The organism is Cryobacterium sp. TMT2-14, from assembly GCF_004402465.1.
Classification (GTDB): Bacteria; Actinomycetota; Actinomycetes; order Actinomycetales; family Microbacteriaceae; genus Cryobacterium; species Cryobacterium sandaracinum.
Map to the genome: position 1 here is coordinate 1 of NZ_SOFV01000010.1, position 82,085 is coordinate 82,085.

General features: G+C 69.0%; 71 protein-coding genes, 2 tRNA genes and 3 pseudogenes. 35 read left to right on the forward strand and 41 right to left on the reverse strand.

Translation table 11 applies throughout. The annotated features are described in order from the left end of the window. Positions 1–365: HNH endonuclease signature motif containing protein (locus E3O28_RS04665; protein ID WP_134415327.1), on the forward strand; the 365-nt coding region annotated here is incomplete at its 5' end. A gap of 138 nt (positions 366–503) precedes the next feature. On the opposite strand, the gene E3O28_RS04670 is transcribed toward E3O28_RS04665, so the two are convergent. From E3O28_RS04670 to serS, 5 genes are all read right to left on the reverse strand, one after another. Next, positions 504–594: transfer RNA gene (locus tag E3O28_RS04670), tRNA-Ser, on the reverse strand. Positions 595–683: 89 nt separating this feature from the next. After that, the gene (locus E3O28_RS04675; RefSeq protein WP_104099894.1) at positions 684–1,928 is read right to left on the reverse strand and encodes an LCP family protein; all 1,245 of its coding nucleotides are present in this window, start codon (positions 1,926–1,928) and stop codon (positions 684–686) included. A gap of 41 nt (positions 1,929–1,969) precedes the next feature. After that, positions 1,970–2,054 (reverse strand) — tRNA-Ser (locus tag E3O28_RS04680). A gap of 121 nt (positions 2,055–2,175) precedes the next feature. Next, the gene (locus E3O28_RS04685; protein ID WP_134375151.1) at positions 2,176–2,988 is read right to left on the reverse strand and encodes an HAD family hydrolase; all 813 of its coding nucleotides are present in this window, start codon (positions 2,986–2,988) and stop codon (positions 2,176–2,178) included. Continuing rightward, positions 2,985–4,253 (reverse strand): serine--tRNA ligase, encoded by a 1,269-nt coding sequence (serS, locus tag E3O28_RS04690; RefSeq protein WP_104099896.1) that lies wholly within the window; start codon positions 4,251–4,253, stop codon positions 2,985–2,987. The genes E3O28_RS04685 and serS overlap by 4 nt, the downstream gene beginning before the upstream one ends. Positions 4,254–4,301: 48 nt before the next feature. On the opposite strand from serS, the gene E3O28_RS04695 reads away from it, so the two are divergent. Then, positions 4,302–5,297: a diacylglycerol kinase family protein gene (locus E3O28_RS04695; RefSeq protein WP_104099897.1), complete on the forward strand. Its 996-nt coding sequence runs from the start codon at positions 4,302–4,304 to the stop codon at positions 5,295–5,297. A 55-nt stretch (positions 5,298–5,352) separates the two neighbouring features. Here the strand turns inward: E3O28_RS04695 and pheA are convergent, their stop codons facing one another. Then, the gene (pheA, locus tag E3O28_RS04700) at positions 5,353–6,294 is read right to left on the reverse strand and encodes a prephenate dehydratase (protein ID WP_104099898.1); all 942 of its coding nucleotides are present in this window, start codon (positions 6,292–6,294) and stop codon (positions 5,353–5,355) included. A 36-nt stretch (positions 6,295–6,330) separates the two neighbouring features. Here pheA and pgm point away from each other — a divergent pair, with 36 nt between their 5' ends. Then, positions 6,331–7,947 (forward strand): phosphoglucomutase (alpha-D-glucose-1,6-bisphosphate-dependent), encoded by a 1,617-nt coding sequence (gene pgm, locus E3O28_RS04705; protein WP_104099899.1) that lies wholly within the window; start codon positions 6,331–6,333, stop codon positions 7,945–7,947. 83 nt (positions 7,948–8,030) lie between these two features. Here pgm and E3O28_RS04710 read toward each other — a convergent pair whose 3' ends face one another. Together E3O28_RS04710 and E3O28_RS04715 are read right to left on the reverse strand one after the other, a co-directional pair. Continuing rightward, complete coding sequence (locus E3O28_RS04710; protein WP_134415328.1) at positions 8,031–8,741, reverse strand: amidase domain-containing protein; 711 nt, start codon at positions 8,739–8,741, stop codon at positions 8,031–8,033. A 154-nt stretch (positions 8,742–8,895) separates the two neighbouring features. Continuing rightward, positions 8,896–9,696 (reverse strand): M15 family metallopeptidase, encoded by an 801-nt coding sequence (locus E3O28_RS04715; protein WP_241973016.1) that lies wholly within the window; start codon positions 9,694–9,696, stop codon positions 8,896–8,898. A 149-nt stretch (positions 9,697–9,845) separates the two neighbouring features. Here E3O28_RS04715 and E3O28_RS04720 point away from each other — a divergent pair, with 149 nt between their 5' ends. The 8 genes from E3O28_RS04720 to E3O28_RS04755 all read left to right on the forward strand — a co-directional run bounded on the left by E3O28_RS04720 (position 9,846) and on the right by E3O28_RS04755 (position 22,071). Next, a complete protein-coding gene (locus tag E3O28_RS04720; protein WP_241973017.1) occupies positions 9,846–11,624 on the forward strand; it encodes an MDR family MFS transporter in 1,779 nt (592 codons plus the stop codon). Between the two features lie 165 nt (positions 11,625–11,789). Then, a complete protein-coding gene (locus E3O28_RS04725; protein WP_134415329.1) occupies positions 11,790–12,470 on the forward strand; it encodes an NAD(P)H-binding protein in 681 nt (226 codons plus the stop codon). Positions 12,471–12,675: 205 nt separating this feature from the next. Next, positions 12,676–16,191, forward strand: a complete 3,516-nt coding sequence (locus E3O28_RS04730) for a hypothetical protein (RefSeq protein WP_134415330.1) — start codon at positions 12,676–12,678, stop codon at positions 16,189–16,191. 140 nt (positions 16,192–16,331) lie between these two features. Next, positions 16,332–17,609, forward strand: coding sequence for an ABC transporter substrate-binding protein (locus E3O28_RS04735; RefSeq protein ID WP_104099954.1), 1,278 nt, complete (start codon positions 16,332–16,334; stop codon positions 17,607–17,609). 113 nt (positions 17,610–17,722) lie between these two features. Beyond that, a complete protein-coding gene (locus E3O28_RS04740; RefSeq protein ID WP_104099904.1) occupies positions 17,723–18,709 on the forward strand; it encodes a sugar ABC transporter permease in 987 nt (328 codons plus the stop codon). Continuing rightward, positions 18,706–19,548, forward strand: coding sequence for a carbohydrate ABC transporter permease (locus E3O28_RS04745; protein ID WP_104099905.1), 843 nt, complete (start codon positions 18,706–18,708; stop codon positions 19,546–19,548). The genes E3O28_RS04740 and E3O28_RS04745 overlap by 4 nt, the downstream gene beginning before the upstream one ends. Positions 19,549–19,589: 41 nt before the next feature. Beyond that, positions 19,590–21,002, forward strand: coding sequence for a GH1 family beta-glucosidase (locus E3O28_RS04750; RefSeq protein WP_134342541.1), 1,413 nt, complete (start codon positions 19,590–19,592; stop codon positions 21,000–21,002). Positions 21,003–21,042: 40 nt separating this feature from the next. Continuing rightward, complete coding sequence (locus E3O28_RS04755; RefSeq protein WP_104099906.1) at positions 21,043–22,071, forward strand: LacI family DNA-binding transcriptional regulator; 1,029 nt, start codon at positions 21,043–21,045, stop codon at positions 22,069–22,071. Positions 22,072–22,190: 119 nt separating this feature from the next. Here E3O28_RS04755 and E3O28_RS04760 read toward each other — a convergent pair whose 3' ends face one another. Both E3O28_RS04760 and E3O28_RS04765 read right to left on the reverse strand, forming a co-directional pair. Then, positions 22,191–23,117 carry an LLM class F420-dependent oxidoreductase gene (locus E3O28_RS04760; protein ID WP_104170057.1) on the reverse strand — a complete coding sequence of 309 codons (927 nt, stop codon included), beginning with the start codon at positions 23,115–23,117 and terminating at the stop codon, positions 22,191–22,193. Next, positions 23,114–24,109 carry a site-specific DNA-methyltransferase gene (locus tag E3O28_RS04765; RefSeq protein ID WP_134375165.1) on the reverse strand — a complete coding sequence of 332 codons (996 nt, stop codon included), beginning with the start codon at positions 24,107–24,109 and terminating at the stop codon, positions 23,114–23,116. Before E3O28_RS04765 ends, E3O28_RS04760 begins: the two co-directional genes overlap by 4 nt. Before the next feature lie 34 nt (positions 24,110–24,143). Between E3O28_RS04765 and E3O28_RS04770 the strand changes: the two genes are divergently transcribed. Next, positions 24,144–24,476: a GNAT family N-acetyltransferase gene (locus E3O28_RS04770; RefSeq protein ID WP_104099909.1), complete on the forward strand. Its 333-nt coding sequence runs from the start codon at positions 24,144–24,146 to the stop codon at positions 24,474–24,476. Positions 24,477–24,500: 24 nt separating this feature from the next. Here E3O28_RS04770 and E3O28_RS04775 read toward each other — a convergent pair whose 3' ends face one another. Next, on the reverse strand, positions 24,501–25,550 hold the full coding sequence (locus E3O28_RS04775) for a biotin/lipoate A/B protein ligase family protein (RefSeq protein WP_104099910.1): 1,050 nt from the start codon (positions 25,548–25,550) through the stop codon (positions 24,501–24,503). Positions 25,551–25,559: 9 nt separating this feature from the next. Beyond that, positions 25,560–26,411, reverse strand: coding sequence for an alpha/beta fold hydrolase (locus E3O28_RS04780; RefSeq protein WP_104099911.1), 852 nt, complete (start codon positions 26,409–26,411; stop codon positions 25,560–25,562). A gap of 192 nt (positions 26,412–26,603) precedes the next feature. Here E3O28_RS04780 and E3O28_RS04785 point away from each other — a divergent pair, with 192 nt between their 5' ends. Both E3O28_RS04785 and E3O28_RS04790 read left to right on the forward strand, forming a co-directional pair. Next, on the forward strand, positions 26,604–27,008 hold the full coding sequence (locus E3O28_RS04785) for a MarR family transcriptional regulator (RefSeq protein WP_233191233.1): 405 nt from the start codon (positions 26,604–26,606) through the stop codon (positions 27,006–27,008). Between the two features lie 5 nt (positions 27,009–27,013). Further along, on the forward strand, positions 27,014–28,327 hold the full coding sequence (locus E3O28_RS04790; RefSeq protein ID WP_134342539.1) for an MFS transporter: 1,314 nt from the start codon (positions 27,014–27,016) through the stop codon (positions 28,325–28,327). Positions 28,328–28,568: 241 nt separating this feature from the next. On the opposite strand, the gene E3O28_RS04795 is transcribed toward E3O28_RS04790, so the two are convergent. Beyond that, entirely contained in the window at positions 28,569–30,035 is a 1,467-nt protein-coding gene (locus E3O28_RS04795) for a peptide MFS transporter (RefSeq protein WP_134375169.1), read from the reverse strand. A gap of 116 nt (positions 30,036–30,151) precedes the next feature. Between E3O28_RS04795 and E3O28_RS04800 the strand changes: the two genes are divergently transcribed. The 4 genes from E3O28_RS04800 (at position 30,152) to E3O28_RS04815 (ending at position 33,457) form a co-directional block, all read left to right on the forward strand. Further along, entirely contained in the window at positions 30,152–30,547 is a 396-nt protein-coding gene (locus E3O28_RS04800; protein WP_104099914.1) for a sortase, read from the forward strand. A gap of 151 nt (positions 30,548–30,698) precedes the next feature. After that, a complete protein-coding gene (locus E3O28_RS16880) occupies positions 30,699–31,058 on the forward strand; it encodes a glycerophosphodiester phosphodiesterase family protein (RefSeq protein ID WP_233191235.1) in 360 nt (119 codons plus the stop codon). A gap of 322 nt (positions 31,059–31,380) precedes the next feature. Then, positions 31,381–32,181 carry a GntR family transcriptional regulator gene (locus E3O28_RS04810; protein ID WP_104099915.1) on the forward strand — a complete coding sequence of 267 codons (801 nt, stop codon included), beginning with the start codon at positions 31,381–31,383 and terminating at the stop codon, positions 32,179–32,181. Between the two features lie 16 nt (positions 32,182–32,197). Next, entirely contained in the window at positions 32,198–33,457 is a 1,260-nt protein-coding gene (locus E3O28_RS04815; RefSeq protein WP_134415331.1) for an alpha-hydroxy acid oxidase, read from the forward strand. A 108-nt stretch (positions 33,458–33,565) separates the two neighbouring features. Here E3O28_RS04815 and rocD read toward each other — a convergent pair whose 3' ends face one another. After that, the gene (rocD, locus tag E3O28_RS04820) at positions 33,566–34,822 is read right to left on the reverse strand and encodes an ornithine--oxo-acid transaminase (RefSeq protein WP_134415344.1); all 1,257 of its coding nucleotides are present in this window, start codon (positions 34,820–34,822) and stop codon (positions 33,566–33,568) included. Positions 34,823–34,830: 8 nt separating this feature from the next. Further along, on the reverse strand, positions 34,831–35,622 hold the full coding sequence (ddaH, locus tag E3O28_RS04825; protein WP_233191239.1) for a dimethylargininase: 792 nt from the start codon (positions 35,620–35,622) through the stop codon (positions 34,831–34,833). A 434-nt stretch (positions 35,623–36,056) separates the two neighbouring features. On the opposite strand from ddaH, the gene E3O28_RS04830 reads away from it, so the two are divergent. Continuing rightward, complete coding sequence (locus E3O28_RS04830) at positions 36,057–36,494, forward strand: Lrp/AsnC family transcriptional regulator (RefSeq protein WP_104099917.1); 438 nt, start codon at positions 36,057–36,059, stop codon at positions 36,492–36,494. 62 nt (positions 36,495–36,556) lie between these two features. Here the strand turns inward: E3O28_RS04830 and E3O28_RS04835 are convergent, their stop codons facing one another. From E3O28_RS04835 to E3O28_RS04855, 5 genes are all read right to left on the reverse strand, one after another. Continuing rightward, the gene (locus E3O28_RS04835) at positions 36,557–37,330 is read right to left on the reverse strand and encodes an ABC transporter permease (RefSeq protein ID WP_174720184.1); all 774 of its coding nucleotides are present in this window, start codon (positions 37,328–37,330) and stop codon (positions 36,557–36,559) included. Between the two features lie 146 nt (positions 37,331–37,476). Further along, complete coding sequence (locus tag E3O28_RS04840; RefSeq protein WP_134415332.1) at positions 37,477–38,445, reverse strand: NAD-dependent epimerase/dehydratase family protein; 969 nt, start codon at positions 38,443–38,445, stop codon at positions 37,477–37,479. A gap of 103 nt (positions 38,446–38,548) precedes the next feature. Further along, positions 38,549–41,362 carry an alpha/beta fold hydrolase gene (locus E3O28_RS04845; protein WP_241973018.1) on the reverse strand — a complete coding sequence of 938 codons (2,814 nt, stop codon included), beginning with the start codon at positions 41,360–41,362 and terminating at the stop codon, positions 38,549–38,551. Beyond that, a complete protein-coding gene (locus tag E3O28_RS04850) occupies positions 41,359–42,381 on the reverse strand; it encodes a 3-oxoacyl-ACP synthase III (protein WP_104099919.1) in 1,023 nt (340 codons plus the stop codon). Before E3O28_RS04850 ends, E3O28_RS04845 begins: the two co-directional genes overlap by 4 nt. A gap of 173 nt (positions 42,382–42,554) precedes the next feature. Beyond that, a complete protein-coding gene (locus E3O28_RS04855; protein ID WP_134415333.1) occupies positions 42,555–46,175 on the reverse strand; it encodes a bifunctional proline dehydrogenase/L-glutamate gamma-semialdehyde dehydrogenase in 3,621 nt (1,206 codons plus the stop codon). A gap of 141 nt (positions 46,176–46,316) precedes the next feature. Here E3O28_RS04855 and E3O28_RS04860 point away from each other — a divergent pair, with 141 nt between their 5' ends. The 4 genes from E3O28_RS04860 (at position 46,317) to E3O28_RS04870 (ending at position 49,768) form a co-directional block, all read left to right on the forward strand. After that, positions 46,317–47,231: a LysR family transcriptional regulator gene (locus tag E3O28_RS04860; RefSeq protein ID WP_104099920.1), complete on the forward strand. Its 915-nt coding sequence runs from the start codon at positions 46,317–46,319 to the stop codon at positions 47,229–47,231. Between the two features lie 72 nt (positions 47,232–47,303). Then, positions 47,304–47,462: a hypothetical protein gene (locus E3O28_RS16240; RefSeq protein WP_166784746.1), complete on the forward strand. Its 159-nt coding sequence runs from the start codon at positions 47,304–47,306 to the stop codon at positions 47,460–47,462. 71 nt (positions 47,463–47,533) lie between these two features. Then, complete coding sequence (locus tag E3O28_RS04865; protein WP_134415334.1) at positions 47,534–49,156, forward strand: NAD(P)-binding protein; 1,623 nt, start codon at positions 47,534–47,536, stop codon at positions 49,154–49,156. A 99-nt stretch (positions 49,157–49,255) separates the two neighbouring features. After that, positions 49,256–49,768 carry a hypothetical protein gene (locus tag E3O28_RS04870; protein WP_104170044.1) on the forward strand — a complete coding sequence of 171 codons (513 nt, stop codon included), beginning with the start codon at positions 49,256–49,258 and terminating at the stop codon, positions 49,766–49,768. A gap of 253 nt (positions 49,769–50,021) precedes the next feature. Here the strand turns inward: E3O28_RS04870 and E3O28_RS04875 are convergent, their stop codons facing one another. Further along, entirely contained in the window at positions 50,022–50,585 is a 564-nt protein-coding gene (locus E3O28_RS04875; RefSeq protein ID WP_104099923.1) for a thioesterase family protein, read from the reverse strand. A gap of 202 nt (positions 50,586–50,787) precedes the next feature. Between E3O28_RS04875 and E3O28_RS04880 the strand changes: the two genes are divergently transcribed. Beyond that, on the forward strand, positions 50,788–51,426 hold the full coding sequence (locus E3O28_RS04880; RefSeq protein ID WP_134415335.1) for a LysE family translocator: 639 nt from the start codon (positions 50,788–50,790) through the stop codon (positions 51,424–51,426). Positions 51,427–51,603: 177 nt separating this feature from the next. Here E3O28_RS04880 and E3O28_RS04885 read toward each other — a convergent pair whose 3' ends face one another. The 3 genes and pseudogenes from E3O28_RS04885 to E3O28_RS04890 form a co-directional block, all read right to left on the reverse strand. After that, positions 51,604–52,008 (reverse strand): hypothetical protein, encoded by a 405-nt coding sequence (locus E3O28_RS04885; RefSeq protein ID WP_241973021.1) that lies wholly within the window; start codon positions 52,006–52,008, stop codon positions 51,604–51,606. An 82-nt stretch (positions 52,009–52,090) separates the two neighbouring features. Next, positions 52,091–52,168 (reverse strand): annotated as a pseudogene (locus tag E3O28_RS17300) (hypothetical protein); the annotation flags it as partial. A 77-nt stretch (positions 52,169–52,245) separates the two neighbouring features. Then, positions 52,246–52,791, reverse strand: a complete 546-nt coding sequence (locus E3O28_RS04890) for a YbhB/YbcL family Raf kinase inhibitor-like protein (RefSeq protein WP_104099926.1) — start codon at positions 52,789–52,791, stop codon at positions 52,246–52,248. A 119-nt stretch (positions 52,792–52,910) separates the two neighbouring features. Here E3O28_RS04890 and E3O28_RS04895 point away from each other — a divergent pair, with 119 nt between their 5' ends. From E3O28_RS04895 to E3O28_RS04915, 5 genes are all read left to right on the forward strand, one after another. Continuing rightward, positions 52,911–53,837: a rhodanese-related sulfurtransferase gene (locus E3O28_RS04895; protein WP_134342531.1), complete on the forward strand. Its 927-nt coding sequence runs from the start codon at positions 52,911–52,913 to the stop codon at positions 53,835–53,837. Between the two features lie 79 nt (positions 53,838–53,916). Then, positions 53,917–55,131 (forward strand): cysteine desulfurase-like protein, encoded by a 1,215-nt coding sequence (locus E3O28_RS04900; RefSeq protein ID WP_134415336.1) that lies wholly within the window; start codon positions 53,917–53,919, stop codon positions 55,129–55,131. Positions 55,132–55,215: 84 nt separating this feature from the next. Further along, positions 55,216–56,136: an ABC transporter ATP-binding protein gene (locus E3O28_RS04905; RefSeq protein WP_104099929.1), complete on the forward strand. Its 921-nt coding sequence runs from the start codon at positions 55,216–55,218 to the stop codon at positions 56,134–56,136. Then, entirely contained in the window at positions 56,133–56,975 is an 843-nt protein-coding gene (locus E3O28_RS04910) for an ABC transporter permease (RefSeq protein ID WP_134415337.1), read from the forward strand. Before E3O28_RS04905 ends, E3O28_RS04910 begins: the two co-directional genes overlap by 4 nt. Before the next feature lie 34 nt (positions 56,976–57,009). After that, on the forward strand, positions 57,010–58,026 hold the full coding sequence (locus E3O28_RS04915) for an MDR family oxidoreductase (RefSeq protein ID WP_134342528.1): 1,017 nt from the start codon (positions 57,010–57,012) through the stop codon (positions 58,024–58,026). Between the two features lie 182 nt (positions 58,027–58,208). On the opposite strand, the gene E3O28_RS04920 is transcribed toward E3O28_RS04915, so the two are convergent. The 12 genes and pseudogenes from E3O28_RS04920 to hemE form a co-directional block, all read right to left on the reverse strand. Then, complete coding sequence (locus E3O28_RS04920) at positions 58,209–58,559, reverse strand: hypothetical protein (RefSeq protein ID WP_104099932.1); 351 nt, start codon at positions 58,557–58,559, stop codon at positions 58,209–58,211. A gap of 88 nt (positions 58,560–58,647) precedes the next feature. After that, positions 58,648–59,976: a glutamate-1-semialdehyde 2,1-aminomutase gene (hemL, locus tag E3O28_RS04925; protein WP_134415346.1), complete on the reverse strand. Its 1,329-nt coding sequence runs from the start codon at positions 59,974–59,976 to the stop codon at positions 58,648–58,650. Next, entirely contained in the window at positions 59,976–60,965 is a 990-nt protein-coding gene (gene hemB, locus E3O28_RS04930) for a porphobilinogen synthase (protein ID WP_134415338.1), read from the reverse strand. Before hemB ends, hemL begins: the two co-directional genes overlap by 1 nt. A gap of 40 nt (positions 60,966–61,005) precedes the next feature. Beyond that, entirely contained in the window at positions 61,006–61,797 is a 792-nt protein-coding gene (locus E3O28_RS04935; protein WP_134342572.1) for a uroporphyrinogen-III synthase, read from the reverse strand. After that, a complete protein-coding gene (hemC, locus tag E3O28_RS04940; RefSeq protein ID WP_104099936.1) occupies positions 61,797–62,750 on the reverse strand; it encodes a hydroxymethylbilane synthase in 954 nt (317 codons plus the stop codon). Before hemC ends, E3O28_RS04935 begins: the two co-directional genes overlap by 1 nt. Further along, positions 62,747–63,841, reverse strand: a complete 1,095-nt coding sequence (locus tag E3O28_RS04945) for a ferrochelatase (protein ID WP_134415339.1) — start codon at positions 63,839–63,841, stop codon at positions 62,747–62,749. Before E3O28_RS04945 ends, hemC begins: the two co-directional genes overlap by 4 nt. Beyond that, positions 63,841–64,515, reverse strand: a pseudogene (gene hemQ / locus E3O28_RS04950) (hydrogen peroxide-dependent heme synthase); the annotation flags it as partial. The gene E3O28_RS04945 and the pseudogene hemQ, both read right to left, overlap by 1 nt. Positions 64,516–64,674: 159 nt before the next feature. After that, on the reverse strand, positions 64,675–64,998 hold the full coding sequence (locus E3O28_RS04955) for a DUF3618 domain-containing protein (RefSeq protein WP_104099939.1): 324 nt from the start codon (positions 64,996–64,998) through the stop codon (positions 64,675–64,677). Continuing rightward, on the reverse strand, positions 64,988–65,404 hold the full coding sequence (locus tag E3O28_RS04960; RefSeq protein ID WP_166784747.1) for a phage holin family protein: 417 nt from the start codon (positions 65,402–65,404) through the stop codon (positions 64,988–64,990). The genes E3O28_RS04955 and E3O28_RS04960 overlap by 11 nt, the downstream gene beginning before the upstream one ends. Positions 65,405–65,435: 31 nt before the next feature. Further along, on the reverse strand, positions 65,436–65,768 hold the full coding sequence (locus E3O28_RS16510) for a hypothetical protein (RefSeq protein ID WP_174720183.1): 333 nt from the start codon (positions 65,766–65,768) through the stop codon (positions 65,436–65,438). An 88-nt stretch (positions 65,769–65,856) separates the two neighbouring features. Next, positions 65,857–67,338 carry a protoporphyrinogen oxidase gene (gene hemG, locus E3O28_RS04970; protein ID WP_134342524.1) on the reverse strand — a complete coding sequence of 494 codons (1,482 nt, stop codon included), beginning with the start codon at positions 67,336–67,338 and terminating at the stop codon, positions 65,857–65,859. 28 nt (positions 67,339–67,366) lie between these two features. Beyond that, a complete protein-coding gene (hemE, locus tag E3O28_RS04975) occupies positions 67,367–68,572 on the reverse strand; it encodes a uroporphyrinogen decarboxylase (RefSeq protein ID WP_134415340.1) in 1,206 nt (401 codons plus the stop codon). Positions 68,573–68,643: 71 nt separating this feature from the next. Between hemE and E3O28_RS04980 the strand changes: the two genes are divergently transcribed. Both E3O28_RS04980 and E3O28_RS04985 read left to right on the forward strand, forming a co-directional pair. Next, positions 68,644–70,008 (forward strand): glutamyl-tRNA reductase, encoded by a 1,365-nt coding sequence (locus E3O28_RS04980; RefSeq protein WP_134400980.1) that lies wholly within the window; start codon positions 68,644–68,646, stop codon positions 70,006–70,008. Between the two features lie 88 nt (positions 70,009–70,096). Next, positions 70,097–71,161: an alcohol dehydrogenase catalytic domain-containing protein gene (locus E3O28_RS04985; protein WP_134342522.1), complete on the forward strand. Its 1,065-nt coding sequence runs from the start codon at positions 70,097–70,099 to the stop codon at positions 71,159–71,161. A gap of 249 nt (positions 71,162–71,410) precedes the next feature. Here the strand turns inward: E3O28_RS04985 and E3O28_RS04990 are convergent, their stop codons facing one another. Further along, positions 71,411–72,796 carry a glycine--tRNA ligase gene (locus E3O28_RS04990; RefSeq protein ID WP_104099945.1) on the reverse strand — a complete coding sequence of 462 codons (1,386 nt, stop codon included), beginning with the start codon at positions 72,794–72,796 and terminating at the stop codon, positions 71,411–71,413. A gap of 164 nt (positions 72,797–72,960) precedes the next feature. Here E3O28_RS04990 and E3O28_RS04995 point away from each other — a divergent pair, with 164 nt between their 5' ends. After that, complete coding sequence (locus E3O28_RS04995; protein WP_104099946.1) at positions 72,961–75,255, forward strand: carbon starvation CstA family protein; 2,295 nt, start codon at positions 72,961–72,963, stop codon at positions 75,253–75,255. After that, a complete protein-coding gene (locus E3O28_RS05000; RefSeq protein WP_104099947.1) occupies positions 75,252–75,485 on the forward strand; it encodes a YbdD/YjiX family protein in 234 nt (77 codons plus the stop codon). The genes E3O28_RS04995 and E3O28_RS05000 overlap by 4 nt, the downstream gene beginning before the upstream one ends. A 90-nt stretch (positions 75,486–75,575) precedes the next feature. Here E3O28_RS05000 and E3O28_RS05005 read toward each other — a convergent pair whose 3' ends face one another. From E3O28_RS05005 to E3O28_RS05015, 3 genes are all read right to left on the reverse strand, one after another. Beyond that, positions 75,576–76,478, reverse strand: coding sequence for a serine hydrolase (locus E3O28_RS05005; RefSeq protein ID WP_166784748.1), 903 nt, complete (start codon positions 76,476–76,478; stop codon positions 75,576–75,578). 75 nt (positions 76,479–76,553) lie between these two features. Beyond that, a complete protein-coding gene (locus E3O28_RS05010) occupies positions 76,554–78,518 on the reverse strand; it encodes a M13-type metalloendopeptidase (RefSeq protein WP_104099949.1) in 1,965 nt (654 codons plus the stop codon). 44 nt (positions 78,519–78,562) lie between these two features. Further along, positions 78,563–79,402 carry a DUF222 domain-containing protein gene (locus tag E3O28_RS05015; protein WP_134415341.1) on the reverse strand — a complete coding sequence of 280 codons (840 nt, stop codon included), beginning with the start codon at positions 79,400–79,402 and terminating at the stop codon, positions 78,563–78,565. 258 nt (positions 79,403–79,660) lie between these two features. Between E3O28_RS05015 and E3O28_RS05020 the strand changes: the two genes are divergently transcribed. After that, positions 79,661–80,992 carry an MATE family efflux transporter gene (locus E3O28_RS05020; RefSeq protein ID WP_241973020.1) on the forward strand — a complete coding sequence of 444 codons (1,332 nt, stop codon included), beginning with the start codon at positions 79,661–79,663 and terminating at the stop codon, positions 80,990–80,992. Positions 80,993–81,108: 116 nt separating this feature from the next. Here E3O28_RS05020 and erpA read toward each other — a convergent pair whose 3' ends face one another. Continuing rightward, positions 81,109–81,465: an iron-sulfur cluster insertion protein ErpA gene (gene erpA / locus E3O28_RS05025; protein WP_104099952.1), complete on the reverse strand. Its 357-nt coding sequence runs from the start codon at positions 81,463–81,465 to the stop codon at positions 81,109–81,111. Positions 81,466–81,893: 428 nt separating this feature from the next. Here erpA and E3O28_RS05030 point away from each other — a divergent pair. Beyond that, positions 81,894–82,085 (forward strand): annotated as a pseudogene (locus tag E3O28_RS05030) (Fe-S cluster assembly protein SufB); the annotation flags it as partial.

Genomic DNA, 82,085 nt, shown 5'->3' on the forward strand with positions numbered 1-82,085 from the left:
GGTTCGGGCCGCACAACGAGGTCCTCAGCCTCAGCACCGAGAATCGTTTCTTCAACCGGGCCCAACGCCGCGCCATCGCCGCCCGCGACGGCGGCTGCACCATCCCCGGCTGCACCGTGCCCGCCGCCTGGTGCGAAGTACACCACGTCACCCCCTGGCACCGCGGCGGAAAAACCAAGATCACCAACGGGGTCCTCCTCTGCTGGTACCACCACCACAGCATCGACACCTCCGGCTGGAACATCCGCATGATCCGCGGCACACCCCAAGTCCGGGCACCCTACTGCTACGACCCCACCCGCACCTGGCGGCCTGGGGGAGGGAACCGGTTGGGGGCTCGACAGGCTCAACCAACGTTGGCGTGATTTTTCGGGATCGGGTCACCAAATGGCTCAGACACGGACGTTGGTTAGAGCCTCCGGAATCGAGTCACAGGTGCGTTCCGGGACAGAAAAACCCCCGCACCCAGTGAGAAAAACCGGGATGCGGAGGAACGAGAAGCGCGGAGACGGTGGGATTTGAACCCACGGTACCCCGTGAAGGGTACTCCACCTTAGCAGGGTGGTGCACTAAGCCGTACTATGCGACGTCTCCTTGGGGTCTGCAGCGCAAACCCACGTAGGCAAGCATAACGGTACTGACGGCATCCGCACGAACCGAGGACTGCGGGCGCCGCCCGGAGACTACTGGTCCTCGAGCGACCGGCCTGCAGAGCAGGTGACGTCTCCGGCGGTCTGGCCCTGGACTGAATCGGAAAGCACTGCGGTCGGGGGCGTCGCGGCCGGATCCGGGACCGGTGCGGCCGGATCGGTCGTGGCATCGGGATCCGGGATCGCAGCCGGGTCCTCCGCAGCCGGGTCTCCGGCCAGTTGGAGCGAGTCGTCATCTTCGACGGCGGTGAACAGGTCGTCGAAGTCCGGCTGGATCGGTTCCACGCCGCCGTCAACATTGCCGGTCGGGGCCTGCACGAAGACCACCTTGCTGAGGTCGATGTCCTTCAGGGCCACGGCGATCGACGCCAGGGTGGAGACGTCGTTGAGACTCGTGGACAGGTTCATGTTGGCCGTGACGGCCTTGGCCAGCGAGTACACCTTGACGGGATCGGAGAGTGTGGACGCACTCTTCACGGTTCGTACGAGGGAGGACAGGAACACCTGCTGGTTGCTGATCCGCGTCAGGTCGCTGCCGTCGCCGACGCCGTGGCGGGTGCGCAGGAACTGCAGCGCCTCCAAACCCTCGAGCGTGTGCATTCCGGCCGGAAGGTAGGTGTTCGTGTACTCGTCTTCGATGTCTTCGGCGACACAGACCGGCACGCCGCCGACGGCCGTCGACATGGCCATGACGCCGTCGAACTGCACCTCTGCCGCGTAGGGGATGCTCAAACCGGTGAGCTTCTCGACCGTGAGCACGGTGCAAGCCAGGCCACCGTAGGTGAGCGTGGTGTTGATTTTCTGGCTGCTCATCGCGTCGAAGGTGCCGCCAGCAGGGTCCGGGCACTCGGGGATGGGAACATACATGTCCCGGGGGAAGCTGATCACGGAGGCGTTGGTGTGGTCTTCGGAGATGTGCAGCAGCATGGTGACATCGTTGAGGTCGCCGGTGGAATCCTCCGGCCCGAACGAGGCATCCTGACCCTTTCGGCTGTCACTGCCGACCACCAGCAGGTTCACGCCGCCCGGGATCGCATCGATCTTGGGGGCGGGACCCTCGGTCTCGTTGGCCAGGGGCACGCTCTCCTGCACACTCGACGCGACATCGTAGGTCGCGATCGCGGCGACGGATGCACCACTCACGAGCAGCACGGCCAGTGACGCGGCGAGCACCTTGGCCACGGTCACGAACGGGTTGGAGCGGCGCAGCCGGCCATGGCGGGCGATGGTACTGAGCTTCTTCGATCGTGTCGAGCGGGGGCGTAATTCGTCGCTCACTCAGGTCCCTTCGTTTGTGCAGGTCGTGCAGAATCGAGGTGCGGAGGGCGTGGGATTCGAACCCACGAGACATCTCTGCCCACCAGTTTTCAAGACTGGCTCCATCGGCCGCTCGGACAGCCCTCCCGGTTCGCTGCCCGCGGCGCTGGTGGAACACGCGGTCGCGGACTAACGAATACCGACCGATTCTAACCGCTTGCAGACTCACCACCGTGCCAGAGGATGCTGGCAGCGGGCTGGGCACCGCCTACAGGCTGCTCAGAACGAGCGCGAGCCCATCTTCGTGAACGGCACCGGTGATCTCGCCGGCCGCCGCGAGCACCTCGTGCGGAGCCTGCCCCATGGCCACTCCCCGACCCTGAACCGACGCCCACTGCAGCATCTCGATGTCGTTGCGCCCGTCGCCGACGGCCATCACGCGGCTCCGCGGAATCCCGAACTCGGCGCGCACCCGCTCCATGGCGGTGGCCTTGTTCACGCCGTCGGGGGCGATATCGAGCCAGGCAGTCCAGCCGATCGCGTAGCTCACCCGGTTCAGCCCCATCCGGTCGACGATCTGAAGAAAATCCTCCATGTCGTGGTCAGGCGAGATGACGACCACCCGGGTGGCGTCCTGGCGCAGCAGATCGTCGAACTCGACGTGCTCGCTATCCAGCCCGATCGTGGCATCCGGGAACGGCTCCGTGTAGCGGTAGAAGCCGCGCTCGTCTTCGACGGCGTACCTGGCCCCGACCAGGTGCGAGCGGATCTGCATCAACACATCGGTCGGATCGAAGGTCTCGACCCATTCGCGCCGGTACCCGGTGGGGGAAGCCGGGTCGCGGTGCAGGGTGATCGCACCGTTCGAGCAGACCACGAAGCGCGGGGTGATGTCCAGGCGCTCGAGCACGGGGAGCGTGGCGGCGGACGAGCGCCCGGTGGCGAGCATGACCTCATGACCGGCCGCGGCGAGCCGCCGCACCTGGTCGAGGACGCCGTCGCTGATCGTGCCGTTCTCGTGCATGGTGGTGCCGTCGATGTCGAGGGCCACCAGCCAGGGGGCATCCGTCGGCGTCGTCATGCGCCCACCGGCCGAATGACGTCGAGGCCGCCCAGCCAGGGGCGCAGCGCCTCGGGTATGAGTACCGAGCCATCCGCCTGTTGGTGCGTTTCGAGCAGGGCCACAATCCAGCGGGTCGTCGCCAGGGTGCCGTTGAGGGTTGCGACCGGCGTGGTCTTGCCCGACTCGGTGCGGTAACGGATATCGAGCCGGCGCGCCTGGTAGGTCGTGCAGTTGCTCGTGCTGGTCAGTTCGCGGTAGGCGTTCTGGGTGGGGACCCACGCCTCGATGTCGAACTTGCGGGCGGCGCTGGAGCCGAGGTCGCCGGCGGCCACGTCGATGACGCGGTAGCTGAGGCCGAGCGCCTGGAGCATGTCCTCCTGCAGGGCGACGAGGCGGTCGTGCTCGGCCTCGGCATTCTCCGGCAGCACGTAGGTGAACATCTCCAGCTTGTTGAACTGGTGCACCCGGATGATGCCGCGGGTGTCCTTGCCGCCCGAACCGGCCTCGCGCCGGTAGCAGGTGGACCAGCCGGCGTAGCGGAGCGGTCCGCCGGACAGGTCCAGGATCTCGTCCGAGTGGTAGCCGGCGAGCGCGACCTCGCTGGTGCCGGTGAGGTAGAGGTCGTCGGCGGGGAGGAAGTAGACCTCGTCGGCGTGCTCGCCGAGGAACCCGGTGCCGTCCATGATCTCGGGCCGCACCAGGGTGGGCGTGATCAGGGGGATGAAGCCGGCCGCCAGCGCCCGGTCGAGCGCCATGTTCATCAGCGCGATCTCGAGGCGGGCGCCGATGCCGCGCAGGAAGTAGAACCGGGCGCCGGACACTTTGGCCCCTCGGGCCATGTCGATGGCGCCAAGCAGTTCGCCCAGCTCGAGGTGGTCGCGCGGCTCGAAGTCGAAGGCGGGCACGGCGCCATGGGTGCGGAGGGTGACGAAGTTCTCTTCACCGCCGGCCGGTACGCCGTCGATGACGGGGTTCGCGAGGGTGCGCACGACCGCGGTGAACAGCGCCTCGGCCTCGCTCGAGGCGGCCGCGGCGGACTTGACGTCGGCAGCGAGGCTCTGTGCCTGGGCGACGAGGGCCTTCTTCTCCGCGGGAGGCGCGGAGGCCACTTGCTTGCCGAACTGGTTCTGGGCGGCACGCAGCGCCTCGAACGCCCGGATAGTGGCGCGACGCTCCGCGTCGGCGGCGAGCGCGTCGTCGACCGCCTCGACCGACGCACCGCGCGCTTTCTGCGAACGCTTGATGAGGTCAGGATTCTCTCGCAGCAGCACAGGATCAATCACCGAATCAGTCTACAAGCGCATGGTCCGGCACCTTGCTAGCCTTACCGCGTGGATACTCCCGATCAACCGACAGTTGTTCGGCGGGCGGCAATCGTCTACAACCCCACCAAAGTCGACCTGGACCGCCTGCGGGCGAGCGTGGCCCGCGCGGAGACCGCGTCGGACTGGGCCGGCTCGCTCTGGCTCCCGACCGCCGCGGACGACGCCGGCAGGCAAGCCGCCCGGCTCGCCCTGGCGAAGGGTGCGTCCCTGGTGCTCGTGGCGGGCGGCGACGGCACGATTCGCGCGATCGCCGACGTGCTCCGTGGCTCCGGTGTGCCCCTGGCCATCGTGCCCCTCGGCACCGGCAATCTGCTGGCCCGCAACCTGGGCCTGCCGCTGTCGAACCTTGACGAGGCCACCATGGTTGCCTTCACGGGCGGAAACAAGCCGATCGACGTGGGTGTGGCATCCGTGCGCACCGACGACGGCGCCCTGGCCGACCACGTCTTCCTCGTGATGGCGGGCATCGGCATCGACGCCCAGATGGTCGTGAGCACGCGGCCCGAACTGAAGCGGGCGGTGGGCTGGCTGGCCTACGTCGACGCCGTGGCGCGCGTGCTCCCCCGGGTCAAGCCGTTCCAGATCCGGTACAGCCTGAACGGGCGCCCGCACCGGCCGGCGCACGTGAGCACCATCCTGATCGGCAATTGCGGCCTGCTGCCGGGAAATATCCAGATTCTGCCGGATGCCCGCCTCGACGACGGCATCCTCGACATCGCCATGCTGCAGCCCAAGGGTGTGCTCGGCTGGCTCACAATCTGGCGCCGGGTGACGTGGGAGAACGGCGTTCTGCGCCGCTCGGCGGCCGGGCGTCGCATCATCGAGCGAACCGAATCGACCACTGCACGGGTGCTGACGACGCTGCACGCCGCCGATATCCGGATCGTGCTGGTCGAGGCGCAGGAGTTCGAGGTGGACGGCGACGCGCTCGGCCCGGTGCGCTCGGTGTCCCTGCGCACCGACCCTGCCGCCCTCGTCCTGCGGGTTCCCGTCGCGGCCTGAGGGCCGGGCCGGGCTGGACTGGGCTGGGCTGGGCTGGGCTGGGCTGGTGGGACCGTCAGACCGCGGGCTCGCCGAGCAGGCCGCGCAGCCAGGCGCGCGCACCGATAAAAACGTTGTCGTTGTAGCGCGAGGTGAACTCGATCGGCTGCTTGTCGGCCCGCGGGTACGAGCCGAGGAAGATCACCTGGGGGCTGAACCGGCGCAGGCCGAGCAGCGCGTCGGCCACGCGTTCGTCGTGGATATGACCGTCGGCATCGATCACGAACCGGTAGCGCCCCAGGGCGTCGCCGATGGGGCGCGACTGGATCAGGCTGAGGTTGACGCCCCGGGTGGCGAACTGCTCGAGCATCTCGAGCAGGGCGCCTGAGCGGTCTTCGGGCAGCTCCACGATCAGGCTGGTCTTGTCGGCGCCAGTGCGGGGCGGCACGGTGGTGGTTCGGCTGACGAGCACGAAGCGGGTGACCGCGTTGGCGTTGTCGCCGATACTGCGGGCGAGCACGACCACATCGTGGTGCTTCTCGATGCCGGGCGGGGCGATGGCAGCATCCGCCTGCCCTGATTCGACCAGCGACGCGGCGGCGGCCACGTTGCTCGACGCCGGAAGGTGGCCGTGGTGCGGCAGATTGGATTCCAGCCAGCGGCGGCACTGCGCATAGGCGACCGGATGCGCGTTGACGATCTTCACATCGGCCAGCGCGGTGCCCGGGCGAGCCACCAGGACGAAGTTCACCGGAACCAGGTACTCGCCGATGATGCGCAGGTCGGGCACGCTCGCGAGGGCATCCTGCGTGGCGGACACGCCACCGTCGACGGAGTTCTCGATCGCGATCATCGCGGCCACACTACGGCCGGACACGACGTCGTCGAACGCCTCGCCGACATTGTTCACGGCCCGCCACGGCTTGCCCTGGGCTTCGACGACCTGGGTGAGGGCTGCCTCGGTGAAGGTGCCCGTCGGCCCGAGGAAGCTGTAGCTGACATTGCGCGACTCGGACATGCAGATCAGCCTAGTTGCAGTGCAAGACTGGACACTATGAACGAACGCGCGGGCACAGCGGCCCTGGAATCTGACCTTGTCGATGTCGAAGCGCTGGTGAAGGCGTACTACGACCTGAAACCGGATGTCACGGTGCCAGGCCAGCGAGTGGCCTTCGGCACCTCCGGTCACCGAGGGAGCTCCCTCAACACGGCCTTCAATGAAGACCACATCATCGCGACCACGCAGGCGATCGTTGAATTCCGCGCCATGCAGGGCATCACCGGGCCGCTCTTCATCGGCACCGACCCGCACGCCCTGAGCGCGCCAGCCTATACGACCGCCCTCGAAGTGCTCGTCGCGAACGGCGTGCGCGTGCTGGTCGACGAGTTCGACGACTATGTGCCTACTCCGGCCCTCTCGCACGCGATCCTGGCCTACAACCGGGCCGGGAACAGCGACGAGGCCGATGGGATCGTGGTCACCCCGAGCCACAACCCGCCCTCCGACGGCGGCTTCAAATACAACCCACCGCACGGCGGACCGGCCGACAGCGACGCCACCTCGTGGATCGCCGCCCGGGCCAACGAACTCATCGCCGCCGGGCTCAATGATGTCAAAAAGAGCGAGCCCAGCGCGGTCGAGACCTACGACTTCCGCGGTGGGTACGTGAATGACCTTGAGAACATCATCGACATGGCCGCCATCAAGGCCAGCGGCATTCGTATCGGAGCCGACCCGCTCGGCGGCGCGAGCGTGGGCTACTGGGGTGCGATTCGCGACCGCTACGAGCTCAACCTGACCGTGATCAACCCCCACGTCGACCCCACCTGGCGCTTCATGACCCTGGACTGGGACGGCAAGATCCGGATGGATCCGTCGAGCCCGTCCGTGATGGCATCCGTCGCCGCCCACAAGGACGAGTTCGACATCGTCACCGGCAACGACGCCGACGCCGACCGGCACGGTATCGTCACCCCCGACGGCGGGCTGATGAACCCGAACCACTTCCTGGCCGTGGCCATCGACTACCTGTACAGCCACCGCGAAGGCTGGCGGGCGGATGCCGCGATCGGCAAGACGCTCGTCTCCTCCACCATGATCGACCGCGTCGCGGGTTTCCTCGGCCGCGACCTCTGGGAGGTGCCGGTCGGATTCAAGTGGTTCGTTCCGGGCCTGATCGACGGCTCGGTCGCCTTCGGCGGCGAGGAGAGCGCCGGCGCCAGCTTCGTGCGCTTCGACGGAACCGTCTGGACCACCGATAAAGACGGCATCCTGCTGGCCCTGCTCGCCTCGGAGATTCTCGCCGTGACCGGCAAGACGCCCAGCCAACGCTACGCCGAGCTGGCCGAGCACTTCGGCGACCCGGCCTACGCTCGCGTGGACGCGGCCGCGACGCCCGCCCAGAAGGCGCAGCTGTCCAAGCTCGACGGAGCCGCCATCACTGCCACCGAACTCGCCGGCGAGAAGATCATCGCCAAGCTGAGTCACGCTCCCGGCAACGGTGCGGCAATCGGCGGCGTCAAGGTCGTCACCGAGAACGCCTGGTTCGCGGCCCGGCCGAGTGGCACCGAGGACGTTTACAAGATCTACGCCGAGTCCTTCACTGGCCCGGAACACCTGAAGCAGGTGCAGATCGAGGCCAAGGCCATCGTCGACGGCGCCATCGCCTGACGCGTCTGATCCGGACCGGCTTGACCACCGCGGCGGTCGAGCCTGTCGGGACCGGAGATCAGCGGTAGGGAGTGCTTCGGTACCTAGGGAATGCTCCAGTAGTACGCCGTGGCGCCCGGGTGCTTCTCGGTGATCGCGTAGTCAACCGACCGGAAGTCGGTGTCGTCGGTGTGGCCGGCATAGTATATCTGGATGTCGTCGCCCGACCCCTCGATCCGGGTGACGACCCCGGTGTGGTCGCGGTCCCCGGAGTTGTCCCAGTCGAACTGGGCGACGTCGCCGAGCTTGACCTGGTCGCGCTGGTCATCCGTCAGGGCGGTGGCGCGGCCGGACTGCGCGACGTAGTCCCGGAACGCGGTTGAGCTGATCCACGGTGACGAGGTGTCGAAGTCGGAGCCGATTCCCTCTGCGTACCACTGGTCGTCCATGGTCCAGCCCCGCTCAATCAGGGATTGGCTGGTGAAATTGACGCAGTCGTTGTCGGTGATGACGCCGTAGCCATCCGTGTTGTAGTCGGTCCAGTGGGCGAGCATGTAACTCACCTGCGCCTGCACCTGGGCGTCGATGGGAACCGGCTCTGCGGCCTCCGCGGGGGCGACCCGATCTGCAGCCGTCGCGTCAGACGCGGCCGCATCGGCCTTCGGCGCCGTTTGCGTGGAGTCAGCAGCCGGGGTCGGAGTCGCCGAGACGACGGGTTCATCCCCAGTCACCCCGGCCACGGCGGCCGTTCCGGCCACGAGGCCGCCCAGAACGAGCACGGCAGCGACGATGCGGAAGCGTCGGGTCAGAACCACAGATTTCTCTCTTCGTTCGGGGTGCCACCGGGGTGTGTGGCAGACACGCCCTGTTCGGGGGACGGTTCCCAGATAATCACACTTATCCGGGAAATGCCCGGGTGGACGACACACCGGCCCTGCGCCGATCAGGAAACGGGATTGGGGAACGAGATCAGTGGTAGCCGGGAGCCGCCGGGAGCCCGAAGAATTCCTCGAGGGTGGCGGTTCCGGTGGCGTGCATCTCCGTGGCCAGTTCCGTTCCGATGTAGCGGAAGTGCCAGGGCTCGTAGCCGTAGCCGGTGATGGCCACCTTGTCGGCCGGGTAGCGCAGCAGGAACCCGAAACGCCAGGCATTCCCGGCAAGCCACTGCCCCTGTGGGGTGTCGCCGAAGCAGGCATCCAGCGAACAGATCCGGGGCAGTGCGCTGATGTCGATGGCCAGACCGGTCTGGTGCTCGCTGTTTCCCGGCCGGGCCGTGCTGGTGTCGGCGAACGCCTGTCCGTTCGCGGCGACATCCGCGTCGTAGACCATCACCTGGGCCGCGAAGCTCCGGTAGGCGCTGTGGGACTGCAGCTTCAGCCCGGTCTCCGCCTCGAACGCGGAGAACAGGGCCACGGTTGCGTCCGACGCCTCCCGGCGAAGTTGCGGGCTCCAGACGTGAGCCACCGGGACGTCGACGAGGTCGGTCGGAGCGTAGTCGGTGGGGTTCAGCGGGCGGGTCTTGTCAACGACGACCCAGAGGCTGGCCGGGTCGTCGAGTGAGCGCGCGGAACGGTCAAAGGTAGGCATCACGGCCGGCTCCGGGGAACCTGTCGGGGCGGAACGAGGCGGGGTGGGGGTGGCGCTCGGTTCGACACGGGCAATCAGCGTCGGAGCGACGGCGGAACCGACGACGGGCGGCGCGGTTTCCCCGGTCAGGGCTCCGGCCGCCACCGCACCGGCGGCGAGTACAGAGATGACGATGGACAGCACGACGATACGCCTCCGCCGTAACGGATGCGCGACCCCCACTGCCCGATCTGCCCACACGATGCTGAGCCTAGACCGGAGCGGGTTCCCCCAGCCTCCGACGGCCCGCAGGGGCTTGAAGATTGTTTGCCCATCGTGTAACTTTGCGCACAATGCAAACTTCTCCCGCTCTCGCCGCCCCGCCGCTGATGTCCCACCGGCAGATTCTCTTCGTCATCTTCGGACTGATGGCCGGAATGTTCCTCTCCGCCCTCGATCAGACCATTGTCGGAACATCGATGCGCACCATCGCCGACGACCTCGACGGCATGGCGCTGCAGGCCTGGGTGACGACCGCCTACCTGATCGTGTCGTGCATCAGCACGCCGATCTACGGCAAACTCAGCGACATTTTCGGGCGCCGCCCGCTGTTCCTGATCGCGATCACGATCTTCCTCATCGGCTCGCTCCTGGCCGGCCTGGCGAACTCGATGTACGAGCTCGCGATCTTCCGGGCCATCCAGGGGCTCGGCGCCGGCGGCCTGATGGCTCTCCCCCTGACGATCATGGGCGACATGCTGGCACCCCGGGAGCGGGCGAAATACCAGGGGTACTTCCTGGCCGTCTTCGGGGTCTCCAGCGTGATCGGCCCGCTCATCGGCGGCGTCCTGTCGGGCTCGGACACGATCCTCGAAATCACGGGCTGGCGGTGGGTCTTCCTGATCAACCTCCCGATCGGCATCATCGCCCTCGCAATCGTGCTGAAGTTTCTACACGTTCCCCACTTCGCCCGGCCCGTTCGCATCGACTGGTGGGGAGCGGTGACCGTGATCCTTGCTGCCGCGCCGCTGCTGCTCGTGGCCGAGCAGGGCCGCACCTGGGGCTGGGGTTCGATCCCCTCGATCGCCTGCTACGTGATCGGACTCTTCAGCATCGCGGCCTTCATCCTCGCCGAGCGGCTGATGGGCGACGACGCGCTCATCCCGCTGAAACTGTTCCGTTCGTCCACGTTCAGGATGGCGACCATCCTGGGCGTCTTCGTCGGCTTCGGCATGTTCGGCGCCATGATGACGGTGCCGCTCTACCTGCAGCTCGTGAACGGGGCCACCCCGACGGAGAGCGGGTTCCTGATGCTGCCGATGATCGCGGGCCTGATGATCTCCTCCATTGTGAGCGGCCAGCTGATCGCCCGTACCGGCCGCTACAAGGTTTTCCCCACCATCGGCACTGCCTTCATGTCGGCAGGCTTCCTGCTCTTCACATTCGCCACCGCCGACAAGCCGGTCGGATTCATGATGGCCGGGATGCTCCTGATCGGCCTCGGCCTCGGCCAGCTGATGCAGACGCTCACCATCGCCAGCCAGAATTCGGTCGGCCCTCGGGATATCGGCGTGGCCACATCCGCCGCGACGTTTTTCCGCCAGATCGGCGGCACGCTCGGCACCGCCGTGCTCTTTTCGGTGCTGTTCACCCGCATCCCCGACACGATCGGCGCGGCCTTCGACAACCCGACCATCGTCTCCGGGGTCAGGGACGCTGCAACGGACCCGGCCGTGCAGGCCGACCCGGCGAACACCGGCATCCTGGCCCTGTTGGCCAACCCGGGCAGCGTGGGCGGCGCCCTCGACGGCGACACCTCGTTCCTCAACACGGCCGACCCGCGGCTCGCAGAGCCGTTCCTCGTCGGCTTCAACGGCGCATCCGTCACCGTCTTCTGGGTGAGCCTGGCCGTCGTGCTGGTCGCATTCGTACTGAGCTTCTTCCTCACGGCGCCGCCGCTGCGCAACACCTCCGCCCTGCAGGAGGCCGCGGACGAGAACGCGGCCGAGCTGACCGCGCAGGCCGAGCTGACCCGGGACGCGCAGCGGGCCGCCGACAGGATGGGCGCCCTGGTCGAGCCGGGGATCGACGTCGACGAGTTCGAGCGCGAGGCCCGCACCCAGCCCCGCTAGCACCCGAACGAATTCGACGGAGATTTTGCTCCTACCGCCCCATTTAGGCCTCAAATCGTCACTTTGTGGCAAAATCTCCGGCGAATGCGCACAGGGCGCGCAGTCACGGATGGCCCGGTCCGGGCGTTGGGGAATTGTGGGGGCCGTCGGGGCGTTGTATTAGTAATGCGCATTGTTATTGCAGGTGGACATGGAAAAATCGCCCGGCAGCTCACGCGGGAGCTCACGAAGAACGGCCACGAGGTCCTCGGGCTGATCCGCACGGAGGAACAGAGGGCGGACCTCGTCGCTGACGGAGCCGTTCCGGTGGTGTTCGACCTCGAAAAGACCTCATCGGCCGAGGCTGCGCACCTCTTGGCCGGTGCCGACGTCGCGGTGTTCGCCGCGGGCGCCGGAGCCGACGGCAGCGAGGAGCGCCGTCAGGCCGTCGACTTCGGCGGCTCCGTGCGACTGGCCGACGCGGCTGAGTCCGCCGGCGTGGCGCGCTTCATCCAGATCTCGTCGACCGGCACCGAGAAGGTGCGGGACGGTCAGACCCCGGCGGATGTACCGGCGGACTTCCTGGGCTACCTGCAGGCCAAACTGGCGGCCGAGGAAGACCTGATCGCTCGGCCCCTGGCCTGGACGATCGTTCGCCCCGGCGGCCTCGTCGACGACGCAGGAACCGGACTGGTGCGCCTGAACCCGGCCGGCCCCGGCCTGCCGGAAGATCGCGCGACTGTGCCCCGCGCGGACGTCGCGGCCGTGCTGGCCGCACTCATCGAGACCGGCGCCGCCGAGCGCCGGGTGCTGCACCTGGTCTCCGGCGACGAACCCGTCGCTGCCGCCGTAGCCGCGTTCGCCTAAGGCTTCGGCCGCCAGGCGGGCCCCCGCCGGTCGACCCGGTGCACCTTCAGCCGACCCAGCGCCGGCCCTCCGCACAACACCGCGGGGGGCCGGCGCTTGAATGCGCGGTAGATGTCTGGCAGTCTGTGAGAGCGCTCTCATCAGTGAGATGGTGGAGCCTTCGCCGGCCGGAACATCCGCCGGAGTGAATCCAATGGAGGATCGCATGCCCCTCGAGACCATCATTCAGCCCACCGGCCGGGGCGAGATCCCGTTCGACCCCGCAGATGGCACTGACCCTGCGGAGGGCACCGTCCGGGGCGGACCGGTCGATCTGGACGGGCGCCGGTTCTACCGGATCGAGGCCTACGACCAGATGCCGCCGTTCTTCATGACCCTCGTCGGCGCGAGCAACGTCTGGCTCTTCATCTCGAGCACGGGCGGCCTGACGGCAGGACGGGTCGACGCCGATCGGGCCCTGTTCCCGTATTACACCGACGACAAGGTCACCGAGAGCGGCGGCCGAACCGGTGGGCTCAGCGTGCTGCTCGTTCGACGCCCCGACGGGACCGGGATTCACTGGCAGCCGTTCGCGGAGGTGCGTCCCGGCGATCAGGCCGTGCAGCGCACGCTGTACAAGGACGCCCTCGGCACGACCCTGGTCTTCGAGGAGACCCGCCCGGATCTCGGCCTGCGCCTGCGCGTGACCTGGCAGACGAGTGCCCGCTTCGGCGTCGTGCGCAGCTGCGCCCTGACCTCGCTCACCGACCAGAAGCTCACCGGCGAGCAGCTCGGCGAAACGCTCGACGTCGACCTCCTCGACGGCCTGGTGAACATCCTTCCCGCCGGAGCCCTCAAGAAGACGCAGAACGAGCTGAGCGTGCTGCTGGACGCCTACAAGCGGGCCGAACTCGACTCTTCGACGGGCCTCGGGCTGCTGACGCTGAACGCGACGCTCTCCGACCTCGCCGAGCCCAGCGAGTCGCTGCAGGCCAACGTGGCCTGGCAGGTAGGGCTGGGCAACGCCGAGCACCTGCTCTCGATCAGCCAGGTGGCTGCCTTCGCCCGGGGCCGGGGCATCACCGCCGAGACGGATGTCCGCGGCCAGCGCGGCGCTTACCTCGTGCACGCACGGATCACGCTGGCCCCCGGAAGCACGCAGCGCTGGCAGATCGTCGCCGACGTCAACCAGGACGCGGCCGATGTCGTCGCCCTGCGCGAGAAGCTGCGAGATCCTGCCGGGCTCGCCGAGGAGCTCGCGGCCGACATCGTCGGCACCCGGTCCGACCTGGAGACGATCCTCGCGGCCACCGACGCCGCCCAGCACAGCGGCGACGAGCTCGCGACCATCCACCACACCGCCAACGTGCTTTTCAACACGATGCGCGGCGGCGTTCCGGCCGAGGGCTACACGGTGGAGTTGAGCGACGTGCGGGCGTTCATCATTCAGCGGAGTCAGTCGACCGCCCAGCGCTGCGCCGGCGTGCTGGCGGCGCTGCCCGAGCGGCTGCGCTCCGACGAACTCATCGCCATCGCCCAGGAGTACGGCGACGTAGACCTGTGGCGCCTCGCCACGGAATACCTGCCGCTCACGTTCAGCCGCCGGCACGGCGATCCGAGCCGGCCGTGGAATCAGTTCCGGATCGTTCTGAAAGACGAGAGTGGCATCCGTCGCCTGGAATACCAAGGCAACTGGCGGGACATCTTCCAGAACTGGGAGGCGCTGGCCTGGTCATTCCCCGAATACGTGGAGTCGATGGTCACGATCTTCCTTGACGCCACGACCGCCGACGGCTACAACCCGTACCGGATCTCTCGCGAGGGCATCGACTGGGAGGTCCCCGAGCCCGAAGACCCCTGGGCCAACATCGGTTACTGGAGCGACCACCAGATCATCTACCTGCTCAAGTTGCTCGAGACCTCCCGCCGATTCCACCCGGGGCGCCTCGACGCGCTCATCAACCGGGCGGCCTTCACCCACGCCGACGTGCCGTACCGGATCGCCGCCTATGCGGACATCCTCACGGACCCGTACAACACCATCACCTTCGACGACGAGCGGCAGCGCACGATCACGCGGCGGGTCGCCGAGGAGGGCTCGGACGGTCGGCTCGTGCACGGTGCCGACGGCGCCCTCGTGCGGGTAACGCTGGCCGAGAAGGTGCTGCTGCTCCTGCTGGCCAAGCTCGTCAATCTGGTGCCGGACGGCGGCATCTGGATGACGACCCAGCGCCCGGAATGGAACGACGCCAACAACGCGCTCGTCGGCCGTGGCCTGTCGGTGGTCACCCTCGCCTATCTGCGCCGCTACCTCGTCTTCGTGCAGGACCTCCTGACGGTCGACGTCGAGCTCTCGAGCGAGCTCGCCGGACTGCTCACCGCGGTGCGCGACGTGCTCTTCGAGCATGCGGACGGCCTGGCCGGCGGGTTCGATTCCACTCGCCGCCGGGCCGTGATGGACGGCCTGGGCGAGGCAGGGACCTCCTATCGCGAGCGGGTCTACGCCGGGTTCGATGGGGAGCGGTCGACGGTCGCCGCGGGAGACGTCGCCGAGCTGCTCGATCTGGCTCGGCGCTTCATCGAGTCCGGCCTGCACGCCAACCGGCGGGACGACGGGCTCGTGCACTCCTACAACGTGCTGGAGTTCGGAGACAATGGGGCCGATGTGCGTCGGCTCGCGGAGATGCTCGAGGGCCAGGTCGCCATCCTTTCCTCCGGCCTGCTCGGCCCGGAAGAGACGCTGGACCTGCTCGGTGCCCTGCGCACGAGCCGGCTGTACCGCGCCGACCAGCACAGCTACATCCTCTATCCCGACAAGGACCTTTCGTCCTTCCTCGCCCGCAACACCTTCAGTGCGGCACGGGCCGCCGACTGCCCTCTCGCCCTGCGCCTCATCGCTGCCGGCGACCGCAGCATAGTTGTGCGGGATGTTCAGGGCGACCTGCACTTCGCCGCCCACATCCGAAACGCCAGGGGCGTTTCGGAGGCGCTCGACCGGCTCAGCGCCGACCCGACGCTGCAGGGCGCCGTGGAACAGGACCGGGCCGAACTGCTCACCATCTTCGAGGAAGTCTTCCGGCATGCGGAATTCACCGGGCGCTCCGGCTCGTTCTTCGCCTACGAGGGCCTCGGCAGCATCTACTGGCACATGGTCGCGAAGCTGCTGCTCGCGGTGCAGGAGACACTCGACCGGGCCGTCGCCGAGCAGGCGGATGAAACTTCGATCCAGGGGCTGATGATGGCGTACGAGGACGTGCGTGCCGGCATCGGCTACCGCAAGGATCCGCTCACCTACGGTGCGTTCCCCACCGATCCTTACTCGCACACGCCCGCCGGCCAGGGCGCCCGGCAGCCGGGGATGACCGGGCAGGTCAAAGAGGAGGTGCTCACCCGCCTGGGCGAGCTCGGCCTGCGGGTCGAAGGCGGTCGCATCCGTTTGCGGCCCACCCTGCTGCGGGCCGGCGAGTGGACCACGGCTCCCGGCACGTTCGCCTACCGGGATGTCCTCGGCGAGCAGCACAGCGTCCAGCTGCCCGCGGACACGCTCGCGTTCACGTTCTGTCAGGTCCCGGTCGTGTTCCACCGCGGCGGCCCGCTCGAGATGGTCGCACACCTCGCCGACGGCGCCCAGGTGCCCGGTCCCGGCGGCACGCTCGACGCCGACGTGAGCGCGAGCGTCTTCCGCCGCGACGGCCGGGTGCGCTCCCTCACGGTGACCGTACCGGACCAAGACGGACTCTGACCGCCGAGCCAGGAGAGAGCGCTCTCTTGACAAACCATCGATGCGCGCACTAACGTAAGCACCACCACGTGAGAGCGCTCTCACGGCACAATGAGAGCGACCTTGCATCCACCCATCAGCACGCACACAAGGGAGTGACCGTGAAGCGTTTCCCGCGCACCACACTTGCAGTAACAGTCGCCGGAGCAGCATCCTTCGCACTGGTTCTATCCGGTTGTTCAGCGAACGCCGGCGGAGAGCAGTCGACCGACGAAAACGTCAAACTGACCGTCGCGACGTTCAACGAATTCGGCTATGACGACCTGTTCGCCGAGTACGAGAAGGCCAACCCGAACGTCACCATCACGCACAAGAAGGCCGCCACCTCCAACGAGGCCCGCGACAACCTCACGACCCGTCTCGCCGCAGGCAGCGGCCTGAGCGACATCGAGGCCATCGAGGTCGACTGGCTGCCGGAACTGCTCCAATACTCCGACCAGTTCATCGACCTCGCCTCTGACGACGTCGACGAGCGCTGGCTCGACTGGAAGACCGAGGCCGCGACGGATGCCGACGGCCGCCTGATCGCCTACGGCACCGACATCGGTCCGGAAGCCGTCTGCTACCGCTCCGACCTGTTCGCCGCCGCCGGTCTTCCGACCGACCGCGCCGAGGTCGCCGCACTCCTCGGCACCAGCTGGGAGAGCTACTACGCAGCCGGTGAGAAGTTCGCTGCTGCCGGCACGAACGTGCCGTGGTTCGACTCTGCCGGAGCCACCTGGCAGGGCGTCGTCAACCAGATCCCCAACGCCTATGAAGAAGAAGACGGCACCATCATCGCCACCGGGAACCCGGAGGTGAAGAAGGCCTACACGAGCGTGCTCGAGGCCAGCAGCACGCTGTCCGCGCACCTCGGACAGTGGAGCGACGACTGGACCGCCAGCTTCCAGAACGACGGCTTCGCCACGATGCTCTGCCCGGGCTGGATGCTCGGCGTGATCTCCGGCAACGCTGAAGGCGTCGCCGGCTGGGACATCGCCGACACGTTCCCCGGCGGCGGCGGCAACTGGGGCGGCTCGTACCTGACCGTTCCCGAGCAATCCAAGAACCAGGCCGAGGCCCAGAAGCTCGCTTCCTGGCTGACCGCCCCGGAGCAGCAGCTCAAGGCGTTCGCGTCCAAGGGCACGTTTCCGAGCCAGCTCGAAGCCCTCGAGAGCGACGAACTCCTCGGCGCCACGAACGAGTTCTTCAACAACGCGCCGACCGGTGAGATCCTTGCCAACCGCGCCGCCGCTGTCGACGTGACCCCGTACAAGGGCGAGTTCTACTTCGCGATCAACGACGCCATGCAGCAGGCGCTCACCCGCGTCGAAGACGGCACCATGACGGCTGACGAGTCGTGGGCTCAGTGGGTCACCGACGTCGAGTCGCTCGGCTAACCAGCACCATCCCGCCGGTCGAGCCTGTCGAGACCACCTGGTCCCGGCCGGCCCGACCCCGGTCTCGACCGGCTCACCCGGGCCTCGACAAGCTCAACCACCGAAGGACTTTCATGACTACCGTTGCCGCTGTCGAGGTGAATGCCCGCAGCATCCGCCGCATCGCCCTCAGCCACACACTGAGCCGCTGGGATGTGCGCTTCTCGCCCTACCTCTACATCTCCCCCTTCTTCCTCGTCTTCGCCGTCATGGGCCTCTTCCCGCTGCTGTACACGGCGTGGGTGTCGGTGCACGACTGGAACCTCATCGGCGGCCAGGGCGACTTCGTCGGCCTGGAGAACTTCGTCACGGTGCTGAGCCAGGGATACTTCTGGAACTCCCTGCGCAACACCTTCAGCATCTTCCTGCTCTCGAGCATCCCCCAGATCATCGTCGCGCTCGGCATCGCCGCCGTGCTCGACTTCAACCTGCGCGGAAAGACCTTCTGGCGCATGGGCGTGCTCCTTCCCTACGTCGTGGCCCCGGTCGCCGTCGCACTCATCTTCAACGACCTCTTCGGCGACAAGTTCGGCTTGATCAACAGCGCGATCATGAGCCTGGGCCTCGAGCCCGTGCGCTGGCACGTCGACGTGATCCCCAGCCACCTCGCCATCGCCACAATGGTGAACTTCCGCTGGACCGGTTACAACGCCCTTATCTTCCTCGCCGCCATGCAGGCCGTCCCGCGCGATTACTACGAGGCCGCCATCATCGACGGCGCCAACCGCTGGCGCACCTTCGGGTCGATCACCCTGCCGCTGCTGCGACCGATCATCATCTTCGTCATCCTGACCTCGACGATCGGCGGGCTGCAGATCTTCGACGAGGCACGCATGTTCGACAACGTCGGCCAGGGCGGAGCCAGTCGCCAGTGGCAGACGCTCACCCTGTACATCTACGAACTCGGCTGGAACCAGCGCAACTTCGGCCGAGCGTCCGCCGTGGCCTGGCTCCTGTTCCTGATCATCATCCTCATCGCTGTCATCAACTTCCTCATCACCCGTCGCATCGCGGGCACCGGCGACCGCAAGCTGCGCGTCCGCGCGAAAGGCATCTCATGAGCAAGACCATCATCGGCGGGCACGACCGTCGGCCGTCCCTCTGGGTCTACGGCATCCTGATCGCGGTTATCCTCGGCTCGGCCTTCCCGATCTGGTGGTCGTTCCTGATCGGCAGCCAGGATGCCTCCGCGCTGAACCAGAACGGGATGATGTGGATCCCGGGCGGTAACTTCATCGCCAACGCGGCCACGGTCATCGACAGCATCCCGTTCTGGACGGCGCTCGGCAACAGCATCATCGTGTCGTCCGTGGTGTCGCTCAGCGTCGTGATGTTCTCGACGCTCGCCGGCTACGCCTTCGCCAAGCTGAAGTTCCGCGGCCGGGAAGGTCTGCTCATCTTCGTGATCGCGACCATGGCCGTGCCGACCCAGCTCGGCGTCGTGCCCCTGTTCATCGTCATGTCAAGGCTCGGCTGGACCGGCAGCCTCTGGGCCGTCATCGCGCCCGCCATGGTGACCGCGTTCGGCGTGTTCTGGATGACCCAGTACCTGCGCGACGCACTGCCCGACGAGCTGATCGAGGCGGTGCGCATGGACGGAGCGTCGATGATCCGCAGCTTCTGGCACATCGGTCTCCCGGCCGCCCGCCCGGCCGCGGCGATGCTCGCCCTGTTCACGTTCATCGGCACCTGGACCAACTTCTTCTGGCCGTTCATCGTGCTCGGCCCCGGCAACCCGACCCTCCCGGTTGCACTGCAGCAGCTGCAGGCCGCCTTCTACGTCGACTACTCGCTCGTGCTGGCCGGCGTGGTGCTCTCGATCATCCCGCTGATCCTGGTCTTCATCTTCCTGGGTAAGCAGCTCGTGGCCGGAATCATGCAGGGCGCGGTCAAGGGATGACCTCGTTCGGAACACTCGAAACAATCACCGAGAATATGGGTATGACCTCACACGTTCGTTCCTTCCCGCCCGAGTTCCTCTTCGGGGCGGCGACGGCCGCCTACCAGATCGAGGGCGCCGCCCATGAGGACGGCCGCACGGATTCCATCTGGGACACGTTCAGCCGCGTGCCGGGTGCTGTCCTCAAGGCCGACAACGGCGACGTCGCCTGCGACCACTACCACCGCTATCAGGGCGACGTCGCCCTGATGAAGGACCTGGGGCTGCAGACCTACCGCTTCTCCACCTCCTGGGCCCGGGTGCGTCCCGACGGCGGGCCGGTCAACCCGAAGGGCGTGGACTTCTACTCCCGCCTGGTCGACGAGCTCCTCGGCGCCGGCATCAAGCCGTGGCTGACCCTCTACCACTGGGACCTGCCGCAGGCCCTCGAGGAGAAGGGTGGCTGGACCAACCGCGACACCGCCGCACGCTTCCGGGACTACGCCCTCACCGTGCACGACACCCTCGGCGACCGCGTGGGCGTGTGGACCACTCTCAACGAGCCGTGGTGCTCCTCCTTCCTCAGCTACACCGCCGGCGCCCACGCGCCCGGGCGGCAGAGCCCCCGGGACGGCCTGGCCGCCGCACACCACCTGCTCCTGGGGCACGGCCTCGCCGTCGAGGCGCTGCGCGAACGCGACTCGAAGCTCGAGCTCGGCATCACGCTCAACCTCACCGTCGCCAAGCCGGTCGATCCGACGCATGCGGGCGACGTGGATGCCGCGCGCCGCATCGACGGGCAGTTCAACCGGATCTTCCTCGACCCGGTCTTCCGCGGCTTCTACCCGGAGGATGTGCTCCAGGACGTGGCCGAGTACGGGCTGACCGATTTCATCCACGAGGGAGACCTGGCCCAGATCAACCAGCCGATCGACACCCTCGGCGTGAACTATTACCACGGCGACCTGGTCAGTGATCGCCCGGCCGAACATCCGTTGCTCGCCCAGGCCCCGACCGACCGCCCCACCCGGTCGCCGTTCCCGGCGGCCGACGGCGTCTACGACCACCCGCAGGGGCTGCCGCTGACCGCCATGGAGTGGGAGGTGCAGCCCGACGGGCTACGCGAACTGCTCGTTCGCGTGAACACCGACTACGCCGCCCCGACCGGCACGAGCCTCTACGTCACCGAGAACGGCGCGGCGTTCGACGACGTCGTCGCCGCGGACGGCACTGTTCCGGATGCCCGGCGCACCGAATTCCTGACCGACCACCTGGGCGCCATCCTTGACGCGATCGATGAGGGAGTCGACGTCAAGGGCTACTTCTACTGGTCGCTGATGGACAACTACGAGTGGGCCTGGGGCTACGAGAAGCGCTTCGGCATCGTGCGGGTCGATTACGAGACCCAGGAGCGCACCGTCAAGGACAGCGGACGTTCTTACGCCGAGATCATCCGCAACCGCGCCCTCTCCTGAACCGGAACCGCGAGGGATGCGGGCAAAATATAATGGCGTCATGATAACGAGTGTGCGCCAGGTCCGTCCTTCGCAGCCCACCCTGGAAATGGTGGCCGAGGTGGCCGGGGTTTCCCGGGCCACCGTGAGCCGGGTCGTGAACGGGTCCACCAGGGTCAGCCCAGAGATCGTCGCCTCGGTGACGGACGCCATCAACCAGCTCAACTATGTTCCGAACCGGGCGGCCCGCTCGCTCGCGAGCCGGCAGACCGAGGCCGTGGCCCTGGTCGTGCCTGAGGATATGACCCGGTTCTTCGGTGACCCCTACTTCGCCGCGGTCGTGCAGGGCATCACCCGCCGACTCGACCAAAGTGATTACACGCTCAACCTGCTCGTTGCGTCGAGCGACCCACGGCACAAGACTCTGCGCTACCTGCGCTCGGGCAACGTCGACGGAGCGCTCATCATCTCGCACCACACCGGCGACGACTTCGTGGCCGAACTCGACAAGACCATGCCGGTGGTCTTCGGCGGCCGGCCGTCGAACGCGGACAACCTCGCCGCCTACTTCGTTGACGTCGACAACGCGGCGGGTGCCGAGACGGGCACCCAGCACCTCGTCGACATCGGGCGCCGCCGCATCGGCTCGATCGCCGGCGCGGTGGACATGCCGGCCGGCATCGACCGCCTCACCGGGTTCGAGCGCACGCTGGAGCGGGCCGGGCTGCCCGCGGATGCCGTCGAACTCGCCGACTTCACGGCCGCCGGTGGCGCGGCAGCCACCCGCCGGCTGCTGGAGCGGTGCCCCGACATCGACGGCCTCTTCGTGGCGAGCGACCTGATGGCCACCGGGGCGGTGGATGTGCTGCGTGAGCTCGGCCGCTCTGTGCCCGGCGACGTGGCCATCGTCGGGTTCGACGACAGCCCGGCCGCGACGAGCGGCCCGGTGCCGCTGACCACGGTGAGCCAGCCCTCCGAGGAAATGGGCTACGCGATGGCGGACATTCTGCTGCGCCGGCTCGCCGCCGACGAGAGCATGCCGCACCGCACCCTCATGCCGACCCGTTTGGTGCTACGCGAGTCGGCGTGACACGCGCGGCTTCCCCGGTGCGGGTGCTGCGCCGTTGCGCGCGTGGCGCGCCGGCAGCGTAGCGGCGCAGCACCCGCGCACCGGCAATACCGGCGGGACGGGCAGGACGGGCAGGGCGGTCAGGCCAGCTGAGGCATGACCTCGCGGGCGATGAAGTCCAAGTGGCCGAGGTCGGACAGGTCCATGATCTGCAGGTAGACGCACTCGACCCCGTCGTGGGCGAGGGCGCCGAGGCGGTCCACGACCTCGGACGCCGTGCCGGCCACGCCGTGCGCCCGCAGCTCGGCCGGTTCCCGGCCCACGGCCGCGGCCCGGCGAATGAAGTCTGCCTCGTTCGCGCCCGCGACGGCGATCAGCGCCGCCGAGTACACCAGCTCACGGGGATCGCGACCGATGGCCGCGCATGCAGCGCGCACGCCGGCGAACTTGGCCGGGACATCCGCGAAATCCGGGAACGGCAGGTTGAACTCGGTGGCGAAGCGGGCAGCCAGGGCCGGGGTACGCCTGGCGCCGCCACCGCCCACGATCACCGGGATGCGGGCCTGCACGGGCTTGGGCAGGGCGGGCGAGTCGACGAGCGTGTAGTGCTCGCCGGCGAAGCTGTAGCGGTCGCCGACCGGGGTCTCCCAGAGCCCGGTCACGATCTCCAGCTGCTCCTCGAGCATGCCGAACCGCCTGGCCGGGAACGGGATGCCGTAGGCCAGGTGTTCCTGCTCGAACCAGCCGGTGCCGAGGCCGAGCTCGACCCGCCCGCCCGACATCTGGTCGACCTGCGCCACCTGGATCGCGAGGATCCCCGGCGGACGGTAGGTCACCGACGAGACCAAAGTGCCGAGGCGGATGCGCCGGGTCTCCCGGGCGAGGCCCGCCAGGGTGGTCCACGCATCCGTCGGCCCCGGCAGCACGGGAGCCGTGTCTCCCATCGCGAGGTAGTGGTCGGAGCGGAAGAACGCGTCGAAGCCGAGCGTCTCCGTGGCCTGGGCCACGGCGAGGATGTCGTCGTAGGAGGCACCCTGCTGCGGTTCGGTGAAAATGCGAAGTCTCATGCTCCCAGCCTCGCCCCGGGCCGGTCGGCGCCGAAATCGAACAGCGCCGGCTGGGCCGGCTCGGGCGCGGCCGGCTCGGGCACGGCCGGCTCGAATCCGCCGGGCAGGAACTCCACCGCGGGCAGCAGCGCGAAGCGCGTGCGCATGACCTGGATCGACTCGGGATTCTGGTCCACCAGCACGAAGCGGCGGCCGAGGGCCGCGGCAACCGCACCCGTCGTGCCGCTGCCGGCGAAGAAGTCGAGCACCCAGTCCCCCTCGCGGCTGGACGCCTGGATCATACGGCGCAGGATGCCGACGGGCTTCTGGGTGGGATAACCGGTCTTTTCCTTGCCGGTGGGCGACACGATCGTGTGCCACCAGACATCCGTCGGCAGCTTGCCCTTCGCGACCTTCTCGGGGGTGACCAGACCGGGCGCCATATAGGGCTCGCGGTCGACCGTGGTCGAGTCGAAGTAGTACCGGGCCGGGTTCTTCACGTAGACCAGGATCGTGTCGTGCTTGGTCGGCCAGCGGTTCTTCGACTTCGCGCCGTAATCGTAGGCCCAGATCAGCTCGTTCAGGAAGCAGTCCCGGCCGAAGAGGGCGTCGAGCAACACCTTGGCGTAGTGCGCCTCGCGGTAGTCGAGGTGCAGGTAGAGGGTGCCGTCATCGGACAGGAGGCGCCAGGCCTCGATCAGGCGCGGCTCGAGGAAGGCCCAATAGTCCTCGAACTGGTCGTCGTAGCCGAGCAGGTCACCCTTGATCCGCTCATACCGCTGGCCCTTGAAGCCGGTGATGATGCCCGCGGCGTCCGCACCCAGGGCGACGGATACCGGGCTCGCCGGTGCGCGCACCGACGTCGTGGTCTGCCGGTTCTGCTTGCGCCCCGTGTTGAACGGCGGGTCCAGGTAGATCAGCGTGAAGGCCGCGTCGGGCAGCTGCGGCAGAACCTCGAGGTTGTTCGCGTGGACGACACGGCTGGGGGAGGAGGGAGACCACGCGATCGGCATTCCTTCATTGTGTCAGGCAGCCTACGCTGAGGGGATGACACCAGATGCAGCATCCCCGGAAACGACCGGGGAATCCGACTCGGTCGTATTCCGTCACGAACCGGCCCTGGCCCGGTACACGCTCGAGCTCGCCGGCACCACCGTGGGCTTCGCCGACTACGAGGTCGCCGGCCAGGATGTGCTGTTCACCCACGTCGAGGTGGACCCGGCGCACCGGGGCGAAGGTCTGGCGGGCATCCTCGTCGAGCAGGCGCTCGACGATGTTCGCACCCGCACCACGCTCACGGTCGTGCCGGTGTGCCCCTACGTTGTGCGCTGGATCGACCTGCACGCCGAGTACCAGGACCTACTCACGCGCGGACGGTAGCCCGCGCATTGACGGCCCCGTGGCCTAGGGAACCCGCCCGATCCACTCTTCGGTGCCGAACTTGGTCTCTACCAGCTCGGTCGCCCTGGCATATTCCGCTTCGGTGATCTCTCCGGCGACGGCGCCATAGAGCCCGGTGAAGGTCGCCTTCATCCGGTCGATGATCGCATCCCGGCTGAGGCCGGTCTGGCTGCGCAGCGGGTCGACGCGCTTCGCGGCGCTCGTGATGCCCTTGTCGCTGAGTTTCTCCCGGCCGATGCGGAGCACCTGCACCATCTTGTCGCCGTCCATGTCGTAGCTCATGGTGACGTGGTGCAGCACGGCGCCGCTGCCGAGACGTTTCTGCGCGGCCCCGCCGATCTTGCCCTTGGGGCTCGTGATGTCGTTCAGCGGCTGGTAGTAAGCGTCGATGCCGAGGGATTTGAGCGCCGTGAGCACCCACTCGTCGAGGAATGCATAGGAGTCAGCGAACGTCATGCCCTGAACGAGGTCGGTCGGTGCGTAGATCGAGTAGGTGATGACCGAGCCGGCTTCCATGAACATGGCGCCGCCGCCGCTGATCCGGCGCACGACGGTGAAGCCGTGCTTGGCGGCCTGGACCGGGTCGACCTCGTTCTTCAGGGACTGGAAGCTGCCGATGACGACGGCCGGCTCCGTCCATTCCCAGATCCGCATCGTGGGGTTGCGGCGCCCCTCGCCGACCTCGATCGCGAGCACCTCGTCAAGCGCCATCTGCATGACGGGAGCGACAGCCTTGGTGTGGATCAGCTGCCACTCGTAGTCGCGCCAGCCGCTGGCCTGGGCGAGGGAGCGACGGATGGCCACCGCCACCGATTCGGGCGAGAACCCGAGCAGCGTGGCATGGGCCGGGAGCGCGGCGCGCACTGCGGCGGCGATGCTGACCGCGTCGCTGTCGGCGGACAGGCCGTTCACGGCCGCGTTGATGTCGCCGAGCGCACTGTCGGGCTCGAGGAAGAAATCACCGGCCAGCCGGAAGTCGACGATCGTGTTGTCAACGACATCGAGATCGACGACGACGAGCTTGCCGCCTGGAACTTTATATTCACCGTGCATGACGCCAGCCTAATCGGCGCGCACGGCAAAACGTTTGGCCAGCCACCCGATCAGGTCGTCGAAGACATCCTCACGGTTCGTCTCGTTGAACACCTCGTGGCGGGCACCGGGGTAGGTGATGACCCGGATGTCCCGAAGTCCCGACCGCCCGGAATAGGCCCGAACCAGCCTGCGAGCGCTGCGCTCCCCGCCCACGATGTCGTCACCGCCGACCAGGATGAGCAGCGGCAGGCCCGGCGGCAGGTCGCGGCCCGGCCTGCCGAAGAGGCGCGCCGCCTCTCGCAGCCCGAACAGCTTGGCCAGCGGGGTCGTGGTCGTGAGCGGGTCGGCGATGAAAGCGCGGGCCACCTCTGGATCGCGGCTGAGCCACTCCACCCCGGTGTCGCCGAGGTGCTTGTGTCGGCGGTTGAGGTCGCCGCTGTCCAGGTAGCCGGGCATCCGGTAGGCCGTGCCGCTGAGCACGACCGCGTCGTAATCGGCGGCGTGCGCGTTGACGATCATCTGCACCATGAAGGACCCCCAGCTGTGGCCGAGCAGCACGAGCGGCAGGTCAGGGTGAGTGGCGCGGATGATCCCACTCAGCTGGCGTACGCCGGCCACTGCCGCGCGCAGTCCGCCGGGGCCGAGGCGGCCGAGGCGGGACAGGTCGCCGTCATACTGGTGCACTCCGGTCTGGCCGTGGCCGCGGTGGTCGTCGGCGTAGACCGTGTAGCCGGCCGTGTTCAGTCGGGTGGCGAGCTCCGCATACCGCTGCGCATGCTCACCGACCCCGTGAGCGAGCTGCACGATGGCCCGCGGGCGATCGACCGGCCAGGTGAAATACGTGATCGAGACGCCAAAGTCATCCGTGTAGGTAGGCACGAGGCCAGTCTGGCAGGACTCGCCCCGCGCGTCTCTGGATTCCGGTTCTTTGCCGTCGATCCTGAACTAGGCTGCGAGCAGGGAATACTTAGCGAGGCTAAGTGGTTAGGGTGGGTAGCTATGGAATCTTCACCGACATCTCACGTGCTTGCGCCGGAGGTCTCCCCTGGTCGACGTGCGACGGTAGCCGAGTTGAGTCACGATTTTCGGCTGGCCAACGGCCGGCTGGCCCGCCGCCTGCGGCAGGAGAAGGCCGACAACGAGCTCAGCTCGAGCCAGTTCTCGGCCCTCGGCACCCTGTTTTTCCATGGCCCGTTCACCCTCCGCGAGCTCAGCGAACGCGAGCGGGTCACGCCGCCGTCGATGAACCGCACGGTCAACGCGCTGGTCGAGGCTGGCCTCGTGAACCGGGCCGGCTCTGCCGACGACGGCCGCAAGGTGGTGCTCACGGTGACCGACCAGGGGCGCACCCTGATGCGGGAGACGCGCAAACGCCGGGATGCCTGGCTCGCCCAGCGCATCGTCACGCTCAGCCCCGACCAGCGCCGGATCCTCACCGAGGCCGTCGACATCATGAAGGAACTCGCCAACAGTTGAACAACATGTTCCGCTCCCTGAGCATCCCGAACTATCGAATCTGGTTCGCGGGGGCCCTCGTGTCGAACATCGGAACCTGGATGCAGCGCACGGCCCAGGACTGGATCGTGCTGACCGAACTGACCGATTACAACGCCACCGCGGTGGGCATCGTGATGGCTTTGCAATTCGGGCCCCAGCTCGTGCTGATGCCCTGGTCCGGCCTCATCGCGGACCGGTTCAACCGGCGCAGACTGCTCATCCTGACGCAGACCCTGATGGGCCTGCTCGCCCTCGGCCTCGGTGTGATCACCGTCACCGGAGTCGCGGAGCTGTGGCACGTCTACCTCTTCGCCCTGGGCCTCGGGATCGTCGCGGCGATCGACGCCCCCGCCCGCCAGACCTTCGTGTCGGAGCTGGTCTCCGACAACGACCTCCCGAACGCCGTGGCCCTCAACTCCGCATCGTTCAACGGCGCCCGGCTGATCGGACCGGCCGCCGCGGGGCTGCTCACGGTCGCCGTCGGCGCCGGCTGGGTCTTCATGATCAACTCGGCGACGTTCGCGGCGACGGTGCTCGCGATGACTCTTCTGCGCACCGTGCAGCTGAGGCCGCAGCCGCGGGCCACCCGCGAGCGGGGACAGCTGATGGCTGGCTTCCGGTACGTGTCCCGCCGGCCAGACATCATCGTCGTGTTGATCACCGTCTTCCTGGTGGGCACCTTCGGCTTCAACTTCGCGATCTTCACGGCAACGATGGCCACGGTCGAGTTCGGCATGGGTGCCAGCGAGTTCGGGCTGCTCAGTTCGATCATGGCCATCGGCTCCGTCGCGGGCGCGCTGATGGCCGCCCGTCGCGGCCGGCCGCGGCTGCGTCTGGTCATCGTCGGATCCTTCGCGTTCGGCCTGTCCTGCGCTGTGGCCGCGGTGATGCCCAACTACCTGACCTTCGCGATCTCCCTGACCTTCGTCGGCCTGTCCTCGCTGACCCTGATGACCACCGCGAACGCCTACGTGCAGACCACGACGCGGCCGGCCATGCGCGGCCGGGTGATGGCGCTCTATATGGCGATCTTCGCCGGCGGCACGCCACTCGGGGCGCCCCTGGTGGGCTGGGTAGCCGACCAGTTCGGCCCGCGCTGGGCGCTGGGCGTGGCCGCGCTCTCGGGCCTCCTCGCGGCCGGGGCGGTGCTCTTCTGGATGGTGCGCTACCGCAGCCTGCGGGTACGGTTCCGCCGGGGCATGACCCCACGAATGCGGGTGCACCACGACGGAGACGGCCGCACCGCCGAGACCGCCACCCGCGAAATCGCGATCGTCGAGGCCACGGCGACGCGCTAGCGGAGTGAGACCCGACGAGCCTGGCGGCAGTTCTCCCCGAACGAATTCGACGGAGATTCTGCCCAAATCGTTGCCATAAGGCCCGAAAAAGCAGGTTTCGCTCAGATTCTCCGTCGAATTGGTTCAACACCGGACACCGCGCGCCCCCTTGCTGAACAGAGTCCGCGCGGTGCAGCCAGCTCTGAGCCTGCGGGCGCAACACAACGAATCGCTTGGCATCCACTCGGCTGACGGATGCCGGTCAGCGCACGCCGTTCATCAGCCGCAGGATCGGTCGGGCGATCAGTGCGAGCAACAGCCCGAGCACGATCGCGACCCCGCCGATCACGCTGAAGTAGACCGTCTCCGACACCGATGTGTACCACTCGGCGAGCCAGCCGGACACCGCGGTGCCCAGGGCGATCGAGAGGAAGAACAGCGCGACCATCTGGGTCTTGAAGGGTTCCGGGGCGAGCCGCGTCGTGACGGCCAGGCCGACCGGTCCGATCAGAAGCTCCGCCACCGTGAGCACGAACAGGATCGCGATCATCGCGAGCAGTGGCGTCGAATTCGGGCCGCCGTCGACGAACGGGAGGAACAGCAGGAACGCGGAACCCATCAGCGCGGTGCCGAACGCGAACTTGACCGGGGTGGACGGCTGACGGGAACCCCAGCGCGTCCACAGCGCGGCGAAGGCACCCGAGAGCAGGATGATGAAGACCGGGTTGAACGACTGCACCCACGACACCGGCAGCTCCCAGCCGAACACGTCGCGGTTGAGCCGTTCGTCGGTGTAGATGGTCACCACCGTGAACTGCTGCTGGGAGAGGGACCAGAACGCGGCACTGGCCACGAACAGCGGCATGAACGCGTAGACGCGTTTGCGCTCGAGGGCGGTGATCTGACGGTTGCGCAGGATGACCACGAAGTAGCAGACCGTGGCGATCAGGGTCAGCGCGATAACGATGGTGACCAGGCCGGATGCCGTGATCACGCCGAGCAGGACCAGCACCACGATCACGGCGGTCGTTGCGATCGCGGCCCAGAGGTAGCCGGCGTGGCGCGACGCCGGCAGCGGGTTCGGCACCTCGTGCACGATGGCCGGCAGGCGCTTGCGGCCGAAGGAGTACTGCACCAGGCCGATCGCCATCCCCACGGCGGCGAGCCCGAACCCGTAGTGGAAGCCGAGGGTCGTCTGCAGCAGGCCGGTCAGGACCGGCCCGAAGAAGGCACCCAGGTTGATGCCGAGGTAGAAGAGCGAGAAGCCCGCGTCGAGCCGAGGGTCGTCCTTGGCGTAGAGCGCGCCCACGACGCTGGTCGCGTTGGCCTTGAGCCCGCCGCTGCCCAGCGCGATCAGGATGAGCCCGGTCGCCACGCCGCCGAGGCCCGGCAGGAGAGCGAGTGCCACGTGCCCCACCGCGATCACGATGGCGCTGCAGAAGAGCACCCGCTCCGAGCCCACCAGGCGGTCGGCCACCCAGGCTCCCAGAATGGTCGACAGGTAAACGCCGCCGCCGTAGGCCCCCACGATGCCTGCCGCGGTGGCCTGCGGGATCCCGAGGCCGCCGTCGGCCGCGGAGTAGTACAAATAGAGCAGCAGGATGCCCTGCATCCCGTAGAACGAAAACCGCTCCCACATCTCGACGCCGAACACGTTGGCGAGGGCGCGAGGCTGTCCGAGGAAGCTTCGGTCGTCACGGGTGGGAGATTGTTCAACAACCGAGCTCATTGCTTGACCTTACCGTGTGCCCCCAGACCTGGGGGCATCGGCAGGGTCGCGGCATCCGGCCCGGAGGGCACGGTACGATTTTGCCCGTACCGTTACGACGACCGGGAAGGGGCAACGTGGACACCTTCTCGCTCGTTTCCCTCCTCAGCGAGGTGCTGACCCTGATCGGCCTGGCCGTCGGCGGGGCACTCTTCGCGGCCGGTCTCGTCGCGCGCGGCGTGAAGGGTCGCTGGGTACTGACGGATGGCGTCATCGCGTCCTCCCGGGCCGGAACGGTCATCCGCTGGTTCGACCGTGACGGCGAGGTGCACGAGTGCCCGGCGAACACACACGAGACGCACGGGCTCGCGCCCGGCGACGACGTGCCGGTCTGGTTCAGCCTCCGCACCCCCTCCCGGTGTCGCACCCACACCCCGGAGGCCGAGGGCCGGGCACTGCGCCTGACCGGCCTGATCCTGCTCGGCATCGGTGCCGCGTCCGGCGTGCTCGGCATCGTGCTGCTCTTCATCTGAGATCCTCTGCGTTCGCACGGAGCCCGCCGCCGTGACCAGGCCCGGTCAGCGATCGGAACGACCTCTCCACCCCGGCCACGTCCGGTTCGCAGCGTGGAGAACCGGAGGCGGACTGCCGCCGGTTCACGCAACTCCAGGGGAACCACGCAATGTGCTCAATCCTGATCGCGGCGGCCGCGGCCAGTGGACCGAGGAATCACTGACCGCCTTCGCCGGGTCTCCCGAGTTGGGTGTGAGCACACTCGAGCTGGACACCCATTTGTCCAGTGCCAACCAGGTGGTGGTGTGGCACGACGACGTGATGACGTCCAGCAAATGCGCCGACGCCGCTCCCGCGTTCCCCGGCGACTCGGCCTTTCCCTATGCCGACGACCGGGTGCGCGACCTGAGCCTGGCCGAGATCCGCACCCTGGACTGCGGCTACCAGCAGTCGCCGGGCTTCCCTGAGCAGGCGAACACCCCCGGCAGTCGGATCGGTCAGTCCTGCAGAGCTTCGACTGGGCGTCACTGAACCTCACCCGGCAAATCGCCCCGGATCTGACCCTGGGGGCCCGATCGAGCGGGGATTCCTGACCGGGCGTCGGGCAGCCCGAATCCAGCCCGAACCTGGGTGGCCTCGGCCTCCCAGTCGTCCCGTGGACGGTGAACGAGACCGCGGACTTGACCAGCCTGAGTGCGGCCTGAAGGTGCCGACGGCGTATACCCGGTGACGGATGCGCCGCGGGCGCTGGTGCGCATCGGGCGCGTCGTGTAGCGTGTGGTCAGACCACACCGCCCGACGCATGATCCCCGCCGGGCACACCGCATGCCACCCCAACGTCGAGGAGGAGCCCATGAGCATCGAACGCCGTGCCTGGGAAGTCGTGTTGCAGAACATCGAGCTGGATCTCCTCAGTGGGCGACTACGCCCGGGTGACCATCTCCCGCCCGAGCGGGCCCTCGCCGCCGAGCTGGGCGTCGGACGGTCCAGCGTGCGCGAGGCCATCCGGGTGCTCGAAGTGCTCGGGCTGCTTCGCACGTCCGCCGGGTCGGGGCCCACGGCGGGTGCGATCATCGTGGCCCTGCCCGGCGGCGGCATGTCGGCGCTGATGCGTCTGCAGGTGGCGGCGCAGGGGTTCCCCGTCTCTGACGTGGTCAAGACCCGGCTGGTGCTCGAGGCCTCGGTCGTGACCGAGCTGGCGGAGGCATCCGCCCAGGCCAGTTCCACCATGGACGCCAACGCCTCCCTGCACCCCGACCTGACGACGCCCGAGCTGCTGCTCTGCGCCATGGAGTCTCCCGCGCTGACCGAGGGGGAATTCCTGGCCCTCGACGCCGCGTTCCACCTGGCCCTGGCCACCGCATCGGGCAACCAGGTCGTGACCGCCACGATGGCGGGGCTGCGCAGTGCCATCGAGGGCTATGTGCGGGCGGGCGCGACCAGCCTCACTTCCTGGCCCGACACCTCCGCCCGTCTCCGCACCGAACACCGCGCGATCCTCGGCGCGATCGAGGCCGGCGATCCCCCGGCCGCCCGCAGCCTCGTGCAGTCCCATATCGCGGGTTACTACGCCGAAACCCACCTTGCCAACCACCTGCCCGACCTCTTCGCCAACGACCACACGGATGCCAACGGGCACCCGGTGGCCCGATAGAAAGGACCCTTCGACCATGGTTCAACGACGCATCCCGAAGATCAAAGACCTTGCCCCGCTGATGCACTTCAAGACCCCCGAACTGAACGCGAAGAAGCGCCGCCTCGAGGGCGCGCTCACCATCTACGACCTGCGCGACATCGCCAAGAAGCGCACCCCCAAGGCCGCGTTCGACTACACCGACGGCGCCGCCGAGGCTGAGCTGTCGCTGGGCCGTGCCCGCCAGGCCTTCGAGGACATCGAGTTCAACCCGTCGATCCTGCGGGACGTGTCGGCCGTGTCGACGGGCTGGGACGTGCTCGGCGCCCACGTGGCCCAGCCCTTCGGAATCGCCCCGACCGGGTTCACCCGGATGATGCAGACCGAGGGTGAGATCGCGGGCGCCCACGTCGCGGCCCGGGCCGGCATCCCCTTCTCCCTGTCGACCATGGGCACCACGTCGATCGAGGACGTCAAGGCCGCGAACCCCCACGGGCGCAACTGGTTCCAGCTCTACATGTGGAAGGACCGCGACCGCTCGATGGCGCTCGTGGACCGGGCCGCGAAGGCCGGCTACGACACCCTGCTGGTGACTGTGGACGTGCCCGTGGCCGGCGCGCGCCTGCGCGACAAGCGCAACGGTTTCTCGATCCCGCCGGCCCTGACCGCCGGAACGGTCATCAACGCACTGCCGCGGCCGGAGTGGTGGATCAACTTCCTCACCACCGAACCGCTCGCCTTCGCCAGCCTCGACCGCTGGAGCGGCACAGTCGCCGACCTGCTCGACACCATGTTCGACCCCACCGTCACCTTCGAGGACCTGGCCTGGATCAAGGCGCAGTGGCCCGGCAAGATCGTCGTCAAGGGCGTACAGAGCCTGGCGGATGCGCGCACGCTCGCCGACCTCGGCGTGGACGGCATCATCCTCTCCAACCACGGCGGGCGCCAGCTCGACCGCGCCCCGATCCCGTTCCACCTGCTGCCGAACGTCGTGCGCGAGGTCGGCAGCGAATACGAGGTGCATCTGGACACGGGCATCATGAGCGGCGCCGACATCGTCGCGTCCGTTGCCCTCGGTGCCCGCTTCACCCTGGTCGGCCGCGCCTACCTCTACGGCCTGATGGCCGGCGGCGAGGCCGGCGTCGACCGGGCCGTCCAGATCCTCTCCGAGCAGGTCTCCCGCACCATGCGACTGCTCGGCGTGAACAGCCTGGAGGAGCTCGAGCCGGGCCACGTCACCCAGCTCGCACGCCTCGGCCGCATCGCGCAGCCGGTGGCGGCATCCGTCGGCGTGTAGTGTCGTGGCCGCCCGGCCGGCCGCACCTCGCCGAGTGTCGGCGTTTGTGCCGAGCTGACCCGTTCCAGCGGGTCAACTCGGCACAAGCGGGATAACTCGGCGGCTCGGCTACGCGGCGGCGAGCTCTGCGAGCACGGCGGCCAATTGCTCGACCGCCCAGTCGAGGTCGGCCCCGGAGACCACGATCGGCGGGGCCAACCGGATGGTGAAGCCGTGGGTGTCCTTCGCGAGCACGCCGCGGGCCAGGAGGGCCTCGCAGACCACCCGGCCGGGGGCCAGCGTCGGGTCGATGTCGATGCCGGCCCAGAGGCCGGCGCCACGCACGGCCACGACGCCCTGGCCGATCAACCCGGTCAGCCCGTCGTGCAGGCGGGCGCCGAGAACGCGCGCGCGCTCCTGCTGCTCGCCGGTGGCCAGCAGTTTCACCACGGCGAGGCCGACGGCCGCCGCCAGCGGGTTGCCGCCGAAGGTCGAGCCGTGCTCGCCGGGGCGGAGCACGCCGAGGATGTCCCGATTGCCGACGACCGCCGAGACCGGCACGATGCCGCCGCCGAGTGCCTTGCCGAGCAGGTAGAGGTCAGGAACGACGCCCACCAGGTCGCAAGCGAAGGTCGCTCCCGTGCGGCCGAGGCCGGACTGGATCTCGTCGGCGATGAACAGCACATTGTGGCGGTTCGTGATCTCGCGCACGGCCGGCAGGTAGTCGGCCGGCGGCACGACGATGCCGGCCTCGCCCTGGATGGGCTCGAGCAGCACCGCGACCGTGTTCGCGTCGATCGCAGCCTCGAGGGCCGCGGCGTCTCCGTAGGGAACCGTGCGGAACCCCGGCGTGAACGGCCCGAAATCCTTACGGGCCGACTCGTCGTCGGAGAAGCTGACGATCGTGGTGGTGCGGCCGTGAAAGTTCTCCCCGGCCACGATGATGTTCGCCATCCCGGCGGCGACGCCCTTGACCCGATAGCCCCAGGCGCGGGCCACCTTGATGCCGGACTCCACCGCCTCGGCGCCCGTGTTCATCGGCAGGACCATGTCCTTGCCGGAGAGCTCGGCGAGCGCGGTCACGAACGGGCCGAGCTGGTCGTTGTGGAAGGCGCGGCTGGTGAGCGTGATGCGGCCCAGTTGCTCGCGAGCGGCGTCCAACAGGAGCGGGTTGGAGTGGCCGAAGTTGACCGCGGAGTACGCGGCCAGGCAGTCCAGGTAGCGGCGGCCGTCGACATCCGTCACCCAGGCGCCGTCGCCGGACGCGACGACCACGGGCAGCGGATGGTAATTGTGGGCCGCGTGCTCGTCTTCCAGCGCGATATACGCGGCCTGTCCGAGCGCGGCGGCCGGGGCGGTGGCCTGGTCGGTGGCCTGGTCGGTCATCGGGTCGGTCATCGGCGCAGCTCCAGGGTGCAGCACTTCACGCCTCCTCCACCGAGCAGCAGCTCGGACAGGTCGACCCCGATCGGGTTGAAGCCGCGGGCGCGCAGTTGGGCCTCGAAGCCCTTCGCCCGCGCGGCGATGACCACGTTGTAGCCGTCGGAATAGGAGTTGAGGCCGAGGATGGCCGCGTCCTCCTCGGCGACGATGATGGCGTCCGGGAATCGCTCGCGCAGGATGGCCAGGCTCGGCTCGTCGAACGCGCTCGGCAGGTAGGCGATCTCGCCGTTGCCCGTGGCCGGCGACGCGTCGAGCACGGCGATGGCCGTGTCGAGGTGGTAGAAGCTCGGATTGATCAGGTTGAGCGTGATCACGGGGCGGCCGTAGATCGCCGACACCTCTTCATGGCTGTTCGAGGCGCTGCGGAACCCGGTGCCCGCGAGGATCACGTCGCCCACGAGCAGGAAGTCGCCCTCGCCCTCGTTGATCTCCGCCGGCACGCGCACGTCGAAGCCGTTGGCACCGAACCAGTCCATGTAGGCCGGACCTTCCGGCTGGCGTTCGGCGTAGGTGAAGGCCGCGCCGTAGGAGATGTTGTCGATGACGAATCCGCCATTGGCCGCGTAGACCATGTCCGGCAGGCCGTCGACGGGTTCGATCAGGTGCACGTCGAAGCCGAGGCCGACATAGGTGTCGTGAAGCGTTTGCCACTGGGCGACGGCGAGCGCGGTGTCCGTCGGGATGGCGGGATCCATCCAGGGGTTGATGCGATAGACGACGGAAAAGAATTCGGGCTTGCACATCAGCACGGTGCGCTTGACGGGCGTGCGCACGGGAAGGGCCGGCGAGACGAGCTCGTCCAGGTTCGGGGCGGTGAGGTTGGTCGACATGGTGACTCCTTCGGCGGCCATCCGCCCCCTTCGGGTGAGGTCGGCTGGCGGGGTGGATGGCGGACCAGGTCACTCACGAGAGCTCTGCCGACACGAAACGCCTGGGCAGAGACGCCATGCTTAGTCTTACACAGCACGAATCGGATGTGCATCCCACTCTGCGCCGAAAACGTGCGCGCGTCCGGCCCCTCACGCAGTTTTCCGCCACAACGGGCGATGACGGATGCCGCACGTCCGCCCGCTGGTCCGCTCGCCACGGCGCAGCTATCCAGTGAATTGCGCTATCGGGCGCGGGTTTTCTGCGTTAATGCGTGCGCCAGCGCAACGATGCCCCCTAGACTCTCGGCATGGACAACCTCGACCGTGGCATTCTCGACCTGCTCCGCCAGAACGCCCGGGCGGGATACGGCGATATCGGCTCGGTCGTCGGACTCTCGGCGTCGGCCGTGAAACGCCGGGTCGACCGGCTCGTGGCCGACCGCGTCATCCGCGGTTTCACCATCCAGGTGGATCCGGCCATCGACGGCATGAGCACCGAGGCCTACGTCGAGCTGTTCTGCCGCGGCACCGTGGCGCCCGAGGAATTACTGCGCATCCTGTCCGGGGTGCCAGAGGTCGTGGACGCCGGAACCGTCACGGGCAGCGCCGACGCCATCGTGCACATCCGGGCCCGGGACATCCCCGGTCTGGAGGCGGCGCTGGAAAAGGTGCGTTTGGCACCCAACGTGGACCACACCCGCAGCGCGATCGTGCTCTCCCGGCTGATTCACCGCTCCGCCGAGTAGCCGCCCGGCTCCCAGCAGGATCGGACCGGCCGGCGCCGAGGACATCAGCGCGGCGCGTGTCGCTAGCCCGGCACCGGGACGGGGCGCCGGGTCACGGGGGCCAGCAGGTGGATCAGGGCGACCGCCGCGATCGATCCGGCGCAGAGGATGCCGGCAAGCACCACGATCTGGAACCGCCCTGCCTCGAGCGGCGAGGCTCCACCGAAAATCGCTCCCACGAAGGCTCCGGGCAGCGTGACCAGCCCGGTGGTCTTCGTCTGGTCGGTCGAGGGGATCAGGGCGAAGTACACCGCGCGGCAGGCCAGTTCTCGGGTGGACTGGCGCGGGGTGGCGCCGAGGGCCAGCCAGCCCTCGACCTCCTCCCAGTGCTCGGTCACGCCCTCGGTGAAGCGCCGGCCGGAGAGCGTGGCGATCGACATGGCGTTGCCGATGATGATGCCGCCGAACGACAACACGTAGCGCGGCGTGAACTCGAGCGCGCCGGTGCCGAAGACCACGAGGAGGGTGACCATCACGCCCAGGCCCATCGAGGCGGCCACCCAGGCCGCGTGCCGCCGGGTGGCGCCGATCCGGCGGGTGACCGTGCCGACCGCAGCGGTGAACATGACCGCCAGACCCACGCCGACCCAGAACGGGTCGGAGATGATGCCGCTGAGGATCAGGCTGATCGCGGCGAGCTGCAGGGCGCCGCGCAGCACGGCGAGGGCCGGTGCGAACGGATGCGGCACCCGGTAGCCGCGCAGCACCAGCGTGACGATCGCGATGAGCAGCGCGATCCCGAGCAGGGTCGGCGCCAGTCCGGCCAGCTGGGCGGGGAGGTCGCGGGGCCAGGTCACGTGACGAGCCTAGCGAGCCGCCGCGCCCGGCAGGCCCCGGTGATCGGAATCCGTCAACGACTGGGCTCCGTCAGCGCGCGGAAGGGGCGCTGGCGATCGCACGGACGGCCCTGGGCATCCGTTGAGGCCGCCAGTGCCCGAGAAAGCTAGCCGTCGTACGAGGCGGCGAGGCGGCGGAAGCCCTCATCGAGGCTCACCGCGGGCGTCCACCGCAGCTCGGACCGGGTGCGGCGCTGGTCGAACCAGTGCGCGGTCGAGAGCTGCTCGGCCAGGAACCGGGTCATCGGCGGCTCGTCGGCGCCCGGACGGATGCGCCAGGCCGCCTCGATCAGCGCCCCCGCACCGCGGGCAACCCCGGCCGGGACCCGCCAGGCCGGCGCCGGCACGCCGGCGGCCCGGCACATGCCCGCGAGCAGTTCGGCGACCGGCCGCGGCTCCCCGTTCGTGATCACGTAGGAGCGGCCGTGCACGGCGTCGGCCTGATCGAGGGCTGCCGCGATGGCCGTGGCGGCGTTGTCGATGTAGGTGGTGTCGATCAGGGCGGCGCCGTGGCCGAGCAGCGGCAGGCGTCCGGCGCGGGCACGCTCGACGATCCGGGCCACGAGCTGGGTGTCTCCCGGGCCCCAGACCAGGTGCGGCCGCACGGCGACCACGCGCAGGGCGGCCGAATCCGCGGCGAGGGCGACCAGTTCGGCCTCGGCCTTGGTGCGGGCGTAGGGACCGCGGGCTTCGGCCGGGTCGGCCGGCTCGGCGTCGCTGCCGACAATGGATGCCCCGGTGTGGGCGACCGAGGGCGACGACACGAAGACGAAGCGGGAGGCTCCGGCATCCGCGGCCGCGGCCAGCAGGGTGCGCGTGCCGCCCACGTTCACGGCGGCGAACTCGGCCGGGCTGCCGGCCAGGGACACCTTGGCGGCCAGGTGCACGACCGCGTCCATTCCGGTGACGGCGCGCCGGGCCTCGGCGGGCGCGGTGACCGAGCCGAGTAGGTCGGTCACGCCGGGCACGCCCGACGGGCGCCGCTGGAAGGCTCGCACCTCGTGTCCGGCGGCCGCGATCTCGGCCGCGACGGCCCGGCCGAGGAAGCCGCTGGCCCCGGTGACAAGCACCCTCACGGCAGCACCGTCGGCGAAAATGTGCTGCGCGGGTGCTGCGTCGCTGCGCGCGTGGCGTGCCGGCAGCGGAGGGGCGCAGCCTGCGCGTGACGCGAGAGGCGCCTCACGGGCGGGTCATCCGCGCGCCGGATAGGATGCCGCCGGCCCAGCGCCCCAGCCGGGTGCGGTCGATCTTCGAGTTGTGACGGATGTCCGTGGGCAGGTGCGGCACGACCAGCACCGCGGCCAGCGGCAGCCCCGCGACGGCACGCACGGCGGCGGCCAGCCCGGGGTCGGCCAGCGCGACCCGGCGGGTCGGCGTGCGGGTCTCGACCACGGCGACCACCTGCTGGGTGCCGGTCGGCCCAACCCCGACGACGGCGGCCCGGGCCACCGCTGCGACGGACTCGATGCGCTGCTCGGGACCGACCGGGGTCACGACGCCGGTCGCCGTCGTGATCACATGCGGCAGGCGCCCTTCCACCCAGAGGCGTCCGGCGTCGTCGAAGTGCCCGACGTCGCCCGTGCGGTGCCAGCGTTCACCGGGCACGGCGCCGCTGCGGGCGGCCCGGTCGGTCAGCCACAGGCGGTCGTAGTGGTCCTCGACGTGCGGCGCGGAGACCACGATCTCGCCGGTGACCCCGGCGGCCTCCGACAGCTCGCCGGTGGCGTGCCCCTCGGCGTCGAGGGCGCTCGTGCGGATGCGCGTGGTCGCCGTCGCGCGGCCGACGCAGACCCCGCCGGGGCCGGCCGGGGCATCCGTCGCCGTCGCGGCAGAGGACAAGGCAGACGGCGAGACCCCCGGCGTGGTCGCCGTGGCCATCGCCTCGCGGATGCCGTCGAGCGAGATGTCGGCCATCAGCAGCCCCTCGGTCATGCCGTAGGGCGTGTGCGCGGAGGCCGACGGCATCAGCCGGGCCGCGGCCGCGAGCAGTGGCTCGGAGACGGGGGCACCAGCGGAGAGAAAGCTCGACACGCCGGCGAGGCTGACATGGTCGGCGGCGGTCAGGCTGCCGGCGGTGGCCACGACGTTGGCCAGCGCGGCCGGCGACAGGAATACCACGGTCGCGTCGATGGCGGCGACCGCGGCGGCGACGGATGCGGCGGTCAGGGTCTTCGGCTTCGTCACGTCCATGTCCGGGGTCACCGAGCGGGCGCCGAGGGCCGGGCCGAGCAGCGCGAACGGGGCGAAGCCGGCCACCAGGCCGGTGCCGCGGCCCACGCCGTACTGCGCGAACAGCGCGTGGCTGACCGCGGCGAGCTGGCCGTGCGTGTAGACGACGCCCTTGGCCGGCCCGGTCGAGCCGGAGGTGAACAGCACGGCGGCAGTGTCTCCGGGTTCCGGCGGCGGCGGAAGCTGCTCGTCCCCGCCGAGCGCGATCAGCTCGGCGAGGGTGGCGGAGATGTCGAGGGCGCGCATGGCGGCGCGGGGAAACCGCGCCACGGAGATCTTCTGGCCGGGCCAGTCGAGGGCCCGGGCGGCGAGCAGCCCGGGGGCGGCGCCGATCACGTGGTCGGGGCGCGCGCCGCGCACGGCGCGGGTCAGCCCGAGTAGGCCGAGGCCGGCATCCGCGACCACCACGACCGCGCCGATCCGCACGCAGGCGTAGAGCACCGCGGTCAGGTCGGCGCCGGGTGGAACGAGCAGCGAGACCCGGTCGCCTTTCCGCACGCCGATACGATCGAGGCCGCAGGCGAGCTGCCGCACCCGCCGGGAGAGCAGGCGCCAGCTGACGACGCGGGGTGCGCCGCCCCCGGGCGGGGCCATGTCGATCAGCGCGGTCTCGTCGCTGTTCTGCAGTTCGTCCAGATAGTGCCAGAGCGGATGCCGCTCGCCGGCCGCCCAGCCGTCCACACCCTGTTCGACCGAAACGGCAACCTGAGGGGCAGCGGAGGAAGCGGCGGAGGCGGCAGCGGCGATTGCAGCGGCAGGCACCGCGCGGTCGCCGAGCCAGGTCAGGGCGGCCGCGGCGTAGTCGACGTCTTCCATGACGAGATGCCCGGCACCCTCGAAGCGATGCACGTCCGCGTGCGGCAGGCGGTCCACGAGGTCGTCGAGGTAGCGATCGCTGAAGATCGGGTCGGTCGGGCCCCAGAGCATCAGGGCCGGTACGGTCAGGTCGCGGATGCCGCCGGAGATGCGGGCGATTTCGGCCGCGCTTTCGTGTGCGCCATGCACCGGGATGTCGGCGACGAACGCGCCGATCCCGCCGCGGCGGGCCGCGCCGCGGTAGGGCGCGCGATACGCCTGCTTCACCGCGGCCGGAAGCGGCGGGTGCGCCAGTGCCAGTGTCGTCTCCAGAAACGCCGGCGTGGCCACAGTGCCGGAGCCGAGCACGCTGCTCCGCAGGGCCAGCCGCAGCGGGGCCGGCACCGGCGCATTGCTCGGCTGGTGCACGGCCGTGTTCAGCAGCATGACCCCGGCGAGCACGTCCGGGTGATCGACGGCCCAGCCGAGCGAGATCGACCCGCCCCAGTCGTGACCGAAGGTGACCACCGGGCCGGCCAGGCCGAGGGTGTCGGTGAGCTCGCCCAGGTCCCGCACGCGCGTGGCGAGCGGGCGCACCGCGCCGCTTCGCTCGGAGAAGCCCATCTCGAGCTGGTCGACGGCGATGACGCGCCAGGCCTCACCGCCGTGACAGGCCGCATCCGTCGCCGCCGTGACGAACTCGCGCCACAGGTAGGACCAGGTGGGGTTACCGTGCACGCAGAGCACCGTGCCCACGGGGGTGACGCCCAGCTCGGCGAGACGCTCCGCGTTGTCGAGCAGGTGCCAGGTGCGGGTGACCGGATGCCCGGAGGCGGTCGACACGACCGGCACCAGGCGCGAGAACGCGGCATCGAGCCCCGACAGGCCGGCCGGCGGCAGGGACGCGGGCGCCGGCGTCGCCGCGGCGCGCGGGAGACGGTAGGACACGGGGGCAGAGCCGCGCTTCACCAGGCGAGTTCCATCATGGCCGTGTTCAGGCCACTGCCGACGCCCATCAGCAGCACCCGGTCGCCGGTCCTGAGCCGCGCGGCTTCCTCGGCCAGGGTGATCGGGATCGACGCGGGCCCCACATTGCCGTACAGCGGGTAGGTGAGCGGCACCCGGCTGCGGTCCAGCCCGGTCGCCTTCACGATCGCGTCGGTGTGCACATCCGACACCTGGTGCAGGATGTACCGGTCCATGCCCGACCAGTTCCAGTCGCGTTTGGCCTCGGTCCAGGCCGAAACGACGAGCTCCATGCCGCCCTTGAGCAGCGCCTTGGCGTCGGTGAACATGCCGTCGACGCTACCGACGCAGAGGCCGTTGAACTCGGTGGCGGCGCGGGTCACGCCGCCGAGGATGCGGTGCCCCTCCGGATGCGCGTCGGCCCGACCGAGCACGGCCGCGGCCGCGCCGGAGCCGAGCGTCAGGCTCGCGAACTCGCTCATGAAGTCCTTGCGGTTGATGTCCGGGCGGCCGAGGCGCTCGATCGTGTTGGTCTGGATCTCGTCGGCGTCCTCCCCGTCGATGATCACGGCGTACTGCACCTGGCCGGAGTCGATCAGCTGTGCGGCCAGGGTCATGCCGTTGACGAAACCGAGGCAGGCGTTCGCGATGTCGAAGTTCGTGGCCGAGGAGGGCAGGCCGAGGCCGTGGTGGATGCGCACGGCCACCGAGGGCTCGAGGTGCTTGCGGGTCACCGAGGTGTTGATCATCAGGCCGACCTGGCCCGGCTGGATGCCGGCGGCGGCCAGGGCGCGAGTGCCGGCCGCGACGGCCGCGTCGTCGAAGGCCTGGCCGGGCGCCCAGTTACGGCGCTCGTGCACGCCCGCCACCCGCTGGAGCAGGCCGCTCGGCAGCTTCAGCCGTTTGAGGGCCGGCTGCAGGCGACGATCGATGTCCACCGAGGTCGTGACCTGCGGGGCGAGCTCGGTCGCCACCGACAGCAGGGCGACATTGCGGTGCGTCGTCGTTGCGTTACCGTCCAACTGTGGATCCCCTGTCGAATTGCAGCAGTGGTCAGCCGCGCCTCGATCATTGTGCACCAGAAGCCTGATCGTTGTCCGCACTCCTGCTGGTGCAGTCGACCGCAGACTGCGGCCACCAAAGGCCTATTTTAGCCTTGTGGTCGGCCGCCGTCGCACGGGACGCAGCCCGGCCCCTAGATGATCCCCTCGGAGAGTGTGCTCGGGTTGCCGAAGCGGTGCGCCGTGATCGAAATCGCCTGCTCGCGCAGGAACGGGAGCAGCTCGACCCGGCCGGCCTGGGTGACGGGGTGTGCGTACACCGCGATGTCCGGGCTGCCGCCGAGCGCGTGGGCCAGGCGGGAGGCCTCTGCCTGCGCCCCTGTCAGGCGGTCCCCGCCGATCAGGCGCACCCGGCTGGTGCGGATGCCACCGGCCTCGGCCCGCTGCAGCCATTCGTCGTCGCTCTCGACCGAGACCGCGATCTCGCGCTCGGCGAGCACGTTGCGCACCATCGGCGGCACCGGGATGGCGCTGGAGACCTCGAACGACGCCGTCGACAGGGTCGCGGCAATGATCACGCGCAGCAGGTCGGCGAGGGTGCCGGCCTCGGTCAGGCGCACGGTGACGGGCAGCGGGCGGTAGCGGAACAGGTTGCGTTCGAGACCGAGGTCTGAGACGTCCCTGACCGCGCCGAACTCGTCGCGCCAGGCCAGCGCGTCACTCAGCGCCGACCGGCGCAGCACGTCGAAGTCCGCGTAGTCGAGCACGGTCTGCGCCGCCTCTATCAGGGCGGTGACGGTTTGGTCGAGGCCGCGCAGGTGGAGCGTCGAGCTGTTGCGGCCGGCTTCGCTCACCCAGCTGCCGAACCCGTACAGGTAGTTCGGGCCGCCGGCCTTGGTGCCCGGTCCCACGGCCGAGCGCTTCCAGCCGCCGAAGGGCTGGCGCTGCACGATCGCGCCGGTGATGCCACGATTCACGTAGAGGTTGCCGGCCTCGATCGTGTCCAGCCATTCGGTCAGCTCGGCCGGGTCGAGCGAGTGCAGCCCCGAGGTGAGGCCGTAGTCGACCGCGTTCTGGAAACGGATGGCTTCCGCCAGGTCGCGGGCGTGCATCACTCCGAGCACGGGCCCGAAGAACTCGGTCAGGTGCACGTAGGAGCCGGGCAGCACCCCGGTGCGGATGCCCGGCGACCAGAGGGTGCCGGACTCGTCGAGCTGCTGGGGCTCGACCAGCCACTTTTCGCCGACGCCGAGCGTGGTGAGGGCGTGGCGCAGCTTGCCCTCGGCCGGCTCGATGATGGGGCCCATCTGGGTGACCGGGTCGGAGGGGCGGCCGACGCGCAGGGAGGTCGCGGCATCCGTCAACTGACTGATGAAGCGCTCCGATTTGGCGACCGATCCGACCAGGATGACCAGGCTCGCGGCCGAGCACTTCTGCCCGGCGTGCCCGAAGGCGCTTTTGATGACATCGGCGGCGGCGAGGTCGAGGTCGGCGGAGGGAGTGACGATGATGGCGTTCTTGCCGCTTGTCTCGGCCAGGAGGGGCAGGTCCTCGCGGAAGCTGCGGAACAGCTGCGCGGTCTCGTAGCCCCCGGTCAGGATGACGCGGTCGACGGCCGGGTGCGAGATCAGGCGGGTACCCAGTTCCCGGTCGGCGAGGTCCACGAGCACGAGCAGGTCGCGCGGCACGCCGGCTTCCCAGAGCGCCTCGACCATGACCGCGCCGGAACGCTGGGCGAGCTTGGCGGGCTTGACGATGACGCCGGAGCCGGCCGCGAGGGCGGCGAGCACGCCGCCGGCGGAGATGGCTACCGGGAAATTCCACGGCGGGGTGACCACGGTCAGCTTCGAGGGCACGAAGATCGCGCCCTGCACGGCGTCGAGGTCGCGGGCCCGTTCGGCGTAGTAGTGGGCGAAGTCGATCGCCTCGCTGACCTCGGGGTCACCCTCGGCGATGGTCTTACCGGTTTCGGCGGCCATCACCTCGATCAGGCGGTCGCGGTTCGCGGCGAGCGCGAGCCCGGCCCGGTGCAGCACTGCGGCGCGCTCCGCTCCGGTGCGCTGCCCCCAGGCGGCGCCGCAGGCCGCCGCGGCCTCAATCAGGCGGTCCAGCTCGGCCGGGTCGCTGACCCGGGCGTCACGGATGGCGTCCAGCCCGAGCGTGGAGGTCTCGACCCGGCTCAGGATGTGACGACCCCAGGCCCGGTTCGCGGGCAGGGACGGGTCTGTGTCGGGTTCGTTGTGGAAACCGAGGTGCGGCAGGCTCTCGACCGAGCCGCGGGTGAGCCCGAGCACGGCTGCGGTGAGCCCGACGCCGGACTCGTCGCCGAATTCATCCTCGTCATCGCCGGATTCGCTTGCGGGTACCTCGCCGCGGCCGGCTGCATCGAGCTGGGTGACCTGGGTACGGTCCTGGCGGCGGTTCGGCTGTGGGACGACCGCGTCGAGGCCCGCGAGAGAGGCCAGGAACCGCTCCTTCTCGCGGTCGAAGAGCTGCGGGGAACTCGTCAGCTCGAACACCGCCGACATGAAGTTGTCCTGGCTGGCGTTCTCCTCGAGGCGGCGGATCAGGTAGCTGATGGCCACGTCGAATTCGGCCGGGTTCACGACGGGCGTGTAGAGCAGGAGGCGGCCGACGTCGCGGCTCACGGCCTCGGCCTGGCTGGTGGCCATGCCCAGCAGCATCTCGAACTCGACCCGGTCGTCCACGCCGCGCTTTGTGGCCAGGAGGTGGGCCCAGGCCACGTCGAAGAGGTTGTGGCCGGCGACGCCGATCTTGACGGCATCCGTGTTCTGTGGGGTGAAGGCCCAGTCGAGCACGCGCTTGTAGTTCGTGTCACTGTCCTGCTTGGTGGAGTAGGTCGCCAGCGGCCAGTCGTGCACGGCCGAGTCGACGTGTTCCATGGCCAGGTTGGCGCCCTTGACGACGCGCACCTTGATCGGGGCTCCGCCCGCGGCCCGGCGGCCCTGCGCCCAGTGGGTAAGACCCTGCAGGGCCCCGAGGGCGTCGGGCAGATAGGCCTGCAGCACGATGCCGGCCTCCAAGTGCAGCAGCTGAGGCTGGTCGAGGATGCGCTCGAACACCGCGATGGTGAGGTCGAGGTCGCGGTACTCCTCCATGTCGAGGTTGATGAACTTGGCCCCGGTGGTGGAGCCGCCCCCGGTGGTCGAACCGCCCCCCGCCGCCAGCTCGTAGAGCGGGGTCAGGCGTTCGACGACGCGGTCGACGGCCTCGTCGAAGGACCACATCGACAGCTGGCTGGCGATGGAGGAGACCTTGATCGAGACGTAGTCCACGTCGTCGCGGGCCAGCAGGGCGCGGGTTCCCTCGAGGCGGCGCAGCGCCTCCTTCTCCCCGAGCACGGCCTCGCCGAGCAGGTTGATGTTGAGCCGGTTGCCGGACTCGCGCAGGTGGGCGATCGCCGGACCGAGCTTCTCGGGCGTGGCGTCCACGACCAGGTGCCCGACCATCTGGCGCAGCACCTTTCGCGCGGCGGGGATGACCACCCAGGGCACCACCGGGCCGAGCACGCCGCCGAGGCCGATGGCCGCGCGCAGGTAGGAGGGCAGGAAGCCGGGCGCCTGTTTCGCAACCTTCTGCAGGTTGTAGCCGGCGACCATGAGGTCTTCCGGGCGCATGACGCCGTCGACGAAGCCCACGGTGAAGTCGAGCCCGTTCGGGTCTTTCAGCACGCCGGCGAGGCGCTGGGCCGACAGGTCGGCGGGGATCGTGGCGCTCTCGGCGAGCCACTTCTGCACGAGGGCGACCACATCGGCGCTGAGATCGTGCTGCACGGATGGAGTGGAGTTGGTCATGGTCACGAGGCTAGTTCTTTCGTTCACGGCGGACGGCTGCTTTCAGTGTGAGGTTTCCGTTCCTTTAGCAAAAGCGAATCTTTATGATCGATATTGATTAGCATTTATGATCAGTATTGAGACGATCGAGGAGGGTGACGGATGCTGGATGTGCGCCGACTGCGTCTACTGCACGAGCTCAAGATCCGCGGCACCCTGGCGGGAGTCGCTGAGGCCCTCGCTTACAGCCCGTCCGCCGTGTCGCAGCAGCTTGCGCTACTGGAGAAAGAGGCCGGGGTTTCCCTGTTGCAGAAGGTCGGGCGCCGGGTGCGGCTCACCCCGCAGGCCGAGGTTCTGGTGCTGCACACGACCTACCTGCTCGAACGGCTGGAACTGGCCGAGGCGGAGATGACCGCGTCGCTGACGACCGTGTCCGGCACGGTGCGCGTGGCCCTGTTCCAGTCCGCGGCGCACGCCCTCATCCCTCAGGCCCTCACGTTGCTCGCCGAGGAGTTCCCCGAGCTGCGGGTCGAGGTCACCGAGCGCGAGCCGGAGCGCGGCCTGTTCGAGGTGTCTGCGCGCGATTTCGACCTCGTGCTCGCCGAACAGTATCCCGGGCACACCCGGGTGCACTGGCCTGACCTGGACCGTGTGAACCTGGCGACGGATGCGCTCCGGCTGGCCGTTCCGCCCTCGCGCGGCGGCCGCGCGGCGGCAGCGTCGCTCGCCGACGCCGCCGATCTGCCCTGGGTGATGGAGCCGGAGGGAACCGCCTCACGGCACTGGGCGACCCAGCTCTGCCGGTCGGCGGGATTCGAGCCCGACGTGAGGTTCGAGACGGCCGACCTGATCGCGCACATCCGCCTGATCGAATCCGGCAATGCCGTCGGCATCCTGCCGGACCTGATCTGGGCCGGGAAGATGCCGACCGTTCGCGGTGTCGAGCTGCCCGGCGGGCCGCTCCGCACCGTCTTCTCCTCGGCCCGGCGCTCGAGTGCCAGCCGACCGGGCGTGCTCGCCGTGCGCGACGCCCTGGCCCGCGCCGTGGAACTGGTCGCCGCCCCGGTGACAGGCTGACCTTCCCCGGCTTTGATCGTTGAACGGGCGCGTCCGGCGGCTCGCGTCGACACCCGTGAACGGAGCCCCACCATGACGAAGCCAACCGCTGTGCTCGCCTTCGCCGCCGTCGCCCTCGCGCTGGGCCTGACCGGATGCTCCACCGGCACCGACGGCTGCAACCGGCTCGTCGGCACCTGGTCGATGAGCGGCGACGCCGTCGAGCTCGGCACGCTCGAACGTGCCGACTGACCCGGCCGGGCGGGCAAGCTGCGCGGGCCCGACGCCCCGGGCTGGTCTCGGTTCCTGAGTAGTCTCGGTGCATGAGCGAACCCACACACGATGTCGTGATCATCGGCGGCGGACACAACGGCCTGACGGCCGCCGCCTATCTGGCCCTGGCCGGCAAAAGCGTTCTCCTGCTCGAGCAGGGCGAACACGTCGGAGGCGCGGCCATCTCCGCCCCGGCCTTCCCCGGCGTCGACGCGCGGCTCTCGCGCTACTCCTACCTGGTCAGCCTGCTGCCGCAGCGAATCATCGACGAACTCGGTCTCGAGATCGGGCTGGCCCGGCGCCGGTACTCCTCGTACACCCCCGATCCGGCCGACACCCGAACCGGACTCCTGGTCGACCGCGGCGACGAGCCGGCCACCCGCGCCAGCTTCGACCGGGTCGGCGCGGTCGCCGATTTTTCTGCCTGGAATGCCTTCTACCGTGACACGGAGAGCGTTGCCCGGGCGCTCTTCCCCACCGTCTGCGAGCCGCTGCCCACGCGCTCGGAGGCCAGGACCCTGCTCGGAGACGACATGCTTTGGGAGCAGTTCTTCGAGCGGCCGCTCGGCGGCGCGCTCCGTGATCGCTTCCAGAACGACCTCGTGCGCGGGGTGGTCGCCACCGACGGCCTGATCGGCACCTTCACGTCGCTGGACAGCGCGGAGCTCGACGCGAACCGCTGCTTCCTGTACCACGTCATCGGCAACGGGACCGGGGACTGGGACGTGCCGGTCGGCGGCATGGGCGCCGTCTCCGGCGAGCTGGAGAAGGCCGCCCGGCAGGCCGGCGCCCGGATCGTGACGGAGGCCGAGGTCACCGGCGTCACGCCGGAGGGTGAGGTGAGCTACCGGCACGGCGGCGCCCTGCGGGTCGTTCAGGGCCGGCACGTGCTCGCCAACGTCGCCCCGTGGGTGCTGCGGGGTCTCCTCGGCGAGGCCGCGCCGGCATCCGTGCGCCCCGACGTCGAGCCGGGTGCCGGCCCGAGTGCCGGGCCGAGCGCGGGGCCCGACGCCAAACCGGAGGGCGCGCAGGTCAAGGTGAACCTGCTGCTCCGCCGACTGCCGCTGCTGCGCGACGAGGACGTGTCCCCCGAGGCCGCGTTCGGCGGCACCTTCCACATCAACGAGACCCTGACCCAGCTGGAGAGCGCCTACGACCAGGCCGACCACGACGGCTTCCCCGAGCTGCTGCCCTGCGAGATCTACTGCCACTCGCTCAGCGACCCGAGCATCCTCTCCCCCGAGCTCGTCGCCGCCGGCGCGCAGACCCTCACGGTGTTCGCGCTGCACGCCCCGCACCGCTGGCTCACCGAGGAGAACAACGACGTCAGCCGCGACCGGCTGCAAGCCGCCGTTCTGGCGTCGCTGAATTCCGTTCTGGCCGAACCCATCGAGGACCTCTTGCTGAGCGATGCCGCCGGCCGGCCCTGCATCGAGACGAAGACCACGCTCGACCTGGAGCACGCCCTCAACCTCCCCGGCGGCAACATCTTCCACGGTCCTCTGGAATGGCCGTTCCTCGAGGACGACGCGCCGCGATCCACCGCGGCCGAGCGTTGGGGGGTGGCGACGGAGCATCCGCGGATTCTGATCTGTGGGGCGGGCGCCAGACGCGGCGGCGGCGTCAGCGGCATCGGCGGTCACAATGCGGCGATGGCGGTGCTCGAGGGGTAGGCGCCGGGTCCCGGCCGGAGGGCGTGGCTGTTGATCCCCGCCCGGAGAAGGGCATAGTTTTGTACTGAGGCCCGTGCCTCACTCACCGTGGAGGTTCGCATGTCATTCAAGCCAACCGGACGCCTTGCCTATCGCGAAGACGGTCTGTACCTCATGCTCGACCGGCTCTTCAGCGCGTCGAAGGACGACGTCTGGGCGAGCGTGAGCCGGTCCGCCGGTCTCCAGGGCTGGATCGGAACCTACACGGGCGCTCCCGAGACCGGCGCCGTGCGATTCAAATTGGACGAAGCGGATGCCGAGTGGGAGTACGTGAGCATTATCAAGTGCATCCCGCCGAAGCGGTTCACCGCCGACATCGGCGAGGGTGCCGCCGCCCGGCACGTGATTCTGCACCTCGTCGAGGGGGCGGGGATGACCACCCTCACCTTCGGCCAGCGCCTGCACTCCGCCGCGGAGGCCGCCACCGTCGGCCCGTTCTGGGACTACTACTTCGACCGTCTCGTTGCGGCGCGCACCGGCCAGCCGATACCCGCCCGGACCCACTACAAGCCCCACGTCGAGTACTACAGTGAGCTCATCCCGCCCAAGAAGGCCACCGAACCCACCGTCTAGTCCTGATCGATTGGTTGTGTCGCTCGCGGAGGATCAGAGCTGATCGCCCCGCGTGGACGCTGGTCAGCACAGGCGCCACGTTAGGCCCGGCGTCGAACCAATTCGACGGAGATTCTCGGGCAAAACTGCATTTCCGTACTGTTTCGGGTTGATTCGGGCAGAATCTCCGTCGAATTCGTTCGGGCTACGGGCGAGGGTGCCGCAGGACCCCGGGCTCGGCTGACACGGCAGACACGGCGCGTGGCGCTCCCACTCAGGTCCAGTGGCTGGGGGCGGCGGCGCGGGTGGCGGGCATCGCGACATCCGCGCTCCACTCGAGCAGCCAGGCCGGCACCGTCACGTCCTCCGGCACCGCGCCCACGGCGTCGACGAGCTCGTCGATGCCCACGACCCCTCCGCTGCGCTTCAGGAACCGTCCGCGGATGAAGCCCTGCGCATAGATCTCCGGGGTGCCGTCGGCGTCCGGCCGCACGAACCGCTGCTCCACGTAGACGGCCTTCTCGTCGAAGCCCAGGATGCGCGACTCCACCGTGAACTTCTGGCCGAGGGTCAGCGACTTGCGGAAGCTAATCGTCTCCGACACCACCACCGGGTACCAGCCGCGCTTCAGGAAGATCGCCCAGATGCCGGTACGGTGCAGCATGTCGAAGCGGGCGATGTCCATGATCGACAGGTATACGCCGTTGTTCATATGCCGAAGGATGTCCTGGTCGGTCGGCAAAGTGATGAACCGGGTGCTGGCCACGTCGTAGTGGCCCAGGCGCGGGCCGAAGCGGGAGAGGACGGAGTGCAGGAGGGTGCGCCAGAGCATGTGCATCTTGAGAGGCTAGCCACCGGCGGTGCCGGGGCGCATTCTGCTGCCGCGAGCCACAAGCATCCGGGCCCGCACGACCGGAACCTGCACGATTACCACAGTGCCTCCGGTTGAGCGTGCCCGTTCCGCGGGTCACTCTCGACCGGACCAGGCACACTCGCGACAGCGGATGCCCCGGACTCCCGGCCGGGTTAACCTTTCGTATATGGTCCCATTGCCCAACCCGCTGACGTTCGCGCTGGCATCCGTCGCCCTGATCGTGCTGCCCGGACCCACCGTGCTGTTCGTGATCGGGCGGTCCCTGGCGCTCGGACGCCTCGGCGGCCTGCTGAGCGTGCTCGGCAACGCCCTCGGGCTGATCCCGGTGGTCGCGGCCGTCGCGCTGGGCCTCGGCGCAATCGTGACCGGGTCGATCGTGGTGTTCACGACGATCAAGTTCGCCGGCGCCGCGTACATCGTCTACCTCGGCGTGCAGGCCATCCGGCACCGGCACGCGGCCGCCCGGAGCATCGGTCTGAGCAGCGTGCCGAAGACGAAGTGGCGCCTGCTGGCCGAGGGATCGGTCGTGGGGATCAGCAACCCCAAGTCGATCGTGTTCTTCGTGGCCGTGCTGCCCCAGTTCGTGGACTACTCGGCCGGGGCCGTCCCGCTGCAGCTGCTGACCCTGGGCCTTGTGTTCGTGCTGCTTGCCCTGCTCGGCGACAGCGTGTGGGCCCTCGCGGCAGGCTCGGCCCGCGATTGGTTCGCCTCGTCCCCCCGCCGCATGGAGCACCTCTCCGCGGGCGGCGGCGTCATGATGATCGGCCTCGGCGGCGTGCTCGCCGCCACGGGCGCCCAAGCCTGACCTTGCCCCCGGTGGTCGACCGCGGTTCCGATATCGGCCCCGAAAGTCGGGCCTGTCGGACCCGGTGAGCCGATGTCCGAAGGTTTCTCTGCGGCCCGCATCCGTCGCGGCGCACCCGGTGGAAGCTGGCGGACCGTAGAACATGCGCCGGCTTCCACAGGGTGCGCCATGAACGTTCTAAGCGACGGTTGCGACGGTTGCGACGGTTGCGACGGTTGCGACGGCCGCGAGCGGCACCCCGGCGACGCGGCGCACGAAGGCACCCAGGCGGCGGTAGACCTCTTGCGATTCCGGATGTGCGGCGTCCTGCTGCCAGGTGTGGCGCGTGTTGGTCTGCTTCCGGTCGTAGATCAGCGCGTCGACCGCGATGGAGCGCCGGCGCAGCGCAGCGATGAAATTGAGGTTTGCCCGGTTGAAGTGGTCACGCTCCGAGGTGGTCACGAACACCGGCGGGAACCCACGCTCGAGCCACTCGATCGGGGACATGAACCGGGCCGCGGTACGCAGCACGACCCCGCGGCCGCGCTCCGGCAGCAGCATCCGCAGAAGATTCAGGCTCAGCACGAATCCGCGCTCGAACATCACCGAGATGTCGGCGATGTTCGAGCACGATCCGGTGGGGATCCCCGCCGAACTCCTCGATGTGGCGGGCCACCCAGCGCAACACCTCGTTGCCGTCGTCCAACATGTGCTTCAGCTGGAAGCGCGTCGCCATCCGGTAGTTCGCGTTGACGACGATCATGCCGTCGACCGCCTGGCTGGCCGCGTACTCCGTCAGCGGCGCCTTGTCGCCCGTGGACAACCTCGGAAGACCTCAGCTCAGGGGTTGTGGGCGGCTCCTCCGTGCACACCCGTGGCCTCGAGCACCGCGCGCGCCAGGGTGTGGAAGTGCAGGTTGAACCCCAGCACGGCCGGCGTGGAGTCCGGGTCGATGTCGAGCCGGGCCACGTCGACCGCGTGCACGATGAACTGGTACCGGTGCGTGCCGGTGCCGGCCGGAGGGCTCGCGCCGACGAAAGCCGACTGACGGCCTTCATTGGGCAGGGTCACGGCACCCCTCGGCAGCAGCCGGCCGCCCGGAGCGCCGGCGTCTGCGGGCAGGGCCACGCAGTCGGCCGGCAGGTTGACGACCGCCCAATGCCAGAATCCGGACCCGGTCGGAGCGTCCGGGTCGTACAGGGTCACCGCGAAACTCTTCGTGTCGGCCGGGAATCCCGACCACTCCAGGTGCGGGGACAGGTTCCGGCCGCCGGAGCCGGTGCCGTACTGCGCCGCGGTGAGGGGCACTCCGTCGGTCATGTCCGTGCTCGTCAGCGTGAATAGCGGTACAGCGCCGAACCGGGCGAGAGGATCGTTCTGGGCCATTGGGCCTCCAATTGGTTGCCAGAAGCTTAGCCAGCCGGCCACCCGGCCCGCGCCCCCCACCCAGGCACCCACCCGGATATCAGCCGATTACCAGCCGGCGAACTCGGTAAAATGGCGCGGTGGCTATTCCGAAGATCCTGCTCTATTACGTCTTCACCCCGCTGGCCGACCCCGAGGCCGTGCGTCTCTGGCAGCGAGACCTGTGCGAATCGCTGGGCCTGCGCGGGCGAATCCTGATCTCCACCGACGGCCTCAACGGCACCGTCGGCGGCGATCTTCCCGCGATCAAGCGCTATCTGCGCAAGACTCGGGACTACGCCCCGTTCAAGAATCTCGACGTCAAGTGGAGCGAGGGCACCGGGCTCGATGAGCAGGGTTTGAGCCTCGACTTCCCCCGGCTGGTCGTGAAGGTGCGGGATGAGATCGTGAGCTTCGGCGCACCCGGCGAGTTGCGCGTCGACGCCGGCGGCGTGGTCGGCGGCGGCGCCAAGCTCTCCCCGGCCGAGCTGCACGCCCTCGTCGGTGAGCGCGGCGACGAGGTCGTTTTCTTTGACGGCCGCAACGCGTTCGAGGCCGAGATCGGCCGCTTCCAGAACGCGATCGTGCCGGATGTCGCCAACACCCGCGAGTTCGTGGCTGAGCTGGAGAGCGGCACGTACGACCACCTCAAGGACAAGCCCGTCGTCACCTACTGCACCGGCGGCATCCGCTGCGAGGTGCTCAGTTCCCTGATGAAGGAGCGCGGCTTCGGCGAGGTCTACCAGCTTGACGGCGGCGTCGTGCGCTACGGCGAGGCCTTCGGCGACGACGGCCTCTGGAACGGTTCGCTCTACGTCTTCGACCAGCGGATGTCGCTGGACTTCAGCGACCATACCGCCGTGATCGGGCGCTGCTTGGTGTGCGGTGAACCGACGAAGAACCTGCTCAACTGCCGAGATCCCTCCTGCCGGGAACAGCTCGTCGTCTGCCCGGGCTGCGTCGCTGCCAAGGCCCCGGCGTGCGCGGCCCACGCCACCGCCCACGCTGACGCGCACACCCGGGCCTGACCGGCCGCGGTGCGCCCTCTCGCAGATGCCGACATGCTACTTCCCCGGGGCAGGAGGCGGGGCTGTGATTGGATGCACTGTGACCTTTGATGCGCAGACGATCCGACCCAGCTTTCCCGCCCTCGCCACCGGCACGGCCTTCTTCGACGGCCCGGGCGGCACCCAGACCCCCCTGGCGGTCGGTTCCGCGATCGCGTCGACCCTGACCGGTCCGCTCTCGATCCGGGGAACCGGAAGTACCTCCCAGCAGAACGCGGAGGACGCCGTCACCGGGTTCCGGAGCGCCATGGCGGATCTGCTCGGCGCCGAAGAACGCGGAATCGTCTACGGACGCAGCGCCACGCAGCTGACCTACGACCTGGCGAACGCCCTGTCCGCCGGATGGGGCCCGGGCGACGAGGTCGTGGTCACCCGGCTCGACCACGACGCGAACATCCGCCCGTGGATGCAGGCCGCCGACCGGGCCGGCGCCACGGTGCGTTGGGCGGACTTCGACCCGGCCACCGGTGAGCTGAGCGTCCCGGACATCGCCGCGGTCCTCAGCGAGCGCACCCGGCTGGTAGCCGTGACCGCCGCCTCCAACCTGATCGGCACGCGCCCGCCCGTGGCGGCGATCGCCCGGCTCGCACATTCCGTCGGCGCGCTCCTCTACGTCGACGGCGTGCACTACACGCCGCACGCGTCGGTGGACGTCGCGGCGCTGGGAGCAGACTTCTTCGTCTGCTCGGCCTACAAGTTCTTCGGTCCGCACTGCGGGATTCTCGCTTCCGCGCCCGCGCTGCTCGAAACGATATATCCCGACAAGCTGGTGCCCTCGAGCGACCAGGTGCCCGAGCGTTTCGAGCTGGGTACGCTCCCCTACGAGACGATGGCGGGGGTCACGGCTGCCGTCGAATTCCTCGCCGGCCTCGGCGACGCCGCGCCGGCCGGGGCCTCTCGGCGGGAGCGCCTGATCCGCTCGTCCCAGGCTCTCGAACACCACGAGGAGACCCTGCGCGGCAAACTGGAGGCCGGCCTGGCGGAGCTGCCGGGGGCGCGACTGCACTCGAGGGCTGCCGTGCGCACACCCACCGTGCTGGTCACGTTCACCGGCCACGACACCGCGGATGCGTCCCGCCACCTGTGCAAGCAGGGCATCCTCGCCCCCGCCGGCTCGTTCTACGCCCTCGAAGCCTCCCGGCACCTCGGACTCGGCGACCGTGGCGGCCTGCGGATCGGCCTCGCCCCCTACAACACCGTCGATGAGGTGGCCCGGCTGCTCGCCGCACTGCGCGTCTTCCTCCGCGTCACCTGACCCGGTCGTCTCCGCCCCTAGGCTGGAACCAGATCCCAGAGATCGACTATCAGCGCGGGACTACCAGCAACGAAGGGGGAACGGATGCCGGTCGGCGCGGTCATCGAGTTCAGCAACATCACCAAGACGTTCGGCAACGTCACCGCGGTGGACAACCTGTCCTTCACCGTGGAGCCCGGCCGGGTCACCGGCTTTCTCGGCCCCAACGGCGCCGGAAAGACCACCACGCTGCGCATGCTGCTCGGGCTGGTCGCGCCCACGTCCGGCACGGCCACCATCGACGGCATCCGCTACCGTGACCTGCCGCGCCCGCTGCAGACCGTCGGGGCCGCCCTGGAGGCAGCCAGCTTCCATCCCGGCCGCAGTGCCCGGAACCACCTGGCGGTCTACGCCATCGCGGCGGGGCTGCCCTCCGCCCGCATCGACGCGGTGCTGCACACGGTCGGCCTCGGCGCACACGGCGCCCAGCGTGTCGGCGGCTTCTCGCTCGGCATGCGGCAGCGGCTCGGCCTGGCCTTCACCCTGCTCGGCGACCCCGGCGTGCTCGTGTTGGACGAGCCGATCAACGGGCTCGACCCGGAGGGGATCAAATGGATCCGCGGCTTCCTCCGCACCATGGCCGACGAGGGGCGCACGGTCCTGGTCAGCTCCCACCTGCTCTCCGAGGTGCAGCAGAGCGTCGACGACGTGATCATCATCGCCGACGGAGCCCTCGTGCACCGAGGCACCCTGTCGAGCCTCGAGACCGAGGCGGCGCCGCGCATCCTGGTCGACTCCCCCGACCGCACTGCTCTTGAGGCCGCCCTCAGCCAGGCCGGCATCGAGTTTTCCACCGGGCGCACCGGGTTGTTCGCCGCTGCGCCCGACCCGGCCCTGATCGGCCACATCGCGTTCTCGGCCGGCGTGGAACTCAGCGCTTTGCACCGGGAGAGGAAGGGGCTCGAGGAGGCATTCCTCGCCCTCGTGAACGGCCACGCAAACGGAAACGGAGGCGAGTCGCGATGACGTCCTTCAGCCGCGCCCTCGGTGCCGAGTTCGCCAAGCTCGGCACAACGCGCCTGTGGTGGGTCCTCGCCGCGGTCATGTTCGGTTATATCGCCCTGCTCGCCGGCGGCCTCTCGGCGCTGTTCGCGGGGATCGAGAGCGGCGCGATCAGCCCGGATGCCGCCGGTACCGGATCCCAGGGACTCGCCGGGTTCGGCAGCCTCCCACCCCTGATCTACAGCTTCGCGTCATCCGTCGGCTATGTCTTCCCGGTTCTGCTCGGGGCCCTCGCCACCACGGGCGAATTCCGGCACCAGACCCTCACCCCCACGTTCCTCGCCAATCCCAGGCGGGCCCAGGTGCTCGGGGCCAAGACGATCGCTCTCTTCGTGGTCGGCGCGGTCTTCGGGGTCGTCGCGCTGCTCGCATCCGTCGGCGTCGGCGCGCTCGTCATCAACGCGTTCGACGTCGACCCGCTGCTGGCCGATAGCGCTACCTGGGCGCTGATCGGCCGCACGGTGCTCGCCATGGCCATCTGGTCGACCATCGGTGTGGGCCTCGGCGTGCTCGTGCATAGCCAAGTGGCGTCGATCGTCATCGTGCTCGCCTTCACCCAGTTCGTCGAACCGCTGCTGCGCTTCGCATCCCTGTTCACCGACGTGACGCGAGGGATCGGCAACTACCTGCCGGGGGCCGCCTCCGATGCCCTGGTCGGCGCGAGCTTTTTCACCCTCGCCGCGCCGGGAGGCACCCCGGCGGCGCTGCTCGAGTGGTGGCAGGGCGGGCTCGTCCTCATGGCATACATGCTCGCCGCGACCGTGATCGGCTATGCGGTCAGCTGGAAGCGCGACGTCACCTGACCACCTGACCCGAACGCCCGCGTAGTCTCGACGCATGGGTATTGAGACTGAGTTCCGGGCCATCGTCGTCGACCGCATCGAAAATGCCGAGGGCCGGAAGACGCAGAGCGCGGCCATTCGCGTGGTTGACGACGGCTTCCTGATGGCCGGCGACGTCACCATCGCGGTCGAGTACTCAAGCATCAACTACAAGGACGGGCTCGCCCTGATGGGCCGCCCCGGGGTCGTGCGCGCCTGGCCCCTGGTCGCCGGGATCGACCTGGTCGGAACGGTCGAGCAGAGCGCCGACCCGCGCTGGTCGGCCGGAGACCAGGTCATCCTCAACGGGGCCGGTCTGAGCGAGACGCACCACGGCGGGTTGGCCGAACGGGCCCGCGTGTCGGGGGGCTCCCTGGTGCGGCTGCCGAACGGTATCAGCGCCGTGCGGGCCGCCGCGATCGGCACGGCCGGGTTCACCGCCATGCTGTCCGTGCTTGGCCTCGAACGGGGTGGGGTCACGCCGGAGTCCGGTGCCGTGCTCGTGACCGGCGCTGCCGGCGGGGTCGGCAGCGTCGCCGTGGCACTGCTCGCCGCCCGCGGCTTCCAGGTGCACGCGTCAACCGGCCGCATCGATGAGCTCGGGGACTACCTGCGCGGGCTCGGTGCCGTCGAACTCGTCGATCGCCGCACCCTCAGCGAGGCCGGCAAACCGCTGCAGGGCCAGCGCTGGGCCGGGGCCGTCGATTCGGTCGGCAGCGCCACCCTCGCCAACGTCCTCGCCCAGACGAACTACGGCGGAGTGGTCACCTCCTGCGGCCTGGCCCAGGGGGCCGACCTTCCGGCCACGGTCATGCCCTTCATCCTGCGCGCCGTCAGCCTGATCGGGATCAATTCGGTCGAGGCTCCGCTCGCCCAGCGCGAGGAGGCCTGGCAGCGCCTCGCCTCGGACCTCGACCTGGGCCTGCTCGACCACCTCACCCAGGTGATCCCGCTGGAGGCGAGCTTCGATGCCGCCGCGGGCATCCTCGCGGGCACCATGCACGGTCGAACCGTCGTCGACGTGCGCCGCTAGCACGCGACTCCGAGGCTGCGGCTGCGGCTGCCGCTGCCGCTGCCGCTGCGGCTTAACGTCGTCCCGAACGAATCCGACGGAGATTTTGCTCAAAACAGGCCCTAAACATCCGTTTCAGTCCGGAATCGGTAGAATCTCCGTCGAATCGGTTCGACAGCGGACGTGCTCGACCAGTGGGACGGTCAACCGCCGAGCTTGAGCGACGCGATCAGGTCCGGGGCGTGGTTGGTGGTCAGGATCACCCGGGAGAACTCGTCGTCAATGAGGTCGATCACGACCGCCTGGCGCTTGCGCTTGATCGCCAGGAAGTCCTTGCCGCCGCGGAACTTCCAGGTGCCCACCGCGACCACCAGGGGCAGGCCCACCCCGGGAGAACGGATCCCGCGGATCCAGATCCACGGGTCATCCGTGATCGTCACCGAACGGATGTTCCCGCGCGGCACGACGATGTCCTCGCGCCGCAGGGCGAGGGTCTTCTCCGCTTTCGTGAGGTGGATCTCAAGCCGGTCAGGGTGAACGCGGAGGGAAGCCATGCGTCTAGTCTGCCTGTTCCGGGACGAAATCCACCTGTCGGAACCTCACAAAGGAATAACTCCCGGGTGTACGGGTCACACCTGCGGGTCACACCTGCGGGGTCGCGGCGGCCGCGGCCTTCGCTGCGGCAGGGAGGGCGTCAAGGATCCAGCCGACCGCGCTCTCGTCGTGGGCGTTGGAGACGAACCAGGCCTCGAACACGGACGGCGGCAGCGAAACGCCCTGATCCAGCATGGAGTGGAAGAACGGACCGTAGCGGAACGTCTCCTGGCGCTGCACCTGAGCGTAGTTCCGAGGCGCGCTGGCGGCGGCTTCGGTACCGAATACGAAGCTGAACAGGTTGCCGGCCCGCTGCACGCTGTGCGCGACACCCTCGGCCGAGAAGGCGGCGGAGACAGCCTCGGAGAGCAGCAGCGCGGTGGCGTCGATGCGCTCGTAGACGCTCTCGTCTAGGGCCCGCAAGGTGGCGATGCCGGCGGCGACCGCCACCGGGTTCCCGGAGAGCGTGCCGGCCTGATAGACCGGGCCGTTCGGAGCCAGGAAGTCCATCACGTCGGCGCGACCGCCGAGGGCCGCCACCGGCAGGCCTCCGCCGATGACCTTGCCGTAGGTGAACAGGTCCGGCGTGTAGTCCGCCTGCCCCTGGCCCACGGTGTCCAGTCCCCAGTAGCCGGCCGGATGCACCCGGAAGCCGGTGAGGACCTCGTCGATGATGAGGAGCGCGCCTTGCTCGTGCGCGAGGGCGGTGAGCGCGGCGTTGAAGCCGGCGTCGGGAGCCACGACACCCATGTTCGCCGCCGCCGCCTCGGTGATCACGGCGGCGATCCGGCCCGGGTGCGCCTCGAAGGCGACTCGTACGGCATCCAGGTCATTGTACGGCAGCACGAGGGTCTGCGCGGCCGTCGCTGCCGTGACCCCGGCCGAGCCGGGCAGGGCCAACGTGGCCAGGCCGGACCCTGCCTGAGCCAGCAGTCCGTCCGAGTGACCGTGGTAATGCCCGGCGAACTTGATCAGCAGGTCGCGACCGGTGAAACCGCGGGCCAGACGGATGGCCGTCATGGTGGCCTCGGTGCCGGTCGAGACCAGGCGCAGCTTCTCGACCGCGCCGACGCGTTCCTCGATCAGTTCGGCCAGGATGGTCTCGCCGGGCGTAGAGGCACCGAAGGACAGGCCGAGCGCGGCGGCATCCTGCACCGCCTGCACGACCTCCGGGTGGGCGTGGCCGAGGATGGCCGGGCCCCAGGAGCTGACCAGGTCGACGTATTCACGCCCGTCCGAGTCGGTGACATAGGCGCCCTTCGCTTTCACCAGGAACAGCGGGGTGCCCCCGACCGACTGGAAGGCCCGAACGGGTGAGTTCACTCCGCCGGGGATGGCGCGCTGCGCGCGGGCGAAGAGATCGTCGTTGCGGGACATCATCGGGCCTGACTTTCGTTGAACCAGGTGGCCAGTTCGACCGCCCAGTAGGTGAGCACGGCGTCCGCTCCGGCGCGACGGATGCTGAGCACGGACTCCTCGATGGCCCGGCGGCGGTCGATCCAGCCGTGGGCGGCTGCGGCCTCAATCATCGCGTATTCACCGGATACCTGGTAGGCCCAGACCGGAACGTCACTGACGGCGGCGACCTCGGCGAGCACGTCGAGATAGCTGCCGGCGGGCTTCACCATCACGATGTCGGCGCCCTCCTGGATGTCGAGCCGGGCCTCGCGCACGCCCTCCCGGCGGTTCGCCGGGTCGAGCTGGTAGCTGCGCCGGTCACCGTCGAGGGTTGACTCCACCGCGTCGCGGAAGGGACCGTAAAAGGCCGAGGCGTACTTGGCCGAGTAGGCGAGCACGGCCGTATCGACGTAGCCGTTCTGGTCGAGCGCCTGGCGCACGGCGGCAACCTGGCCGTCCATCATTCCGCTCAGGCCGAGCAGCTGCGAGCCGGAGGCCGCCTGCACGAGCGCCATGTCGCAGTAGCGCTCGAGGGTGGAATCGTTGTCGACGCTGCCGTCTGCGCCGACCAATCCGCAGTGGCCGTGGTCGGTGAACTCGTCGAGGCAGAGGTCGGTCTGCACGACGAGGGCGTCGCCGACCTCGTCGGCCAGCGCGCGGGTGGCGGCGTTGAGGATGCCGTCGGGATCGGTCGCCCCGGAGCCGACGGCGTCGCGCACGGTCGGCACCCCGAAGAGCATGACGCCGCCGATGCCCGCTCCCGCGGCCTCGGTCACCGCCCGCCGGGCGCTGTCAATGGTGTGCTGAACCACCCCGGGCATCGACTGGATCGGCATCGGGTCGCCGCTGCCCTCCCGCACGAACATCGGAAGAACCAATTCGGAGGGGTGCAGACGGATTTCGCTGGCCAGGCGACGGAGCGCGGGAGTGGTGCGCAACCGTCGCGGGCGGATGACGGGGTTTATCACCCGTCAATGCTACGTCGCCGGGCCGGGCGTGCGCGAACCGTCAGCGGGATTGGGCGACGTGCACCAGGGCCTGGATCAAGGACTCGGCGCTGGGCGAGTCGGCCACGACGTCGACGCGCAGGCCGATGGCCGCCGCATCCCGCGCCGTGCGCGGCCCGATGCAGGCCACCACGGTCGATTCGGGGATCGGCCCGAGTTGGTCCTGCACCTGCTGCGCCACGCTTCCGGAGGTGACGAGCAGGGCCTGGACAGTGCCGGCCGCGACGTCCGCGACGACGCGCTGGTCGACCGGGACGCCGATGGTGCGGTATGCGACGACCGATTCGACGTCGTGGCCGATCCGGCGCAGCCCCTCGGTCAGCAGCGGCTTGGCGATTTCCGAGCGGAGAGTGAGGATGCGCAGCGGCACCTGGCCCGAGGTGGCCGTTTCCCACTCCTCGAGGAGTCCGCGGGCCGAGTTGTCTTCGGAGGGGACGATGTCGACCCGGTAACCGGCCGCGATCAGGGCCGCGGCCGTTGTCTCGCCGACCGCCGCGATGCGCGTGGACGCGGCCACGACGGCACGGTGCGACGACAGAACGTCAACGGTCGTGGCGCTGGTCACGGTCATCCAGTCGAAGTCGCCCGCCGCGAGGCGTGCCAGGGCGGCCTCGAGCGCGGGGGCGTCGTCGGTCGGGGCGAAGTTGATCATGGGGGCCACGATCGGCTGGGCGCCCTTGGAACGCAGGTCGGCGGCGACGTGGTCGCCCCACGGGCCGCCGCGCGGCACGAGAACCCGCCAGCCGGTGAGCGGCTTGGCGAGACTGGCTTTTGTCTTGTAACGCGAGTTCATCACGAAGTCACCTTGATCGGGGCGAAGTCGGCAGCGCCGCCGGCGAGCAGGTCAAACGAAACACGGTTGGACACGTCTTGCGCGGCTTCGGCCAGGTGCGCAATGGAGTGGGAGTCGGGGGTGGCGGCATGGGAGCTCACGACGCTGCGGGAGCCGTCCGGGCTGTACACCGTGGCGGTGAGGAACAGGAGCCCGTCGTCGATCGCGGCCATGGCGCCGATGGGCGCGGCGCAGCCGGCTTCGAGCCGCTCCAGCACCAGACGCTCGGCCATGACGGTGGTCTGGCTGGTCGAGTGATTGATCGCAGTGAGGGCCGTGGCGAGAGTACGGTCGAGCTTCCCGTCGCGCACCTCGAGCGCGAGCGCGCCCTGGCCGGGAGCGGTCGGCCAATCCGACAGTTCCAGGTATTCGCCGTCCACGGACTCGAGCAGCGCGAGCCGGCTGAGGCCCGCGGCGGCGAGCACGACGGCGTCGAGGTCGCCCTCGGCCACACGGTTCAGACGGGTCTCCACGTTGCCACGGATGTCCACGACGTCCAGGTCCGGGCGCAGCGATCGCAGCTGGGCGGCCCGGCGCGGTGACCCTGTGCCGACTCGCGCGCCCTCGGGCAGCGTGGTCAGGTTCAGCCCATCGCGGGCGCACAGCACGTCGCGCGCATCCGCACGCTTCGGGGTGGCGCCGATTCGGAGGCCCGGGTAGGCGGCCGTCGGCAGATCCTTGAAGGAATGCACGACGACGTCGCATTCTTCGGCCAGGAGCGACTCCCGCAGGGCGCTGGCGAAGACGCCCGTGCCGCCCAGGCTTGACAGAGACTCGCGGGAGGTGTCGCCGTGCGTCGTGACCGTGACGATTTCGACCTCGGAGCCGGACGCGGTCGCGATGCGGTTCGCAATCGCAGTGGTCTGCGCCAGGGCGAGCGCGCTGCCACGGGTTCCGACGCGGATCAGGCTCACGGAGCCATCCCGGCGACGGCCGGCTTGAAGCCCAGGCGCACGTTCTCGCAGCAACCGGGGCGGCAGACGTCGTACCAGGGTCCGAGGTCGGTCTCGTGCGGACGAGCGTCGGCGGGGGTGTCGTTCACGCGCTCCTCAACCAGGTCGATGAGCCCGCTCACGAAGGCCGGGTCGACGCCGGGCGTCGGCACCCGCACGGACACGAGGCCGAGGTCCCCGGCGGTCTCGGTGGCCTCGTTGTCGAGGTCCCACATGACCTCCATGTGGTCACTGACGAAGCCGAGCGGCACGATGACGATGGCACGGATGCCCCGCTCCGGCAGCAACGCGATGGCGTCGTTGATGTCGGGCTCGAGCCACGGCATGGTGGGCGGCCCGCTGCGGGACTGGAAGACCAACTGCCACGGGGTGTCCACCCCGACCATGACCTTCTGGGCGACGGCGAGGTGCTGCGCCGCGTAGGCGCCGCCCTCGCCGAAGCCGCGCTCGGCCGGGCCGCTCTTGTTGGCGTCGGTCATCGGGATCGAGTGGGTCGAGAACAGGATTTCGACCTCGGTGGCCAGGTCGATTCCGGGGACCTGGGCCACGACATCCGCGAGCCCCTTCTGGAGGGCGGTCACGAACGGGGTGACGAATCCGGGGTGGTCGAAGAACTGGCGCACCTTGTCGATGTGCACCACGCCCTCCAGCCCGGTCGCGGTCAGCGCGGCCGCGAAGTCCTCGCGGTACTGGCGGCAGCCGGAGTAGGAGCTGTAGGCGCTGGTGGCGATGGCCAGGAGCCGGGTCTGGCCGTTGTCGTTGGCCTCGCTGATGGTGTCGCGCAGGTAGGGTGCCCAGTTGCGGTTGCCCCAGAGCACGGGCAGGTTGATGCCGCGGCGTTCGAGTTCGGCCTGGAGCGCGGCGCGAAGCACACGGTTCTGGTCGTTGATCGGGCTGACCCCGCCGAAGTGGCGGTAGTGCTTGGCGACCTCTTCGAGGCGCTCCTCGGGGATGCCGCGCCCGCCGGTGACGTTGCGCAGGAACGGGATCACATCGTCCTGACCCTCGGGGCCGCCGAAGCCGGCGAGCAGGATGGCATCGTAGGTAGTCATTACTGCAGAACCTCCACCAGTTCGGCCGTCGAGATGCGGCGGCCGGTGTAGAACGGGACCTCTTCGCGCACGTGGCGGCGCGCCTCGGTGTTGCGCAGTTCGCGCATCAGGTCGACGAGCTCGGTGAGCTCGTCGCTTTCGATCGGCAGCAGCCACTCATAGTCGCCGAGGGCGAACGAGGAGACGGTGTTGGCGATGGCTCCGCGGAAGGCCGCGCCCTTGCGGCCGTGGTCGGCGAGCATGGCGCTGCGCTCGGCCTCCGGCAGCAGGTACCACTCGTAGCTGCGCACGAACGGGTAGAGGGTCAGCCAGCCCTTCGGCTCCACTCCGCGCAGGAACCCAGGCACATGGCTCTTGTTGAACTCGGCGTCGCGGTGCACGCCCATGGCGTTCCAGGTCGGCAGGAGGCTTTTGAGGAGGCGGCTACGACGCAGCTGGCGGTGGGCCCACTGCAGGGTCTCGGCCTCCGGTGCGTGGGTCCAGATCATCACGTCGGCGTCGGCGCGGAGCCCGGAGACGTCGTAGAAGCCGCGGACGGTGACGCCCTCGGCCTCAACGAGACCGATGACGTCGTCGAGCTCCAGGACGGCTCGGGGCACATCGTGGCCGTCGAGGTCGTCCGGGTTGCTCGGATCTTTGCGCAGCACAGCGAAGAGCGTGAAACCCTGCGGCGACGCGTCTGGCGCGTCAGTCGTTCCGTGGGTCTCGGCAGAGGTGGTGGAGTGAGGTGGGTTTACTGCCTCTCCGGCAGCCGGGTGAGTCATAACTACTAGTCTCTACTCCTTTGCCGCGAGAGCCAAAACTGCGCGGTCGGGTACCGGCTTCCGTTGACCTCAGCGGCGCTGCACGGCCCTGACACCGAGCCAGATGGCGCCCACCGCGGCCGTGGCCGCGCCCAGGACGATGCCGGCCAGTGCGAGGGGATTCTTCTCGCCGAGTTCGCGCAGGCGCACGTTGGCCAGGCGCGAGCGTACGCGCAACTGCCTCGGCACGTTGAGCCTGTACTCGATCGCGTCGAGCGTTTGCGCGAGTTCGACGCGGGCACGGGCGGCCTCGGCGCGCAACTCGGTCTTGGTGCGCGGAACGGCCTCAACCGTGACAGCTGCGACGCTCCCGCGGACGGCCTCATGTGTCGTCGTGTTCACTTCAGTGCTCATATTTGCCAACTCCCTTGAGGGCGTCGACGTCGCGACGGATGCTTTCCGTCACGCCGTCCGGATCCGATGACGTTCCAGCCTGCAGCCGGTTTCTGCCGACCAGCCCCAACAGGAGCGCGAGCAGCAACAGGGCGACCGCCACGATCAGGGTCGCGAGCCAGAGCGGCAGGACGAGGGCGAGCGCGATGACCGCGAGGGCGACCAGCACCAGAGCCGCGAAGAACGCGAACAGGGCCGCCCCGACGAAGAGCCCGATGCCCAGCCCGATGTTCTTGGCCTTACCGGCGAACTCCGCCTTAGCCGCGTCGAGTTCGGCCTTGACCAGGGCGATGATCTGACCGGGCAGCTCACCGAGAAGGTCGAACGTCGATTTCCGGCTCTTCGGGTTGAATTCGCTGTTTCTCACAGTTTCCCCTTCGTTCGGAGTGTCGCGGTGATTATTTCGTGGTGGTGTCGTCGGCGACCGTCGTCGGTGCGGTCGGCGCTGCGGTCGCCGGCGTCGGCACGGTGTAACTGGTCCCGGACGTCTTGGACGCCTTGGACTGCAGGGCCGAGGCGATCTTCTTGCCGGTCTCGAGGAGTGCCGACGGCACATCCCCGACCCGCTCGAGCGCGAAGTCGCGAGCCTCGTTCACCCGGCGCTGAACGGGCGGCGCGTTCCATACGTTGTCTGCCGCGGCCACGATCTGGTCGTAGCGCTTGCGCCCGGCGCGCGCGCCGAGGACGTATCCGACGAGTCCACCCGTGATGAACAGAAGCTTTCCCCGCATTGTCACTCCATTCCTCAAGGTGCACGTATCCCTCAGAGTATCCCCCATTAGGGATAAGAGCAGGTCGGCACGGCCGGTGACCCGGCGATCAGATGCCGAGGGCCTCCTGCCGGGTGCGGGAGGCCGCGGCGACGGCATCCGGGATCACCGAGGCCAGGCCGGTGCCGGCGAGCCACGCACCCGTGAGTTCGAGTCCCGGGGTGGCGGCCACGACCTCGCGCACCTGGTCGACCCGCTCGGGTGCGCCGACGGTCGCGGGCGAGAGGGCATCGCCCCAGACCGTGCGCGCGAAACCGCGCACGGCGGTCGCGTCGAGGTCGACGCCCAGGATCGTGCGGGCGTCCGCCAGGGACAGCGCGAGGAGCTCGTCATCGCGAAGACCGGCGGTGGGGCTGTCCTGGCCGGCGCGACCGTAGGACAGACGGATGACGTGTCGGCCCGGTCCGGCGGCCTCGGCCAGCCAGTCCCACTTCGCGGTCACGTGGGTGAGCGCCTTGGCGGTGACCCCGGGGGTCGCGGCCGCGACCAGCACGCCGGTGCCGCGCGGGTGCAGGTCGAGCTCCGGGGCGTCGATGACGATCGTGGCCAGCTCGATCGCCGTCGGCTGCGGCCAGTCGAGTTCGGCGAGCGCCGCATGGGCCGGGCTCAGGCCGGCCAGTAGGCCGAGCGCCTGCGCGCCTGGAGTCGCGATGATCACGAAGTGGGCGTCGAGGGTGGTCTCCGGCGCCGGGGCTGCCGGCGCGTCTGCGTCCGCCGCCGTGTCCGGTGCCGCGCAGGTGGCCGTCCAGGTGGGCGCGTCCTCGGTGCCGGAGCGCTGCAATGCGGTGACCGGGGCATCCGTCACGATCTCGGCGCCGAAGTGCACGAGGTCGGCCACCAGAGCGGTCACGAGCCGGAACATGCCGCCCCGGAGCCCGGCCACGTTCGAGCCGGCCGGGGCGCCGGAGCGCAACGACAGCACGGCCCCGGAGAGCGAACCCGTCACCGTGAGGGCGGAGTTGAGGCCCGGGGCCACGACGTCGATCTCGAGATCGTCGGCCGCGGACGAGTACACCCCCGCGGTCACGGGTTCGACGAGCCGTTCGAGCACGCGGCGCCCCATGCGCTTGCGCACGAGTTCACCCAGGCTGTGTTCCCGGCCGATCGTCAACACCGGCATCAGCCGGTCCGCGTAGGCGCGCCAGGCGCCACTCCAGCCGATCACGCGGCGCACGTCGTCGGCGAGCGGAGAACCGGGGATGCCGAGCACGCCGGCCTTGGGCAGCGGAACACTGACCGAACCATTCGGCACGCGGTCGTCGGGCAGGTGCAGCCACGCGCCGGCGGGGTTCGGCGCGACAACCTCGTCGGACAGACCGAGGTCGGCGATGAACTCGGCCACCGCGTCGCGCCGCACGGCGAAGCTCTCGGCACCGCTGTCGAGAGTGAGGCCGGCCACTTGGTGGCTGCCGAGTGCTCCGCCCGGCACACCGGTGGCTTCGAGCACGGTCACGCTGAGTCCGACCCGGGCGCAGGCTCGGGCGGCGATCAGGCCCGCCACCCCTCCACCGATGACGATGACGTCTTTCATTCGCGCCCCCTGAGCCTGCGTGCGATTGTCAGGACGCGGACGGCGCGGCGGCCGGGGCTTCCGGGACGGCGGCTTCCGGGACGGCGGCGGCCGGGCCGGCGGAGACTGCGGTGACCTCGTGCACGAAGGCCACCAGGCGAGTCAGCACGTTCGGGTCGGTCATCGGCGGAACGCCGTGGCCCAGGTTCAGCACGTGGGACGGTGCCGTGCGCCCACGCTCGAGCACGTCGAGGACATGCGCTTCGAGCACCGGCCACGGTGCCGCGAGGAGCGCCGGATCGACGTTGCCCTGCACCGGGACCAGTCCGCCGAGGCGACGGTTGGCTTCATCGAGCGGCACCCGGTAGTCGACTCCGACGACGTCGGCGCCCACCCCGTGCATCTCCCTGAGCAGCTCGCCCGTGCCCACTCCGAAGTGCACAACGGGCACGTTGCGGCGCACGGATGCGACGCCCTCGGCATCTGTGCCCGCGGCGCCCTCGCCATAGGTGAGGTCGCGCACGTGGGCGATCGCCGCGGTGGAGGCAGGAGCGACGAAGCGCGTGTAGTCGGCCAGCGAGAGCGCGCCGGCCCAGGAATCGAATAGCTGGGCGGCGCTGGCGCCGGCCAGAACCTGCGCGCGCAGGAATCGTCCGGTGACCTCGGCCGTCCACTCCATCAGGGTGGCCCAGGCGTCGGGGTCCGCATGCATGAGCGTGCGAGCGTTGATGTGGTCCTTCGACGGACCGCCCTCCACGAGATAGGCCGCCAGCGTGAACGGGGCCCCGGCGAATCCGATCAGCGGCGTCGAGCCGAGCTCGGCGACTGTGCGCGCGACCGCCGCGGTGATCGGGGCGAGGTTCCCCTCAAGCACGGCAGGGTCGAGAGCAGTGAGCTCCGCGACATCCTTCGCCGTGCGCACGGCCGTGCCGAGGACGGGGCCGGTGCCTGCGACGATCTCGACGTCGACGCCCACGAGCTTGAGCGGAATGACGATGTCGCTGAAGAGGATGCCGGCGTCGACGTTGTGGCGGCGCACCGGCTGCAGCGTGATTTCGCTCGCCATCTCCGGGTCGAGGCAGGCGTCGAGCATGCGCGTACCGACCCGCAGCGAGCGATATTCGGGCAGCGAACGGCCAGCCTGGCGCATGAACCAGACGGGGGTGACGTCTGGCCTGGTGCCCTGGTAGGCGCGGATGAGACGTGAATCGGCCGTGAGTCCGGTTGCGAGTGGGTGTTGCGCGTCGAGGTTCATTATCTAGATTCTGTCAAACTTCCGACACTCGGGCGATTCGGGCCCTCAGCCACAGGTCGTAGACTCGTCTGGTGTTGATCTGCCTGTCCGCCAGCCATAAGAACTCCAGCTTCGACGTGCTGGAGAAATTGTCTGTCGGTGCGAACGACACGGCGGGTGGCATTCTCGAGCGGCACCCGGCCCTGGTCGGTGCCGTGGTCGTGGCCACCTGCAACCGGTTCGAGGCCTACCTCGACCTCGACGAACCGCTCGGCTCCTCCCCACTTTCGGCCGTGCACGCCGCCATCGACGGCGTCAGTGCGAGCACCGGCGTGGCCGTCGACGTTCTGCGGAACACCCTGGACCTGGTGCACGGCAGCGGCGTCGCCGAGCACCTCTTCGCCGTGACGAGCGGCCTCGAATCGGTGGTCGTCGGCGAGGGCGAAATCGCCGGCCAGGTGCGCCGCTCCCTCGAGCAGGCCCGGCTCTCCCGCACCACCAGCCCCGAACTCGAACGCCTCTTCCAGCGTGCGTCGCAGACCTCGCGGGGCGTCAAGAACCGCACCGGCATCGGAGCCGCGGGACGTTCACTCGTGCGCCTGGCCCTCGAACTGGCCGAAAGCCGCATCACGGACTGGGCCCAGACCCGCGTGCTCCTGGTCGGCACGGGCCGTTACGCGGGGGCTTCCCTCGCCGCGCTGCGGGACCTCGGCGCCGAGGACGTGCGGGTGTACTCCCCCTCGGGCCGCGCTCAGAAGTTCGCCACCTCGCATCAGATCACCGCCGTCGCCGAGTCGGCGTTCGCCATCGAAGCCGCCGAGGCCGACCTGATCCTCACCTGCACGACCGCCGACACCCACGTGATCGACGCGGCCCTGCTCCACTCGGGCCGCGCACTCTCCCTGCAGCTCCCGGCCGCCGAAGCGCGCACACTGCCCTCCTGCCCGATGACGGATGCCCCGACCGAGATCCCGCGCCGGCTCATCATCGACCTGGGTCTGCCGCGCAACGTCGACCCGGACGTCACCGACCTGGCCGGCGTCGAGCTGCTCGACCTCGAGACCATCCGCATCCACGCGCCGCTCGAGGAGCTCAACGCCACCAGCGACGCCCGACTGCTCGTGGGCCGCGCCGCCCGCAAGTTCTCCGCGGTTGCCGAGGAGCAGAGCCTCGCCCCGGCCGTCGTGGCCCTTCGCAGCTACGTCTTCGACCTCCTCGACGGTGAGATCGAACGGGCGCGCAACCGCGGCGACAACAGCGAGCAGACCGAGGCGGCCCTGCGCCACTTGGCCGGCGTGCTTCTGCACACCCCGATGGTGCGATCCCGCGAGCTGGCCCGAGCGGGCGAGCAGGCCGCATTCCTGACCGGACTCGATGCCCTGTTCGGAGTCCAGGTTGAGCTGCCCGCCGCCGGGACCGCGGCCACGGTCGCCGATATCGGCCCCGTGGCATCCTGACGGTGGGCGGCCTGGCCCCGCACGGTGCGAGCGCACACGGTGCGAGCCTGCACGGTGCGAGCGTGCACAGCACGGCCGGGATCCGCGGGTGAGAGCCGTCTGGTTCGACGCGTTCGGTGCCGTACCCGAGCTGCGGGAGGTTCCTGACCCGGTGCCGTCCGCGTCCGGGGTCGTCGTGCGAGTGGAGGCCACCGGCCTCTGTCGCAGCGACTGGCACGGCTGGCTCGGGCACGACGCCGGCATCGCCCTGCCGCACGTTCCGGGCCACGAGCTCGTCGGCGTGATCGACGCCGTGGGGCCCGAGGTGCGCCGCTTCGCCGTGGGCCAGCGCGTCACCGTGCCGTTCGTCTGCGCCTGCGGCGACTGCCCGGAGTGCCGGGACGGCAACGGCCAGGTCTGCCGCAACCAGACCCAGCCCGGCTTCACCCACTGGGGCTCCTATGCGGAGCGGGTGGCCCTGCACAACGCCGACGTCAACCTGATCGCGATTCCCGTTGGACTGGATGCCGGCGCCGCCGCACTGCTCGGCTGCCGCTTCGCCACCTCCTATCGCGGACTCGTGCATCAGGCCCGGTTGCAGGCGGGCGAGACCCTCGTCGTGGTCGGCTGCGGCGGCGTCGGTCTCTCCGCGGTCATGATCGGCGCGGCGCTCGGTGCGACCGTGATCGCCGTGGACATCAGTGCCGCGGCCCGTGAGACGGCCGCGCGAGTGGGCGCGACCTTCACGGTGGACTCCGCCGGGCTCTCGAACGATGAGGTGGTGGCGCGGATCCGCTCGGTGACAGGCAGGGGCACGGATGCGGGTGCGGGTGCGCAGGTCAGCGTCGAGGCGCTCGGCCGGGAGAGCACGGTGGGCATCGCCATCCGTTCACTGGCAACCCGGGGACGCCACGTCCAGATCGGATTGCTGGCGGAAGACCCACGGCTTCCGCTCGGCGACGTCATCGCCCGCGAACTGACCGTGATGGGCAGCCACGGGATGCCCGCGGGCGACTATCCGGCCCTGCTGGCCCTGGTCACCTCCGGCCGGCTGCGCCCGCAGGACCTGATCGGCCGCCGCCTCAGCCTGGCCGAGGCGCCCGCCGCCCTCGCCGCCATGAGTGACCCGGCCACGCCGGGCGGCGTTACCCTGATCGAGCTCGCCCGCCCCTGAACTCGTGCGGCGGCGGCTCGCTAGGTATCCGTCTCCCTCCACCTGTGGGGCCAACTCAGGAAAACCGGTGTGTCCGGTCGCCGCGGTGCCGCCGTTCCGGGACCGCCGAAGCTCGCCCGCGGGACTTCTCCTGAGTTAGCACCCCACCGGCACCGGCACCGCCACCGGTATCCCCCGGCCCCAGCACCCCACCGGTACCGCCAGCGGTACCCCCGGCCCCAGCCGAAAGCGCGCGGCCGGCGGACTCGGCTATGCGCCGCGGAGGCGCTCGGCCAGGTAGGCGTCGAGCTTGTCGAGCGGCACGCGCTCCTGCGCCATGGTGTCGCGGTCACGCACGGTGACGGCCTGGTCCTCGAGCGAGTCGAAGTCGACCGTGACGCAGTACGGGGTGCCGATCTCGTCCTGGCGGCGGTAGCGGCGGCCGATGGCGCCGGCGTCGTCGAAGTCCACGTTCCAGGACTCGCGCAGCCGCGCCGCGAGGGACTTGGCCATCGGCGAGAGCGCCTCGTTGCGGGACAACGGCAGCACGGCGACCTTGATCGGCGCCAGGCGCGGGTCGAGTTTCAGCACGGTGCGCTTGTCGACGCCGCCTTTCGCGTTGGGCACTTCCTCCTCGTGGTACGCGTCTACCAGGAACGCCATCAGAGAGCGGGTCAGTCCGGCCGCCGGCTCGATCACGTAGGGAACCCAGCGCTCATTCTTCGTCTGGTCGAAGTAGGACAGATCCTTGCCGGATGCCTCCGCGTGCGTCCTGAGGTCGAAGTCGGTTCGGTTGGCAACACCCTCGAGCTCGCCGAATTCGCTGCCGCTGAAACCGAAGCGGTACTCGATGTCCACGGTGCGCTTGGAATAGTGCGAGAGCTTCTCGGCCGGGTGTTCGAACAGGCGCAGGTTGTCGACGTTGATGCCGAGGCCGGTATACCACTTCAGGCGCTGGTCGATCCAGTACTGGTGCCACGTCTCATCCGTGCCCGGCTCGACGAAGAATTCCATCTCCATCTGCTCGAACTCGCGGGTACGGAAGATGAAATTTCCCGGGGTGATCTCGTTGCGGAAGCTCTTGCCGATCTGGCCGATGCCGAACGGCGGCTTCATGCGAGCAGCCTGCAGCACGTTGGCGAAGTTCACGAAGATGCCCTGCGCGGTCTCGGGGCGCAGGTAGTGCATGCCGGCCTCGTCGTCGACCGGGCCGAGGTAGGTCTTGAGCAGGCCGGAGAAAGCGCGCGGTTCGGTCCAAATATGACGGTTTCCGCAGTTCGGGCAGGGGATGCCGTCGATGCCGCCCTCGGGCGGGCGGCCCTTCTTCTCCTCGAATTCCTCCTCGAGGTGGTCTGCGCGGAAGCGCTTGTGGCAGCTCGTGCACTCGACCAGCGGGTCGCTGAAGACCTCGACGTGACCGGATGCCTCCCACACCTTGCGGGGAAGGATCACCGAGGAGTCGAGGCCCACCACGTTGTCGCGGCTGGTGACCATGAAGCGCCACCACTGCTTCTTGATGTTCTCCTTGAGCTCCACGCCCAGCGGCCCATAGTCCCAGGCAGACCGGGACCCACCGTAGATTTCACCGGCCTGGAACACGAACCCGCGGTGGCGGGCAAGGGCGATGACGGAATCGAGGCGGGAGAGGGCGGCCACGGGGCTCCAATGGTCGAGAGGGCGGGGGATCTGGAAAGCACACAGGACAGGCAGAAGCCGCCCGGCGCTCCGTCCATTTTAGGCGTCCGTCCGGAAGGTGCCGCCAAGCTGTTAGCCTTGCTAAGGATTTCCGCAGTCCTTGCGGGTACCTCAAAGGAGAGATCATGGGCACCAAGCCCCGAACGCCACACGATTCAGCCAAGCGGGGTGAGGAGCTGGACCGGGATCCCCTCCTGTTGCCCGTTGCTCTCGACCAGACCACCCACGACGCCGAGGAAGCCCACTGGACCCCCCTGAAGATCGGGATCTGGGGCGGCATCTCGCTGCTCGGCGGGCTGAGCTGGGTGATGCTCGCCGTCGTTCGCGGCGAGACCGTCAACGCCATCTGGTTCGTCTTCGCCGCCGTCTGCACGTACCTGATCGGTTACCGTTTCTACTCCAACTACATCCAGAAGCACCTGCTGCACCCCGATGACCGGCGCGCGACGCCGGCCGAGTACAAGGCCGATGGCAAAGACTTCGCGGCCACGGACCGCCGGGTTCTCTTCGGTCACCACTTCGCCGCGATCGCCGGCGCCGGACCGCTCGTCGGCCCCGTGCTGGCCGCCCAGATGGGCTACCTGCCCGGCACGATCTGGATCATCGTCGGTGTCGTGCTTGCCGGCGCGGTGCAGGACTACATGGTGCTGTTCTTTTCAATGCGCCGCGGCGGACGCTCCCTGGGTCAGATGGCCCGGGACGAGCTCGGCAAGGTGGGCGGCACGGCCGCCCTCGTCGCGACTCTGGCGATCATGGTCATCATCGTGGCCATCCTCGCCCTCGTCGTCGTCAACGCCCTCGCGGACAGCCCCTGGGGCGTCTTCTCGGTCTCGATGACCATTCCGATCGCCCTGTTCATGGGCGTCTACCTGCGCTTCTTCCGCCCGGGCCGGGTCACCGAGGTCTCGATCATCGGCTTCATCCTGCTGCTGGCCGCCATCATCGGTGGTGGCATGATCGCGGACACCGAGTGGGGCTCGACCTTCTTCGCCATTGAACCGCTGCCCCTCGCGATCGGCATCATCGTCTACGGCTTCGTGGCCGCCATCCTTCCGGTCTGGCTGCTCCTGGCCCCCCGGGACTACCTGTCCACCTTCATGAAAATCGGCACGATCGGGATGCTGGCAATCGCCATCATCATCGTCCGCCCCGAGATCTCGGCCCCGGCCGCCAGCGAGTTCGTGAACGGCGGCGGCCCCGTGGTGAGCGGCTCGCTCTTCCCGTTCCTCTTCGTCACCATCGCCTGCGGCGCCCTGTCCGGCTTTCACGCCCTGATCGCCTCCGGCACGACACCGAAGCTGATCGAGAAGGAACGCCAGACCCGGTTCATCGGTTACGGCGGAATGCTGATGGAATCATTCGTCGCCATCATGGCGCTCGTCGCCGCGCTGTCGATCGACCGCGGCATCTACTTCGCCATGAACTCCTCGCCGGCCCTGACCGGCGGCACCGTTGAGGGTGCTGTCACATTCGTGAACAGCCTCGGACTGACCGGTGTCAACCTGACCCCCGAGATGCTCACCGAGACCGCGAAGAACGTGGGCGAGGAGACCATCGTGTCCCGCACCGGCGGCGCCCCGACACTGTCGGTCGGCCTCGCCAACATCATGCACCAGCTTGTGGGCGGCTCGGGGATGATGGCGTTCTGGTACCACTTCGCGATCATGTTCGAGGCGCTGTTCATCCTGACCGCCGTCGATGCCGGAACCCGCGTGGCCCGGTTCATGTTGCAGGACAGCCTCGGCAACTTCTTCCCGAAGTTCAAGAACACCTCCTGGCGCCCGGGCGCCTGGGTCACGACCGGGATCATGGTCGCCGCCTGGGGTGCCGTGCTCGTGATGGGCGTCACCGACCCGCTCGGTGGCATCAACACCCTGTTCCCGCTGTTCGGAATCGCGAACCAGCTGCTGGCGGCCATCGCCCTGGCCGTCTGCCTGGCGATCGTGGCCAAGCGAGGGCTGTTCACGTACCTCTGGGTTGTGGCGCTGCCGCTGACCTTCGCCGCCGTCGTGACCATCTACGCGTCGTTCCTGAAGATCTTCTCGACCGTTCCCGCCGTGGGCTACTTCGCCCAGAATCGAGCGTTCTCCAACGCTCTGGATGAGGGACTCACCAGCTTCGGCACGGCGAAGACCGTCGAGGCGATGGAGGCGGTCGTGCGCAACACGATGGTGCAGGGCGTCCTTTCGATCCTGTTCGTCGTGCTGGCCATCATCGTGATGGTCACCGCCGTGCAAGCCACCTGGAAGTCCTACAAGTCCCGCAGCTTCGGCACCAACGAGGATGACGCGGTGGCGTCGCAGATGTTCGCCCCGTCCGGCTTCGTAGCCACTCCGGAAGAGAAGAAGCTGGCCGCACGCTGGGACACCCAGATCGCCCAGGCCAAGCTGGACAAGGCAGGGAGGACGACCCGCCGATGAATCTGCTCGCCAGTGTTCGCCACGGCGCGAAGAGCTTCGCCTGGTTCATGAGGGGGGTCATGGGTGAAGACGCCTACGACAAGTACAAGGCCCACCATGAGGCCCACGACGAATCGATTCATGACCCGGATGCCGCCGCCTGCTCCGGACCAGTGATGATGACGGAACGCGAATTCTGGCGCGACCAGACCGACCGCCAGGACATCAACCCCCAGGGTCGGTGCTGCTGAGCGGGTGCGCCACCATCGCCCAGGGCTGCCCCCGCGAAGGATTCCTTCGCGGGGGCAGCCCTGTTTTCCTGTTTTCACCGGCGGCGCCGGTCAGTGCACGTATTCCAGCAGGTCGAGGCCGACCGCGCGCATCCCGTCGTGCACCGCGAGCCGGGACGAGAGGCGGGTGTCCGCGAAGGACATCGAGACCATGTAGGTCACCCCGGCGCGCGGGCCGCGCAGAATGCCGATCTCACTGCGCACGCCGGCATCCGTTCCGGTCTTGTTGACCAGCAGGAGGCCGTGATCTCCGGACCGATGCGCGAGCGGGTCGAGCCCGAACGCGCTGGCGACCATGGACAGGTCGGCGCCGAGCGACAGCCAGCCGAGCACGCGCTCACTCGCCTCCGCATCGACGACCTCCCCCCGGGCCAGCGCCGTGAACAGCCAGGTGAGCTCCTTGGCGCTGCCGACCGAGAGCTGAGGTGCGTCATCGGGACCGCGCCGGTCGCGCACAAGGTCGAGCAGGGCGGTGCGGCTGAGTCCGAGCTGCTCGGCGCGGGACCGCACCGCGTCCAGGCCGACTGCGCGGAGCAGCACATTGGTGGCCAGGTTGTCGTTGATGGCACCGATCAGCGCAGCGAGGTCGGCGATCGGCAGCGAGGGAGCCTGCAGGTGCTGCCAGAGGCCGGATCCGGCGACCGAATCGGACACGGTGCGATCGAGGATCGTGTACGCGCCGAAGTCGGCGTCGCGGAGCCGGGCGGCGACCTCGATCAGCAGAAGCACCGTGCCGATGCCGGCGGTGGGCATGACCACGTGGTCGTCCACGGAGAACAGCACCCGGCCGGTGACCAAATCGGTGGCGCGGGCCGAGACCTGCACCCCGTCGACCGCGAGGTCACCGAGCGCCTGGAACCCGCGGCCGAAGTTCGCCGTGGCGTCCACGCCGCCGTGCCTGCCGCGGCGCGCCGAGGAGTGGCGAGACCGGCGCTCTGAGTCCTGGGATGGCATGGCCACAGTGGGCAGGTCCTTACGTAGATTCGGGCTGCTCGACCCCGGTGACACGGGCTTACGGTCGCGCTGAGGTCACCAGATCGTAACGCGCTTTTCCGGGTCCAGCCAGAGAGCGTCGTCCGGGGTGACGCCGAACGCCGTATAGAACTCGTCGATGTTGCGCACGATCTGGTTGCAGCGGAATTCGTTGGGCGAGTGCGGGTCGATCGAGAGCAGGCGGACGGCCTCCTCGTCACGCATCTTGAGCTGCCAGGCCTGTGCCCAGGAGAGGAAGAAGCGCTGGGTGCCGGTGAGTCCGTCGATCACGGGCGGCGCCTGGCCGTCCAGCGAGATCAGGTAGGCCTTCCAAGCGATGGAGAGCCCGCCGAGGTCGCCGATATTCTCGCCGATGGTGAGTGCGCCGTTCACGTGGTGGTCGGGAACCTGATGCGGGGCGAGCGCGTTGAACTGCTCGATCAGGGAGCCGGTGCGCTCTTCGAAGGCCGTGCGGTCATCTTCGGTCCACCAATCGGTGAGTAGCCCGGTGCCGTCGTATTTCGAGCCCTGGTCGTCGAAGCCGTGGCCGATCTCGTGCCCGATGACGGCGCCGATCGCGCCGTAGTTGGAGGCGGAATCGCGGGCATCGTCGAAGAACGGCGGCTGCAGGATGGCGGCCGGGAAGACGATCTCGTTGAAGCCCGGGTTGTAGTACGCGTTGATCGTCTGCGGGGTCATGAACCACTCGTCGCGGTCGAGCGGGTTGCCGATCTTGCCCAATTCCCGCTGAAACTCGAACTCGCTCGTGGCGCGCACGTTCTTGATCAGGTCGGCCGGGTCGACCGAAAGGGTCGAGTAGTCCCGCCACTTGACCGGGTAGCCGATCTTGGGGGTGAACTTCTCGAGCTTGTCGAGCGCACGGGCGCGCGTCTCCGCGGTCATCCAGTCGAGTTCGGTGATGCTCCGGCGGTAGGCCTCGACCAGGTTGGCCACGAGTATGTCCATGCTCGCCTTCGCGCTGGGCTTGAAGTGCCGCTCGACGTAGATGCGCCCGACGGCCTCGCCGAGCGCCCCCTCGACGAGCGAGACGCCACGCTTCCAGCGCTCGCGCAACTGGGGAGTGCCGGTCAGGGTGCGACCGTAGAAGTCAAAGCTGGACTCGACGAAATCGCTCGACAGGAACGCGGCGCTGGAACGGATGATCTGCCACCGTAGCCAGTCCTTCCAGCCCTCGAGCTGGTCCTCGGTGAGCATCTCCGCCAGACCGGTCACGAAGCTGGGCTGGCGCACGACAACCTCGTCGAGAGCACCGGCCGGGCCGTCAAGCCCGTCAAGCCAAAGGTGCAGGTCGGCGCCGGCGGCCAACGCGGTGACCTGACCCCAGGTCTTGAGGTTGTAGGTCTTCTCGCTGTCGCGCGAGCGCACCTTGTCCCAGTGGTGAGTGGCGAGCTCGGTTTCGAGAAGGAACACGCGCTCGGCGCGACCGGCGGCATCCGGGGTGCCGACGAGGCCGAACATCCGGGTCAGGAACGCCTGGTAGGACTCCCGGATCGCGGCGAACTTCTCGTCGCGGTAGTAGGACTCGTCGGGGAGGCCGAGCCCGCCCTGCTCGACGAAGACGAGGTAGCGCTCGGGGTCCCCCGGATCGTTGTCGACGAAGAGACCGAAGGCGCCGGGCACGCCCGCGCGCTCGAGGCGGCCGAGGGTGCCGAGCAGCTCGGGGATGGAGGTGACGGCGTCGACGATGGCGAGATCGGCCGCGAGCGGGGTCGCTCCGAGCTCTTCGACGCGGTCCTCGTCCAGGAAGCTGGCATAGAGGTCGCCGAATTTGCGCTCCTCGGTGCCGGGGGCGGCGGTCTGGGCTTCGAGGATGATTTCCCGGACGGCCTTCTCCGATTCCTCGGCGAGCAGGTAGAACGAGCCCCAGCGGGCCTTGTCGGCCGGGATCTCGCTGCGGGCGATCCACTTGCCGTTCACATGGCGGAAGAGGTCGTCCTGCGGACGCACCTCGAGGTCAAGTTCGTCGCGGTCGATTCCGGATGCGGTCCCCTGGTCAGTCATGCCTCCACCCTATTCGCTGTGACAGTGGCCGAGCTGGTAGAGACCTATCGGGTGTGCACACGGATGGCGGTGGACCTCCCGGCCCGCTGGTCGAGCGCGCCGAGACCCGGAGCTACAGCCCCACCGCCTTGCTCGGCAGCGCGATCAGTGTCTGCTCCGGATCGTTCTCCACCGGTGGCCGGAGCCAGTATTGCGTTCCGGTGCGGGTGGCAGAGCAGCACTCCGTCGGCGAGGTTGGTGTCTCCGCTGTCGGTGAGCCAGTCGTTGATGTGGTGGGCTTCGGTCCAGGACGGTGATCGGTCGCAGTCGACCCACCGGCATCCGCCGTCGCGCACTCCCATCGCGGCGCGTTGTTTCTCGGTGAAGAGTCGTTCGTCACGGCCGACGTTGATGATTTGGCCGATGTCGTCGAACTTGATGCCGCGGGTGCCGGTGTCGCAGAGCACCCGGTCGATGGTTTCCTGCGAGATGGGGACCGGGTTGCCTTCGATCTGCCCGTGAGCGGCGGGTTCGGCGGCACCCGGCGCGGCGGGTTCGGCTGTGAGGACTTTCTCGGTCACGATCACGCGCACCGCCGGGCGGCATCCGCCGAAGACCGGGCCGGGGTCGGCTTCGCCGGCGATTGTGAGCAGCTGCACGAGGGAGTCCGCGTTGATCTGCTCGGTGCTGCGCGGGTCGTCCTGCATTTTTTGGGCCCAGGCGGCGCGTTCCGGGTCGACGAAGCGCACTCCGCCGCGGCGGAGGCTGGTGATGGAGTCGAAGGTGGAGATCACGAACTCGCCGTCTTCGGGGGCGAAGAGCCCGTTCAGGCGCACGTTGCCGTTGCTCAGCCGGTAGACCTTCAGGTAGCGGTCGTCGTGGGCCTGCTTCTCCCGGGCGGCGATGCCGGCCTGATCGAGGAGCCCAGCAGGGCGACGGCATCGGCCGCCCGACTGAGGTCATCCGCGAGGTTCGTCATGGTACGAGGATACCTGATGTCGTACAGGTAGTTGATAGTCTGTCACTTACTATGGACTCTTTATTGCACTAGTTTCGAAGTCTTGTCTGGCAGCGCGGAGATTGGCTCGCCGGGTCTCGACAGGCTCGACCACCGGAAGCGGACACCGGGTGCGGAGGGGCTGAACTAGAGTTTTGGCATCACCATCACCGTGCTCCGCCCGCAGCCCATCGACCGCGAGATCCTGCGCCTCGCCATCCCCGCCGTCGGCGCGCTCATCGCCGAACCGCTCTTCCTGCTCGCCGACTCCGCCATGGTCGGGCACCTCGGCGCCGTTCCGCTGGCCGGACTCGGCCTGGCCGGCGCCGTGCTGCAAACGATCATCGGCCTGATGGTCTTCCTGGCCTACAGCACCACGCCCGCGGTGGCCCGCTGGCTGGGGGCCGGTGACCGCCGCCGTGCGGTCGCCGTCGGCATCGACGGACTCTGGCTGGCCCTCGGCCTCGGTGTGCTGCTCGCGATTGCGGGCTGGTTCGCCACCCCCCTGCTCGTCGGCGCGTTCGGCGCCGAGCCCGCCGTCACCGCCGCGTCCGTCAGCTACTTGGGCCCATCGATGTTCGGACTGCCTGCCATGCTGCTCGTCTTCGCGGCGACCGGGCTGCTCCGCGGGCTGCAGGACACCCGCACCCCGCTGTGGGTGGCCGGGATCGGGTTCTCGGTCAACATCCTGCTGAATGCGGTGTTCATCTACGGCCTGGGACTCGGCATCGTCGGATCCGCCCTCGGCACAGTCGTGGCACAGTGGGCGATGGTCGCGGTCTATCTTGCCGTCGTCGGCCGCCACGCCCGCCGCGAGAGTGCGCCGCTGCGCCCGCATCGGGTCGGGATGTTGCGGGGCGCGGCATCCGGCGGCTGGCTGTTCCTGCGCACGGTGAGCCTGCGTGCGGCCATGTTGCTCGCGGTTTTCGTGGCCACGAGCCTCGGTTCTCCCGAGCTGGCCGCCTTCCAGATCGCGATGACCCTGTTTGCCACGCTCGCGTTCGCCCTTGACGCCCTGGCGATCGCGGCACAGGCGCTGGTGGGCCGGGGCCTCGGCGCCGGCAACCTGGCCGAGGTGCGCGCGGTGCTCAGGCGCTGCCTCGAATGGGGCGTGCTCAGCGGGTCCGCGCTCGGGCTGCTGGTGATCGCCGCGAGCGGCGTGCTCGGCCGACTGTTCACGAACGCGACCGAGGTCAGCGACCTGCTGCCGGCGGCCCTGATCGTGCTCGGGCTATCCGTTCCGCTCGGCGGGGTGGTCTTTGTGCTCGACGGAGTGCTGATCGGTGCCGGCGACGCGCGCTACCTGGCCCTGACCGGATTGGTGAACCTGGCCGCGTTCGTGCCGCTGGCCGTCGCGGTGCTGCTGCTGGCGCCGTCGGGACCAGCGGGACTGGCCTGGCTGATGGCGGCGTTCGCGTTCGGCTACCTCGGCGCACGCGGGGTGACGCTCGGGCTGCGCGCCCGGGCGGCGAAGTGGATGGTCGTCGGCGCCCGCTGACATCGGGGCAGCCCCAGCGCTGACGGCCGCGGCGCAGCTCGGAAAGTGGGCGCAGGTTCTCCCGTGCGCCAGCCTCCGCGACCGGCGCCGGAAGGCCAAGCACGGCGGCGGCGACTCTAGCTGAAGGAGTCGCCGCAGGCGCAGCTGCTGCCGGCGTTCGGGTTGTCGATCGTGAAGCCCTGCTTCGCGATGGTGTCCTCGAAGTCGATCGAAGCACCCTCGAGGTACGGCACACTCATCTTGTCGAGCACGACCCCGACGCCGTCGAAGTCCACGACGACGTCGCCCTCGAGAATGCGCTCGTCGAAGTAGAGCTGGTAGATCAGGCCGGAGCAGCCTCCGGGCTGCACGGCTACGCGCAGGTTCAGGTCTTCGCGACCCTCCTGGCTAAGCAGGCTGCGCACCTTCAGCGCGGCAGCGTCAGTCAGGCCGACGCCGTGGGCCGGTGCGATGGGGGCAATGGTGTCGGTCATGAGACTCCTCGGACTTCACGCTGCATGGACGCGTCGGGACCGCTCCGCTTGAGCGTTTCGCCTGCGCGAGTATTCAGACACTCTAAGCTCCCGCGGCCGTTCTGCGAACCCCGGAGACTGCCGCCGGCATCCGTTGCGTGCCCGCGCCTCCCCGACGACCCCTCGACGACCTGCCGGTGACCCGCCAAAACGAGCCGAAGTGTAGCCAGATGAAACCCTGAAGCCTAGGGTGAAGTGTTCCCGTTTTTTTTATGCGCGCGGTCCAGATGACCGCGACGCAGCACGGCGTGGCCCTGATTGTCTTTGATCTCTCAGCGGTGCGCACCTGAGCCGTCCTCACAACTCGTTCTCAGCCGGTCTCCTCACGGAGTCCGGCTCGGGATGACCGGACTAATATCCGGGTTGCCGGGGTGGCAGAAGAGGTAAATATGTCTGACGTCCTTCTTGACCGCCCCGAACTTGCGGGGCTCGGTGTCTACGAGTTCGGGTGGTCCGACTCCGATGCTGCTGGTGCCTCCGCCCGCCGCGGGATTTCGCCGGAGGTGGTGACCGATATCTCCAATCTCAAGGGCGAGCCTGAGTGGATGCTGCAGCGTCGCCTCAAGGCCCTCGAGTTGTTT

Excerpts from the sequence above, each read along its gene's own strand:
- E3O28_RS04685 (WP_134375151.1), bottom strand. The coding sequence starts at position 2,988 with ATGACGACGCCGACGGATGCCCCCTGGCTGGTGGCCCTCGACATCGAC.
- pheA (WP_104099898.1), bottom strand. The coding sequence starts at position 6,294 with ATGTCCGAGTCGCGCAATGTCAGCTACAGCTTCCTCGGGCCGACGGGC.
- pgm (WP_104099899.1), top strand. The coding sequence starts at position 6,331 with ATGAACGAACGCGCGGGCACAGCGGCCCTGGAATCTGACCTTGTCGAT.
- E3O28_RS04720 (WP_241973017.1), top strand. The coding sequence starts at position 9,846 with ATGCAAACTTCTCCCGCTCTCGCCGCCCCGCCGCTGATGTCCCACCGG.
- E3O28_RS04725 (WP_134415329.1), top strand. The coding sequence starts at position 11,790 with ATGCGCATTGTTATTGCAGGTGGACATGGAAAAATCGCCCGGCAGCTC.
- E3O28_RS04730 (WP_134415330.1), top strand. The coding sequence starts at position 12,676 with ATGCCCCTCGAGACCATCATTCAGCCCACCGGCCGGGGCGAGATCCCG.
- E3O28_RS04740 (WP_104099904.1), top strand. The coding sequence starts at position 17,723 with ATGACTACCGTTGCCGCTGTCGAGGTGAATGCCCGCAGCATCCGCCGC.
- E3O28_RS04745 (WP_104099905.1), top strand. The coding sequence starts at position 18,706 with ATGAGCAAGACCATCATCGGCGGGCACGACCGTCGGCCGTCCCTCTGG.
- E3O28_RS04750 (WP_134342541.1), top strand. The coding sequence starts at position 19,590 with ATGACCTCACACGTTCGTTCCTTCCCGCCCGAGTTCCTCTTCGGGGCG.
- E3O28_RS04755 (WP_104099906.1), top strand. The coding sequence starts at position 21,043 with ATGATAACGAGTGTGCGCCAGGTCCGTCCTTCGCAGCCCACCCTGGAA.
- E3O28_RS04760 (WP_104170057.1), bottom strand. The coding sequence starts at position 23,117 with ATGAGACTTCGCATTTTCACCGAACCGCAGCAGGGTGCCTCCTACGAC.
- E3O28_RS04765 (WP_134375165.1), bottom strand. The coding sequence starts at position 24,109 with ATGCCGATCGCGTGGTCTCCCTCCTCCCCCAGCCGTGTCGTCCACGCG.
- E3O28_RS04770 (WP_104099909.1), top strand. The coding sequence starts at position 24,144 with ATGACACCAGATGCAGCATCCCCGGAAACGACCGGGGAATCCGACTCG.
- E3O28_RS04775 (WP_104099910.1), bottom strand. The coding sequence starts at position 25,550 with ATGCACGGTGAATATAAAGTTCCAGGCGGCAAGCTCGTCGTCGTCGAT.
- E3O28_RS04790 (WP_134342539.1), top strand. The coding sequence starts at position 27,014 with ATGTTCCGCTCCCTGAGCATCCCGAACTATCGAATCTGGTTCGCGGGG.
- E3O28_RS04795 (WP_134375169.1), bottom strand. The coding sequence starts at position 30,035 with ATGAGCTCGGTTGTTGAACAATCTCCCACCCGTGACGACCGAAGCTTC.
- E3O28_RS04810 (WP_104099915.1), top strand. The coding sequence starts at position 31,381 with ATGAGCATCGAACGCCGTGCCTGGGAAGTCGTGTTGCAGAACATCGAG.
- E3O28_RS04815 (WP_134415331.1), top strand. The coding sequence starts at position 32,198 with ATGGTTCAACGACGCATCCCGAAGATCAAAGACCTTGCCCCGCTGATG.
- rocD (WP_134415344.1), bottom strand. The coding sequence starts at position 34,822 with ATGACCGACCAGGCCACCGACCAGGCCACCGCCCCGGCCGCCGCGCTC.
- ddaH (WP_233191239.1), bottom strand. The coding sequence starts at position 35,622 with ATGTGCAAGCCCGAATTCTTTTCCGTCGTCTATCGCATCAACCCCTGG.
- E3O28_RS04830 (WP_104099917.1), top strand. The coding sequence starts at position 36,057 with ATGGACAACCTCGACCGTGGCATTCTCGACCTGCTCCGCCAGAACGCC.
- E3O28_RS04855 (WP_134415333.1), bottom strand. The coding sequence starts at position 46,175 with ATGACCAACTCCACTCCATCCGTGCAGCACGATCTCAGCGCCGATGTG.
- E3O28_RS04860 (WP_104099920.1), top strand. The coding sequence starts at position 46,317 with ATGCTGGATGTGCGCCGACTGCGTCTACTGCACGAGCTCAAGATCCGC.
- E3O28_RS16240 (WP_166784746.1), top strand. The coding sequence starts at position 47,304 with ATGACGAAGCCAACCGCTGTGCTCGCCTTCGCCGCCGTCGCCCTCGCG.
- E3O28_RS04865 (WP_134415334.1), top strand. The coding sequence starts at position 47,534 with ATGAGCGAACCCACACACGATGTCGTGATCATCGGCGGCGGACACAAC.
- E3O28_RS04870 (WP_104170044.1), top strand. The coding sequence starts at position 49,256 with ATGTCATTCAAGCCAACCGGACGCCTTGCCTATCGCGAAGACGGTCTG.
- E3O28_RS04875 (WP_104099923.1), bottom strand. The coding sequence starts at position 50,585 with ATGCACATGCTCTGGCGCACCCTCCTGCACTCCGTCCTCTCCCGCTTC.
- E3O28_RS04880 (WP_134415335.1), top strand. The coding sequence starts at position 50,788 with ATGGTCCCATTGCCCAACCCGCTGACGTTCGCGCTGGCATCCGTCGCC.
- E3O28_RS04885 (WP_241973021.1), bottom strand. The coding sequence starts at position 52,008 with ATGTTCGAGCGCGGATTCGTGCTGAGCCTGAATCTTCTGCGGATGCTG.
- E3O28_RS04890 (WP_104099926.1), bottom strand. The coding sequence starts at position 52,791 with ATGGCCCAGAACGATCCTCTCGCCCGGTTCGGCGCTGTACCGCTATTC.
- E3O28_RS04905 (WP_104099929.1), top strand. The coding sequence starts at position 55,216 with ATGCCGGTCGGCGCGGTCATCGAGTTCAGCAACATCACCAAGACGTTC.
- E3O28_RS04910 (WP_134415337.1), top strand. The coding sequence starts at position 56,133 with ATGACGTCCTTCAGCCGCGCCCTCGGTGCCGAGTTCGCCAAGCTCGGC.
- E3O28_RS04915 (WP_134342528.1), top strand. The coding sequence starts at position 57,010 with ATGGGTATTGAGACTGAGTTCCGGGCCATCGTCGTCGACCGCATCGAA.
- E3O28_RS04920 (WP_104099932.1), bottom strand. The coding sequence starts at position 58,559 with ATGGCTTCCCTCCGCGTTCACCCTGACCGGCTTGAGATCCACCTCACG.
- hemL (WP_134415346.1), bottom strand. The coding sequence starts at position 59,976 with ATGTCCCGCAACGACGATCTCTTCGCCCGCGCGCAGCGCGCCATCCCC.
- E3O28_RS04935 (WP_134342572.1), bottom strand. The coding sequence starts at position 61,797 with ATGAACTCGCGTTACAAGACAAAAGCCAGTCTCGCCAAGCCGCTCACC.
- E3O28_RS04945 (WP_134415339.1), bottom strand. The coding sequence starts at position 63,841 with ATGACTACCTACGATGCCATCCTGCTCGCCGGCTTCGGCGGCCCCGAG.
- E3O28_RS04955 (WP_104099939.1), bottom strand. The coding sequence starts at position 64,998 with ATGAGCACTGAAGTGAACACGACGACACATGAGGCCGTCCGCGGGAGC.
- E3O28_RS16510 (WP_174720183.1), bottom strand. The coding sequence starts at position 65,768 with ATGCGGGGAAAGCTTCTGTTCATCACGGGTGGACTCGTCGGATACGTC.
- hemG (WP_134342524.1), bottom strand. The coding sequence starts at position 67,338 with ATGAAAGACGTCATCGTCATCGGTGGAGGGGTGGCGGGCCTGATCGCC.
- hemE (WP_134415340.1), bottom strand. The coding sequence starts at position 68,572 with ATGAACCTCGACGCGCAACACCCACTCGCAACCGGACTCACGGCCGAT.
- E3O28_RS04995 (WP_104099946.1), top strand. The coding sequence starts at position 72,961 with ATGGGCACCAAGCCCCGAACGCCACACGATTCAGCCAAGCGGGGTGAG.
- E3O28_RS05000 (WP_104099947.1), top strand. The coding sequence starts at position 75,252 with ATGAATCTGCTCGCCAGTGTTCGCCACGGCGCGAAGAGCTTCGCCTGG.
- E3O28_RS05005 (WP_166784748.1), bottom strand. The coding sequence starts at position 76,478 with ATGCCATCCCAGGACTCAGAGCGCCGGTCTCGCCACTCCTCGGCGCGC.
- E3O28_RS05010 (WP_104099949.1), bottom strand. The coding sequence starts at position 78,518 with ATGACTGACCAGGGGACCGCATCCGGAATCGACCGCGACGAACTTGAC.
- erpA (WP_104099952.1), bottom strand. The coding sequence starts at position 81,465 with ATGACCGACACCATTGCCCCCATCGCACCGGCCCACGGCGTCGGCCTG.